The sequence below is a fragment of the Rubripirellula lacrimiformis genome (assembly GCF_007741535.1).
Classification (GTDB): domain Bacteria; phylum Planctomycetota; class Planctomycetia; order Pirellulales; family Pirellulaceae; genus Rubripirellula; species Rubripirellula lacrimiformis.
Window position 1 is genome coordinate 4036999 of the sequence record NZ_CP036525.1, and the last position, 115343, is coordinate 4152341.

General features: G+C 57.3%; 74 protein-coding genes, 2 tRNA genes and 2 pseudogenes (2 of these 78 only partly in view). 37 read left to right on the forward strand and 41 right to left on the reverse strand.

Annotated features, from left to right (window positions below; genetic code table 11):
* The 3 genes from K227x_RS14125 to csrA all read right to left on the reverse strand — a co-directional run.
* On the reverse strand, positions 1–1410 hold the 5' portion of the coding sequence (locus K227x_RS14125; RefSeq protein ID WP_145170388.1) for an arylsulfatase. It extends 18 nt beyond the left edge of the window; 1410 of the gene's 1428 nt are visible here — the first part of the coding sequence; it begins with the start codon at positions 1408–1410; the stop codon falls past the left edge of the window.
* A 342-nt stretch (positions 1411–1752) separates the two neighbouring features.
* A tRNA-Glu gene (locus K227x_RS14130) sits at positions 1753–1825 on the reverse strand.
* A gap of 303 nt (positions 1826–2128) precedes the next feature.
* Positions 2129–2365 carry a carbon storage regulator CsrA gene (gene csrA / locus K227x_RS14135; RefSeq protein WP_145170390.1) on the reverse strand — a complete coding sequence of 79 codons (237 nt, stop codon included), beginning with the start codon at positions 2363–2365 and terminating at the stop codon, positions 2129–2131.
* A gap of 729 nt (positions 2366–3094) precedes the next feature.
* On the opposite strand from csrA, the gene K227x_RS14140 reads away from it, so the two are divergent.
* On the forward strand, positions 3095–3568 hold the full coding sequence (locus K227x_RS14140; protein WP_145170392.1) for a DUF2203 domain-containing protein: 474 nt from the start codon (positions 3095–3097) through the stop codon (positions 3566–3568).
* Here K227x_RS14140 and K227x_RS14145 read toward each other — a convergent pair.
* The 6 genes from K227x_RS14145 to K227x_RS14170 form a co-directional block, all read right to left on the reverse strand.
* On the reverse strand, positions 3565–3969 hold the full coding sequence (locus tag K227x_RS14145; RefSeq protein WP_145170394.1) for a TadE/TadG family type IV pilus assembly protein: 405 nt from the start codon (positions 3967–3969) through the stop codon (positions 3565–3567). The two genes, K227x_RS14140 and K227x_RS14145, sit on opposite strands and share 4 nt — an antisense overlap.
* Before the next feature lie 65 nt (positions 3970–4034).
* A complete protein-coding gene (locus tag K227x_RS14150) occupies positions 4035–5102 on the reverse strand; it encodes a vWA domain-containing protein (protein ID WP_246146799.1) in 1068 nt (355 codons plus the stop codon).
* Between the two features lie 53 nt (positions 5103–5155).
* Complete coding sequence (locus tag K227x_RS14155) at positions 5156–5626, reverse strand: TadE/TadG family type IV pilus assembly protein (protein ID WP_246146800.1); 471 nt, start codon at positions 5624–5626, stop codon at positions 5156–5158.
* Between the two features lie 132 nt (positions 5627–5758).
* Positions 5759–6241 (reverse strand): hypothetical protein, encoded by a 483-nt coding sequence (locus K227x_RS14160; protein ID WP_145170395.1) that lies wholly within the window; start codon positions 6239–6241, stop codon positions 5759–5761.
* Positions 6242–6661: 420 nt separating this feature from the next.
* Positions 6662–7993 (reverse strand): PP2C family protein-serine/threonine phosphatase, encoded by a 1332-nt coding sequence (locus K227x_RS14165; RefSeq protein ID WP_246146801.1) that lies wholly within the window; start codon positions 7991–7993, stop codon positions 6662–6664.
* A 292-nt stretch (positions 7994–8285) separates the two neighbouring features.
* Positions 8286–8900 carry a nitroreductase family protein gene (locus tag K227x_RS14170; protein ID WP_145170397.1) on the reverse strand — a complete coding sequence of 205 codons (615 nt, stop codon included), beginning with the start codon at positions 8898–8900 and terminating at the stop codon, positions 8286–8288.
* A 260-nt stretch (positions 8901–9160) separates the two neighbouring features.
* Here K227x_RS14170 and K227x_RS14175 point away from each other — a divergent pair, with 260 nt between their 5' ends.
* The gene (locus K227x_RS14175) at positions 9161–10564 is read left to right on the forward strand and encodes an aldehyde dehydrogenase family protein (RefSeq protein ID WP_145170399.1); all 1404 of its coding nucleotides are present in this window, start codon (positions 9161–9163) and stop codon (positions 10562–10564) included.
* Between the two features lie 201 nt (positions 10565–10765).
* Entirely contained in the window at positions 10766–12388 is a 1623-nt protein-coding gene (locus K227x_RS14180) for a phytoene desaturase family protein (protein WP_145170401.1), read from the forward strand.
* On the opposite strand, the gene K227x_RS14185 is transcribed toward K227x_RS14180, so the two are convergent.
* On the reverse strand, positions 12351–13079 hold the full coding sequence (locus tag K227x_RS14185; protein ID WP_145170403.1) for an RsmD family RNA methyltransferase: 729 nt from the start codon (positions 13077–13079) through the stop codon (positions 12351–12353). The genes K227x_RS14180 and K227x_RS14185 overlap by 38 nt on opposite strands.
* A gap of 128 nt (positions 13080–13207) precedes the next feature.
* Between K227x_RS14185 and K227x_RS14190 the strand changes: the two genes are divergently transcribed.
* The 8 genes from K227x_RS14190 (at position 13208) to K227x_RS14225 (ending at position 30270) form a co-directional block, all read left to right on the forward strand.
* Positions 13208–14752: a peptidylprolyl isomerase gene (locus K227x_RS14190; protein ID WP_145170405.1), complete on the forward strand. Its 1545-nt coding sequence runs from the start codon at positions 13208–13210 to the stop codon at positions 14750–14752.
* Between the two features lie 347 nt (positions 14753–15099).
* Positions 15100–16380, forward strand: coding sequence for a Gfo/Idh/MocA family protein (locus K227x_RS14195; protein ID WP_391540450.1), 1281 nt, complete (start codon positions 15100–15102; stop codon positions 16378–16380).
* 234 nt (positions 16381–16614) lie between these two features.
* Positions 16615–17466 (forward strand): polyphosphate kinase 2 family protein, encoded by an 852-nt coding sequence (locus K227x_RS14200; protein WP_246146802.1) that lies wholly within the window; start codon positions 16615–16617, stop codon positions 17464–17466.
* 139 nt (positions 17467–17605) lie between these two features.
* Positions 17606–18505, forward strand: coding sequence for a DUF58 domain-containing protein (locus K227x_RS14205; RefSeq protein ID WP_145170411.1), 900 nt, complete (start codon positions 17606–17608; stop codon positions 18503–18505).
* Complete coding sequence (locus tag K227x_RS14210; protein ID WP_145170413.1) at positions 18502–20955, forward strand: BatA domain-containing protein; 2454 nt, start codon at positions 18502–18504, stop codon at positions 20953–20955. Before K227x_RS14205 ends, K227x_RS14210 begins: the two co-directional genes overlap by 4 nt.
* 29 nt (positions 20956–20984) lie before the next feature.
* The gene (locus K227x_RS14215) at positions 20985–23366 is read left to right on the forward strand and encodes a VWA domain-containing protein (RefSeq protein WP_218934004.1); all 2382 of its coding nucleotides are present in this window, start codon (positions 20985–20987) and stop codon (positions 23364–23366) included.
* A gap of 2 nt (positions 23367–23368) precedes the next feature.
* On the forward strand, positions 23369–29146 hold the full coding sequence (locus K227x_RS14220; RefSeq protein ID WP_145170417.1) for a hypothetical protein: 5778 nt from the start codon (positions 23369–23371) through the stop codon (positions 29144–29146).
* Positions 29146–30270: a prenyltransferase/squalene oxidase repeat-containing protein gene (locus K227x_RS14225; protein WP_145170419.1), complete on the forward strand. Its 1125-nt coding sequence runs from the start codon at positions 29146–29148 to the stop codon at positions 30268–30270. The genes K227x_RS14220 and K227x_RS14225 overlap by 1 nt, the downstream gene beginning before the upstream one ends.
* A gap of 87 nt (positions 30271–30357) precedes the next feature.
* On the opposite strand, the gene K227x_RS14230 is transcribed toward K227x_RS14225, so the two are convergent.
* From K227x_RS14230 to K227x_RS14245, 4 genes are all read right to left on the reverse strand, one after another.
* On the reverse strand, positions 30358–31659 hold the full coding sequence (locus K227x_RS14230; RefSeq protein ID WP_391540451.1) for an NAD(P)/FAD-dependent oxidoreductase: 1302 nt from the start codon (positions 31657–31659) through the stop codon (positions 30358–30360).
* Between the two features lie 142 nt (positions 31660–31801).
* A complete protein-coding gene (locus K227x_RS14235; RefSeq protein ID WP_218934005.1) occupies positions 31802–32755 on the reverse strand; it encodes a proline racemase family protein in 954 nt (317 codons plus the stop codon).
* Positions 32748–33725, reverse strand: a complete 978-nt coding sequence (locus tag K227x_RS14240) for a dihydrodipicolinate synthase family protein (protein WP_145170423.1) — start codon at positions 33723–33725, stop codon at positions 32748–32750. The genes K227x_RS14235 and K227x_RS14240 overlap by 8 nt, the downstream gene beginning before the upstream one ends.
* Positions 33726–33973: 248 nt before the next feature.
* Entirely contained in the window at positions 33974–36973 is a 3000-nt protein-coding gene (locus K227x_RS14245) for a PQQ-dependent sugar dehydrogenase (RefSeq protein ID WP_218934006.1), read from the reverse strand.
* A gap of 197 nt (positions 36974–37170) precedes the next feature.
* On the opposite strand from K227x_RS14245, the gene K227x_RS14250 reads away from it, so the two are divergent.
* The gene (locus K227x_RS14250; RefSeq protein WP_145170427.1) at positions 37171–38760 is read left to right on the forward strand and encodes a glycoside hydrolase family protein; all 1590 of its coding nucleotides are present in this window, start codon (positions 37171–37173) and stop codon (positions 38758–38760) included.
* 57 nt (positions 38761–38817) lie between these two features.
* On the opposite strand, the gene K227x_RS14255 is transcribed toward K227x_RS14250, so the two are convergent.
* Complete coding sequence (locus tag K227x_RS14255) at positions 38818–39354, reverse strand: dual specificity protein phosphatase family protein (protein WP_246146803.1); 537 nt, start codon at positions 39352–39354, stop codon at positions 38818–38820.
* Positions 39355–39550: 196 nt separating this feature from the next.
* On the opposite strand from K227x_RS14255, the gene K227x_RS14260 reads away from it, so the two are divergent.
* The 5 genes from K227x_RS14260 to K227x_RS14285 all read left to right on the forward strand — a co-directional run bounded on the left by K227x_RS14260 (position 39551) and on the right by K227x_RS14285 (position 47964).
* The gene (locus K227x_RS14260) at positions 39551–42106 is read left to right on the forward strand and encodes a tetratricopeptide repeat protein (RefSeq protein ID WP_246146804.1); all 2556 of its coding nucleotides are present in this window, start codon (positions 39551–39553) and stop codon (positions 42104–42106) included.
* Positions 42107–42153: 47 nt separating this feature from the next.
* Positions 42154–42987, forward strand: a complete 834-nt coding sequence (locus K227x_RS14265) for a DUF4159 domain-containing protein (protein WP_391540452.1) — start codon at positions 42154–42156, stop codon at positions 42985–42987.
* 45 nt (positions 42988–43032) lie between these two features.
* Positions 43033–44223 (forward strand): PAS domain-containing sensor histidine kinase, encoded by a 1191-nt coding sequence (locus tag K227x_RS14270; RefSeq protein ID WP_145170431.1) that lies wholly within the window; start codon positions 43033–43035, stop codon positions 44221–44223.
* Between the two features lie 166 nt (positions 44224–44389).
* A complete protein-coding gene (locus tag K227x_RS14275; protein WP_246146805.1) occupies positions 44390–44815 on the forward strand; it encodes a superoxide dismutase, Ni in 426 nt (141 codons plus the stop codon).
* Between the two features lie 881 nt (positions 44816–45696).
* Positions 45697–47964 (forward strand): SulP family inorganic anion transporter, encoded by a 2268-nt coding sequence (locus K227x_RS14285; protein WP_145170437.1) that lies wholly within the window; start codon positions 45697–45699, stop codon positions 47962–47964.
* A 110-nt stretch (positions 47965–48074) separates the two neighbouring features.
* On the opposite strand, the gene K227x_RS14290 is transcribed toward K227x_RS14285, so the two are convergent.
* Together K227x_RS14290 and nhaA are read right to left on the reverse strand one after the other, a co-directional pair.
* Positions 48075–48299, reverse strand: a complete 225-nt coding sequence (locus K227x_RS14290) for a hypothetical protein (protein WP_145170439.1) — start codon at positions 48297–48299, stop codon at positions 48075–48077.
* 110 nt (positions 48300–48409) lie between these two features.
* Positions 48410–49783, reverse strand: a complete 1374-nt coding sequence (nhaA, locus tag K227x_RS14295) for a Na+/H+ antiporter NhaA (protein ID WP_145170441.1) — start codon at positions 49781–49783, stop codon at positions 48410–48412.
* A 368-nt stretch (positions 49784–50151) separates the two neighbouring features.
* On the opposite strand from nhaA, the gene K227x_RS30560 reads away from it, so the two are divergent.
* The 4 genes from K227x_RS30560 to K227x_RS14310 all read left to right on the forward strand — a co-directional run bounded on the left by K227x_RS30560 (position 50152) and on the right by K227x_RS14310 (position 54148).
* A complete protein-coding gene (locus K227x_RS30560) occupies positions 50152–50301 on the forward strand; it encodes a hypothetical protein (RefSeq protein ID WP_218934007.1) in 150 nt (49 codons plus the stop codon).
* A 147-nt stretch (positions 50302–50448) separates the two neighbouring features.
* Positions 50449–50868: a GreA/GreB family elongation factor gene (locus K227x_RS14300; protein ID WP_246146806.1), complete on the forward strand. Its 420-nt coding sequence runs from the start codon at positions 50449–50451 to the stop codon at positions 50866–50868.
* A gap of 120 nt (positions 50869–50988) precedes the next feature.
* A complete protein-coding gene (locus K227x_RS14305; protein ID WP_145170443.1) occupies positions 50989–52377 on the forward strand; it encodes a sigma-54-dependent transcriptional regulator in 1389 nt (462 codons plus the stop codon).
* Positions 52378–52465: 88 nt separating this feature from the next.
* Positions 52466–54148 carry a cation:proton antiporter gene (locus K227x_RS14310; RefSeq protein ID WP_145170444.1) on the forward strand — a complete coding sequence of 561 codons (1683 nt, stop codon included), beginning with the start codon at positions 52466–52468 and terminating at the stop codon, positions 54146–54148.
* A 58-nt stretch (positions 54149–54206) separates the two neighbouring features.
* On the opposite strand, the gene K227x_RS14315 is transcribed toward K227x_RS14310, so the two are convergent.
* From K227x_RS14315 to K227x_RS14325, 3 genes are all read right to left on the reverse strand, one after another.
* On the reverse strand, positions 54207–57383 hold the full coding sequence (locus K227x_RS14315) for an efflux RND transporter permease subunit (RefSeq protein WP_145170446.1): 3177 nt from the start codon (positions 57381–57383) through the stop codon (positions 54207–54209).
* Positions 57380–58684 carry an efflux RND transporter periplasmic adaptor subunit gene (locus K227x_RS14320; protein WP_145177889.1) on the reverse strand — a complete coding sequence of 435 codons (1305 nt, stop codon included), beginning with the start codon at positions 58682–58684 and terminating at the stop codon, positions 57380–57382. The genes K227x_RS14315 and K227x_RS14320 overlap by 4 nt, the downstream gene beginning before the upstream one ends.
* Before the next feature lie 517 nt (positions 58685–59201).
* Positions 59202–59687 carry a MarR family winged helix-turn-helix transcriptional regulator gene (locus K227x_RS14325; protein ID WP_145170448.1) on the reverse strand — a complete coding sequence of 162 codons (486 nt, stop codon included), beginning with the start codon at positions 59685–59687 and terminating at the stop codon, positions 59202–59204.
* A 158-nt stretch (positions 59688–59845) separates the two neighbouring features.
* On the opposite strand from K227x_RS14325, the gene K227x_RS14330 reads away from it, so the two are divergent.
* On the forward strand, positions 59846–60577 hold the full coding sequence (locus K227x_RS14330) for a phosphatase PAP2 family protein (RefSeq protein WP_145170450.1): 732 nt from the start codon (positions 59846–59848) through the stop codon (positions 60575–60577).
* Between the two features lie 102 nt (positions 60578–60679).
* Here the strand turns inward: K227x_RS14330 and K227x_RS14335 are convergent, their stop codons facing one another.
* Positions 60680–61192 carry a response regulator gene (locus K227x_RS14335; protein WP_145170452.1) on the reverse strand — a complete coding sequence of 171 codons (513 nt, stop codon included), beginning with the start codon at positions 61190–61192 and terminating at the stop codon, positions 60680–60682.
* Between the two features lie 464 nt (positions 61193–61656).
* Positions 61657–62157 (reverse strand): YciE/YciF ferroxidase family protein, encoded by a 501-nt coding sequence (locus K227x_RS14340; RefSeq protein WP_145170454.1) that lies wholly within the window; start codon positions 62155–62157, stop codon positions 61657–61659.
* A gap of 420 nt (positions 62158–62577) precedes the next feature.
* Here K227x_RS14340 and K227x_RS14345 point away from each other — a divergent pair, with 420 nt between their 5' ends.
* The 3 genes from K227x_RS14345 to K227x_RS14355 are packed head-to-tail and all read left to right on the forward strand — an operon-like array spanning position 62578 to position 65258.
* Entirely contained in the window at positions 62578–62916 is a 339-nt protein-coding gene (locus tag K227x_RS14345) for a DUF4235 domain-containing protein (protein ID WP_145170456.1), read from the forward strand.
* Positions 62917–64140 carry an amidohydrolase gene (locus K227x_RS14350; protein ID WP_246146807.1) on the forward strand — a complete coding sequence of 408 codons (1224 nt, stop codon included), beginning with the start codon at positions 62917–62919 and terminating at the stop codon, positions 64138–64140.
* The gene (locus K227x_RS14355; protein WP_145170458.1) at positions 64137–65258 is read left to right on the forward strand and encodes a carboxylate-amine ligase; all 1122 of its coding nucleotides are present in this window, start codon (positions 64137–64139) and stop codon (positions 65256–65258) included. Before K227x_RS14350 ends, K227x_RS14355 begins: the two co-directional genes overlap by 4 nt.
* Before the next feature lie 122 nt (positions 65259–65380).
* Here K227x_RS14355 and K227x_RS14360 read toward each other — a convergent pair whose 3' ends face one another.
* Entirely contained in the window at positions 65381–66766 is a 1386-nt protein-coding gene (locus K227x_RS14360) for a phospholipase D-like domain-containing protein (RefSeq protein WP_145170460.1), read from the reverse strand.
* Positions 66767–66881: 115 nt separating this feature from the next.
* Complete coding sequence (locus K227x_RS14365) at positions 66882–68540, reverse strand: alkaline phosphatase (RefSeq protein WP_145170462.1); 1659 nt, start codon at positions 68538–68540, stop codon at positions 66882–66884.
* 561 nt (positions 68541–69101) lie between these two features.
* Here K227x_RS14365 and K227x_RS14370 point away from each other — a divergent pair.
* Positions 69102–70394, forward strand: a complete 1293-nt coding sequence (locus tag K227x_RS14370; RefSeq protein WP_145170464.1) for a metallophosphoesterase family protein — start codon at positions 69102–69104, stop codon at positions 70392–70394.
* A 91-nt stretch (positions 70395–70485) separates the two neighbouring features.
* On the opposite strand, the gene K227x_RS14375 is transcribed toward K227x_RS14370, so the two are convergent.
* The 4 genes from K227x_RS14375 to K227x_RS14390 all read right to left on the reverse strand — a co-directional run bounded on the left by K227x_RS14375 (position 70486) and on the right by K227x_RS14390 (position 80653).
* Complete coding sequence (locus K227x_RS14375; RefSeq protein WP_145170466.1) at positions 70486–73842, reverse strand: serine/threonine-protein kinase; 3357 nt, start codon at positions 73840–73842, stop codon at positions 70486–70488.
* Positions 73843–74041: 199 nt separating this feature from the next.
* Positions 74042–76075: a glycoside hydrolase family 32 protein gene (locus K227x_RS14380; protein ID WP_145170468.1), complete on the reverse strand. Its 2034-nt coding sequence runs from the start codon at positions 76073–76075 to the stop codon at positions 74042–74044.
* Between the two features lie 226 nt (positions 76076–76301).
* A complete protein-coding gene (locus K227x_RS14385; protein WP_145170470.1) occupies positions 76302–78023 on the reverse strand; it encodes a hypothetical protein in 1722 nt (573 codons plus the stop codon).
* Between the two features lie 140 nt (positions 78024–78163).
* Positions 78164–80653 carry a DUF4347 domain-containing protein gene (locus K227x_RS14390; protein ID WP_218934008.1) on the reverse strand — a complete coding sequence of 830 codons (2490 nt, stop codon included), beginning with the start codon at positions 80651–80653 and terminating at the stop codon, positions 78164–78166.
* Positions 80654–81144: 491 nt separating this feature from the next.
* Here K227x_RS14390 and K227x_RS14395 point away from each other — a divergent pair, with 491 nt between their 5' ends.
* On the forward strand, positions 81145–82656 hold the full coding sequence (locus K227x_RS14395) for a protein kinase domain-containing protein (RefSeq protein ID WP_145170474.1): 1512 nt from the start codon (positions 81145–81147) through the stop codon (positions 82654–82656).
* Positions 82657–82664: 8 nt separating this feature from the next.
* On the opposite strand, the gene ppnP is transcribed toward K227x_RS14395, so the two are convergent.
* The 6 genes from ppnP to K227x_RS14425 all read right to left on the reverse strand — a co-directional run bounded on the left by ppnP (position 82665) and on the right by K227x_RS14425 (position 92323).
* Positions 82665–82943, reverse strand: a complete 279-nt coding sequence (gene ppnP, locus K227x_RS14400) for a pyrimidine/purine nucleoside phosphorylase (protein ID WP_145170476.1) — start codon at positions 82941–82943, stop codon at positions 82665–82667.
* Between the two features lie 69 nt (positions 82944–83012).
* The gene (locus tag K227x_RS14405) at positions 83013–83870 is read right to left on the reverse strand and encodes a histidinol-phosphatase HisJ family protein (RefSeq protein WP_218934009.1); all 858 of its coding nucleotides are present in this window, start codon (positions 83868–83870) and stop codon (positions 83013–83015) included.
* A gap of 155 nt (positions 83871–84025) precedes the next feature.
* Positions 84026–86554, reverse strand: a complete 2529-nt coding sequence (locus K227x_RS14410; RefSeq protein WP_218934010.1) for a coiled-coil domain-containing protein — start codon at positions 86552–86554, stop codon at positions 84026–84028.
* Between the two features lie 272 nt (positions 86555–86826).
* On the reverse strand, positions 86827–89907 hold the full coding sequence (locus K227x_RS14415) for a DUF5060 domain-containing protein (protein ID WP_246146849.1): 3081 nt from the start codon (positions 89905–89907) through the stop codon (positions 86827–86829).
* Between the two features lie 301 nt (positions 89908–90208).
* Positions 90209–91546: a TCR/Tet family MFS transporter gene (locus tag K227x_RS14420; RefSeq protein WP_145170480.1), complete on the reverse strand. Its 1338-nt coding sequence runs from the start codon at positions 91544–91546 to the stop codon at positions 90209–90211.
* A 3-nt stretch (positions 91547–91549) separates the two neighbouring features.
* A complete protein-coding gene (locus K227x_RS14425; protein ID WP_145170482.1) occupies positions 91550–92323 on the reverse strand; it encodes a hydroxypyruvate isomerase family protein in 774 nt (257 codons plus the stop codon).
* A 93-nt stretch (positions 92324–92416) separates the two neighbouring features.
* Between K227x_RS14425 and K227x_RS14430 the strand changes: the two genes are divergently transcribed.
* A complete protein-coding gene (locus tag K227x_RS14430) occupies positions 92417–94390 on the forward strand; it encodes a family 16 glycoside hydrolase (RefSeq protein ID WP_218934011.1) in 1974 nt (657 codons plus the stop codon).
* On the opposite strand, the gene K227x_RS14435 is transcribed toward K227x_RS14430, so the two are convergent.
* The 4 genes from K227x_RS14435 to K227x_RS14450 form a co-directional block, all read right to left on the reverse strand.
* Positions 94342–95601, reverse strand: coding sequence for a PQQ-binding-like beta-propeller repeat protein (locus K227x_RS14435; protein WP_145170485.1), 1260 nt, complete (start codon positions 95599–95601; stop codon positions 94342–94344). The two genes, K227x_RS14430 and K227x_RS14435, sit on opposite strands and share 49 nt — an antisense overlap.
* 169 nt (positions 95602–95770) lie before the next feature.
* A complete protein-coding gene (locus K227x_RS14440) occupies positions 95771–96760 on the reverse strand; it encodes a Kelch repeat-containing protein (RefSeq protein WP_145170487.1) in 990 nt (329 codons plus the stop codon).
* Between the two features lie 766 nt (positions 96761–97526).
* A complete protein-coding gene (locus tag K227x_RS14445) occupies positions 97527–105122 on the reverse strand; it encodes a beta strand repeat-containing protein (protein WP_218934110.1) in 7596 nt (2531 codons plus the stop codon).
* Between the two features lie 298 nt (positions 105123–105420).
* Positions 105421–105744, reverse strand: coding sequence for a hypothetical protein (locus tag K227x_RS14450; protein ID WP_145170491.1), 324 nt, complete (start codon positions 105742–105744; stop codon positions 105421–105423).
* A gap of 146 nt (positions 105745–105890) precedes the next feature.
* Here K227x_RS14450 and K227x_RS14455 point away from each other — a divergent pair, with 146 nt between their 5' ends.
* From K227x_RS14455 to K227x_RS14465, 3 genes are all read left to right on the forward strand, one after another.
* Positions 105891–106622 (forward strand): redox-sensing transcriptional repressor Rex, encoded by a 732-nt coding sequence (locus K227x_RS14455; protein WP_246146808.1) that lies wholly within the window; start codon positions 105891–105893, stop codon positions 106620–106622.
* 126 nt (positions 106623–106748) lie between these two features.
* Positions 106749–106820 (forward strand) — tRNA-Gln (locus tag K227x_RS14460).
* Between the two features lie 352 nt (positions 106821–107172).
* Complete coding sequence (locus tag K227x_RS14465; RefSeq protein ID WP_218934012.1) at positions 107173–107637, forward strand: hypothetical protein; 465 nt, start codon at positions 107173–107175, stop codon at positions 107635–107637.
* 38 nt (positions 107638–107675) lie between these two features.
* Here K227x_RS14465 and K227x_RS31155 read toward each other — a convergent pair whose 3' ends face one another.
* The 3 genes and pseudogenes from K227x_RS31155 to K227x_RS14475 all read right to left on the reverse strand — a co-directional run bounded on the left by K227x_RS31155 (position 107676) and on the right by K227x_RS14475 (position 108547).
* Complete coding sequence (locus tag K227x_RS31155; protein ID WP_246146809.1) at positions 107676–107876, reverse strand: SHD1 domain-containing protein; 201 nt, start codon at positions 107874–107876, stop codon at positions 107676–107678.
* 357 nt (positions 107877–108233) lie between these two features.
* Positions 108234–108326: pseudogene (locus tag K227x_RS31595) on the reverse strand (YHYH domain-containing protein); the annotation flags it as partial.
* Positions 108323–108547, reverse strand: a complete 225-nt coding sequence (locus K227x_RS14475) for a DUF350 domain-containing protein (protein WP_145170497.1) — start codon at positions 108545–108547, stop codon at positions 108323–108325. The gene K227x_RS14475 and the pseudogene K227x_RS31595, both read right to left, overlap by 4 nt.
* 763 nt (positions 108548–109310) lie before the next feature.
* Here K227x_RS14475 and K227x_RS31600 point away from each other — a divergent pair.
* The 6 genes and pseudogenes from K227x_RS31600 to K227x_RS14500 form a co-directional block, all read left to right on the forward strand.
* Positions 109311–109559: pseudogene (locus K227x_RS31600) on the forward strand (SHD1 domain-containing protein); the annotation flags it as partial.
* Positions 109560–109586: 27 nt separating this feature from the next.
* Positions 109587–110225 carry a thermonuclease family protein gene (locus K227x_RS14480; RefSeq protein ID WP_246146810.1) on the forward strand — a complete coding sequence of 213 codons (639 nt, stop codon included), beginning with the start codon at positions 109587–109589 and terminating at the stop codon, positions 110223–110225.
* 839 nt (positions 110226–111064) lie between these two features.
* Positions 111065–111412, forward strand: a complete 348-nt coding sequence (locus K227x_RS14485; protein ID WP_145170501.1) for a hypothetical protein — start codon at positions 111065–111067, stop codon at positions 111410–111412.
* Between the two features lie 249 nt (positions 111413–111661).
* The gene (locus K227x_RS14490) at positions 111662–112165 is read left to right on the forward strand and encodes a hypothetical protein (protein WP_145170503.1); all 504 of its coding nucleotides are present in this window, start codon (positions 111662–111664) and stop codon (positions 112163–112165) included.
* 1543 nt (positions 112166–113708) lie between these two features.
* A complete protein-coding gene (locus K227x_RS14495) occupies positions 113709–113894 on the forward strand; it encodes a hypothetical protein (protein ID WP_145170505.1) in 186 nt (61 codons plus the stop codon).
* Positions 113895–114659: 765 nt separating this feature from the next.
* Positions 114660–115343, forward strand: partial view of a PEP-CTERM sorting domain-containing protein gene (locus K227x_RS14500; protein ID WP_218934013.1) — the 5' portion only. 135 nt of this gene lie beyond the right edge of the window; the window shows 684 of its 819 coding nt (coding positions 1–684); it begins with the start codon at positions 114660–114662; its stop codon lies beyond the right edge, outside the window.

Consider the following 115343-nt stretch of genomic DNA (forward strand, 5'->3'; position numbering starts at 1 on the left):
CAGCCCATCGCGAACGAGCAGAGCTTTGATTTCCTGAACGATTTCTGGGTGCTGGTCGGAAACATCATCGTTTTCGCCAATGTCCTTGGTCAGATCGTACAGCCGCCATCCGCCCGCGGTCGTGTCCGGTCCGTTTCGTCTGGCCTTTCCAGCGGCATACTTCACCAGCTTCCAATTCCTGTATCGAACGGCGACCGACGTCTGCCCTTCCTGGCTGGCCCAGTACAAATAGGCATGCCGATCCTGGGCCGCGTCGCTGCCGAGCAACGTTGGTAGATAAGAGATACCATCGATCGCGGTCGCATCGTCAGTCCGATCGATACCGGCCAATTCGCAAGCGGTGGGCAGAAAATCCCAATTGGCCGAAGGCAAATCGGTGACGCGGCCAGCTTGGATCTTCCCTGGCCACCTGGCGATCATCGGAACGCGGATTCCGCCGTCGTGCAACGATCGCTTGTAACCGCGCAGTGGGCCATTGGAATCGAAGTACTCGTGCGTATGCGAGCCTTCGGAATGTGGCCCGTTGTCGGAAGTGAAGATCACCAAAGTGTCTTCGTCCAATCCAAGTTCGTCTAGCAAATCGAACAATCTCCCCACGTCTTGGTCCATCTTCGAAATCATCGCCGCGAAACCTTTCTCGGGGCTTGGCCAGTCGCGGTCGGCATAGATGCCGTGGCTGGGGACTTCCATTCCGTCTCCGGTGACTCGCCCGCCTTCATTATTGGCGTGCGGGATTGTCCAATGGATGTTCAACAGAAACGGATCGTCGGCGTGGTCACGGACAAAGTCCAACGCCGCTTCGGTCATCACATCGTGGGAATAGACCACTCGCTCGGATGACACACGCCCCTTAGCCTCGGCCGATTCCATCAACACATTGCCGACCAACGGCACCTGTGTTTTGTTCCGCCACAGAAACGGTGGGTAGTAGTTGTGCGCGTTCGATTGGTTCATGTACCCCATCCACATGTCAAAACCGTTGTGGTTGGGGTGACCGGGGTTATCGATCTGCTCGGGCGTGTCGACGTGTCCAAGTGCCCATTTACCGACGCCTCCGGTAGCGTATCCGGCCGTCTTCAACCGCTGGGCCACGGTGGATTCCATGCCTGACAAATTTCGAGCTCGGTTTCCGATCAATCCTGTGTGGCCGACATGTTGTCCGGTCCACAAAACCAAACGAGATGGGCGACAAACGGTGTGCCCGGAATAGTGATCGGTAAACCGAATTCCTTGGGCTGCCATCTGATCTAGATTCGGCGTCTGGATCACGTCCTGCCCATAGCATCCAAGATCTCCGTAACCCAAGTCATCCGTCATGATGTAGATGATGTTGGGCAATCGATCGGCTGCCTGGGACCAATTCAAACACAGGGCAAAGAAGAACAGCGTGACAGGCAGCGCGATCCGCATGGTGGACTCACATCGGGGGGGGAGTGAACGAGGTGCCGCTAGAAGCGAGGTTGATCTTAACGCAAAGCGCTATGCTGGATGTACCTTCGATGCCAACCACCGGCACATGCCCCGGGTGAACAGGGGGGCTGTGATTGCCACTACCCGGGTAGGGCCAGACCGAACGCCGGGTGGGACTCGGCCGGCGCTTTTGATTCCGACACAGCAAAGACGCGGCCGGCGTGATGGTGGCCGAAACAATGGGCGAGTGGTGCGATGGACGATCGGTTGCCGTCTGCGCATAAAAAAAGCCTGCTGAATCAGCAGGCTTTTTCATGCCACGTTTCCGATGAAGGAAACGAATGACCCCTACGGGACTCGAACCCGTGTTGCCGCCGTGAAAGGGCAGTGTCCTAGACCGCTAGACGAAGGGGCCGTCTGGCTTTTTGCAAAAGTCTCGAATGCCTCGCGGCGTTCTTCTCTCGTGCGAGGAGTGTTGTAGCCAAGATGCGTCTTGGTCGTCAACCCGTTGCGGAAGCCACCAGCAGATTTCTTTTCAGATTCAGCTGCGAGGTGAAAATGAACGCCGGAAGCCGGCATTGATGAGGCAACGGACAACACAGAAGTTGGCTGTTTTTCATCGGGCATATCGACACCGCGATGACCAACCTAGCGTGTCACTCTGGAAGTGACCGTGGGTTGTTCATCTACGCCGCCAGCACGCGACAGTCGGGTAGACCTACGATTCGATGGGCGTGTCGCCCGTTTCGACCGGGGCATCGCCCGCTTCGATCGTGACGTCGCCTGCTTCCAGGCTGCGTTGAATCGCATCGTAAACTTCGCGGCGATGAACTGGCACTTCGCGAGGAGCTTCTACGCCCAGCCGTACCTTGTCGCCACGAATCTCCACCACAACGATTTTGATATCGTTGTTGATGACGATGCTCTCATTCTTTTTTCGCGATAAAACCAACATGTTCCGTCCTTTATTTTAACCGGCCCGATTGGGTTATTTTCGTTCTTGCCTACAGTCCCGATGCGTCGCAGGGTTTTCAGAATCAGACGCGCCCCTGCATCACCGCTACGTAGGCCGGTTGTGCCCGCGAATTCTTTCCGTGCGTATTCGCTGTTCCTTACACGCTCAACTCTAGGTCAAAAAATTGCCGCGTCAAGGAATCCTGCCTTGACAAAGGACAAATTCTGACCTTCTGCACACGTTTTTGGCACACAACCGGTAGAACTATGCTGAATTGCTTGCATTTGGACAGTTTCACTCCGCGCAGCCGTGGAACATTCTTTGCCGGGGTGGCCTTTTGTGCGCTCCGCGCTACACTTCGCACAACGAGCGGTTCGCGGAACTTGCGGATTCGGCGGATCTAACGGTCTTCATCGACTTGCTTCGGATGGATCGATTGCCCCCCAGCGGGCAGACGTTTGATCCAGCAGATTTGGATTGATCAGTCTTGGATCCAGTCGAACCGGGAACCGATTGCTCTTTGGCTGCGTCTTGAACGGTAGGCAGTGATCGTCAAAGCATGTGTCGTCATCGTCGAATTTGGTGCCACTGTGCTGTTGATCGCCCAACGAAGCTTGCCAGTCACGCTAGACTCAGTTTCATAGAGATTTGATTTGTCTTGCTGAGCGGTTCTGAAAACTTTGCATTCGCCTTCGCTTTCAGCCTCTCCAAACCAGAAAGGTCGCCACCATGGTCCGAGCGATTCACCACAGCCAGGACAATTCCTCGGGGAAACTCGCTTCGGCGTTCACGCCCAGTGCTGCCACACGAACACTTCCACTGGTGCGACGCATCATGGCGGAGCTGATCGATTTAGATGAATCGATCAAGGCGCAACAGGAGCAATTGCGCGGGGTCGACGACTTGGTCGAAACGATCGACCACAAACCGTATTTGGATGAACTGTCGGATGTTCGCGGTTCGCTGGAGGATGACGTCCGCCGGATGCAGTCTTGCATCGACGAATTGGCGTCCTTTGGCGTGCAAGTCCATCAGCCGTTTGACGGGTCCGTTGATTTCCCCGCTTTGTTGAACCGGCGACCGGTGCAACTTTGTTGGCACCCGGCAGATGACAAGGTGGAACACTGGCACGAAGTTGGTCAGTCGTCCAAGGATCGTCAGAAGTTGGATGCCGCCACGGTCGGAATGGTCGGCGGTTACTAACGAGCACCTTCGCGTCGAAGCGTCAGTTCACGCACGATCGTTCTGCCCGCCACAAACTGGTTGGGCACAAAGCTGTTCGAATCGAGCGGGATTTCTAATCGAACGGTGACTTCTTCGGTTGCTGAGTTGATCGCACCGGGGGTCACGGTCAGCCCCACGCTGTTGACGCCCATGGTGTTCATGATGCGAAGTGTTTCAGCGCGGACTTCGCCATTGGTAGCACCCGGGATGATCCCCATTCGGCACCCTTCGTAGACGGCGTTGTCGGCGGTATGCCGGATCATCGCAACGCGGACGAATTCCATCGCGGCGAAGAAGAACAGGAACAACAGCGGCGCGACCAGCGCGAATTCGACCGCGGTGGCGCCGGTGCGGCGTCTAGCTTTTCGTTTTAATTTCATGGTGTCGATTGCTTCACCGGTGCGAACGTTGGCGAGTCTAAAGTGGGAAGGCGAAGACGAGACGTCTACTGGGTCATCATGGTGCTAAGGGTCAGAGCGATTTCGCGATAGACTTCGATCAGTTCCAATCCGCTATCGGCATGAAAGTGTCGTCCGCCGCCAATCGATGCGACCTCTGCCATTCGTGTGGCATCCGCATCGGAACCGAAGGTAATCGTATGGATGGTCACGTTGGGACCTGCGATCGCGGTTGCGACGGTCCGCGGTTCCGGGCCTCGGTTGTGCCGTCCGTCGGTCATGATGATGTAGGTTTGTTCGACAAATTCGACACCGGCACTGGCTGACATCACATTGGCACCGGCTTGAAGTCCACGCGAAATGCTGGTGAATCCGCCGACACTTAGATCGCGAATGCCGTCGGAAATCTGTGTCAGGTCTTCGGTCAACGCGACGTCTTCGGTTGCGAATTCGCTATAGGAAGCCAGGCCAACCGCTTCGTCGACCGGTGTGCCATCAAGCGTGGCTACAAAGGTGTCGATGGCGGTGACCAGGTTGCCGAATTTGCTGCCAGCCATTGAACCACTGCGGTCAACGACCAAAACGATGTCGCGTTCGATGTAGGTGGCTGTTGACGAAGTGGCGGGTTCAAAGAAGGGGACGCCGAACACGTTTCCGAAGAACAACGGCACGGGGCCGGATCGTGAACCGGTGGTGCGTCGACCATTGACCAGAACGCTGTTGCGGGGCAATCCACCCTCGGTGAATGCGAACTTGCCGGTGGCTTCTTGGTTGCTGCTGCCAAAGACAAAGTCGCTGCCGTCCAACAACAGCGGTTCGCCGTTGACCGTGTTTGCGGCAGCAATTCGTTGACCTTCGGCGATCGCAGCGTCTTGGTCCAACGATTCGGCCAGGGTTGCGGCGGCGGCCTTGGATGCTGCGTCGGTAGCGGTGCGGAGTTCGGTTCGGGAAAGATGCATTTGCGCGATGTCGACTGAAAACGCGACCGCGACCATGAAGCCGATCATCATCACCACGATCAGGACCATCATCGCACCGCGGCGATCGATACCGCTGCGACGTTGGGTCTGCGTACTGTCGATACTGTTCTTAGCCGTCATTTCAAGTTGCATCATCTGGGAAGGTTCCGAATTGCGTGGGGTGCATTCTGGTCTAGGAATCGTACGAATCATTCCTTCACCATCACGACGCGGGCGGTCAATATGCGGTTGGGGATGAACTGTCCGGCCAGCGGACTGTTGGTTAACGTTGGCGCGCTGACTTCGACGACGATTTCGTCGCCGCGTGACGCGTCACCAGCTTCGCCGTTGGGAAAACTGATCGCAAAGTCGTTGACGCTGCGCGACGTCAAGATGTTGGTGCCTCGGGAAACCCCGGACGCGTTGTCGTTGCCGACGCGAATGGATTCACGAATCGATTCGTACGCAGCAACATTCAGAGATTGTTTTAGGAAGATGAAGCTGGATGCTTCGATGGCGCCAAAGACCAGCAACACCAATACCGGCAGACACACTGCGAATTCAACTGCCGCGACTCCGCGACGACCGGCCGCGGGACCACGCTTGGATGAACCGATCCGGCTTCGATTGGGGCGACGCATATGCAAACGATTGGTTGCCGATAGAGAATGGATTTGCATGGTGATCAGGGGAAGCCAGTGGGGATGATCGATGGAAGCGGTGGGCAATCCGGTCTGACTTTCTCAGTCAAACGCCGGCGGGGAGTCGCCGGCGCGGTCGACACGTCGGTGGGCCGGACAATTTCGCCTGGACTATGCCGGTGTCGATTCGTCGCCGGATTGGTCGTCTGCATCGCGTGATTGCCGGCGTGCATCGGCGACATCCGATGCCGAACGTTCCATCAGACGGTTGAAGTTGGTCGCAATTTCGCCCCAGAAGTCACTGTTGCGGAAATGCAGAGGTTCCACGGCGCGACCTTCGCTTGCATCGGACAATGCACCGCGAAGACGCAAGATCGGACCGGCGAAGCGATTGGTCATCTTCAATGTGTCCCAGACGAAGGCCGGGATCAGCGCTAGTGTGATGACGAAAAACGGCAGGAACCGTTTCATGGTGTCGCCAAAAGTTCTTCCCCACGGCACATCGGGCTGTTCAAACAACCGGATCCAAATGGTCAGGGCGATCGCGTTGCAGATAAAGAACACCACCCAGTGGATGGCAATTTTGCGAAGGACACCGCCTTGGACCTCGGGATCCACCAGGGCCTTGCTTCGTTTGATGGTCGTTCGGCTCATCTGATATCGCTCAATCGTGCAGTGGTTAGTGGCTTGGGGCGTGGCCGGTGCAATACGTTCTGCCCCAATCGGCGACGCGGTACACTCGGCCTACGTTGGAAACCTACAACACAACGAACGATCAGGCGGGTTAGGGAAGAGTTTTCGGCATCAGGAATGGATGCCCCGCCGGCGTTTGCATGAAAGAAACCGATTGGTAGCGGATGATGTCCTAGGCCATCCCCCCCGGACAATCGTCATATCCGGTGCGGCTAGTCGGTGTGCCGCATTGGGCGACGACTGCCATGGGCCTGATGGGTCCCCGATCGGGGCCGCGCCCGCCCAAAGAATGGATTGATCCTGATCGGCCCTACGACAGCGAGCAGAACAACGCAGCGAATTTGCAGCACGCCATCAACGCAGCGAGATCAAAGCTGGGGACTAATAGTCGACCGATGTCTCATTCGCAGCGCGATTGTTCTGTTCACGCAACTGGTTCATCGTTTCGATGACGGCTTCGGACTGGGACCGGATCGCGGCTTTGATGTCCTTGTTGCCAAGTGACTCACGCCCCTGTTGTTGATGCGCGTCAACTTTTTGCCAATCCATCATCCAATTGTTTTGGTTGGCGGCATCTTTCAAGGCTTGGACCGTATCCCCCAATTTTTCATACAGGGAACGATTGGGCGTCGCGTCGTACCTTCGATAAGGTCCTTTGGCACCCTTCAAGTTGCCTCGTATCGGGTCGCGTTTACCTGCGGTCAACCATTGGAAAACTGCGATTGCCGATGTGATCGCGCCCAACATGATGGCGACCACCATGGGGCCGATCCAATTTCGGTCACCTGGTTGGTCCGGATCAAAAGGATCCGCAACCGACATGATCGCTAACAAGATCGCACCGATCACACAGATGGCGACTGTCCCCAGTATGGCACGCGACACGACGGGTTCAGGGTGACGTTGCTTGGGTTTTCGGGCGGTGTCGTTGCCGCCGATGGGTTCGACCACTTTGACCACGATCACCGACGTATTGTCGGGGCCGCCTCGCAAATTGGCCAAGTCCACCAACACGCGAACCGCTTTGTCTTCGGGCAGACAATCCAACAGGACGCCGATTTCGTTGTCCTCGACTAAGCCGGTCAACCCATCGCTACACAGCAAAAACTGGTCGCCCGCTTGAACCGGGAATGGGCCTTCGACATCGACATCGACGACCGCGTTGGGTCCCAGCGAACGCGTGATGACGTTTCGCGGGATCCCTTGTCCGGTTTGACCGGTCGCTTCCATTTCCCAAACCAGGGAATGGTCGAAGGTCAACTGTTCGAACGCACCGCCACGCAATCGGTAGACTCGCGAATCGCCCACGTGTCCCACCAACGCACCGTCCGGACAGATCACCAACGCACTTGCGGTGGTGCCCATGTTGTGGAATTCGGGATTGCTTTGACCCCGTTGGTGAATCTCGTCGTTCGCGTCGATAACGGCTGCCCGCAGCGCTTCGGACGTTGTCAGGGAAGGCGAGCGAAAGAACTGCATCGCGATCCGTTCGGTCGCCATCTTGCTGGCCAATTCGCCAGCCGCGTGAGCCCCCATGCCATCGGCGACGACAAACAAGTGGCCGCGGTCCCAGAACCTTTCGGAGGTCTTCGCGGGCAAACAAGCCAGCGAATCCTGGTTGTTGGCCCGACGCATGCCGACATCTGTCAGCTGCGCGAACACAATTCCGGGATTCCAGAGATCCGACACCGGCTGTTGTCTTTCGTTAACCATGGAATCAAAAAGGGTCAGATGACGTGATCACATTCATCACGTCGATACCGTCGGGCTGTGTGTCCTGAACAATGCGTGTCCTGATCGAACATTCTGTCCTGATCAAGCATTCCTCCCAAAAGCGAGATGCTTTGGAAAACATGTCCGTTCTATTCTATTTAGTGTCAAACGGCAGACACGTCCGCCCAGGAAAACCCGTCAAGCGATACAGCTTAGCGGATTCGATTGCGTCTAAAGGGGGGCGAACCGTATTTTTTCACCCCCCTGTTCGAATCGCGAATCCGACAAAAATTCAGGCTTCTCGGACAATCCTTGCGGCGGTGCCCCAGGTTCCTTCGAAAACCTGTTCCCCAAGCGACATTCGCTGGCGGGCACCTTGTTCCCGTTTTTGGAGTTCGATTCCTGCTGGGTCTTCTGCGGCGGTGAGGTCAGGATAGCCCATTGCGATGGCGGTTTCCGGTTGGTGACCTTCTGGGATCTGGAACGCCTGACGCGTCGCACTAAGATTCAAACCCGCCATCTGGTGCACTTGTAACCCCAACTGAGTTGCTTGAAGCGACAGGTGGGCAGCGGATTGTCCCAAGTCGTGCAGCGCCACTCGGTTGGGCTTGTTGTTGCGACGGAACGTGGTGCGGATGACCGAGATCAACAGCACACCCGCGTTCTGGGCCCATCCCTGATTGGCTTCCAACAGGCATGAAACCGACTTGTCGAACAGTTGCGAATCTTGCCGGCGGGCCACGATCCACGACCAGGGTTGGTCATTAAAACTGCTGGCTGCCCACCGCGCGGCTTCCAGGCACTGCAAAATCTTTTCGTCTTCGACCGGTTGGGCGTTCAAACGATAGGGGCTCCAACGGTTTTCAATCACATCCAGAACGGGATGCTGGACTGGGTTGATAGGCATCGCGGGTTTCTCTGTGAAATGAGACGAGCGGACGTGAAAAGGACGAGACAATTTGACGCGTTGGTTTCATCATGCTTTGGCGGGCGGCCGTTGATTTCGGACGCTGAATCCACTCAGATTCGGATCGAATGCCCAGTCCCGCGTCCGTGATGGTCGGATGATTTTACAATCTTGGCGGTGTCGTCAATCGTCCCGGAATCGGTCTGCGGGAAATTTGCGTGTCTGTGTGTATCCAACACCCTTTCTAACAGCAGCAGTGTATGGCTTTCGATAGCGAAGTGAGTTCGTGGGCATCGGTTCCACTGAATCGACGATGCCAAGTCGTGGCAGCGGCGGCGGGGAAGTTGGCTGAGGCAACCGACGAACTGACGCTTTTGTGTCAAAGCGACCAACGCACCGACCCGGTCGAAACGATCACGGCGGAACTATTGCCGCTGTGTTCAGCACTGCGTTGGCTCGGCCGCCGCGGCCCACGAGTGCTGGCGACTCGGCAGTTGGGCCCGATGGGGCGACCGGCTTGGCTGTGGGGGGTGCGTAGCGCGGTGCACCGCGATCCCTTTGGAATGGTGCTGATTTTGGGCGCGTGGAACTACCCGTTGCTGTTGCCCGGGGTCCAGGCGGCCCAGGCATTGGCCGCCGGCAACCGAGTTCTGATCAAGCCAGCCCCGGGATGCGAATCAGCCACCGCGCGGATGGTCCAAGCCTTCCATGATGCCGGGATTCCCCCGACGGCACTGATGCAATTGGATTCATCATCCGACTCGGCGATCGCTGCGATCAACGCCGGTGTCGACTTGATCGTCTTAACCGGCGCCGCGACGACCGGTCGGAATGTTCTAGCGCAAGCCGCCAGGTCGTTGACGCCGACGATCATGGAACTTAGCGGATGTGACGCCACCATCTTGTTGCCAGGTGCGGATGTCCAGTTGGCGGCGGATGCGATCACGTTCGGCTTGAAATTCAACGGGGGTGCCACCTGCATCGCGCCACGCCGCTTGATCGGTCAGAATGAGATTTGCGATCAGGTCCGAACCGCATTGGTCGAACGTCTGGGATCCGCAGATCCCTTGGTGGTGCATCCATCGGCGCGGGAGGCGGCGGCTGATTTGATTGAGCGATCTTTGGCCGCTGGCTGCGTTGATGTGACAGGACGCTTTCACGCGCAGACGCTTCGCGATAGCGGCCAGATGGCGCCCACGGTACTGGATCAGGTCTGTGCCGATCATCCGATCGCATCGGCCGACGTGTTCGCACCGGTCACGTCGATCGTGCGAGTCGCCGATACCGAGGAATCGATCCAGCAAGTCAATCAGTGCCCCTACCGTCTTTCCGCATCCGTCTTTGGACCGCCGAAGCAAGCCGAAGCAGTGGCCCAGCGGCTTTCGGTGGGAAACGTTTGCATCAACGATATCCTGGTTCCCACCGCCGACCCCAGACTTCCATTTGGCGGACGCGGCCAGAGCGGATTTGGTGTGACCCGCGGCGCCGAGGGGCTACTGTCGATGACCGTTCCCAAATCGATTTCCCATCGCCGCGGTCGGTTCATGCCCCATTTGCGGCCGCGGGCGGATTCCGACGAAAACCGGCTATCTGCCGCCGTCATCCTGCTGCACGGTGCGACTTGGTCACAGCGATGGCAGGCGCTGCGCCGCATGGGACGCTAAATCGCCCTGCCAACAAACATCCATCGAATGTCTGCAAAGGCATCGGGGAAAGCGGGGACAATGGCCAAACTTGACGCGCCGACGTGATCGCGATTGACCGGCTTCGTCTTTGCCGGGACTGGAAGAGTCACTACAGTGCCGACGCGGCCGTCCCTGGTCAACTCACTTTCCCATTTCGTTCACTCCTTTCGCGGATCCCCTATGAAATCCGAAGGTTCCAAATCACTTCACGTCGTCGTTGTTGGCGGTGGATTGGCTGGGTTGTCCGCTGCCTGTGTGTCGGCCGCACGTGGGCACCGCGTCACGCTGCTAGAAAAAAACGACTGGGTGGGCGGCAAAGCGGCTGTTCTGCAGGCCGATGGCTATCGCTTTGATATGGGGCCGACGATTCTTACTTTGCCAAGCGTGTTGCGGCGAGTGTTTCGTGAGGCCGGCAAAGACATGGCGGACTATCTGGACCTAGTGGCCTTGGATCCGCAGTGGCGATGTTTCTTCGAAGCCGATTCCACCAGCGATCCATCGGGCGGTCATCCAAACGATGGCAGCGAATTGAACACCGTGTTGGACTTGGTTGCCAACACCGATGCGATGCGGCAAAACATCGACGCGCTGACCGGATCGAAGGTCAGTGGCGACGGGTACGCACGGTTCATGAAAATGAGCGAGCAGTTGCATGGTGTTTCCGACCGCTTCTTTTTCTGGCGTTCGGTTGGCGGTTTGGCCGACACGATGGACGTCGGTGGCGCGATGTCGGCGGCGGTGTTGAAAGACGTTCTGTCGCTGCGGATGGGACGCAGTGTTGCGTCGGTCGTACGGTCACACGTTCCCGACCATCGTGTCGCACAAATGATGGACCACTTCACACAGTATGTCGGTTCGTCCCCGTTCCAGTCGCCCGCCGTGCTTTGCAGCATCGCCCATATGCAAACGGACGAGGGCATCTGGTATCCGATCGGCGGAACTCGCGCCGTTCCCGAAGCACTCTTCCGTTTGGCAGAGGAACTAGGGGTGGACGTGCAAGTCGGCACCGACGTGATGCGAATCGTCGCCGATGGACCCAAGGTAACCGGGGTTGTCACAGCCGATGGTACCGAGATCGCGTGTGATGCGGTGATCAGCAATTGCGATGCGATTCGCACCTACAGCGAATTGTTGCAGGACACGCCCGAAGGCACTCGATTCACCAAAAAGAATGATCCCGAACCGGCATGCAGCGGCGTCGTTTTGTATTTGGGATTGGATCGTCGATACGAACAACTGTTGCATCACAACTTTGTGTTTTCAAAGGATCCCAAAGAAGAATTCGATTACATCTACGATCGTGGCGAGCCGGCTCCCGACCCCAGCGCCTACGTTTGTGCACCGGCGATCAGCGAACCCGGCGTTGCCCCAGACGGATGCGAATCGTTGTACATCCTGGTTCATACCCCGTACCTGCGGCCGGGACACGACTGGACTGAAATGCTGCCCGGCTATCGAGACGTGATCCTGGACAAATTGGAACGCACCACCGGAATCGTGGACATTCGCGGTGCGATAAAATACGAATCCGCGTTGACTCCCCAGGACATCCACAACCGGTACCGGGTACTCAATGGGGCGATCTACGGGCTGGCAAGTCACGGCAAGTACTTGGGCGCGTTCAAGCCTGCCAATCGACGCAAAGATTTGGCGGGTCTGTACTTGGCCGGCGGTTCAGCACACCCCGGGCCGGGCATGCCGATGGTGCTGATGAGCGGCTGGATCGCCGCGGATTCACTGGATCAAGATGCCGAAGCGGGCAAGATCAAAGGTTCATCCCGCAAACCTGTGCCGGTTCGATGAACCCCAGCGTCGTGCCGCCATAGGTGCGTCGGTCCCAGTCGCCGGGTGGCAACAGGTCCTGGTCGAACGTTTTTTCCGTTTCGACCATCAATACGCTTCCGGGCGGTGCGTTGACCAACACCGATCGGATGATGGCGTTCAGGTCTTCCAGGCGTTCGTGCCACAGGATGTAGGGCGGGCACAAGAATACCAACCAAGCGGTTTCGTCTTCTGGTGGCCCCAGCAATTCACCGGCGATACGAAATGTGTCCGCGGTGACAATCTTGACCTTCGATTCGATTCCCAGCGATTCGGTCGTTTCGCGGACAAATCGCGCCGCACGGCGGTTCTGTTCGACCATCACCGCACTAATCGCCCCGCGGCTGATCGATTCGAAAGCCATCGCACCGGTCCCGGCAAACAGGTCGAAACATTTCGCTCCCTTGGCCGCTCGGTTCAGGATATTGAACGCGTTTTCGCGAATATTGTCCTTCATCGGCCGCGTGAACTCTTCGCCGTGATAGACGACCGTACGGCCACGCATGTGACCGCCGATGATGCGAAGTTTGGTCGGCTTGGTGGCTTTTTTGGCGTCGGCTGCCGAACGCGCGCTCGAACCGGCGGCCGGCTTGCCCCGTTTCTTGGCGGGTTTGGAACCGGACGACGGGCGCGAGCCCTTGGAGCCCGACGGTTTGCTAGAGGATCGTTTCATTCGGATCAGTATAGCGGAGTGGCGTAAATCGACGAGTCGGCGACAATGAAAGGGAAACCGAATCCTATCGAGCCGCGTATTGGCAACAAAGGATTCCATTTGCCGCCATCTGAAAAGTCAGTATCCGTATGTTTCACCCAGCCGCCCACGCCGCTGTTTCGTCGTTTCGGCTATCGCTGTGCGTGCCAGTTCTCGCGATCGCCCTGCTGGCAAACCTGGCCGCTGTCAGCCAATCGGCCGCCCAAGACGCACCGACCAAAGAAGCCGCAACCGAGGTAGCCGACCCGACTGACGGAGCCGATCAGGCTGCTGTGGGTGACCAGACTGCTGCTGCTGCCGACCAAGCGACTGGAGCCGATGGGGCGGCGGATGCGGATATGCCGGCTTCGGCTGACACCCAACCGGATTCGGAATCGAAAGCCGCATCTTCGGAAACGTCCGATTCCGAAACCGAATCGGATTCAGCCGCTGATTCCGATCCATCGCCGATGACCCCCGATGGCGAAACACCGCCACAGGACGACGCCAAGGCCCCGCGGTCATTGTCCGAAGCAGCCGATTCCGATGTGGTCGCGTTCACTGGCCCCGAAGATCCAGAATTCGTTGCGGAATGGAAGAAACGCGAGGACCTGTTCAACGATGCCCGCAGTCGATTGGAAGCGGCGGTCTTGGCACAGCGAGCGACGTATCTGCGTTATCTGAATTACGAAGAACGGACCCCAGCGGCCCGAAAGGACTATTTCGAAAAACGCCAGAAGGTCCGTGACTTGATGGACGAAGTGTATTTGACCGCGCTGGATCTGGCACGTTTGGGCGGAGACGAAGTATCGGCGACCTACCTAGTCACCATGATTGATCACCGATTGAAACGTGACATCTACGACGTGCCGACGCTTGAAGGTGCGTCGCGGATGATCGACGGTGGTTCGCAGCTGACGATTCTGTTCAAGGCTGCCGCACGTTCGGCAGTGGTATCGGGCGAGTTCGAAATGGCCAGGAAATTGTTGGAAGCGATTGAGGAAGATCAGCGCGACGAAGTCGACCGAAGTCTGTTGGCGTACATGGATGAACACGAAGAAGCGTTCAATCTGGAACGCGAACGATCCGCGAAGGATGAATCGTTGCCGCTGGTCAAATTGGAAACGACTCAAGGCGACGTTTTGATCGAGCTTTACATCAACGAGGCCCCATCGACGGTGTCGAACTTCATCCAGCTTGTCGAAGAGGGGTTTTACGACGGATTGGATTTCTACCAAGTGATCGATCACCTATTGGCGCTGACGGGCGACCCGTCGGGAGTCGGCAACGGCGGCAGCGGCAAACATATCATGGACGAACACAGCAATCCCGACGCACGTCGCGCTCTTCGCGGGTCACTGTTGATGGCCAAACTGCCCGACGGAGACTCCGGCGATTTTGTGCCGCATTCGGCCAGCAGCCAGTTTGCGATCCTGCTGATGCCGGTGGTAACGGCAAACGAGAATCAGACCGTCTTTGGCCGAGTCATCGAGGGGATGGACGCGATTGCCCGCATGCGGCGAGTGGACCCCAACAAGGAAAAGAAAAAGGATGAAATCGTGATCCCTGCGGACAGCATTATCCGCGCGACTGTCGTGCGGAGGCCGGAAACCTTGCCTCCGGCGAAGTATCTAGAGACGTTTCTGTCCCCTTAGACGCCTCGTTTCGGTAGAATGCCCCGTGTTCTAGCCATGTACAATGTGGAGGGACCTGCGCCGCAACGATGCATCGCTTGGCTGCTGGTTCCCGATTACTGGCCTGATCCACACCCCGCCATCCCCATGCCCCCCCTGTCCCACCGCCGATGAAAAAGACCGCGCGTTCGCAAGCCAACAAATTGGCCAAACAGGCCAAGCATTCTCGTACGGACTCCGACGTCGGCGGCGCGGCCAACCCGGCCTCGGCGGCCGCTGGTCCCACCGGGGGGCTGACGGTCGATGACGGGATCTTGGAAAGCGATGATGTGGCGCCTTCGCGACGGAATTTCATCAAAGGCGGAAGCATGATGTTGGCCGGCGGTGCGATCGTTGGCACGAATCTGGCGGTGGCGCGCGGTGCTCACGCCTATGGCAGCGACACCATTCGAATCGGGTTGGTTGGTTGTGGCGGTCGCGGAACCGGGGCGGCGATCCAAGCGATGAACACAACCGGCGGGAACACCAAGTTGGTGGCCATGGCAGACGTGTTTGAAAACAGCATCCAAACGGCCTACCGTACGATCAAGGGAAAACATCCCGATAAAGTCGCCGTCGACGATGCTCGTTTCGTCGGACTCGATGCCTACAAACAGGTTCTGCAAACGGACTGCGACTTTGTCATCCTGGCCACCCCGCCTGGTTTCCGCCCGATCCAGTTCGAAGCCGCCGTCGAAGCGGGCAAACACATCTTCATGGAAAAACCGGTCGCCACGGATGCACCGGGGGTTCGCCGGGTGTTGGCGGCCAACCAGAAAGCCAAAGCAAAGGGATTGGCGGTCCAGGTCGGGCTGCAGCGTCATCACGAGTTTCGATATCGCGAATGCATCGACAAGCTGCAAAACGGTGCGATCGGTGATTTAATCTTCGCTCGCGCCTACTGGAACGGCGGTGGCGTCTGGGTGCGTCCGCGAACGGCCGCGCAAACGGAATTGGAGTACCAGATGCGCAACTGGTACTACTTCACTTGGCTCTGCGGCGATCACATCGATGAACAACACATCCACAATTTGGATGTGATCAATTGGTTGGTCGGGGACCATCCGATCGAAGCCCAAGGCCAGGGCGGACGCGAAGTTCGAAATGGCAGAGACCACGGTCAGATTTTTGACCATCACATGGTCGAATACACCTACGCCAACGGCTTCAAATTGTTAAGCCAGTGTCGACACATCCAAGGTTGCTGGAACAGCGTTAGCGAGCACGTGCACGGAACGATGGGTTCGTGTGACATCAGCGACGCTTTGATTCGAAACCCCCAAGGCAAGAAGACTTGGCAAAGCGAATTGAAAGAAACCAAGGGCGGCAAAGGTTGGCAGCAAGAACATCACGACTTCTTTGCTGCACTGCGGAACGGAGAGACGCCCAACGAAGTCGAATACGGTGCCCATAGCACAATGACCGCGATTTTGGGGCGTCTGGCGACCTATAGCGGCAAAGTGGTCCGCTGGGACGACGCCATCAACAGCGAAGTCCAGCTAGCCAATACCGATGCGATGCATTCGTTCGACGATCAAGCGCCGGTGCAGCCCAACGCCGATGGTGGCTACCCCGTGGCCGTACCGGGCAGCAAGGAAAAGTTTGTCTAACGATCCTTTGTGATCGACAAGGATGGGCGAAGCGGAATCGCGAAGTGGGGTTGTCCATTAGTCCCTGCGGGATGCGAATGATGCCTTGGTCGGTGCACAATTTTGGATTTCGACGCGGCCGAGGTGATCTCGCAAACCGGGACTCGGATGCCGCCATCAAGTCGACCAGCACACCAATTGCCGATAGACTTTCAGGACCGGTGGAACCTGACCGCCAACATTGCACCTGCATACGTGAGTCTGCGCATGGATTTTGTAAAGCGGCATATCGTTTCGCCCGGCAAGACGCCCCATCTGAAAACGGTCGAGACCGACGAAAGTGGACCGTTCAAGGACAAGGACGCTGCGAAGCAGTTCACGGCCGAAACGGTCGACAAGATCCGGGATCTCCAGTACCGCATGTTCGTCGAACAGAAGCAATCGCTGTTGGTCGTGCTGCAGGCACCTGATGCCGCGGGCAAAGACGGGCTGATCCGAAAAGTGCTGGGGCAAATGAATCCACAGGGCTGTCGGACCTATCCGTTCAAGGTTCCATCCAGTTCCGAACGTGCCCACGACTTTTTGTGGCGCATCCACAAAGCCACCCCGGCCGCGGGGATGGTATCGGTCTTCAACCGATCGCACTACGAAGATGTGCTGGTCGTTCGGGTGGAGGACTTGGTGCCGAAATCGGTTTGGAGCAAACGGTACGACATCATCAATCATTTCGAAGAGGGATTGATGGAACGTGGCACAAAAATCCTGAAGTTTTATCTGCACATCAGTCCCGAAGAACAGCTGTCACGATTCAAGAAGCGACTGGAGAATCCGGACAAGCACTGGAAGCTGAACGTCGGTGACTACGCGGCTCGCGACAAATGGAAAGACTATCGCGAAGCGTACGAAGAGGTGTTGGACAAGTGCAGCACCCGAGACGCACCCTGGTTCGTGATTCCGGCTGACCACAAGTGGTATCGCGATGCCTCGGTCGCCAGCATCGTCCATGACACGCTAGTGAAGATGGACCCGCAGATGCCGCCGGTCGACGTGGACCTGGACGAAGTTCGCCAACTGTACGAGCGTGAATTGAATCAGCAACGCGGCTAGGCGGTACATTTCGCTCGATCCCGCATCGAACCTGTCCGGACTCACGTTCGCTTTGCTGGCGAGATAGAATGGAGGCTCTTGCGGGGCCGTTTTTCCCCTGCTTTGCCACCCCCCCAGCGCGTCGACTGGCCTTTTCACCATGCGAATCCTTGACCTCGTCACGCCCAAGGAACTTTCGCGCGTCGCCGGACTCCAGATGCTTGCCCGCCAGATCGTCGAAGGCTTCTGCTCGGGACGGCACCGATCGCCACACAAGGGATTCAGTGTCGAATTCAAAGAGCATCGCCCTTACGTCCGTGGTGACGAACTTCGCAACATCGATTGGAAAGCGTTCGGCAAGAGCGACCGGCTGTACATCCGCGAGTTCGAGGAGGAAACCAACCTTCGCTGCACGTTGCTGGTCGATCGCAGTGGATCGATGCGGTATGGCGGTGATCGTTCGCAGCTGACGAAGTACGACTATGCTCAGCAATTGGCGGCTTCGTTGACGTACCTGATGTTGGCCCAGCAGGATGCGGTCGGCGTGATCACATTCGACGACCAACCGCGTGACCAGGTTTCCACACGAAGCCGTCCATCGCATCTTCGCGCCGTGATGACGGCCCTTGCCAATGATGCGACGCGGCGCGAGACGGATTTAGGCGGAGTGTTCCAGAAGGTGGCGTCGAAACTTGGCAGACGTGGGCTGGTGATCATCATCTCCGACGGGATGGGTGAGATCGCATCGATCGCACGCGCCTTGACCCAGTTTCGATCCAAAGGGCACGAGGTTCTGTTCTTTCAAGTTCTGGATCCTGACGAAACGGATTTTCCGTTTAGCGGAAGGGTGCAGTTCCGCAATCTGGAAAACGAAGATCAGCAACACGTTGTCGATTCGCGGACGATCCGTGATGCGTATCTGGAACGATTTCAACAGCATCAGACAGCGTTGCAGTCGGTTTGCCGTCGCAACCGTGTGGATCTGTTTTTGGCCACCACGGATCGCCCCTTTGATGACGCGATGCACGAGTACTTTTCGATGCGGAGACGCATCCGGTGACGTTTCTAAACGGGCTACTGGCGTTTGGCGCATTCGCATCGATCGTACCGCTAGCGATTCATCTGTTGTTCCGCAGTCGCTATCGCACCGTCGATTGGGGCGCGATGCATTTGTTGGATAGCGTCGTGCGAATCAATCGCCGTCGTATCCAATGGATGAACCTATTGCTGCTGTTGCTGCGATGCCTGTTGCCGATCCTGTTGGCGTTCTGTTTGGCTCGCCCTGTTTTGACGGGGTTTCAATCATTGCCGGGTACCGCGCCGCGTTCGATTGTCATTTTGGTCGACGACAGTCGCAGCATGCAGGCCAAGATGCCCGATGGGCAACCACGATTCGATTTTGTCAAACGAAGATTAACTTCTTGGCTAGATGATTTGTCACGGACGGACGAACTGGCGCTGATTCGTGCCAGCGACGTCGAGGGGCCGGTCGGATGGATGGGGGCCAATGACGCAGCGGCGTTGATTCACCAAATGCGTGCCGATAGCGGGCCGGTGGAACTGGGGGATTTGCTACGTCGCGGCGTGCAAGCATCGCAGCAGGCAAGCCACGCCGAACGCGAAATCCTGTTTGTGTCAGACTTTCAAAGTCACCTGTTGGACGATGCCGCGATCCAGTCGTTCGACACGGTGGGAGAAGGTTGGGGCCGCGATTCGGTTCGTCCCCTGATCCACTTCCTGAATCTCGGGGTTCAGTCGGATCAGATGTCGAACGTCAGCGTGGATGAAATCGAATCGGAATCGCCGGCCGTCGTGGCGGGAAGAACGGCAAAGTTCTCGGCCAGGATCCGAAACGCCAGCGATGTCATGGTCCAGGACCTTCGGGTGATCTGGTCTATCGATGGCACTCCGTTTCCGGCACGGACCATTACGATCGCGCCGCGGTCCTCAGCAACGGTACAGATGTCGGGCAAGTTGGCTGATGTTGGCGTCCATTCCATTTCGGTAGCCGTCGAACATGCCGATTCGCTTCCGGGGGACAATCGCCGCTGGATCGGTGTCGATGTCATTCGTCAGGTGAATGTGTTGATGGTCGATGGATCGCCCAGCCGACAACCGCTGAAAGGCGAGGTCGATTTTTTGGCCGTCGCGCTGAGCCCATTTGCGTTTGGCGGCCAGGACCAACCCGATGCGGTCCGCACGTCGATCTGTAACGCTGCATCCTTGGAACAACGTTTGGACAAGGAAGTGCCTGATGTGGTGGTGATGGCCAACGTTCGTGCGATCAACGATCGTCAACGTGATCGGCTAGCCGGTTTTGTTAACGGCGGCGGGGCGATCGTGATTTTCGACGGCGACTTGGTTGTGCCCGCGACGTACAACCAACCATGGGGACAAGGCGACGAAGCGTGGCAGCTGCCGGCACGAATGGGCGATGTCGTCGTCGCAGCCCAGGTGAAAGATTCAGATCAGCGGTTCGTCATCAACCAAATCAACCGACTCTATTCGCCCTGGTCGATCATCCAGGATGATGCGAGCACCCATTCGATGTCCGCATCGGGAGCATCGGGGATCGGCGGTATCGAGGTCACCCAGTACCGCAAACTGGTGCTGCCAAACGAACCGCCATCGTCGGACAGTGGTTCGGATTCGGTGAATGCTGCGTCGTCATTGATGTCCTTTGTCTCCGGCGACCCGGTTGTGGTCAGTGCGCCGCGAGGCCGTGGTCGTGTGGTGCAGATTGCGATCACCAGTGACAGCGATTGGTCGAATTTTCCGACTCGGTTGGTCTATCTGCCGATGTTGCAACAATTGATTCTGGATTTGGCCGGGTCGCGAATGCAGACCACCATCGACGTCGGGACGCCAATCAACGTTCCGGTTTCAGAACTCGTGGCAACGTTGTCGGCCAAAAATCGTGATGCCTTCGGCTTAGGTCCCGGTACGAATCCTAGATTCGATGATGGGAAGTCTGCGGCAGTGACGATTGAAAAACCCGATGGAAAACAGCAGTTGGTTTCGATCGCTGGCGATACATCGTCATGGGCGACATTGGGAATCGCCGACGTGCCAGGCGTCTATCGCATTCGGCTAAAAATCGACGGCGCAGCGGGTAGCAGAGTTGCCCCCGTCCCCGAGTCGAATAGCCCAAAGTCTGACAAAACGCCTTCGACCGATCGGCCGAGCAATGAACCGGAACCCATGTCGTCTGCATCAAGCACGATCCGCGTTGCCCAGGTCGCGTCGATCGAGTCGCAACTGCGGGACGCGGACCCGTCGCGTTTGACGCGAGCCGCCGAAGCGGTGGATGCATCGGTTTACCAGGATCTGGATTCGATGAAATCTGCTGACCACACCCGGCGTTTTGGTCGCGAGATCTGGCGCTGGTTGTTGTTGGCATTATTGGTTGCGATGATTGGCGAGCTGTTCCTTCAGCAACGTTCACCGACGATCAGCCACCATGCATCATCCAACGCTCCGCAGTCGGGGGCCTGGGGATCCGCATCATGATGGGCATTGTGAATTCCTTCTGTTTTTCGATGTTGGGGTCAATCCGGTTCGCGGGCGATCTGTCGCCATGGTTGGTGATCGCCGCCGCAGGCTTGGGCGCGGTGCTGGTGGCATTGATCTACTTGCGCGAGTCGGCGTCGTTGGCGGCGCCCTACAACTATCTCTTACCCGCCCTTCGCGCTTCGTCCGTTGCGTTGGTGATCTTGGTGTTGGCGGGCCCGGTCTGGCATCGTCGCTATACCGTGGGAACTTTGGGACGGATTGTGTTCGCAGTTGACCAGTCCGAAAGCATGTCCGTGGACGATAGCAGCGCCGACACTGCTAGCTACAACCGGCTTAGTCGGGCGCTGCGTTTGTTGACCGGAAGCAGTTCGCAGCCGGGGTGGCTCGATACGCTATCGAAGTCTCACGATATCGATGTCGTCGCTTTCAGTTCGGGCGATCCGATCACCATCTGGTCGACCGGTGATGACGTCGCAAGTGGGTCGGCCAGCATCCCCAGTTCGACCGCGGGGCGACCATCGGACAATCCGACCGAATCCGGTGGACTGACCGGGCTGGTGCCAAGTGGCGTGCGTACCGATCTGTCGTCGTCGCTGCAGATGATGCAGGCGTCCGGCGATGGGGATGCGGCAGGTGTTGGTCAAAGCAAGGCAGCGTTGGTTCTGATGACCGACGGCCGGTCCAACGAAGGTCCGTCGGCTACGGATCTGGCCACTTCGCTGCATTCGGCGGGCATCGAAGTGCACACGATTGGAATCGGCAGCCCCGATGAACCCGACGACGTGATGATCGTTCGCGTCGAACGCCCGGACACGGTCGCCGCGGACGGGACGTTGGTCGGATCGATCATGGTTGGCCAGTCGGGGATGGATGGTCGCGAACTTTCTGTCCGAGTGGAATCGAATTTGGACGGTAGCGTGCTTTGGCAATCCAATGTTGTTTCCGATGGAAGATCGCAGCAGACCGTTCCGTTCTCGATCGCCGTCGAACCGATCGTCGATAGAATTCACAATCAATCTGTTCGTGGGGTTCAACGCAGCACCGAAGTTTTGGATCTGCGAGCCGTTGTTGAACCGATGTTGGGCGAATCGACCACAGCCAACAATTCGTTTCCGTTTCGCACAGCCGCATCCATCCGCGATCGTCGAATGCTGATCCTGGATGGATCCAGCCGCTGGGAAGTCCGCTACCTGCGTAACCTGTTCGAACGGGACCCGGCGTGGGAAGTGGACACGTTGCTGTTCGGTCCCGGAACCGACATGCCTCGACTTCGGCGCGGTAGTCAGTCGGGCGAATTTCCCGACTCGCGTGAATCGATCTCGCGCTACGATGTGGTTGTGCTGGGCGAAATCCCGATCGATCCATTCGAGGCGACCGATGCGGTCCGGTTGCGAGAGTTTGTATCGCGGGGTGGTGGCTTGATCGTGATCGACGGTCGCTACGATCGCATCGCACCGATCGCCAACAAGTTTCTTAGCGATTTGATTCCGGTTCGACATCAGGATCGGATGATCACGACCGTGGAGTCCCTGTTGCCCACCGCCGTTGGCTTGGATCAACCGACATTTCATATTGGCGGTGATCCGGCGGATCTGGAACCACTGTGGCAGCAGTTGCCGGTCCCTACGACGGTGGCAGCGGTTACGGCGCAGGAAGGTGCCGAAGTGTGGGCGGAAGTCCAGGACGCCGATGCGGCCCGTTCTCCTTGGTTGGTCACGCGACTGTTTGGTGCGGGGCGTGTTTTCTATCTGGCAGCGGACCAAACCTGGCGTTGGCGTTACAAAGTGGCCGATCGGTTCCATGCCCGATTCTGGAATCAATTGGTTGCCGCAGCGATGCAGCCGCCCTATTCGTCCAGCGACGAATATGCGGCGATCGGTACGGACAAAATCGAATACTCCCCAAGCGAATCCCCCGTCATCCGGGCCCGTCTGCAGGACACAGGCGGGAAAGCGGTCGGCGATGCGACGGTCGATGCATTGATCATCGCCAACGATCAGGTCGTCGCGACGGTGCCGCTATCGGTGGATGATCCTGCGCGAGGCACGTATCAAGGATCCGCCGGGATGCTTGCCGAAGGTGCTTATCAGATTCGAATTCGGGCCAGCGGATTTGATGCGTCCGCTCTTCAGGCGTCGACTCCGATTTGGGTGGGCCAGTGGAACATGTCCGAAAGCAGTCCCGTTGGTTTGGACGCCAGCGGATTGGCGGAAATCGCCAGCGCAGGCGGCGGAGTCTATCTGCATGAATCTTCCGCGGCGCAGATTCTAGAACGATTGAAGCCGCTGTCCTCGGGAACCATCGTGGATTCGGATATCGTTGTCTGGCAGTCGTTCTATTGGTTCTGGGCTGTGATCGTGTTGTTGGGTGTCGAGTGGTTGATGCGTAAACGTGCAGGATTGGTGTAGCCATGGCTTCCATGATCAACGAATGGCAAGACGGACTCGAATTGAGTCCTGCGACCCGCGGCACCTTGGCCAGGTTCGCCAAACGTCGCCGCCTGTTGCTGGTGCTAAGAGCCTTTGCTGCCGGATTGACCGTGTTGTTGACCAGCATGCTGGTGATCGCCGCGGTCGATTACGGATGGATCATTGGTGATGGACTGCGCTGGACGCTTGGCATTGTCAGCTATGTCGCCACGGTGGCCGCCATGTGGGGGTTCGGTTTGGGGCAATTGCGCAGCGATGATCCACGCCGTATCGCCCGCCAGATCGAGAGTGCAGATCCGCGATTGCGAGAAGACCTGTTGTCGGCAGTTGAACTGGCGGATCCGGAAAGTGCGAACGGGTCAGACGCGTTTCGCCGTCGATTGCAAACGTCCATGGGGCGACGAACATCGTCGATCAATGTCGCCGAATTGTTGCCGATCGAGATCATCCGTCGTTGGTTGATGGGGGGAATGGCTTTTGTCGTGGTCTGTGTTCTGCTGACACTGATCCCACGGGCCCAATTTGGACGTCGATTCGCCCGCGCGATTCTGCCGGGCTTCGCAATCCAGCGGGCATCGATGACTGATTTGACGATCATCGATCCATCGCCACCGTCCGGATTCGTCGCGCAAGGAGACGCTGTCGGCGTGACGGTCGATGTCAGTGGTGTTGCTGTCGACGAGGTTACGTTGCACTGGACGACCGCAGACGGAACCGTGGGTCAGACTCCGATGACTCGCCGCGTGTCCGTGGTCGATCCGAGTGATGTGGTAACGATTGATGATTCGGATCCGGATCCGGGAGCGAATCGGGATCCGCAGTCGGCATCGAATCGCCATCGATACGCCGCCAATTTGCTAGTCGGTAGCGATCAAATTCAGTATCGGATTATCGCTGGTGATGCCGTAACGCTTTGGCATCGCTTGACCCCGCTACCGCGGCCGCATGCGGTCGCGTTTTCCAAACGATACCGGTTCCCCAGCTACGCCAAGCTTGATGACCGAATCGAACAGGCGGATCATGGCGATCTAGAAGCGTTGGTCGGTACGCGTGCCGAGATCACAGTTGAATTCGACGAACCCGTCGATGATGCGAACGTTCGCTTCGGCGTGCGGGGGCCGGTCTATCCGATGGATTCGATCGATGGATCTGCCAAGGATTTTCGGACAACCATCCCCATCACGACGCCTTCGGAATACCAGATCGATGCCACTAGCAGTCGATCGGGTTTGAACAACCCGTTTAGTGACCAGTACCGTGTGACGCCTGTGATCGACCAGCAACCGGTGGTCCGTTGGGCGGATGACCAGGCAACGACGATTTTGGTATCGCCACTAGAACAGGTCGATCTGTCTGCGCTGGCCAGCGACGACTTGCCGCTAGATCGAATGATCCAAGAGTTCCAAATCAATGGTGATCCGTTGGTCCAACGGTTGGTTCGGATCGATGTCGCCAGCCGGCAATTGGAGATGAACTGGACTTGGGACTTGTTGCATCGGATCAATCAGGACGCGGAATCGGCCAAACTATCGGGCGGGGATATTGTTCGCGTCCGTCTCGTTGCTAGCGATCGGCTGGGCCAGCGAGGTGAATCACCGTTCATTGAATTGTTGGTAGCAGACGATCAGTTTGACGCTGATCGGCACAGCCATTTGGATTCGGTGGGGCGTGTGACCACTTTGGTTCGCGAGTGGACGTCGCGCGCCGAATCGATTCTTTCCGCCGCCATCGATCCAATCCAACAAGGCGATCCCGAGGCCATCGGCGTCCAGGGCATTGCCGCCGAAGAATTGCGGAAATCAACCGAAGCGTTGATCGATCGAATGCTTAGGCAAGTTGCTGCGTCGAACGATCTTGCCGAAGGCCGCGCCATCGAGTTGATGGGACTTGGCGTGATTGATCTGGATTTGCAACTTGGTCGCTTGTTCGAACTCACGCCCTGGATTGTCAATGAACGTCACGAATCCTGGGGCAACAATCGTCAACGAGAGCTTCAGCGGCAGGCAGGGCTAGCTCGTTCGCTTTCTCATCAAGCCAGTCGCTTGAACACTTTGGCTCAGATTGAATTCGCGCAGCAGTTCACAGTTGCCATCGCGACAGACGTGTTGGCGGTCGATCGCAGCTTGGAACCGTTGATCGAAAGCACGGCGAACGATCGATCGGTGATCCCTATCGAGCGCGTCCCGCAGTATTTGACCATGGTCACGGGGCGTCTTGATGCCATCGATCAGTTCTTGACCAAGCACGCCGCGAACTTGCCCGAATCAACTCGGCGACACTACGAACAGTGGAGCCGATGGTCCCAGCAGTGGGCGGGCAAGCTTGCGGATGTGGATCCATTGGACCGAACCGAAGAACAGATCCGAAATCTGATTCAGCAGTTCGCTTCGGAAATCCAAAACCAATACGACCATTCCATGGTGGATGGTCGCTTGTCGGCGGTGATGCAACAGGTCACCCGCGACGTACCACGCGAAATCGGTTTAATCGGGAATCTGATCGATTCGATGGGACGTGACGGACGTGAATCGAAACAGGCTGCGATCCGGGCTGCTGACGAAAACGATTCCAACAAAGCGGCGGAATCGGTGCGTGAAGCCAAGTTGAAGCAACTTGCCTTTCAACTCGAACGCGATTGCTTTTTGGCGCGAATCCATTCCGAGGAAACCTTGCATCGGCAGCTGCCGTCGGTCGATCTTCGCTACGCAGCCGATTTGAACTTGATTGCGCGGGCGGTCAAGAACGTCACGGAGGATGGGTTTTCGGACTATCAGGGGCAGGCCGCGGCGGAAGTGTTCGACAGCTTGGCGGAAGCTTTCCGGCTGATCGAATCGGCCCACAACGCCGAGATGGGGCTGCGAGAAATCCGTGCCTTGTGGGACGCGGAAAGACGTCTGGATGAGACCACGGTCGCAAAGTTTGGACACCCGGATTGGCTGGAACGATATCCCAGCGTGATGGAGTGGCCGGTGCGCGATCTGCAGAAAGCTGGCATCGATTGGAAACAGCTTCAACCCATCAGCGATTCTCGCGGCAGCGAAGATTTTGGTCAGGCCAAGAACCGAATCACGCGGCGACGATGGAGTCCCGAACCGATGTTGAGCGCGTCGGCTTCGTTAGGCCGAATTCATTCGGACGTCGCTCTAGTTTTGAAGTCGATCGAGCCTGAAACGGCCGAAGCGCGAAACGTGATTTTACGATATGTGTTGACGTTGCCCGAACAGGCGGCAAAGGCGGCCAAAGAGGTTCGTGACAGCAAGCAGGCTACCGCAGACCGTGCCGATGAATCGGACGCGACCCTCGAACAGGTCCAGGCCGTTCAGGCCGATGCCCAACGTGACGTCCAGGAAACCATGGAAGCGTTGATGGACTTTGCTAACACCGCGAACATGGGCGACGATTCACAGCGAGAATTGGCTCGCGATGCGGACGCCGCGGCGGCGAAGATCCAAGATCGAATGAAATCGGCCCAGCAGAAGATCATGGATGCAGCCAATGCCACAGACGATTTTGTGCGTCAGGAACTGCTGAACGAGAATATCGATGCGTTGGATGAATTGGCGAAGTCGCTAGAGGATACGGCCGATCATTTCGAGCGTGCTGCGAATGGCGAGGATGTATCCGAGTCGCGGCAAGATCTTCGGCAGGCCGAAGCCGATTTAAAGATCGCCGAGCAAATGCAACGTCGTTTTGACCAAGCCAAGACGATGGCACAGGCCGCCCAGAGTTCACCGCAGGAGATGATGCAGCGGTTGGAACAGGAACTGAAACGCAACCCGCCCATGCAGCAGGAATTATCCGAGATCGCTTCCGATGCAGTCGAAGAAGCGGTGCGTTCCCTGCAAGCGTCGGCTCGCGAAGAAGTCGAGATCGACCGATCCTTGCAACGCAGCGATTCTTCGTTCCAAGAGGCGAAGTACCGTGCGGCCCGTATGATGGTCAACGCCGCCCGTCGTGCAGCGACCGTCGATCAGTCCATGCTGGATACGCTTGATGGATCGGTGCAGTCGGCAAAATTGGACGATCTTCGGCAACAGGTCGAAGCCGCGCGTGACCCTATGCGTCGCCTGATCCAACAAATCAATGAAATGGGCGGGGATCAAGCTCCCCTGGTTAAGATCACCGACACTGCGGCTGCCATGGCGGACGCTGTGCTGCAGGCGACCAAGCGGCTGGACGAAATCAAAGATGCGGCAGCAGACGCGACGACGACCAACATCCACGCGGACGACGAAAAGCAAAGAGAAAACGAGACGAAGAAACTAGAACGAGATCAACGGAATATCCGGACCGCACGTTCCAATGCGGCCTCGCGTGAACGGCTTGATTGGACTTCATCCGCCAAGGATGCTGGCCGCAGAGTGATGGACTTCCAGCGAAAGAAGCGAGATTCCAAACAATCGATCCAGCAGCTTGAAAGTCGATTGGCCAAAAGTGACAAGGACCAAGACAATCTTCGTCGACAGATCGCACAGTCTCAGCAGCGACAGTCGCAAGCTGAGCGGGCCGAAACCGCTGCACGCGAAACGCAGAAGTTCGCCACCGAACAAAGCCTGCGAGCGAAAGAGCGGGAAAAAGATTTGCAAGCGATGCGTTTGGAACAGCTCGATCAACCCAACCCTGCTGCGCAGTTGGCCGTCCGGTTGGTGGAACAGACGAAAGACGAGCTGGAATCGATCCGCCAAGACATGTTGAAGGTTGCGGGAGAATCGGACCGGCTGGACCAACTTCGAGCGCCAAAGGACCAAGCCCGCGATCTGATGAATCGTCAACGGCAAACGACCGATGATGTGGCCGCTGCTGTGGATGATCTGCTGCGTGCCGCACGTCACGAATCGCGTTTGGATCGCCCATTGCCAGCAGCCGACCTGGATCAGGCAGCAGAGAACGTCCGTGAAGGTGCCCAGCGTGCCGCCGAAAGTGCCACGGACCAATTGCAGCAGGCGATGGAAGAAGCATCCGAATCGGCCCGTGCCAGCGAGATGGTTGCTGCGGCGGAGGCGAGTATTCGCGAAGCGGCCGATGCATTGACTGACCTGACCGACGGCTCGGATGGGAAGCCGAATGAATCGGCGGATGCCGCAGCCAACGAAGATCGTTCATCGAATCAAACTGCCAATGACTCGCAGGCTCGTGAACTGGCCCAGACCTTGGACGAATTGGATCAAGCATTGGCGGATTCGCAGGAACCGTCTTCGCCTGAATCCGGTGACCCGTCCGATTCCGAATCATCCAGCGATAGCGGCGAAGCTCCGTCGGAATCGTCTGACGCTCAAAACGCGGATTCCGGCGCCAGCGAAGGACAGGATGGCCAACCCGGGCAAGCCCAGCAGGGACAGGGGCAATCGGAACAGGGGCAATCGCAACAGCAATCGGGGCCGACCACTTCGGCCGAAGCGTCACCGACCTTGGCTAGTTTGATCGAGGCGGCGTCGCAAGCGGCCGCACGTCAACGCCAACAACAGATCAGTCCAACGCCTGGCGAAGGGGGACCACCCGGCGGGGCAGCACCCACTGCGCCATCGGAAAGTTCAGCCGCCGGTGATCCGTCTAGTTTGCCGGGTTCGGGGCTGATGCCCGACGGTGGGGCCATCGACGCAACGGGGTTCGATCGCGAAGGACTAGAATGGGGGGCACTACGCCAACGAAGGACCGAAGATGCGGTGGATTCCGCGTCGGTCAACGTTCCGATCCAATACCGGCGTGAAATCGAAGCCTATTTCCAAGCCATTGCCAAACAAGCGGCTCAGCAGCAGTGATGTCGAAGAATCATCCATCGTCGTTTCCACTCGGTCGCCGAAGCTATTTGCTTGGAGCCGGTGCTTGGTTGGCAGCGAACCTGGTCGGGAGCCAACGATCAGCTGGGCAAGAGTCCGCGTCGACGCTGTACTTGAAGGACGATGTCGATCAGGCGGTCGAATCCGGGATCGACTATCTGGTCAGCGTTGCTCGTCGTGACGGAGCGATCGCGGATCGTGGGCACGAGGTTTCGATGTCCGCGCTGGCCGTGATGGCGATGGCAGCCATCGGAACGCAACCTTCGGAGCATGATCCGCGCGGACAGGTCATGCAGAAAGCGATCGACTTCGTGCTCGATCCGTCGAACCAGACGATGGAAGGCTATTTTGGTGGCCGCGATGGTTCACGAATGTACGGCCATGGGATCGTGACGCTGATGCTGACCGAAATGTTGGGCATGGGGGCAACGATCGACCAGAACAATCGCATTCACAAGTCGCTGGTGGATGCGATTCAGGTCATCCTGGCCGCCCAAGCGGTAAAGAAGCCAGAGAAGTTGAAGGGCGGATGGCGATACACACCGGATAGTCGCGATTCGGACCTGTCAGTTTCCATCTGGCAGTTGATGGCACTGCGGTCGGCAAAGAACGATGGCCTGGATGTGCCGGGGGAATCGATTGACGACGCACTGCAGTATCTGCGTTATTCCTACGCATCGCCGCTGGACAATACGGGTGTGCCACGAGACAAGGTCAGTGGGTTTACCTACACGCCGGGAACCTATCACCCAACCTTCACAATGACTGCCGCGGGTCTTTTGGCGATGCAAGTTTGTGGTCAGTACGATTCGCCATTGGTTGCCGGAGCGTCAGAGTGGTTGCTGCAGCATCCGCCCAAGGCCAACGAGCGTTTTTTTCATTATGGCGTCTACTACTACGCCCAAGCGATGCATCAGGCGGGCGGCAAGTACGCCGAAAAGGCCGACAAATTGGTCCCGCAATTGTTACTGGATTCCCAGCAAGGCAACGGTGCCTGGATCGCTCGTGGCGGCGAAGAACGCAACATCGGCGCGGTGTACGCGACCGCTCTAACGCTGCTAAGCCTCAGTGTGCGATACCACTATCTTCCGATCTATCAACGCTAGCCTAGCTGCTCGCGATCACGTCGGGGTTCAACGTCGGTTCGGTTTCGAAAACGCTTTTATGGATCGGATTCCGGTGACGGGGTCGATTCAACGCTTTACTTTGGATCGGCCTGAATATCGATCGGGAGACAGCAGTTCGACCGAATCGATCGACGCTGGTTTTCGGTCCACCATTTCAGCCACCAGCTTGCCCGATACCATCGCCAAACTGATTCCCATCATCGCGTGACCGCTGGAGATCACAACGTTGTCCCAGGCTCGGGTTCGACCCAAGTACGGCAGCCCATCGGGGGAACAAGGGCGCAGCCCCACCCAGGGTTCACAGTCCGCAAAATCATCCGCCTGAAACTCGGGAAAGTACTGGGGGATCGATTTCAGGATCCCGCGCACTCGCGAATGAGACACCGTTTGATCGATGCCCGCAATCTCCATCGTCCCACCAAATCGCAAGGACCCATCCATGGGAGTCACCGCCACACGCGCTTCGGTCAAGATCGAGCAGATCGAGGGCAGTTGACGCGGTTGTTCCAGGGTCATGCTGTACCCCTTGCCCGCCTGAATCGGCAAGCGGATCCCCAATGCTTTGCTGATCGTAGGCGACCAAACACCGCCGCAGACGATGACTTCGTCGGCGGCCAGATCACCCGTGCTGGTGTTGACCGTTGTGATTTTAGAACCGGTGTTTTGGAAGCCCCGCCATTCGCACTGCCATCGAAATTCGACGCCGTCGTCCACCAAGCGTCGTTCTAGAACCGCCATCAATCGGTTGGGCGACAGATGGCAATCGTTGGGAAAGAACACGGCGCCACGGATGTCCATTGCGATCGACGGATCCAGCCGCGCCGCTTCGTCAGCCGTCAACACTTCGGCCGTCACGCCCAGACGGTTTGCTTCAGCGGCCGTCTCGATCTCTTCCTTCAGACCCGACTCGGTCTTGCATAGCATCAGCAGACCGTTGGGATGGAAATCGAATCCGCTTGGCAATTCGCTCTGCAATCGCTCGTACTCTGCCCGGCTTGCTAGATGCAGGTCGCGCAGCAGCGGCGATGATCGACGAACATGTTCATCGGTGGACGCCGATTTGAACTGCCAAAGCCAGGATGCTAGATCCAGTGATAGACGCGGCCGAATCGAAAATGGTGATTCGGGATTCGCCAGCCACTTCAACCCCATCGTGATCATGCCGGGCGCCGCCAACGGGACGAAATGGCTGGGCACGATCATCCCGGCATTGCCAAACGAGCAGCTGTCGCGATTGGGAAGATCACGATCGATCACCGTCACTTCATGACCAGCCGATCGGCAATAGCGTGCGGTTGCCAGTCCGATGATGCCACCACCAATGATCACGACACGTTTCGACACAGACTTTGATTCCCAGAATACGATTCGGCATCCGCCAGCGGTACGGTTGCGCCAGCGGCACGATCATCAGTGGCGCCGGACGCAGGCACCACTGGTGAAAGCAGGGTGGTGAAAGCAGGGTGGTGATTTGTTTCAAAAGCAACAGAGCGACGTTCAAGCCTAGGGATCAACGTCGGATGCCCCACGCAAACGGGTCGCGCGGGTCCAAACGAAGTCGACTTTCGGCTGTGACATGGGCGTTTCCAGTGATTCGCGGCACGATCCGATCAGGGGATTGTTGTGACCAATCGTACTGACCTGCAAAAGTTGTCCCCAAAATTCCCGCTTGGACCCAACGTTGGCCCGGCTGCAGTTTGCCATCGGCGGCTAAGCATGCCAATTTTGCGCTGGTCCCGGTCCCGCACGGCGATCGGTCGTATTCCAGCCCCGGACACAGGACAAAGTTTTGTGAATCAAAGGGTTCGTCGGTGGCGTCGGAAAACAGTTCAACGTGATCCACGTCGGGGTATCCCTGTTGGTTGATTGCACGCCGGATACTGGCCGCGTTTTGCTGCAGCTGTGGGATCCGTTGAGCCGACAAGCCGAACGTCGGTGATTTGACCAGGAAAAACCAGTTTCCGCCCCATGCAACATCCCCGGTCACGGTTCCAATTCTGTCGACCGATAGGACGACATCTTTGGCAACTCGGTAACTTTCGACGTTCGAAATCGTGATGCTGCGATCGTCATGAAGCGTGATGTTGACGATTCCCACCGACGTTTCGACGCGGCACAGACCGACATCCATTCGTCCCAGATGACGCAGCGTTTCGGCCACCCCGATCATGCCATGCCCGCACATCCCCAGGTAACCGACGTTGTTGAAAAAGATGACTCCGATGTCGGCATCTGGATCGGACGGCGTGCACAGCAACGCACCGACCATCACATCGCTGCCGCGAGGTTCGTGCACAATCGCGGTGCGAAAATGGTCGAACCGGTCACGCATCTGGTTCAATTGGTCACGAACACTTCCACCGCCTAGGTCGGGAACGCCCGCGACAACGACCCGGGTAGGTTCGCCCGCGGTATGCGAATCGATGACTTCGATCGTCTGGATCCCGCCGGTGGTGTCATGCATGATCCGAATTGGCTCCGCCGCTGGCTGCATCAAAGTCGCGTCCGGACCAGTTTTCCCACCACGTCAAAAACTGCTGTAGCTGCGATTCAACGTATCCTCGTTGACTGTCGCTAAGCCGGTCGCTTTCGTTGAACTGCAGTTCGTATTCGGCGTCTCCTAGTAGGACCAGCAGATACTTGTAGTACAAGACCAAGTCGGGGCCTTCGTCATAGGTCGACAAGACAATCAGTGCATCGTTCAACTCTTTGGCGTACCGTCGTGCCTGGGCATTGCCTTCGGCGGCGGCCGAGCAAAGTGAAACTAGTTGCAGGACTTGAAGTGGCAAACAGTTTCCAATTCCGGTGATCGCACCGGAGGCACCACAGTGGACGAACCCGTGGAACACCTGTGTGTCGACGCCGGCCATCAGCACAACGTTGTCGTCGGCACTGGTGATGTGTTCGCCGGCGTAGCTAAGTGCCTTGGCACCGCCGAATTCCTTGAATCCCACCAAACTGGGGAACTGACGACGCAGATCAAAGAACAGATCCGCTTTGGTTTCGAATCCGTAGTAGGGACTGTTGTAGATGACCGCGGGAAGCTTGGGCGCGGCGGTCAAAATCCGCCCAAAGTGATCGCGCTGTGCAACCGGCGAAGTTCCCCGTGATAGGACTCGGGGGATCACCATCAATCCGTGCGCACCTACCTTTTGTGCATGGGCCGCATGGTCAACTGCGATCGATGTGTTCTGGGCTCCGGTCCCCACAATCACCTTGATGCCTGCATCGACCAACGCGGCCACGCCGGTTTGCCGTTGGGCGTCGGTCAACAATGGCCAATCGCCCATCGATCCGCAGTACACCACTGCGTGCATCCCGGCATCGACCAACTGCTTTGCCTTCTTCACAAGGGCATCCCAGTCGGGCTGACGGTTGGCGTCACAGGGGGTCATCAATGCGGGAATACAACCCTGGAAAATCGAAGCGTCCATTGGAATTGCTTTTGCAGTGGCTGGAGTGAGTCGGGAAAATCGTTAGGTTCACGGATCGGTGAACCGCGATCTTGACCACTCTGACCAACAAATTCAATCCGCTGAACATCGCGGCCAATTCGGCGGGCACCACCGTCGCTGGTTTCGATCTAACGCCGCGGTGGCCCCCCGTGCGCCGTTTGGGTTCGGCGGGTTGCCGTTGACGACGGCGCAGCGGTCATTCGGTGCGCACTAACGAGTGATTTTGGCTAACGCAGACTGCTTAGAAATGCCACCAGATCCGCCAACTCGTTCGGCGTCATCGATGCACACAACCCCGCTGGCATCAGCGACTGCGTTTGAATCTGGTGCGAATCGATATCGTCGATCAAGATCACGTGGTCGCGTCCGTCTGCCGATCGAATCGTCCACTGCTTGGCGTCTTCTTGAATGCGTAAGCCAGTGATGACCGTGCCATCGACGGTCAGAATCAAATGAGTTTGCCACTTGGGATCGATGACGCGCGATGGGTTCAGTAGTTGGTCCAGTAGATCCCGTGGTGGAAATTTCGTGCCCACCTTTTCCAGGCTAGGACCGATCAACGGATCGTTTCCCGTGATGCGATGACAACCGCGGCATTGTGCGGTCGATGATTGCGTGAACCAAAGTTTTCCTCGATCGGCATCGCCCTGGATCGCCAACAGAGCCTCGGCGTCGGGGGCGTCGCCAACGCGGCTGTGGCGTTGTTCCACGGGGATCCAGGATTCAAACAAGCCACGCACCGCTGGATCCCGGCTGGCTGCATACCATGCCTTGGCCTGGGGGGCGGATTGGGAAGCATCGGTGCGGATCAGACGATTCCATTTCAGCATCGCGTTGGTCAGTGAAGAATTGGCAAGGTCGTCGTCCACGAATTTGGGCTCTGGCACTTCGGCAGGCTCCATCGATTCAATCCAGTCCCACAACAACTTCGCACCCGCAAAATCGGGCTCGTGCGCGACCAACTTCGGCATTCGTCCCGGCCCCAAGGTGGCCGTTCGGTACATCAACACCGATCGCTGGGGATGCCCGGGGACCACGACCTTGGGATCATCCAATCCGAATCCACCTTGAAGCGGTGTCGCGTTCAACATTTCGGTCTGGTCCATCGGGTTTCCCCACTGAACACGAATCGCTGCAGTCGAACCACCGGCGGGCCGGTGACAGGCCGCACAATTCATTTCCAGATACGATCGCGCTCGCAATTCCAAATCCGCCGACGGATCGTGGGGATTCACCATCGCCAGGTCAATCTTTGCCTTGAATGGTTCCACATATCCCGCATCCACCAATTGGGACCAGTGATCGAAACCATCGCTATCTCCAACGGCCGACGTCGGCGTGCCCGTCAAGTTGTCGGGCCGAAACGATAGTGCGCCCAGGTTGTAGACGTGGTGACACACCAAGCACTGGCTGCGTGATCCGAATTGGTGCGTATAGGCTCGCTTTCCCAATCGAACATCGGGGACGGTTAGCTGCCGTCGGTCACCCGTTGCATCGACAAGTGTGGCGTCTTGCTGTTCATCGTCCCAGCGGTAGGAATAGGGGTCCCAGTTCAGACCGTCAAACGCCAAAATCTGAGTTTCGACGCGCACCCGTTTCGTGACGCCACCGTCGGTGATGACATCTCGGCTGATGGTATTCGCGAACACGGTGCCCTCGGGATAAACGTATTGCCCAAATCGCTGTCGTGCGGCAATCTTGCCGTCGCCGGGAATCCCGAATACCCGTTGGGCCGACGCACCATCACGGTTCATCGTGGCACGTGGATGGTAGGCGGCGACTCCCGGATTGGGACTCAGTGTGGTCAGATCGGAAAACAGCCCGGTTTCGCTTAGGCGTCGCGGGAATTGATCGACATCAAACTGTGTCGCACTTTCGTCGCTAGGAATCATGCGATAGATCCCGCCTCCGCCGTAATCGACGACCAGCACATCGCTGCGACCACTCGTTGACGCGTTCAACGTTGTGTTGGCAAAACCGATGATCCGAAGTCCGGACTCGCAGGCTTTGGTCACTTCGACGTTGCCATCGCTGCTAACATCCGCAGTCCAGATTCCTCCGTTCATGAAACATCCAAAGACATAGTGTCCCCGGTGACCGGCATCCGGTTCATCGGCGAAACCAGCCGGGTTCAGGTTCGAACTGGCCGGGACAAAGACGCCGCCGGTGACCGACTGTGCCTCGTTGCGTTGCATCACGATGGCTGGTTCGATGATTTCACCGGGGCCGGCTGGTTGATCGGGATCGACCGGGAATGGTCCCTCCACCAAGGACCAGCCGTGGTTTCCACCCTTTTGAATCCGGTGGATCAATTCACAACGTTCCCATCCGACATCTGCCACCCACAGATCTTGGGTCGATGGATCGATCGCCGACCGGAATCCGTTGCGAATTCCGAACGCATAGACTTCGGGGCGAGCGCCGGCGAGGTCGACAAACGGATTTTCCGCAGGCACCTGGTAAGGTTGATCGACCGTTGCATCGCGGACGTCAATGCGCAACACCTTGCCGCGCAAATCGCCCAAGTTCTGAGCCGTTTTGTGGATGTCGGGAGGGAACGGAAGCGAACCGTCGCCGGTAGTAATCCAAAGCAGCCCGTCGTCTGCGAAGCACAACGATGCGCCGATGTGATCGCCGGATGGATAGCTGATGATGTCCAGTCGTGTTTCCGGATCAATCGAAGGGACCTGTTGATCGTCCAGCTGGTAACGCGACACACGCGTTCCCCCGTCCACTTCGTGCGGTTGGATTGCCCACACGCAGTACAGATATCCGTTGTCCGGAAAGTTGGGATCCAGCGTCATGTCGCGGATCGACGCAATCCGTTCGTCCCCGTTAACGTCTAAGTGAGCTTGCAGGTCCAGTGCGACGTCAAAGGTGTCGGGATCGTCGACGGAATCAAAGGTCACCATCCGGCCGGCACGTTCCAACACCAAACGCCGGTTTCGTCCGGGGAGGTCGATGATCTTCATCGGTGACTGGAAGGTCAGTTTGGGAAACACGCGCTGGGTTTGGAACGGTAGCGGCGGATCTGGCGAACCCTGCAATCGGGACTGCGTCCACGGCAGCCGCTGGGCCAGGACCTGACTTTCACTAGCCTTGCCATCGACGCTACGGTCGTTGGCCGCCGCAGTATCGGCAGGTTGATCTGCCCTGGCCCGACCGTGTGTCAGCGTGACTGAAAGGCCCAGAACGAAAACGATGGACAGTAGCAAATCACGTGACATCGATCGTTCCGCAGATGAAGGCTGATGAGAAGACTTTGGTTCTGCATCGCCGGCGGAGATCGCACCCCAGCGAACGCATGCACGCAGTTTAACGGCTCGCGAGCAGCGACGTTGCAAAGACTCGGGTCGGAAAAATCGGTGGTGATCGGTAAGCTGCTTTTCACAACCTGTTTCTTTTCGCATCGCGAGCTTGTCTGTTGTACGAAGAATCCATTGGCAGCCGAAAAACGCTTGGCGACGTCGATGTCCTCTTTCACGAGGGCATCTACCACCTGTTCCATCTGGTGTTGCCGAACCACGATTACATTGCCCACGCCGTCAGCGAAGATGGTTTTTCGTGGCGGCGAGTCCGAAATGCCGTGTTCATCGGTCATCCAGGCGACTGGGACGATTCGATGCTGTGGACGATGCACGTCAGCCCCGATCCGCATCAGGTGGGACGTTGGCGGATGTTCTATACAGGATTGTCGCGGCGTGACCGTGGCCTCAAGCAGCGTCTGGGAATGGCAACCAGTGACGATCTGTATCATTGGACCAAGTCGGCCGTTTCTTGGAAGGATCATCGCGATGCCAACATCATTGCCGGCGGAAAGGGCGACCGAGGACCGCGCAGCCCGTTGACCGATTCTCCCTACGACAAGGACAGTTCGTTTCCGCTGGAACCCGATTGCGAGCACTACGAATCATCGATCGACGAACCACGGCAATGGGTCAGTTGGCGGGACCCGTTCTATTATCGCGAAGGTGACCGTGGCTATCTGTTGTGCGCCGGCCGGGTCAATCAGGGACCACTGGTCCGACGTGGGTGTGTGGCGGTGATGCAAGAAACCGATCCGAACCACTTCGAAACCAGACCACCGCTGTTCCATCCGGGACAATACGATGACATCGAAGTCCCCAACTTGTTCCAAATCGACGGCGAGTACTATTTGATTGGCAGCCTTCGCGAGGATGCCAAAATTCGTTACTGGCACACCGACGCGCTTGGCAAACCATGGCGTGCGTATCACGACAACGTGTTGTTGGCACGCGGCAATTATGCGGGCCGTTTGTGCCGTGACGAGACCGGATATTTGATTTGGAATTTCTTTACTCACGATATCGCTCATCGAACCCAGTTGAACATCATGCCGCCGCCCAAGCGGTTGACTCGTATGCCCAATGGGATGCTGCGGGTTCGTTCGTTCGAAGGGTTCAACCAGCGATTCTTGCGATCGGGCAACGTATCGTCGGTCAAGCCGCTGCAATGCAGCGTCCAAGGCCAGCCGATGGTCGACGACCAATCGTCGTGGCAGGGCGATTCACTTCGGCTAAGTAGCGAAGCGGGATTCGAAGCGTTTGTGTTTCCCGACGAAGTCGATAGTTTTCGATTCTGCGCAACCCTCGACATGTGTGGGCTTGGGAAATGTGGGCTCGTGTTCCGACTGGACCCGCACACCCGCGATGGCTACTACGTTTCGTTGGACATGACGAAAGGGATCGCGCAGGTTCGCGCCTGGGGAACCGGCCCCGATGGATCCGGCGAACACATGATGCAGTTCCGATCATTGCAATCGGGTTTTTGGCAAACGGATTTGCCGGGGCGAGCACGCATCGAACTGATCGCATATGGAAGTTACATCGAACTGTCGATCGACGGACGAGTCATTTTGTCGCTCGCGGATCAGACCTACACGCACGGTCAACTGGGAATCTATGCGGAAACCGCGACCATGGATGTCACCGATGCAAGGCTGGACCACCTGCGCGAACCGGCACAGTCAGACGTTCATCTGCCGACGGGCTAGCTTTGTGGGGTAGGTTTGAACCTAATGAACGCTCCCCCCCCCCCTCGTGTTATCCGGTTACGGTTTCTGTAGCGATTCAGCGAACTGCTTGACCACCGGTCGGTCGGTCAGTCGCGGGTTGATGTGAGGCCGGGATTCGAGCAGCTTCTTTTGAGCTTCCTGGGCCGTCAAACCCCGGTACTTCATCAGCCAACAGATCGCCACGGTCGCGCTCCGCGCCCGCCCAGCTTTACAGTGGATATAGACCGTCTGATCCGCCTGAACGTGCTGCTGTACGAATTCAACTGCCATCTGCACATCGTCCAGCCGCGGATGGGTGAAGTCAGTTGTTGGGATTCTTAGCTGTTCGATCCCGAGGCGGCCATACTGGATATGAGGGCCCGCGTATTCTTCGCAGGTATTGACCACCGCACGGACTCCCGCGGCATACATCGCCTCGACGTCTCTGGCGAACGGAAAAGCGCCCACAATCACGTTGGGGTCGATGTGATCCCACCAATTACGGCGTTTGAAGAACCGGGCCAGGGCGTAGTTCCAGCCGAGTGTGGGATAAAAGACCGACTGGGCGTACATTCGTCGCAGGGATGGTTTCATGACATCAGCATGGCGGAGTTGGATTTCTTGTTCTAAACAGCGTAGCCGATGGGGCCTGCATGCCGCATCCCTGGGATGTGGCGGCTAGAATGAACGTTGCCTTCCGGCTTGATCCCTACGCTAACATGATGTCGTGAAACGATCCGCTGCGAACTGCCGCAGCCATGCCAGCGACGACACAATTCGAGAATCGAGCATGAACCCAGCTTTGATCCGGTCCCTGCGATGGCGGTCTCCGCTCGCGATCCTTTGCTGCGTCGTCTTTGTGGCGTTGGCGACGACGATCGCACCGGCCGCAGATTTAAACGCTGCCCGGCAATTGCATAGCGAAGGAAAGTACGAAGCGGCGGCTGAGGTGGCCAATGCCGAAGTCGAACGTGGCATCTGGAATGAACGTTGGCCCCGTCTGTTGATCGAATGTCATTTGGCGACCGGACGATACGCCGATGCACTTGCGATCTACGAAGATGCGATCAAGCGATACCCGACCAGCCTGACGTTGCGATTGTTGGGGTTGGATGCCTACCGATTCAACAGTCAACCCGACCAAGCGATCGAGGCAAAGGGACAGATCATGCGTCTGTTGCAAAGTTCGCCCTCTCGCTACGCCAGCCGCGACAACTTAGTCGCCGCTGGACGTTTCTTTGCGATGCGTGGCGAAGACGGGCGTCAGATTCTCGAATTTTTCTATGACCGTGTTCGTGACGCAGATCCCGATTTTCTTGAGGCGTACATCGCGACAGCGGAACTGGCATTGCAAAAAGGCGACTTCAAAGTCGCTGCTGAAACGTTGGCCCGCGCCGATCTGCTTGACGATACCGATCCGCGAATCCCATTTTTGGCGTCTCAGGCCTGGGCCAATAGCGATTCCGCCAAAGCGACTCAGTTCCGCGTCGAAGCCCTGCGACGCAATCCGCGGCACGCCGAAAGCTTGATCGATCTGGCCGAATCGGCGATCGACGCAGAACAATACGAATCCGCGTACGAGACGATTGACCAAGTGCTGCAAAGCAATGTCCATGATTGGCGCGGTTGGAGTCTGTTGGCGGTGCTGGCACATCTGGAAGGCAAGTTCGAACTCGAACAGCTGATGCGAGCGTCGGCCTTAAGCACCTGGGCAGAAAACCCCGAAGTGGACCATTTGATCGGCAAGAAATTGTCGCAAAAGTATCGTTTCGCAGAGGGGGCCGAATACCAGCGGCGAGCGATCGAATCGGACGCCGGCTATCAACCGGCGGCGTTCCAGTTGGCACAAGACCTGTTGCGGCTAGGACAAGACGAGACCGGTTGGGCACTTGCCGAAGTGGTTTCGAAAACGGATCCGTACAATGTCGTCGCTCATAACTTGATGACGCTGAATGACCAATTGAAATCGTTCACGAGAATCGAATCGGACGGGATCGAAGTTCGCATGGAGGCCAAGGAAGCCAGCATCTACGGCAACCAGGTGATGAACTTACTGCGCGAAGCCAAATTGGTGCTGTGCGAGAAGTACGATGTTCAACCCGACGCAAAGATTGTCGTCGAGATCTTTCCGCAGCAAAAGGACTTTGCGATTCGCACCTTTGGTTTGCCCGGCGGCGCCGGTTACTTGGGCGTCTGCTTTGGACGGGTGATCACCGCCAACAGTCCTGCGTCCCAAGGGGCTTCACCGGCGAATTGGCAAAGCGTTCTATGGCACGAATTCTGTCATGTCGTCACTCTCGAGAAAACACGCAACCGAATGCCGCGGTGGTTAAGCGAAGGCATCTCGGTCTATGAAGAACGCAATCGCGACGAGGCCTGGGGCGAATCGATGACGCCGACCTATCGGGAGATGCTGTTGGGGGACGATCTGACGCCGGTCAGCCAACTTAGCGGCGCGTTTCTGAATCCGGCGTCGCCGATGCATCTTCAGTTCGCGTATTACGAATCCTCGTTGGTGGTTGAGTTCCTGATTGAAACCTATGGAACCGAATCGCTGAATCAAATTCTGATCGATCTCGCAGACGGACTTTCGATCAACGATGCGTTGGTTCAAAACGTCGGATCGATCGCCAAGCTGGATCAACAGTTTCGCGACTATGCCCGCAGTGTTGCGAATGATTTCGCGCCGTCACTGTCCTGGGATCGCGAAACGATGCCGGACACGTCAGAAGCCGAAGAACTGAAGCAATGGATCTCGGATCATCCGCTGAACTATTGGGCGTTGATGGCAAAGGCCGGTCAACAGATCGCCGAAAAACAGTTCGCCGAGGCGATAACTACGCTGGAACAACTGCGTGATGCCGGTGCAGTGACTGGTCAATCCGGTGGTGTGCTGGAAACACTCGCGGGCGTCTATCAAAAATTGGGTCTCGCAGATCCGGAACTAGAAACTCGAATCCGAATCAGCCAATTGTCGTCGGATTCGTTGGCGAACATTTCACGTTTGATTGAAATCGCACGGGCAGCACAGGATTGGAAGTCCGTCCAGCGTTACGCTGAACAGTTCCTGGCGATCCAGCCATTGATCGAAACTCCTCACGCGGCCGTCATCGATGCGTCAGACCATCTGGATACGCCGCGACAGGCGTACGCTTCGCTGCAGGCACTGGCGCAACTGAATCCCGTCGATCCAGCAGCGCTGGATTTTCGAACAGCCCAATCTTTGGCAAAATTGAATCGCAACATCGAAGCGAAACGTTACGTCTTGAAGGCACTTGACGAGGCCCCACGGTACCGCTCCGCTCACCAATTGTTGTTGGAACTGACCACCGAGGAATCGCCATGAAACGAAGATTCGTAGCCATGACAAAACGAGCGCGCATCCGATCGGCCATGATCGTGATCGGTTTGGCGGTGATCGTATCGGCTGGCGTGGCGGTAGCCCAACGCGGCCAATGGCGGAACAACCAGTCGGGGATCGATACTGACCGCCGAGGTGTTCCTAGCTGGGACGTGGATCCAAAGTTCATCGGGGACACCTTCACCTTTGCACGGGTGCGCTACGATTCCTACGGCGGGCGGGGCCGTGGCGGTGGTGGATGGCGAACGGACTATCCGGATAGTGATTTGAACTTTTCGCTGCGGCTTCAACAATTGACGTCCATGAAAGTCAATCCGGATCCGGTGATCGTCGAACTGACCGACGACAATCTTTTCGACTATCCGTTTCTGTATCTGATCGAACCCGGCGCGTTGGTGTTCAGCGAAGCCGAGGTGGCGGGCCTGCGCCAGTACTGTGAAAATGGCGGCTTCCTGATGGTCGACGATTTTTGGGGCGACGCACAGTACGAAAATTTGCGTTTGGAACTGAAGCGGGTGTTCCCGGACCGGGATGCTGCGGAGGTCCCGTTATCGCACGAAATCTTCCATTGCGTTTACGACCTCAAGGAAAAGCCGCAGGTCCCCGCCATCAATGCGGCATACCGAATGGCCAACGGCGAGGTCGGGTCATGGGAACGGACCTGGGACGGCAGCGATACGCGGACGCCTCACTACCGCGCGATCACCGACGATGATGATCGCATCATGGTGTTCATTTGTCACAACACCGATTTGGGTGACGGATGGGAAAGAGAGGGCGAGGACCAGTGGTACTTTGACGAGTTTTCCGTCAAAAAGGCGTACCCCATGGGAATCAATATCGTGACCTACGCGATGACCCACTGAGATCCACTGGCAGTTTCTCCGCAATTTTCAAGGACGGCGTTTCCGTTGGCATCACTCCCCCGCCAAGGCGATCCCATTCCAAGCGACTTCTTTCGGCTGATCGCCGACTTTACCTATGACTGGGAAAGTTGGCTTTCCAACGATGGCGAAGTGCTATGGGTCAACGAAGCCGTTCGAAGATTCACCGGGTATTCCCCCGAGGAATGTCTTGCGATGAAGAACTATCCGCTGCCTTTGGTGGCGGAGCAAGATCGCGAACTGATTGCAAACGGCATCCAAGAGGCGCGTCGGGGCAGCACCGCCAACAACCTCGAATTCCGGTCTCTGCACCGGGATGGTTCGCTGTGCCCAGTCGCGGTGTCCTGGCAACCGATGACCGACCAACAGGGGCGTTCGCTTGGCTTTCGTACCAGCGTTCGGGACATCTCGGACAAGATCCAGATGCGAGAACTGCTGCGTCTGCACAACGAACACTTGGAACAGTTGGTCCAGGAACGCACGGCCCAAGTGGCAAAGCTGGAAAAGCACCGTCTGAAAATGGAAAAGCTTGCGGCACTGGGGGAATTGGCGGCAGGGGTTGCGCATGAAATCAACAATCCGCTGGCCGGCATTCGAAATGCCGTCGCGTTGTTCAAACGTCACTTGCCGCCCGACGTCAAGCACTACGACAAGCTGGAATTGATCGACGGAGAGATCGAGCGAATCAGTGGCATCACCCACCAGATGTATCAACTGTACCGACCCAGCCAGCAACGGGCGACGCGGTTTTCGATTCAAAAGTCGGTCAACGAAGTCGTGATGCTTTCTTTGCCATTATCGCGAAAGTCCCGTGTCGAAGTCGTCACCGAATTTGACGCGTTGCAGCCCGCCGACCCGCTGGGGGCGGATGAAGTCGAGTTACGCGAAAGCGAGGTCAAACAGGTGTTGTTCAACCTGATTCGAAACGCGATCCAGGCCTCCGTCGCGGGACAACAGGTTCGTGTCGAGGTTGCGACAACGAAGAACCACACCCAGGTGGCGGTTCAGGACCAGGGGCACGGGATTGCTCCCAACGTCATCACGCGAATTTTCGATCCCTTTTTCAGCACAAAAACCGAAGCCATCGGCCAGGGAATGGGGCTCGGGTTATCGGTTTCTCGCAGCATCGTCGAAGCGATGAATGGTACGATCGATGTCGAAAGCGAAGTCGATGTCGGCACTCGATTTGCCGTACGCTTGCCTCGTCGGCTAGAATGACCGGCGATGCAGTTTGAAATTCTGTCTACTGGACCATGATAGGTGTCCGGCTGGTCGACGACCCTGCATCGAAACGCCTACCTTGCCCCCCCTTTCCACTTTAGGACCCCCCATGATTCGCGCTTTGACAATGACAGCTGCGTGTGCGGCTACCCTGGCCGTTGTAATGACTTCATCCCAAGCAATGGCTCACTGCCAAGTTCCCTGTGGGATCTACGGCGATCAGCTTCGTTTTCAACAAATGTTGGAAGACGAGCACACGATCTCGAAGGCGCAAACCGAGATCAACACACTCAGCAGTTCAAAGCTGGACGCCCAAGGACAGAATCAGTTGTCGCGTTGGGTTGCGACCAAGGAAGACCACGCTCAGAAGATCCAGGACACGATCGCGGCCTACTTCATGGCACAGCGGATCAAACCGGATTCGGCTAGCTATGTCAAAACGCTGACGGCCGCCCACGCCGTCATGGTGCACGCGATGAAGTGCAAACAGTCGGCCGATCCTGCCACCGCGGCGGGCTTGGAAAAGTCGATCTTCGACCTCTATCGCGCCTACGAAGGCAAAGAACCGACGTTCGAACACAGTCACTAAATCGGGAAACAGCGTTTTTTTTCGCTCCCGTCGATTCGCTGTGACAGCGCTTTTGTGATCCCGCCGCGTTCCTAGATTCGTCTAGGACTGTGGCGGGATTTTCTTTGCTATGACGTGCTTTTCGCCACCTGGGGCCCGTTTCTTGACCCGTCGATGAAGGATGCATCAAGGATCCGTGAATCGGTGTTTCATGGGCCTGGGGGTTGGCGATCGCTATTGCCACGTTGACACGGGATGGTAAAATTCGGGTCCGTGATTTTGAGATGTATTTAGCCAGCCTTTCGCGACATCAGAAATTTTCATTTGCAGACGATGTTGAACACGACCGGTCAACGAAAATCGGAACCAAACTTCATGATGTCCTGCATCATGCTGGTTCTGTTCGTGTTGCCCAGTTTTGGGATCACAACAACGATCTCTCGCGTCTCGCTAGGTAGCGAAAACCAGTCTCAATCGGAAGTCCTCGAAGAACGCGTCGCATGTTCTGCACAGCGGCGCGTGACGGTTCTCCGTTCGTCGGACGGCACACGATTATCGCAGTCGAACTTTGGAATTCACTGCGCTTCTTTTCGAAATCGGGATAGCCATCGGGCCATTGTGGGACACCGCTTTGCCAACGATCTTCGCGCCCCGATCCGGTGTTAGCACGCGGTAGCTACGTTCGTTCGTAGACGAAATCCGTCTTTCCCCAAACGCTGATGGCGATTTGGGTTGAAATGATGTCAAGCTGCATTTGCAATCGAAAACTACCAATGGGGACTCTCTTGCGCAAGGAAGTCCGGATGGTGAATCGATCGGTCGCTGGATGCGATTGTCTTGACGTTTGGATCGTCTGCTTCTGTTTGACTACCGCGATTTAACAACCATGAAGGTGCGCGCCGATGGCTCCACAAAGTTCCCTGTATACCCCCTCGAATATTGTTCGTGACCTTGTTGCTGGCTTGGTCGTTTTCCTCGTTGCACTGCCTCTTTGTCTTGGCATCGCGCTGGCTTCCGGCGCCGATCTGTTCTCTGGACTGTTGTCCGGAATCGTTGGCGGGATTGTCGTTGCCGCGGTCAGCGGTTCGCACACCAGCGTCAGCGGTCCTGCTGCGGGTCTGACCGCAATTGTTGCCGCCCAGATTGCATTGCTCGGGTCGTTCGAATCGTTCCTGTTGGCGGTGGCGCTCGCAGGTGCGATCCAGATTGTCTTTGGGATCGCCAAGGGAGGTGCGTTGTCAGCATTTTTCCCGTCGAGCGTGATCAAAGGTTTGCTGGTCGCGATCGGTGTGATTCTGATCCTGAAACAGATCCCGCACGTCGTTGGACACGACAACGATCCCGAGGGAGAGATGTCGTTCCAACAGCCCGACCAGGAGAACACGTTCACGGAACTGCTGACGACGTTCGCCGGTGACATCCACGTCGGTGCCATGGTGGTTGGATTGTTATCGGTTGCGTTGCTGGTGATTTGGGATCGCATCCCCGCGCTTAAAAAGTCAATCGTCCCCGCACCGCTGCTTGTGGTGTTGTTGGGAACCGGAATCAGCGTTTGGTTCGGTGGAATGGGGGAAGGATGGTCGATCGGAACCAGCCACCTAGTGCAGATTCCGATTGCCGGCAGTGCGTCGGAGTTCATCGGTTTTCTGAGGATGCCCGACTTTACACAGATCGCAAATCCGGCGGTCTACATCGCAGCCATCACGATTGCGGTCGTCGCGTCCCTGGAAACGCTGTTGAATCTAGAGGCCGTGGACAAGATTGACACGGAAAAGCGGAATTCGCCTGCGAGCCGTGAATTGATCGCACAAGGTTGCGGCAATATGGTTTGCGGAATGATCGGTGGCCTGCCGGTCACGTCGGTGATCGTTCGCGGCAGCGTGAACGTCAATGCGGGCGGGAAAACCAAACTCGCTGCCATCTTCCATGGTGCTCTGTTGCTGCTTAGCGTTGCCATTTTGCCTCGCTACATGAACATGATTCCGCTGTCCGCGTTGGCCGCGATCCTGCTCGTGACTGGTTTCAAACTGGCTAGCCCCCGATTGTTCAAACAGATGTGGAAGGAAGGCCGGTATCAGTTCATTCCCTTCATCGTGACCGTGGTTGCGATTGTGATGACTGACCTGTTGGTCGGTATTCTGATCGGTCTGGGCATTGCAGTTCTGTTTATCCTGAACAGCAACCTTCGCCGTCCCATTCACCGAATCGTCGAAGAGCGAGCTTCGGGCAACGTGACCCACATCGAACTTGCCAACCAAGTCAGCTTCCTCAATCGAGCAGCCATCGAAGGAATGCTGAACGAGGCCAAGCCTGGTACGCGGATGATGATTGACGCAACCAGTTCGGACTACATCGATCCGGATGTTTTGAGTCTGATCCGAGACTTTCGTGACAATGTCGCGCCGACCCGAGATGTGTTGGTAAACCTGGTTGGGTTCAAGAGCAAGTATGACTTGAACGATGTGATCCAGTTTGCAGACCATATGACTCGCGAGCGACAGGAACAGTCGACTCCCGATCAGGTGATTGAAACGTTGCGTGATGGAAACGACCGATTTCTAAGTGGCAATCGGATCAACCGAGACCTCGGACGTCAGGTCTATGCAACGGCAGCCGGCCAAAACCCACTGGCGGCAATTCTTAGCTGCATCGATTCCCGCGTCCCGACCGAACTGGTATTCGATCTTGGCGTTGGCGATATCTTCAGCGTTCGCGTTGCGGGAAATGTGGTTGGAACAAAGTCGTTAGGAAGTCTTGAATACGCCGTCGGAGTCGCGGGCGTGAAGCTGGTGATGGTACTCGGGCACACTCGTTGTGGTGCCGTCACGGCTTCGGTCAATTTGATTGCCGAAGGAAAGGATGCTCAATCAGTCACCGGCTGCCAGCACTTGCAGGCAATCGTCGATGAAATCGAGCCAAGCGTAACGGGACTACCCGATTCACTGGCCGATCGCCCTGTCGATGAGGTCGAGCACTTGGTGGATGAGATCGCCAAACAGAACGTGCTGCACACCGTGGATGAGATTCTGAAACGAAGTGACGTGATTCGAAATGCGGTCGAAGACGGCAACGCGAAGGTCGTCGGTGCGATGTACGACGTGAAGACCGGTCAGATCGAGTTTCTAGAAACCAACGGGCTGGAGAATCAAGAACGTGCTGTCACCGCATAGGGTGAACGTGCTAGCTTCTTGACGCGAGAGCGTGACCGAAATGGCAACTTGGGCGGCGTGATTCTTCACGCCGCCTTTTTGCTGCGCGGCCCCCGTGAACATTCCGGTGATCATTCCCGTGATCGCAGGTCCCGCAGGGCGGTGAACCTGGCAAACTGTTCGGTCGCCCGACGGTGGTCTCGCATCATGCCGTTCGACGGATGCAGGGCTGCGGATTGCTGAGTTGGAACCTGCTGGTAGCGAGTCCGGCGTGTGGTGCTGGACGGTGGGGATTGGCCTGCGTTGGCACTTTCCGCTGACCAGTACCCGACTGACCTGGCCGCGCTGAGCAGCACCGACTGTTCCATCCGGGCAACGCGGCTTGCATCGAATCATGTTCGGTTGCAAACGCACGCTGCCATGGATGGGGCACCGACGGACGATGCCTTCGATGACGCACGAAAGGTTACGGCGTCGTCTGGGTGTCGGTCGGCGTGACCGGTTTGGGCAGCGTCCACAGTAGAAGCGTGATGCCCAAGGCGGCGCTGATCGCCGATCCAACCAGCACACCAGTCTTCGCGGTGTCTAGACCGTCGGCGCCGAACGCGAGTCCGTCGATGAACAGGGCCATCGTGAATCCGATCCCGGCTAAACAACTGCCCGAAACCAACACCGGCCAACTGATGCCATCGGGCAAACGTGCCCATCCCAGCCGCACAGCGACCCAGCTAAACAGCACGATCCCGACCGGTTTCCCGATCACTAGGCCCAGCACGACAGCCAGTGCGACCGAATCCGTCATGTTGGACAACTCGATGGCGACGCCAGCGTTTGCCAAAGCAAAGATGGGCATGATGCAATAAGCCGTCCACGGGTGCAAAGTCATTTCCAGATACTCCAACGGTGACACTGTTTCGCGAGTCAGACGTTGGACCTCTTGGACGACTTCCGCACGGTGCTGCTTTCGTTCCCAGCGGCGTTGGTCGAATTCTTCTTTCTTTTCGTGCAGATATTCGCGGAATCGTTCCGGTACCAACACCGATTTCGCGGGCGTCATCAGCCCTAGGATGACGCCGATCAGCGTCGCATGGACTCCCGATTCATGCATGGCGATCCAAGCGATTGCACCGACGACAATGTATGGCGGGAACCTACGAACCCCGAGCCGAGAAAACAGATGGACAATCCCGATGCTAAATGCCGCCACGGCAAGATAGCGACCGTCTAGCGATTCGGTGTACCCGATCGCGATCACCAAAATGGCGCCGATGTCGTCCACAATCGCCAACGACAGAAGCAGCACTCGTAGACTCTGCGGAACCCGCGGGCCCAACAACGCCAAACATCCAACGACGAAAGCGATGTCGGTTGCCATCGGGATTCCCCAGCCACGCATGCCCGGTTCGCCGTACTGTATGGATAGGTACAGCACCGCTGGGATCACCATCCCGCCGATGGCAGCGGCGATCGGCAGCGCTGCTTGTTGCAGGCTCGCTAACGCCCCGTGGGCCAGTTCACGTTTGACTTCCAACCCGATGACAAAGAAAAAGATGGCCATCAACCCATCGTTGATCACGTGATGGAGCGAGTGGTTGAATTGCAGGCTGCCGATGCCAATCTGGATCGGTGTTTTCCAAATTGCCAAGAACGGTTCTGCCAGAGGCGAGTTCGCCGCAATCAGTGCAATGACCGTGCAGAGGACCAGCAGAATCCCGCTGGTCGTCTCGACGTGCAAGAAGCGAGCAAATGGACGCAACCAGCGATCGATCGGTTGATCCGGAAGCGGACGCTTGATCTGGCCGATCGGTGGTGGGTCTTCGATGTTGGGTAGTGCATTCATGATTTCGTCCTACGCAAAGCTGGTACCGTTTTTGGGGCGGTGTCGATCACGTCGCCGGGGCAGTGATCAAATTCCGCCGATTGCAACACGCAACGTCAATCCGGTTCCGTTTCGATGCTGCCCCGCTTTCCTTCGTCGCGCAAACCTAAGTTGACGCGATTGGAAACCAGTGTTGCCGTTGCAGATCGGGCAGTCCAGTCCCGGCAGGCGACGCAACTGCCGATGTTTGATGGTGTTTTCTCGTCTTTTGCCGGTTCAGACGACGCCTAGCCTGGATGTGGGACGATCAGCGGCACACTGATTGCATTTCATGTCTTTGTAAACGTCAGGGAAGGGACCAGGGAATGTCTCCATCAAGGACTAATACCATGTTGATGCGCAACGCCGAATACGATGATGCAATTTTTTCTGTGGATGAACAACCAAGCAAAGCAGACTCCGATCGCGGCCAAATCGTGGGAATGATTGGTTTGATCTTACTGTTTGCACTCGCGATTTGGTTGCGTTCATTAGCGTGATCGATCCAGTTCAATTGGTCGCGCTCAGCGGCCAATTTCTACGACGTTCAAATCCCCCCCCAACTTCATCCGTTGCAGTGGCCGGTCTTGCCGATCGGCCAGTTGCGTCTTGGATGAAGAATTACCCTTATCGCAAAGTAGCCTTTCGTGATTAAAGAGAAGTTCGCCGTTACCCAGATTGATCGGGACCGGCTGGAAAACCTGCTGAACAGTGACGTGACGTTTGCTATGGGTGGCGAACGAACGCATCTGCGAAATTTAAAGAGCCAACTCGCCGAAGCGGTCGTGGTTCAGCCAACCGACGTGCAGCCAGATATCATCACGATGAATTCGACGGTCTATCTGCTTGACCTGGATCGTGGTGAAACGGACATCTACACGATCGTGTATCCCGACGAAGCGTGCATCGCCGAAGGGAAGCTGTCGATCCTATCGCCGCTTGGGACGGAGGTCTTTGGACGGCGTGTCGGCGATACGGTGTCCATCCGCGTCGCTGGACGCGAGGTCCGAAAGCGAGTCGAGAAGCTGTCGTTCCAGCCTGAACGTGTGGGAGCGTTTCATCTATAGGTTCACGCTCGCCCCGCCGCCGATGGGACTGTTCCTAGGGTGCATCGGTCAATGGTCTGGCGATGAAACGCCTGGGACGTCGCACACCGGCGTCCCAGGCGGTTCCCCCTGAACGGATGCATGGAAAAACGAGTGGCACGAATTCTGATCGCTGATGACGAACCGCTCTATCGCAACACAACGGCAGAACTGTTGCGGGACGAAGGATACGAATGCATCTGTGTCGAGGATGCTTCGGACGCGATCGTCCAACTGCAAGAACATGCGTTCGATCTGGTCCTGTCGGATCTGAACATGCCGGGGAACCTGAAGCTCGAATTGCTGAAGGAAGGTCGAACAAAGTACTCCCACGTCCAGATGATCGTCGTGACGGGGGTCCCGTCGGTGCCGTCGGCCATCGAAAGTGTGCGGCTGGGGATTTCGGACTATCTGCTGAAGCCCGTCAAGTTCGAAGAGCTGTTGGCAGCCGTGAAGCGAGCATTGGCACAACCAAGTTCAATCCCCGGCAACACTCGGTCGCGGCCCGATCGCGACGACGATGGAAGATCGCTTCCAGAGATCATCGGTGATAGTGCGGCGATGCGAGATGTGTTGGAAATCGTCCACCGCGTGGCCGATAGTACCGCGAACGTGTTGATCACTGGCGAAAGCGGCACCGGCAAAGAAGTGATTGCCCGCGCCATTCATGCACACGGTGCACGGTATCGCGAACCGTTCCAGGTGATCGATTGTACTGCGATCCCCGACACACTGTTCGAGTCGGTCTTGTTTGGACACGTGGCCGGATCATTTACCGGGGCGGTGAAGGATCAAACTGGGCTGCTTCGCTACTGCGACCACGGCACCGCTTTCTTCGATGAACTAGGCGAACTTCCCGCGACATCGCAAGCAAAGTTGCTACGCGCGGTCCAAGAACAAACCTTCACCCCCGTCGGTGACAGCAAGTCGGTCAAGGTGGATACCCGCTTCCTGTGTGCGACCAACCGTGACCTGCAATCGGAAGTGGACTCCGGGAAGTTTCGAAGTGATCTGTTCTACCGTTTGGCGGTGATCCATATCGAACTGCCACCGCTTCGCCAGCGGGGCGACGATGTGCTGCAGTTGGCAAAGCACTTTCTGAAAACGATCCAACAAAACCGCACGCCCGTGACCGGATTTTCACAGGAAGTCGCAGACCGATTCGTTCAGTATCGATGGCCCGGAAACATTCGCGAACTGCGAAACGTGGTGGAGCGGTCGATCACGCTGGCCCGCGGTGACCAAATTCAGATGGACGCGTTGCCGGCGCCGCTGCGGAACCTGGTCGTCAGTGACGTCGAAGTTTGTGATCTATCGGAAGTTTCGCGGGACGAGGCAATCGATAGTGCCGATCAGGCCTATCTGAACAAATTGTTACAAAAGCACGGCGGCGTGATTGCGAGTGCCGCAAGGCAGGCGGGGCTGTCACGTCAAGGTTTGAACAAGTTGCTGAAACGGCACAATATCGACGTGGATGCGTTTCGAAAGTAGGAGGACGGCTAACCAAGTTGTGTGAAGCTGGCGAAACTCTATGATGGGTCTGCCGCCGAATCACAACGACCAAATATAGGGAATCTGAATGGAGCTATGGGGACTGCTATCGGACATCATATTCCTGCTATCGGCCTGTCTGATTGGCGGTGGCGTGATGTCACGAATGGGTCAAAGCCCGTTGGTCGGCTATTTGGTGGCTGGCATGTTGGTGGGCGGTCCTGGTGGCTTTGGCATTGTTGGGTCCTACCGCGAAATTGAAGCGATCGCGGAACTTGGCGTCGCGTTGCTGCTGTTTAGCTTGGGCCTGGAATTCTCGGTTCATCGGCTGAAATCGCTTGGGCGAAAACCGCTCTTTGGTGGTTTGGTTCAGGTTTCTGTCACCATGCTGCTGGGTGCGGGTGCCGCCGTCATGCTCGGGTTGGCCGTCGAGCCCGCGATTGCCTTTGGCATGATGATCGCGCTTAGCAGCACGGCTGTGGTGTTGCGGATCTTGATGGAACGCAGCGAGATCGAGATGCCCCATGGTCGCAATAGCCTGGGAGTGTTGCTGATTCAGGACGTCGCAGTTGTGCCGTTGGCTGTGCTGATGACGGTCCTTGGGGGCGAAGGGAGCCTTTCCGACATTGCGTTGGACATTGGCACATTGATGTTGATGGCGTTGGGCTTGGCTGGCACTTTGTATGTGTTGACCAAGATCGCGGTGTTCACGTTGGGAACCCTAACGCTGCATCGCAATCGCGAGCTGACGATCATCTTTGCAGCCACAATCGGGTTGGGGGCAGCCTGGGCGGCGCATCGTGTTGGCATTTCGCCAGCGCTCGGTGCGTTCATCGCCGGAATGCAGCTGGGCAGTTCCGCCTTCGCAACGCAAATCCGAGCCGACGTATCGACATTGCGAGTCCTGCTACTGACGTTGTTCTTTGGCGCAGCGGGTATGGTTGCCGACCCGCTTTGGATTTTGTCCCATGTTCACTGGGTCGCCGGGGCCGCGATCGCTTTGACGGTCGGAAAGTTCGTGATCATCGCGGCGATCTTTCTGGTGTTTCGTCAATCCTTTCGAGTTGCGATCGCAACCGGGCTTGCGCTGGCGCAGGTCGGCGAGTTTGCGTTTGTGCTAGGCGCGATCGGCCGCACGTCGGGGATCGTTTCAGAAGACGTCTATGCACTTGTTGTCTCCATCACGATTGTGTCGTTCACCATCAGCGCGTTTTTGGTGCCAATGGCGCCGACGATTGCCGACCGGTTGGCTCGGATGCTTGGGATCGAGCCTGGGGACCAATCGGAAACGCCTCGGTTGGCGAAACCGACGGACGCATTGGTGATCGGGTTTGGGCCGACGGGGCAACTTGCTGCCCTGCCGTTGATTGGATCGGGACTGAACGTCACGGTCTTGGATTTGAACCACGAAGGCGTTCGTCGTGCGACGGACTTTGGCTTTGTGGGCCAGGTCGGCGACGCGACCTCCGTCGAAGTGCTAGAACACGCACAGGTCGGCGAGGTCAAACTGGTCGTGATCACCATCCCCCACTACCGATCGGCGATCTACATCGTCGAATTGGTTCGATCGATGAACGTAGCGGCCACCATCTTTGTGCGTTCGCGATATCAGATCCACACCGAATCGCTATCCGACGCCGGTGGAATCGTCTGCGGTGACGAAGAACAGGTCGGCGGTGCGATTCGTCAGAACGTGGAGGACTGGTTGGTTCAGCATCCCAGTGGAAATTCGACCGATCGCGATGAAGTCCTGGTCGACGAACCGGCCTAGGTCCGTGGCATGCACCAGCCCGCATGACGGGGCTGACGCATGGATCCAAATGCTTCGGCTATTCCGCCACCTTTGCAGTCGCCGCGGGATCGTTCGGCTTGGTGTCCTTTGCGTACTTGCGAAGCACCACATAGAACACCGGTGTTAGGAACAAGCCGCAAACCGTCACGCCGATCATTCCGGCGAACACCGCGGTACCCAAAACACGCCGCATTTCGAACCCGGCACCCGTCGCGATCAACAGTGGAATCACGCCAAGAATGAACGACAGTGCCGTCATCAGAATTGGCCGTAAACGCAATCGGCACGCATCGATGGCGGCTTGGAATCGATCCTTGCCGGCCTCTTCTTCCGCCTTCGCAAATTCCACGATCAGAATTGCGTTCTTGCAGGCCAGGCCGATCAACACGATGAACCCAATCTGCGTCAACACGTTGTTGTCCATGCCTCGGGTCCAAACCCCGACCAACGCAAACAGCAAGCATAGCGGAACGATCAAAATGATCGCCAGCGGCAACAGCCAACTTTCGTATTGGGCAGCCAAGGCTAGGAATACAAACAGAACTGCCAAGGGAAACAGATAGACGATCGTGTTCCCGGCTTGACGTTCCTGATAGGCGATCTCTGTCCATTCGTACCCGAAACCAGGCGGCAACGATCGTTCAGCCAACTCTTCCATTTTCGTCAGCGACTGTCCCGTACTGAATCCTGGCAGCGTGCTGCCGTTCAAGTCAGCAGCGGGGAACAGATTGAACCGTACCAATCGGTCGGGGCCCGCCGTGCGAGTCAAGTCAACGATGGATCCGAGCGACACGCTGGCGCCACGATCGCTACGAGTGCGAAGTTGCAGGATGTCACTTGGCTCATCACGAAACTCCGGTTCGGCCTGAGCGGTGACGCGATAGGTTCGCCCCAGGAAATTGAAATCGTTGACGTACAACGATCCCAGGTAGATCTGCAAAGTGTCAAAAACGTTGTCCACGGGGATGTCAAGCATCTGAGCTTTCGTTCGGTCGACGTCTGCAAAAATCTGCGGAACGCTCATTCGAAAGTTCGTGAAAACTTGCATCAACCCCGGGACTTGGTTCGCCTGCGCCACCATCGACTCGGTGACTTGGTTCAGGACGTCAGTGCCAGCTCCGCTGCGATCCTGGATATACATCTTGAATCCACCACCGCGTCCGATCCCGCGGACGGGAGGCGGTGGAATGATGAAGATCTGAGCCTCGTTGATCGAAGCGACCTTGGCCCGCATGTCGGCCGCGATCTCGATGACCCCACGCCCGCGTTTGGCCCGTTCCTTACTGTCTTCCAGCGGAAGAAAGGTTACCGCCGCATTCGGGCTGATCGTGAACGTTGAACCGTTCAGGCCAGCGATGCCGACCGCGTGAGCAACTCCGTCGATTTGGCTTCCGATTTCGGCGACCTTACGAGTCACCACGTCGGTCCGCGATAGCGATGCACCATCGGGCAATCGAATGCTGACGATCAAGTAACCCTGGTCCTGGTCAGGAATGAATCCGGTGGGAACCAAAAAGAAACTTCCTGCGGTCATCACCAATAGCAACACATAGATCACCAGCGACACGCCAGACTTGCGGACCAAGCGAGCGACAATCGCCGCATAGGTATTGCTGGTGGAATCGAAGATGCGGTTGAACCCGCGTGAAAATGCATGGAACGGTCGTACCAGCAGTGATGGTCGCTTCTTCGGTTCGTCTTCCGCCGGACGAGGCTTCAATAGCAGAGCACACAGCGCCGGGCTTAGCGTCAGCGATACGAATGTCGAGATCGCGGTCGAAATGGCAATCGTCAGTGCAAACTGCTGATAGAACTGTCCGCTGATGCTGGGAATGAACACCGTTGGTACAAACACCGCAATCAGGACGAGCGTGGTTGCGATCAGTGCGGATCCGACCTCGTCCATCGCCTTGTGAGCGGCTTCTCGCGGCGACATGCCTTCGCGAATCAGACGTTCGACGTTTTCGACCACCACAATCGCATCGTCGACCACGATCCCGATCGCTAACACCAACCCAAACAACGACAGCGTGTTCAACGTCACGCCCATGGTTTGCATGACCGCAAACGTACCGATCAACGAGATGGGAATCGCGATGACGGGAATGATGGTCGGTCGCCACCCATGCAAGAACAGGAACACCGTCAAAACAACGAACGCCGTCGTCATGAACAACGTTTCAATCACTTCGTCGATGGACTCCTCGACAAACTCCGTCGGGTTGTACGCGATCTCATAACCGATTCCGTCGGGGAAGTCCTCGCTGATACCGGCCATCAAGTTCTTGACTTCCGTGGCCGTGTCGACAGCATTGGTGCCTGGCCGCTGATAGATCAGGACGGCAATCGCGTCCTTGCCGTCCAGGTAGCTGCGCCGCGAATAATCCTGTGCACCCAGTTCGATGCGGGCCACGTCGCTCAGATGCGTGACGCGTCCGTCGTCGCCCCGCTTGACGATGATGTCACCGAATTCGTCGGTACCTTTCAGACGTCCCTGGGTCGTCACGTTCAACTGGAACGCACCGGTTTCATTGATCGGCGGTTGCCCGATCACCCCGGCGGCAACCTGGACGTTTTGTCCACGAATGGCAGCCACCACGTCGCCGGCCGTCAGGTCGACGTGAGTCATCTTTTCGATATCCAGCCACACTCGCATGGCATATTCGTTGCCGCCAGCGATCCGAATGTCGCCTACGCCGTCCAAACGCATCAATGCATCACGTACACGCAGAAATGCGTAATTGCTGATGTAAAGCTGGTCGCGACTACCGTCGGGTGAATTCAAGTGAACCACCATCAGCATGTCGGGAATCTGCTTGACGGTGGTCACGCCGATCTGACGAACCTGTTCTGGTAGTCTTGATTCGGCAATTGCAACGCGGTTCTGGACCAACACCTGAGCGTCGTCTAGGTCAGTGCCCAGTTTAAAGGTCACCGTCAACTGCATCGTGCCGTCGGAACTGGACGACGACTCCATGTACAGCATGTCGTCCACGCCGTTCATCTCTTGTTCGATCGGCGTTGCGACGGTGTCCGCGATCACTTGCGGCGTCGCACCCGGATAGCTAGCTCGGACGACCACAGTCGGTGGAGCGACCGGAGGATACTGAGATACAGGCAATGAAAAATAGGTGATCGATCCGACCAGTAGGATCAGGAACGATAGAACCGATGCAAAGATCGGTCGTTCGATAAAGAAGTGAGGAAACTTCACGATGCGTCCTCCTTCGCTGAAACGGTTTGTTGCTGGGTAGGCTTGCTTTCCAGATTGTCGTTCAGATCAGGTTTGATCCATTCGTCAGGCGTCAGCGGTGTATAAGTGTCCGGCAGACCGTCCTCGATCATCAGCACTTCGCCCGCCTGGGTCTTCACCTTGGTTTCAGGACGCACTTGCAGCAGACCTTCGATCACAACCGATTCATCGCCTTCCAAACCGGTGCGAATGACACGAAGTCCATCCAACATCGGGCCCGGCGTAACTTGACGACGTTCGATCGTATTGTCGACGACGATATAGACATACTGTGACGATTGATCTGTCCCGATGGCAGAGTCGGGAATCAAGACGGTCTCTCGCGGTGCACTGCCGGGAATGCGAATTCGGGCAAACATGCCTGGCAACAGCAGTTGGTCTTCGTTGCGGAAAATGCAGCGGGCTCGCATGCTGGCGGTGTCGGTATCGAAGCGGTTGTCGACGAAATCCATGTGCCCTTGGTGTGGGAATCCATCTTCGTCCACCAATCCTAAAAACACAGGATTCTTTGCCACACGTGAACTTTCACGTTCCCCGGATTTTGCCAACCGCGAATACTTCAGAACCTCTTGCTCGGTGGCGTCGAAAGTGCAGTAGATGGGTTCGACCGATGTGATCGTGGTCAACAAGGTCGCCGTTGCCGATCCGCCGCTGACCAAGTTGCCTTCGGTCACGTATTCGCGGCTGATTCGACCGGTCACTGGTGATTCGATTCGTGTGTATGCCAAGTTCAGTTCCGCGGTTTGTACTCCGGCGTTGGCCGACTCGATCGCTGCGTTGGCAGTCGCAATCGCTGCTTCGGCCGACTGAATGCCCGCCACGCTTGCCTCCATGTCGGCTTTGGCTTGTAGGAACTCGGCTTCGCGTTGATCGACTTCCTCTTGGCTCGTTGCGTTGCGTTCCATCAGAGTCCGGGCTCGTTGGACTCTGGCATCCGCTAGCGTCACCGCAGCATCCGTTTGCGATTGGGTTGCCTTGGCCTGGGCGAGTCCGGATTCGGCTTGTTTCAGTTGTGACTTTGCCTGGCTAAGCGATGCTTGTGCCGCACGAAGTTCCGCGTCAAACGGGCGCGGGTCAATCACAAACAACAAGTCGCCTTGGTTGACCAGGCGACCTTCGTCGAAATGAATCGATTCCAAATATCCACTGACTCGAGCACGGACTTCGACGAATTCAATGGGTTCTAACCGCCCCGAATAAGCGTCCCATTCAACCGCCACCTTTTTGATCGGCGTGGCGATCGTCACGGTCGGGTCGGGCATCGCGGGCGGCCCGGCAGTATCGCCTTTGCAGCCGGCCACGACTGCTAGGGCCGCTATCAGCGGGGTGAAGGCCCATTGAAGAGGCGTTCGTTGAATCGAATATTTCAATGTGTTGTCACTCATGTTGTAAACCGAAGTCATATCGTTGTTGATCTTGGGATCGTTCATCCGCCCAGTCTCCACGGGTGCGATGCATCAAGCGGCCTTTGCGGCGACGAACCAGACCCTGGACTGTTTCTGTATTTTGGGGGGAGATGACCAAGGCAGTGGGCTGCAATTGAGTCGTCAAACGATGTTGTCGACGCTTGGCGTTTCTGCGCCGGTGCGCCTAGCATGGGACTTTCCTGCACTGGAACAAGATTGCTACCCACCACAATGTGGAAAACCGCTGGTTCGAAAACTCAAATCATGCAACGAAGGACTTGACACGGCAGTTCGGCAATCGGATTCGCAATGGAAGGTCGCTGGGGCCGTGCTGGAAAGTCATCGCATCAGAGCGTTCGACGATCGCGCTAGCCTATTTCTTGGTCTCCGTTTCACTTTCTGCGATTGATGCTCGTGTTTTTTCCAGAAGCGGCAGTAATGATTTGATCTCTGTGCGAGACATCTTCTTGAATAGACGGGCCTCAAGTTCCAATAGCGGAATCATGATTTGTTCCGCCAATCGCGATCCCTTTTTCGTAATCGCGACATAGACGACCCGTCGATCCTCGGTGCACCGCGTCCGCTGAACCAGTTCATGTTTCTCTAGCTGGTCGACAAGCGAAGTGATGGCCGGAACGATCTGAATCATCCGCTCGCCAATTTCCCCGCAAGTCAGCGGACGCTCGGCCATATCAAGATTCCGCAGCACGTTGAAGCGTGACAGCGTTAGCCCGTATTCGCGGAATAGCCGAGCGATACGGTTTTCCAGTTGGTCGCTGATTCGCAACAAATTCAGCAGCGTCTCTTGCTGAAGTGTCGCAAACGGTTGCGGCCGTTTAAGCTCTTCTTGCAGTTTCATGCCCCAAGGATAACTTCCATTGGTTCACTGGCAAGTATCTTATTGATGAAATACTTTTGCATCGACGATCCCGGCCTATCCGTCCGGGTTAAAACGGTCTCAAGGCCGCGGATTGGATCGACTCGACTGGTACATGAATTGCAAAGGATGCAGAAGCTATGAAGACAACCCAACGATATGCGTTCCATCACCGACTGATTCAACTGGTTCGGTTCTTCCGCGGCCGCGAGCCCATTGTGCTGTTAGGGCTGTTGATGCTGACCTTAGCCGTTTGGGGGTTCATCGAACTCACCGATGAAGTGTTGGAGGGAAGTACGGACGCCTTTGATCGCTGGGCCGTGCAGAGCTTTCGACACCCTAACGAACTCGATCGACCAATCGGGCCTAGCTGGATGGCGGAGGTAGGTCGAGACATCACAGCCCTCGGTGGCATAGCAGTCTTGCTGATCGCAATTTGCACATCCGCTGGGTTCTTGGCGATCAATCGTGCTTATCGCGCGATGATCGTTCTGATCATTTCCACCCTGGGGGGAATGGGAACCAGTCTGTTGCTGAAATCGTGGTTCGACCGCCCGCGGCCAGACTTCGTGCCCCACCTATCTCAGGTCTACACCAGCAGCTTTCCCAGCGGCCACTCCATGATGTCCGCCGTCGTTTACCTGACGCTGGCTGCGATCGTCGCGCCCGTGCTGCGGACGTTTTGGCTGCGTTTCTACGTCATCGGTGTGGCTGTCGCGTTGACCGTCTTGGTCGGCGTCAGCCGCGTGTACATGGGGGTGCACTACCCTACCGATGTGCTAGCGGGTTGGGCGGCAGGCCTAGCCTGGGCGCTGATGTGTTGGCTGATGGCCCGCACGATCGTTGAAAAATCAAAACCACCGGTGTCATAGCGTCAGCTGTAACAGTCTGTCCAACTCTAGGCTGAATCCCCCCGATCGCGGAACGAATGACCGCTGGGCACAAAACTCGCATGCCGGCTGGTTGCTGACCAATCAGTCCTGTAGACGGTGGTTCAGTTCCATCGTCGCGATCAATCGCCGCAGGGTCGGCGAAATCATCCCATCACCTGGCTGGGATGCCAGGACTGCCGATCCACTGGTCACAGCCTGATCCGCCTCCTCGGACAACAGGTTTAAAACTGCCGAGATCGTGCATCGTTTGTCCAATGGTTTTTGCAGGAGTCCGTTGCCACCCATTGTCTGGACCACCTTTGCCGCCTTCCCGTCACACAGACCCGTCACCACCAGAACCGGAATTTGGCAGATCGCATCGTCCACCGACTGACGAATACGTTGGATCAACTCCAGACCGGAAATGATAGGCATGTCGAGGTCGGTGATCAGCAGATTGGGAGGCCGTCGTTGAATCGCTTCCCAAGCCTGTTGACCATCCACCGCGACTTCGCAATCAACCTGGCATTCTTTCAGCCATGTAAGAACAACCTCGCGAGACGCGCGAACATCGTCAGCGATTAAACACCGAACCGATTTTTCAGATTGCAACATAGACAGCTATTCAAACGGAAAAGGAACCCCGTACATTTTATCTGCTCGTCAAGCAAAAACTTTGCGAGTCGGATCACGTTTGGGAGGGAGAACGCGATCTGCGAATTGAACCAACATGAGCACGCAATCAAGGGCCGGCTACGCTAACCCCGGCACTGTTTAGGCGGACGAATCAGACCGATGCGGCGGCCTATCAACGCAAGTGCAGCGGATGTCGCACTACCGACAATCGCAACTGGTGATGAATCTAAACCTGTGTTCAGTGTTCGAGCACAAGCGTCGAGATTGCACCGGCGGTTATGCTGCACATGATTGGATCCAACGATTTTTCGCTCTCGCGCGGCGAAAATCAAGTCCCGCCTTCGGGGTCTAACCTTCCGCATTCGGAGCTGCACGACGCCGCCTGAATGCTCGCGATCAAATGAGGTTCCGAACTGCTGGTTCCGTGGTCTGCTGACGCGCCATCACTGGATCGATCTTAACGCAAGAAAGTTGATTTTGCGTTCGGCTAGACGAGTCAGTTTCTGGTTGGCTAGACCTTCCTCGTTCAACGTCAGCTGCAGGACTTCCGCAGCATCATGATTGCCAAGCTTGTCCGCATAAGCTCTTGCCGTACCGTACCCTGCCATTTCGTAGTGCTCGACGCGTTGTGCGGCTGCAATCAATCCGGCATCCAGAACGTGGGGTTCGATATCGCTGTTGATCAACCCTTCGCCCTCCTCGATCAGACCCGCCATGGCGACGCATTTGTGCCCGCCCGGTTCGAAGTCCAGATCCGCAAAAATCGACTCCAACCGCTTCGCATGCGTCTTCGTTTCACTCAAGTGATCCGCGAAGCACTTCTTCAAGTCGTCGTTCGTGGCTGCGGCTTCCATCTTAGGAAGTGCCGCTAAGAGCTGGGTCTCTGCGCTGTACAGGTCTTTCAGCTCATGGACATACAGCTTGCTCAGTGAATCTAAGATCATGATGTTCTCAATACTTGTGAAAAGGTTGGATAGAAATCAACGTCATCAGCCATGACTTGCTCTGTTTCTTCACGTCTGCTTGACGCTGATTTCCGGGTTCAGCAGTGTGGGGTTACTGCGACTAGCCGCATTCCGTGTGCCATTCGATGTCAAGTCTTTGGGAATGAACGCCCATCCTTGTCTGGCTGACAAATCTTTCCACCGCTGGTGGATTTGCCACCACGTTGGTTGTCGCCCGGACACCCCCATGCCGGTCGGCATCGAGCGGCAATCCGCTGACTTCAAGAGTGCAGTTGCACCCGTCGCCCCTCGATATTCCCTTCGCATTTCGCAGATCGCGTGAATGCACTCGTTCTGGCATGAAAGCTGCGTTCGTTGGTTGGTTACCACGAACGAACTACAACCAAAGGGAAGCTTCCAATGTTGGACCATGTTCAAGAAAAACTCTCGCATCCATCTGGCGCTCAGCAGCAGAAGTCCGAACCAGACGGAAGGAATGCGGGTGTCGGAAAGACCGAAAATTTATGCGCCTTCGGCGCAGCGATCGCAGCGACCTTCGTCGCGCGAAACGCCTTGCAAGCTGGTTGGCGAGCAACGCTGAATCGTGAACCGCCCAAGAACCCTGCATCGCGAGAAGTCGACTGGAACGATGCTTTGCTTTGGGGGTTGGCTTCCGGTGCATTGGTGGGAATCGTTCGCATCGCAGCAAGACGCGCTTCATCGGACGCATACCATCGCTACGTTCACCGGGATCGATAGATGACCATCAGCACAGCAATTGAAGTTAGCAAAAGCGTTGGTCACATCGCCCGATCCGTCGCTTCGGACATTCAAAAAGTACGCCGACACCTCCATCAACGACCTGAGTTGTCCGAGGGCGAGTACGCGACAACCGAATACTTGTCGAATCTGATTCACGAGCAAGGTTTGGACCCGAAATTGGCGGGGGACCGGCGAGGTGTGTGGGCCGATCTAAGGTCTTGCGATCACGCGGGCGGTCCCTGTGTAGCGATCCGCGGTGACATCGATGCGCTGCCGATTCAAACCGAACTATCCGCCGAGTACGCAAGCCGAAGGCCCGGGATCATGCATGCCTGCGGCCACGATGCGCACACAGCGATGGTTTGGGGAGCGATGGCAATTCTGAATCAGCTTTCGAAGTCCAATGCATTCATCGGAAAACGCACTGTGCGGTTCCTCTTCCAGCCTGCCGAGGAAATCAGTACCGGCGGGCTACACATGATCGAGGCAGGGGCCCTCAGTGGCGTGGATGCCGCGATTGCTCTGCATGTCGACCCGACGCGACCGGTGGGAAGCTTTGGTCATCGTGCCGGAGCCTTCACGGCTGGATGCGATACGTTCACTTTGGTCATCAAGGGGCAGTCCGGTCACGGCGCCCGGCCACATCTAACGGGAGACACGGTCGGTGCGGCGGCGTCTTGGATCAATGATGTCTACTGTCGTCTTCCGCGCAATCATGATGCCCGCGAAGCGGTCGTCGTCAACGTCGGACAGATCACCGCGGGCAGCGCGTCGAACGTCGTGCCCGGCGAGGCGAGGCTTAGCGGAACGCTGCGGACATTATCTGTCGATGCAGCCACGCGTTCGGCGAAGCTGATGCGTCAAATTACGCGGGCAACCGAACTGAAATTTCCGGTCAAGGCAGACCTGACTTTTGTGACGCACACACCTCCGGTCATCAATGACTTTCGGGTCAACGCCGTATTCCGCCATGCCGCCGAACTCAGGGTCGGTCCTGCGAAGGTTGTGGCCATCGACCAGCCAAGCATGGGGGCCGAGGATTTCTCGTTTTGTACCTCCATCGTGCCGGGCGCGATGATGCGAATCGGAGTAGCCGGTGATCGGATCGGCAGCGAACCGCTTCACACTCCCAACTTTGACATTGATGAATCGGCCTTGGAACACGGTGCTGCCGTGATGGCCTTGGCTGCACTTGATCTAACCAGCGGAGCAATCGCATGAATCTGTCTATTCCATCGGTCGGCGTCGAAGAAGAGTACCAATTGGTTGACCCAACGACCGGGTTATTGCTGCCCAACTGTAGAGAGGTGATGCAGCGAATTGCGGGACATACAACCGCGGACATTCAGCACGAACTCCACCTTACTCAGATTGAAATGGCCTCGGCCGTTTGCGATACGCTGGACGATGTGCGAAACAGTCTGAAACGCGTTCGCGGTCAACTGATTGCTGCGGCTAAGAAGACCGGCGCGGCGTTGGTCGCGACGGGCACCAATCCACACTTGGTGCCGCAGGATGACTCCATCACGCCGAAACAGCGTTACCGCGCGATGCGACAGCGATACCAGCAATTGGCGCGAGATCTTTTGATCTTCGGTTGTCACGTCCACGTATCGATTCAGGATCGTTCGCTCGGAATGCAAATCATGAATATGAGTCGACGTTGGTTGCCTGTACTGCAGGCACTGTCGTCGAATTCGCCCTTCTGGGACGGCGTCGATAGTGGCTATGCCAGCTATCGGAGAGAGCTGTGGGCGCAGTGGCCGATGGCGGGCCCACCACCTTACTTTGACGACTTAGACGACTACCAGCGGTCCATTGATCAATTGACAAGGTCCGGTGCGATCGAAGACGAGAGCTACATCTACTGGGATATCCGTCTATCCACCAAGGTACCCACGATTGAGTTTCGCGGTGCAGACGTGATGATGTCGCTGGAAGAAACCGTTGGCTACACCGGGCTCGTTCGCGCGATCGTGATGCAGGTAACCAGCGATTTGCAACGCAGCGAAATCCGATGGCCGATTCGCAGCAATCTGCTGTCTTATGCCATCTGGCAATCAGCTCGCTACGGCTTGAATGACGAGCTTGTCGACCCGTTGTCATGTCAGCGACTTCCAGCCCGCGACGCGGTCGCACAGCTGCTGGAATATGTGGGGCCGTCCCTTGATCGGGCGGGAGATCGTGAATGCGTCGAAGCATATTTGGAACGGGCATTCACCGACGGTACCGGGGCCGATCGACAAAGGGCCGCCGCTGGCGATCAAATCGATCTCGCCGAAGCAGTACGGCATGCCATCATGGAAACCGCTCATCAGACCGACGCGGCGATCGTCTAAGCCAATGGTGATGCCCATTGCCAGCCGCCGAACGAATGCGGCCCTTACACATTCTCGGTCAATGCGAACGGGGAACCGATAAGAGAGTGCCCGACCTGTCGGGAATTCGGTGCAACCGTGCACTAGAGTTCGGAAGCGAACAACCGGACCGTCGTGGCCAAAGCCGATCGCAACGTTGATCGATCCGTCAGTCCTGCGTCGCAGCCGCTGGCTAAATCGCGATACCATCCGGCCAACTGGTCGATCGTCTTCTTGTCATGGACCAACACGGACAGTTCATAGTTCAGAAAGAACGATCGCACATCGAAGTTTGCGGATCCCACCAACGCGACCACGTCGTCAACGATCCCAATCTTTGCGTGAACCATCTTGTCCGGGTATCGATGGACCTTGCAACCCATTTGGATCAAGTCTTTGAAGTAGTCGAAGCGTGCGTAGTCGACTGGCCGAAGATCGCTGACTTGGGGAACCAGTATCTGGACATCGATGCCGCGTCGGCACGCCAGTTCCAGTGACCGCATAGCCTGCGGCGGCGGTACGAAATAGGGCGTCGCGATCCAAATACGTTGATTGGCTTGGTGAATTGCGAACTGCCAGAAATCCTCTAGGATCTCGTCCGGGCCGTCCGGCCCGATCGGGATCACGCTCAAACGCGATCCGTCATCCGCACCGGCTCTAGCCGACGGTTCCAAATGGTTGGGCGGAAGCTTTTCGTCGGTTTCGAACGTCCAATCGCTGCAAAAGACGGCTTGCAGCTGCATCGCCGTCGGTCCCTCGATCCACATACTCATGTCGATCCAAGAGTCCGGATTCGGATTTTTCGACACCTCGTCGGCGACAATATTGGCGCCCCCAAGGATCGCACGTTGTCCGTCCGCTAACGCCAACTTTCGGTGATTGCGGAAGTTCAGATAGGCGAGCCGCGACAGCTGCGACATTGCTTTGAAACGATGGGCGCGTCCCCCAGCGTCACGCACCTGTTGCAGCTGTTCCTCGGGTAGCTGGAACGATCCGAAACCATCGACTAGCAATCGAACCCGGATCCCCTCGCGAGCTCTTTCGCACAGTCGTTGGATGATTTCGTCGGTGCTGTCGTGATCGTCCAGGATGAATGTCATGACATAGATTGCCTCTTCGGCACTGTCAATCAATTCCAGGAACGCGTCGCGCAGATCACGGGGATGACTGATCAGCCGCACCTGGTTGCCAGTCGTCGGCGGACACAGTTTCCGGGCCAACAGCAAGCGTTCCAGAGCCGTGCGAGGCGGAACACCGTCATCGGCGAACTTCGGCATTTCGACCAACTTTCGTTGCTCGTGTTCTGCTGAAATTTTCCGACCGCCTAACCACAGGAACAGGATCAATCCGATCGGAGGCGATAGCAAGACCAAGCCCAGCCAGCCTAGCCGACCGACGTTGTGCCGTTGTTCATTGCGAATGATGGTCATCGCAACGATGGTCAGGAAAGCCCCCAATACAGAACTGACATAGGCGACAATCCAGATCATTCAGTCTCTTTTCGCGTGGTGGCGAGTTCAGTGGAACAGGATGGATGTGAGAAGTAGGGGCACACCCATCATCTCTGGAACTCGCCACATTCGCTTCGGCGCCTCGGGATTCAGATTACGGAGACGCGACCACTTCTGCTGTCTGGATCAGCGCTTCGGGACGGTGCAGATTGAAATAGTGACCGTGGTCGGCCGTTAGGATCAGCGCTGTATCGTCCCAGCCGCCGTTGTGTTCGATCCAGGACACGATCGCGTCGAAAGCGTCGTCGCCACTGTGGACGGCACCGATCGAGTTATCGATGTTGTTCGAATGGTTTGCCCAATCGACGTCGCCGGCTTCCACCATCAGCCACCATTTGTCCGAACGTGAGTTGAGGACATCAAGTGCGGCCACCGCCATGTCTTTCAGTTCGACATTTTCCTGCAAATCCGCCTCGCTATAGACTTCGGCTTTTGCCGGAATCGGGTTGCCAAAGCTAACCACTGGATCGAAGTTTCCATCCGCGGTGCGGAATGGCAAGTGTCCGCCGCCCACACCAAAGTAACCGAACAAACGTTGGTCTTTCGATTTCGCTTCTTCGACGGCTTGCGTCAAAACGGTTTGACCATCCACACCGCTGGTTCGCTGGGCTACGACATACTTGCCACCGTTTTTGACGTCGATCGCCTGGAGGTCTTCGTCGGTGAGGTACTTGTTGCCAGGAACAAAGTTCTTTCCCTGTGCCCCGTCCTTTTTCGTTTCCACGCCCCAACCGCCACCGATCAGCACATCAACACCGGCCAGTCCGCCGGGATGAAAGATCGATGGGCGACCGATCAGGTCGCGAGTCAGGTCTTGGTAATCGTTTCGGTGCACGTTGTTCGAATAGGCGGACGCGGGGGTTGCGTGACTGATCGGAACGCTGGTGACCACGCCGATTGAATAGCCTTGGTCTTGCAGGGTCCGCGCGATCGGCAACGCTTCGCGACCCATGTGATCCACATTGATTGCAGCGTTGTAGGTTTTGATACCGCTGGTCAGCGATGTCGCCGAAGATGCCGAGTCGGTGTAGGCGTGTCTGAGCGTTTCGCTTTTGCCGGTCAGGTAGTCCACGTCTGTGATCGTCCCCCACGGTGCATGACCGCCAAGTTCCGGATCGTAACCGCCACGAACCTTGCCGCCGGGATTGCTGACGATCTGTTTGTCCACACTGACAGACGTACCATCGTTGTGTGGGGTGGTAACGCAGAATCCGAAATCAGTATCCGCGCCGCGGTAGTCTAGAAAGTGCAGCCCTTTTCCGCGGCCCTTGTCGTAGGCGACTTGCCCCAGCTTTGCGATCGCTGCTGAACGCGTGATGTGCCAGTCCATGCCATCGAAAACGACCAGGATGACTCGCTTCTTGCCCGATTCGGCCGCCGATTTTTGGAGTCGATAGACGTCGGTTTGGTCAAAGTACTTGGCTTTCGGATTGTGAGTCCGTTCGGGCAGATATCCGAAAAGCTTTTCGATCGCCGCGGGATCACGATAGAGACTGTTCTTTCCTTTGACAGAATCCAGATTCATGCCAAACGTGTAGACGGGAATCAATCGATTGCTGTGCGTCTTCCAGCTGGAATAGGTTTCTGGATCCGGTCCCCAGTACCCCCAATCGGACTGTCGCGTATTGACTGCGTCGGTCTGTAGCTTTGCGATCGGGTCTTTCGTCTGACCCAGTGCGGGCACGGATAGGGTGTTCAACCCCATGGCCGCTGTGATCAACACAAGCGAGTGACGAGTCAATCGGTTCAACATTGGACGGCTTCTTTCAGTCGGAAGGGAAGGTTTGCCACGGGCTAGGTGTTGCCTAAGATGTTTGCCAAAAACCGAGCAGGCGGCGGGTGGGGCTGACCAGAGCGAAAGCAGCTCGGTTGGTCAGGAAGGCTGGGGAGGACACGGTGGCCATCGTTGATTGGATTTTGCACCAACCGCGAATTTACAGCGGCTGCGAAGATGGCGATAGCGTGGCCGTGCCAGCTTCGATAATAGTCGAATGGTCAACGCCAGCAAACGCTGCCCCACAATTTTGGGGGTCCCGAGTTGAACGCGTTCGGGCGTCGTTTTCTTGTTCTATTCGGGCATTTCCACCCTGCAACTGCTCGGATGTCGGATTGGTGCCATTTCAATCCTGCACCGTCCTCGGAGGTGGATACTCTCAATCCGGGCGTGGTCGGGGATTGCGAATCGCTGCGTGCCCCCCGTAGCATTCAAAGAATGTCGGGCTGATCGCAGCGGTTCCATGTGCGGTTAGAATCGAGTGCCCCCAAGGCACCCGCCACGCAAATTGCCCCAAATTCCACAGCACGCGAGACCAGAATGTTCAACCGGCGTCAGTTCATTGGCACCATCCCGATCAGCGCCGTTGCATGGGGCGCGATCGGCGGCCACCAACCCGCCCAATCGCAAGATTCTGGTCGTCCGGTAAAACAGGATTCGTCCAAGGATGACTCGGGGCTAATCGCAAGCCCACCTGTGATCCAAAATCCGAGACCTGACGGATTCGGAATCAGCATTGCGGTCAACGAATTTGCCACCGCGTGGGTCGAGTACGGATTTGCTGCGGACGACCTTCCGTTCACTGCGGTGGCCAGTCACCACGGATTGATCTGCGCCGATCAACAGGCGTTGCATATCCGCGTGGACCATGATCAACCTTTCCCGATCACCGCGTCAATCTACTACCGCGTCATGGTGCAACCGCTTGGCTACAAGAACGCCTACGTTCTGGAACGCGGAAAGGCGGAGTCGACCGACACGTACACACTGCGTTTGCCGAGTGCTGATTCCAATCGTATCCGGATCGTCAGCATCAACGACACCCACGAGAACCTGGACACGATCAAACAGCTTCACCGAGAAATAGAGAAGTTGAATCCCGATCTTTTGATCTGGAACGGGGACAGTTGCAATGATTTTGATGCAGCCGATTCACCCGAGCAGATTCTGTTGAACCCCGCTCGGGATCTGTCGATGTCATGGGCCAGTCGTCGTCCGCTGGTCTTCAGCAACGGCAATCACGACGTGCGTGGTCAACGATCTCGTGAAGTCAACAAGATCATGGTCGGCGCGCCCGAATCGGCTCAACTTCCCTACAACCAATCGCTGCGTTTGGGGCCGCTATCGTTGATCACTCTGGATACCGGCGAGGATAAACCGGATCGCCATCCCGTTTTTGCGGGGACGGCCGCTTATGAACCGTATCGTGCACGGCAGGCGACCTGGTTGAAACAGGTCTTGCAGCAGCCTGAACATCGCGATTCGCGATGGAAGGTCGTCGCTTGCCACATTCCGCTGCGCGGCTTGGACGGACAAAACGATGGCACGACGTTGGATGGGTACGCGAGCTACAGCGGGTTTGGTGCTCGACTCTGGCTGCCCATTTTGAAGGATGCGGGTACCAAGGCGGTGCTATCAGGCCATATGCACGCCGATCGCTTGGACCCGGCATCCGATGACATGCCCATCTGTCAGTTTGTGGGCGGAGGCCCCAAGCCAGAGCAAGCGACGTTGACCATCGTGGACGCGGTCCAGGACAAAGATCAAAGTGCGTTGGACATCCGCATCGTGGACCTGCAGGGCAAGGTGTTGCACCAGCAAACTTGGAATTGAATGCGGATCGGCTCCGGCCCACCCTTTGGCTACGAGGCGTCCCCGGCTGACTCAGGTTCGCCTGCCGTCGTACGAGAATTTGATGGTTTTCCTAGTCGTCAATTGACCAGATGGAATTTCCGTCTGATCCGAACGCGACCAGGAATCGACCACCTGATGACATGATGTATCGAGAGACAGGCCCCACCTGCATATCGAGGGTCCCCATCTCTCGACCGCTCTTCCAATCCCAGAATCGAATCGTGCCATCATATCCAGAGCTGACCAGAGTGTCGCCATCGGCTGAAAAAACCAGATCCGATACGCTTAGACGATGTCCTTTCAGCGAGCTGATGCGACTTCCATCGATCGCGTCTAGAACTTCGATGGTACCGTCGGTCTGGCCTGCGATGATCGACTGGCCGCCGGGGGCATAAGCGGCGACGCTGTTGGATCCCAATTTCTGTCCACTGTCCCAGATCGGTTCCATTGTTTCGCCATCGATCACGGTCATTCGCTCGCGACCAGTGATCAAGTACTCGCCGCGATGGGCCGAACACTCGACCCTGACAGCGTCACCGACGACAGGAATCGTGTGGACGATGGACCAATCCGAAGTGTCGAAGACGCATAGCTGATAGGCATACAATGCCAGCAGTCGCGATTCGTCGGTTGAAAACGCCAGCTTGCGGCAACTTTCTTCCGTCGTGCCTGGAAAGTCGGTGATCTGGTCTCCGCTGTTCGCGTCGATCACGACAAAGCCGGTTGGATTCGATGCGACGATCACGTCACCGTCCTTTGTCGCCACTGCGCAGTTGAAGTAGTCCGCTTGAACCTGACTGACCAACGTCGACGCTCCTGTCGCGATGTCGATTCGTGCGATGTCGCCGGTTTCTAACCGAACCAGAACTTGATTCGAATCGATCTCTCGGATCGATTCAGTGACGTAGGCAGGTTGCATCAATCGGGGGCAGTTTTGGGTGGAAAGATCCCAAACTTGCACTTGGCCCGATTCACGTGTTGCCGCGACTCGATGGCTGTCGCAAAAGACAACGCTCGTCGCGCGGTCATCGCCATCCACAATGGTGCGTGATGGCGGGAAACCGGATTCGCCGTTGCGGGCATCGATCGGCGCATCCCAGACGTGGACGGCGCCGTTGTCGCAAGCTGCGGCAATGAAACGCCCGTCGTCTGAAATTGCGATATCGCGAACCCGGCCACGCACTTCGTTCTGGACCGCGATGCTCTTTCGGTTGGGCAGATCGACCAACGCGACCGTATCGTCGCCCGCCAACACCACGCGTTCCCCGTTGCCCGACACATCAAGCGAATAGACGTTGAAATCGACGTCTAAATCGAACCACTTTTCAAATCCTGGTACATCCCAAACCCGGGCGTGCCCGAACTTGCCGATATCATTGATCGTTCGGTGAACCGTCAATAGTTGCTTTCCATCGGGAGAGAACTGCAACGATTCGTTTCGCGAATCCGTGGCCCAGCGGTGGAGTTGGTTGCCATCGACATCATGAATCGCCACGTCTCCATAACGGCCGGCCGATGCAAGAAAACGCCCATCGGGAGAGATCGCTACCGATTCGATGCTTGAGTCATGCGTGGACGGAATCCGCGTTGTTTCGCCTGTTCGAAGACTGCCAAACGACAACGGGTTGTCTCCATCGGGATGGTTGACTCCCGTCAGATAGTTCGCCGAGTCGGACGAAACGGCAATGGCGTTCATCCGTTGTCCGACCTCGAACTGACGCAGTTGCTGTCCGGTGTCGATGTCCCACAATCGTGAAGTTCCGTCTTCCCCAACACTGAGCAGATGTTTGGATTGCAGCACCACGGTCGCTTCATAGACGGGACCTTGGTGGCCGACCAATTGGGTGACGGTCGGCGGTCGTGACAGCCGATCCAACAGCCACCATTCGAATCCACGAAGATCGACTTCGTCGCCTTGGGGAAGTTGCCGGTCAAGGAGTTGATGAACTTCATCGATGTCCTGCAGAGCATAGGCGCGGTACGCCGATGCCATGTCCGCAACGTAAAGGTTTCGCTGCAACAGTTCGCGGCTGTGATCTAGATCCGAATTCGTCCGTTCAAGGACCGCGTTGATACTGGCCAGTTTTTCGTTCATGGCTTCCAGACGTCGACCACCGATGTGTTGGAATGCGATGACGCCCAGAACGATGGATGATAGAACGATGGCCGTCAGCATCGTCCGGCGTGGGTTGCGGACGACCCAGCGGATGGCGTGTTCGGCAATCCCGGGACGCCGCGCCTTGATGGCTTTGCCGGCTGCGAAACGCCGCAAGTCGCTCGCCATGTCAGCCGCGGTTGCGTATCGATCGCTAGGCACATGCGCCATCGATTTCAAAATGATCGATTCAAGCTGTCTCGGAATCGACGCTCGGATGCGCGATGGATGTGTCAAGCGTCCATCGGAAATTTCACGCCAAACCTGTTGCCGGTCACCGGCATAGGGGCGGTTGCGAGCGGCAAATTCGTAAACCGTCGCGCCCAGCGAATAGATATCTGTTCGGTGGTCAACCATCCGTTGTCCGGACGTCTGCTCGGGGCTCATGTAGTGCGGGGTCCCCACCACTTTGCCCGTTTGGGTCAGCAAGGTTTGACCTTCGCTCAGCAAAGCCAACCCGAAGTCCGCTAACCAGATTTTTCCTGCGCGGTCCAACAACAGGTTCGACGGTTTAACGTCTCGGTGCACAATCCCTAGCAAATGCGCGGAATGAAGCGCCTCGGCCACATCTGCCATCATGCATGCAATCGTGACAAACTCTGCGTTATTTAGCTTGTCGGCAAGACGGCAATTTTCCATCTGGTTCGAATGAACGTTGACCGGTCGGGTCCAAGTGCTCGATCCTTGCAGTTCAGAATCGTCGGCCGGGAATACCTTTGTGGCCGAGGAAGATAGAACCTGATCATCGGCCTGTTCACGTAGGGATGCGATCAGGCCGGCCAGTGACGGACCGTCGATCAGGTCCATCGCCAAATAGGGACGATCTGCGACTTCGCCGACTTCGATCAACGAAACGACATGCTGGTGATCAAGGCGTTGGACAATCTCGGCCTCACGCCGGAACCGTCGGTATACATCCTGGTCGCCGGCGATCGCAGGATCGATGACCTTGAGCGCGACCTCTTGATCGCTATCATCGCGGCAGGCCTTGTAGACGATCGACATCCCGCCGCGGCCAAGTTGCCCCAGGATTCGATACGGGCCAATCTGCGAGGGGAAAACGGGCGGCGGATTCGTTTCGAGGATCGTCTGGCTAGAAACCGGTGGGTCTGAGTTTCCGCTGGCCTGATGGCGGACCGCATCGAGGAATTCGCTACGGTACTGTGGCCATGAGCGAACGAATTGCTCTGGATCGACGTCCTTTCCCGTATCCATTTGAAGCTGATATTCATCCATCAGCTCTTCGATGCTGCCAATCGTTTTCCGATTCATCAGTAGCTACGCACGATGTGATTGGTTCTCTTGTGGCCAACTCCAACAACTAGCCAAGGGCATTTTAGTTGGTCGGACCACCCGGTGCATGGGGTTGTTGGGAACCTGCGTCTGCCGACACGGTCGGCGGATTTCGAGGCCCGTGCAACCGTAAACCCGTCGATGCAACTGGGCGACGCAGCAGGTCGTCGTGTCTCGATTACTTGTCGTGCCAAGCGGATTCCAGTTCGCGAACCTCCAGCGACTCGATCGTTGCCTGGCCCCCGATCGCGTGGATCGAAACGATCGGAGCCTCGTTTTTAGGGTCGATGTAGTGAGCCGCAAAGCTTTCGCCATCGCTCGAAAACGCTTCCAGGGTCAGGCGATCAACCAACAGACGCAGCGATACTTTTCCATCACGCAGGGCGACTTTGTCGATGGTCGTTTTCGGGATCGGATTTCCTTGGTCATCGACGCCGTCATGATTCAGCGTCTGTTTCTGGACGTCATAGCGAACCGAAACACGCGGCAGATCAAACACGACTTGCTTTGCTGAACCTGGTGTGAAGGTGACTTCAAGGTCGATCAAATCCAAGTCGGAGAGGTCCGCGATTGCGTTGGTCCCGGGTGGCAGCGAGATGTTCGAATACGTGTGTTTCTTTCGGACCAAGGAACTGATTTCGGGGATCGGCCAAACAAACAGTCGTATCCCTGAATCGGTTGTACGCAGCGTCAGATCGCAAGGAAACGCCATCTGTTGATTGTGGGGCAACCCGTAGACATCGGCAGAGTTGGGACCGCCACGCATCCAACCCATTTGGACCACCCGACCATTGGGGGCCTGATTGAATGATTGGGCTGCATAGAAGTTTCCTTGCGATGTCTTCAGGGCATCGGTTTCCGAATGGAACTCTTTCCCGTCAAATTGCCCAATCTCGTAGTCGAAACTTGCGTCATAGATGACACACTTGACGTTCTTGGCGTCTCCGTCGACGGGCAGAAAGACGACGTCCATGCATTCGAATGCCCAGTCACGCATCAGGTCGGATGCAAATTCCCAGTCGACCAAGTTTTGGGATGTGAACCAACGCACTCGGCCAGGATTTTGCTGGACCCAAAGGGCCATCACCCATCGCTGGGATGGTTCGTGCCAGAACACTTTAGGGTCGCGTTCACCCTTGTCAAAACCTTGGTTGGGGACGACTGCGCGGCCCTCGTTCCAGTAGGTCCAGGTAACGCCCAGGTCCGTGCTGTAGGCCATCGCTTGATAGAACAGCGGTTGGGTGGCGAAGGTATAGAACGCGACCATGGTTTTGGTATCGCCGACCTGCTTGCCGAGACTGTTGTTGTGGTCCACAACGGCAGTGCCCGAAAAGATGGTGCCCATCTGACGGTCGACTCGGTAAGGCAGCAAAGCATGGTCATGTTGATTCCAATGCACCATGTCTGAACTGGTCGCATGGCCCCACGTCATGTTGCCCCACTTGGGGCTGTCGGGGTTGTGTTGAAAGAACAGATGATACTTTTGACCGTCGAAGACCATTCCATTGGGATCGTTCAGCCAGTTTTTGCGAGACAGAAAGTGAAACTGAGGTCGCAATGGTTGGTCGTAGGCTACATCGGGGTATCCAGACGCAGAGAGATCGCCGGCCAGCGAAAACTCGTTGCTCATTTCCGGGACGGGCGTGTCCCGACCGCGAAAGTCATCAACGTTGATGTGGCCCCAACCGCCGGTCGCGGTGTCAAAGATTTGAAGTCTTGCCGATTTCCCCACCAAGGATGTGACGTCGTAACTGAAGTTCGACATCGTCTCGCTGTCGACGCCGCTTGTCATTTCGATCTGGCGGTCGTCGCAAAGCAAGCGAACGCCCGTCTGGCCGGGAAGGCTACCGCCACCGATTCGGAAAGCCAGAAATGGCTGTTGGATGGTGAAGGATTGGGAGGTAAGCGTGCCCGTCAATTGGTCGCCCGCAATGGCCCCCGGATGCCCCGTCTTTCCATCGTTGCGCTCGTAGCCGCCGATCCACCATTCGCCCTGCAGGTTGCTGGTTTCTCGATTCCTGATTTTGGAATTATCACCATGGGTGGGCTGGATTGCGAAGGCTTTTCCTTCGGCGGTCCAGCCATCCAGAGTTCCCTGTTCAAAGTCCGAATTGGGGAACAACAGATCGTCCGCCATGGGGGGCGTGATCAGGGCATGTTGGACCAGGATCGACATCCCGCCATAGAACAGGACGCAAAGAAATTGATTCATGTTGGTTTCACAGGCAGGCGTAAAGCGGAACCAGCATCGATCGGAAGACGATGTTCAATTTCGCACGCACCGCTGCAGAAAAAGCACCGAATCGATTTCGTTGACGTGTCGCTGGCATGCCATAATGTAGTGGAAGACGTCCACGCAATGTGACCATCGGAAGAATCACGTCCGAGTCGCAAAGTCGGAAACCGTCCCACCCAGGGTGATCGTCTGCTTCGCCTGGCTAAACGGTTGCCAACGTGGGAACCGGTTGCGGCGGAAACGCGAATCGTCCGCTGTGGGCGGGACCCACGTCCAGGTGTGCTTCGCCATATTGGGTCTGCACATGTGCAATCACCCGGTCGGCCAGTGGCACTAGCTGAGACGCTTCACCATCTTCGAACACCACAACCGACGTTTGGCGTTTCTCGGCCATTGTGACCGTGGTTTCCAAATGGTTTGCCAACATGGTTTGCACGTGATCCGATTCGTGAACCAAAAAGAATCCGGATGAACCAAATCGCTTTCTCGGTGATTCATCATCTTGTGGCGATAACGTGATCACCATCAACCCGTCCTCCAGCACGCTAATCAGACGCAGGTTCGGGTTGGTTTCGACCTTGCCGTTGAACACACGTTGAAGTTCAGCGACGATCACGCGGTTGCAACCGATTTGGATCGCAGAAGACGAATCCACACTGCCCGATTTCCAGTGATGAAGCTGGGGCTCGGAAAAGCCTAGTTTGGCAAGCGTTCCTGCTTGCTGCGCCACCGGTTTCGAAGGCGCTGCTTTGCCCATGGAAGCGAAGCGTCGGTCAATGAATGGGCGAGTCGAGATGGCGTCCGAGGGTGTCATGCTGCACGCCTTGGAGAATGACATTTTTGACTGGGCAGATGCCTTGGAAGTCATTGATGGCGCGCATTGACCCGCGGCTGGTTCGACCGATCGATGCAACTTTCCAGCCGCAAAGTTGGTGATCGATCCGAAGATGGCGGCTGTCCCAAAAGACAATGCGACAAACCCCAATGAACACTTCAGTAGATCGCCATGCATTTCGTGGATGTGTCCCTGGACAACCATTTGGTCATAGCCAAAGCTGACCAAAAATCCGCCGATCACCAGATACAAGAGCCGCGTCGGTGTTCCTGCGCGACCATAGCGAATGGGATATCCCAGCAGACTTACCATCGCTGGTGCGGGAAAGAAAATGCACGTAAGCAGCGACGGACCGCCCGAACAACCGATCACCAACCCAATCACGACCGCAGCAAAGCTAACGGCAAACCACTGGTATGCGTTTGTGCGCGCAAGCGGTGTTTCGACGGGTTCGAAAACGTAGAATGGATAATCGCCAACTGCAGAATCATCAACCGCGGTTTCCCCAGAGACAAGTTTCGTGAGAACGTTGTCGGAAAACGCCTCTTCCGACATCGGGTGCTGGATCGACCGAATCAGGCCGGTCAGCTGTTGCGATAGTTGGGAAGAATTGCGGCGTGTGAAACGACCGGTCAACGTGCCTGTATCTTCGACCTGTCGAAACGCGTCTTCGATCGCCGATGGATTGTTCGCGATGACGACTTGGACGGTTACGTCCAAGGGATCGCTGCTGCGGGGCATCACCGTAATGACCGAGTCGCTTTGCGATGGCGTTTGCCGGTCAAGGTCGGCGGCGTCTGGCTGATCAGACTGGTCCGTTGGATCGGATGGCGACAACTGCGCCGCATTCGCGGGGTTTTCGCCCACCAAACGCACATCGACCAAGCGAAGGTGGCGGTTTTCAAGCAATCCCTCGTCGACAAGTGACTGCCAACTCCGTTCCTCTGGCTGATCTTCCATGGTCAAAACGTGGTGCAGCTTGGGGGTCGCGATCAACGCGCCTGCCAATAGACCTGCACATGCCAGCGTGCCGCCGACAATGACAAGGATAGAACGCGGTCGTGCAACCGTTTGGCCCGAATAGCCCATGAATTGATTCCGTGAATGGTATGGTGGCAACGAATGCTTCCCCCCCATTAACGTAGGTCACGAGTGTGCAGTGTAGGAATGCACGACCGAGCTGCACCCAGGAATCCAGGATGACCGTCGGGATATCCCGACCATGCCGGTCATCCGGATTCGTTTGAACAAACCGACCGTCGTCCCAGACCGAGAGTTCGGCAGTCGATCCACGATGCGTCGTGCGAACGGTTCAAAGGCCAACGCCGATCGCAGTCATCCACGTCGATGACCCGGTCGATCCGCGACCAGGGCTGCGAGGATGCATGGTTGCTGATCGCCGATCGCGAGCCGAGATCACCAACGTCGCGTTCCTGACCGGAATGTTTGGTCCGGGGAAATTCGCGAGACGCATCGCCTCGTACCCGATCTTCGTCGGTGGTGCTTTGAATGTCGCTTTCGCGGATTCCGAACACGTCATCATGTTCCAACCCGACGAAGTGCACTGAATCGATCGCTCGCTCGTCCCCGGCGTCGTTCACCAAGCTGCAAACAAGGACCGACGAATCCGCCTGCACTTGATCGCTGGCTACGCAGATGTCACTCGAGGTAACTGATTCTATCGTTCCTGCGCTGGCGAAGCGGTCGATGTTTGTCACTTGATCCACTGTCGATCCGAAATCCAGTGGGTTCCAGATTGCAAGGGTGTCTTCGGCGACGGCGCTGGTCGAATCCGAATCCCAAGGCGATGCGAAGCTTGAATTAACGTGCGTTTCCAAGACCGTGATGGGGCGTGTGGGCAATCCCCGGGCGGCCGAACTTTCGATGATATCGACTTGGTTGGGATTTCTGACCATGGTGTCAGGTGTCGTGGTCTTTGTCGTCGTCATTGTCGTCGTTTGGGGAGCCACGGCCGCGGAAGGAACTTGCACCCGATTGGCTTGGTTGTCGTCATCCGGTTGCTTGGTGATCTTCACGATCACGGTCGTCACATTCACGCGAATTTGTTCCGTCGTGCTTCTGTTCCGACTGCGGTTGTGCACATCGCCAAAGTTGAATGAGATTTTTCGGCCATCGTTGATCCAGGGCACGGCAGCGCCGGTGATGGATGCATTGTTCAGGACATCATCAAAGCTGCCGATGCTGGTTCGCAAACCAGGGGAAGTCTCGATCGTGGCGCCGACGTAGCTGAGACCAGCGGGAAGCACATCGGTCAGCTGCAGGTTGCTGGCGCCGTTGTTCGGGACATCGACTGTGATGTGGTAGTTCACCAAGTCACCGACGACAGAATCGCGTCTGCGTCTTCCAGATTCGACGTACTCGGTATCGACGACGCGTTTGCGGACGTGCCATCTGTCGGCCTGTTCGGTGATGGTGTGGTCCATCGGCGTCGCCGTCAAACCCTGGGCGACTTCACATTCTGGACGATCGTTGGGAGGCTGGATTGTCGGGTCTGCGGATGTCCCGACATCCAGCGGTGCGATGTCGAAATTGTGTTCAGATTTCCGGACAATATTGTCGCTTGCGATCGGTGACTCGGTCATTGGCCCGGTCAGCTGGAACTGGCCGCACACAGCGAAATCCAGGGCGGCTTCTGTGCCGACGCAGCTTTCACCGGCTATCCCAGGGACTTTCAGTGGCGCGCCCGACGCATCACGAAGGAAGGGGTGATCGATCGTGTCGGTCGCGGGATCGCCGCCGCTTTGGTCGGCGACGATCAGTTGGGAAATCGACAGATGCATGCCCACCGACGATACGTCAGACCGGTCCAACACGTTTGCGACACTCGTTCCTTCACCACCATTGGCCGGCAGCATCAGAACGATCAAAGGACAGTAGGTGGTGCTCGATCCAGTGCTGACGGAGGTCGCATCGAACGTGAACGTCTCGCTATCGGGAACCGGATCAGTCGTTCCCGTCTCGTTGTCCGCATCCGCATCCGCATCCGTTTCCGCCCGGGCGGGTTTGGCGAGCATGACGACGTCCTGAATTTCCGGACGGCGGATACCGAGAACGCTCGGTCGCTCGGCAACATTGTTGCTATCCCGATCGGCCCCATTGTCGAGTTCCCGCTCTGCCCCGTTGGCGATTGGACGTCGCCGATCCCCACGACGGTGGGACGTGATGGTGGCCTGGTCGCCAACGACAATGTCTGCACCGGTCAGTGCCGAAAGGTCGGCGATCAGATCGCGTCCCTCGGACGACTGGTCCAAGTCGCAACCATACAGGATGATCTGACCGGTCTGGCCCAGCGCATTGCCCCACAAACAAATGGGACCGGCATTGGTCATCATTGTCTGGGGATTCGCCCATAGGTTCCCAAGTCGCAGTGCACCTTGCTCGCTGTGCGAAACAATGTGCAGCGCGCTCAGCTCACTTCGCGTCGCCAAGATCCGCGACACCTGTTCGACACCATCGCGATCGGCGTCCAGCAAGACAACGGTCAGGACGCGATCCTCATCCGCCTGGCTCATCACATCTTCGACCAACTTTTCGTAGTCAGCCGCACTGCGGTCGACGATCACCAATTCTCTGCGCGTTGCCGGCAATCTTGTGGCGGGGCCATCGCTGTTCATCTCGATTGGTTCACCGCTGACGGTCGCGCGGTCGTCCACAGGTTGCCAGAGGCGAACGGGACGGCTTCGATCGGATGTCGTCATTTTCATCGAACTGTCTAAGAGCAAGAATGGCAAGCCGAAGGGGTGGGGCAAAGACTCCGTATCGAAACGAACATGCCGATCGCGGAGTCCACGTGACTTACATCAGCATCTGATCGGGTTACGGTTGACGCCAACCGGCGGCGAGCCGCGATTCCCACGCGAATCTGTTTGGGTCAGTTTGGATATGCCGATCGGCAGGACCTTTCGGGTAACGCGGTCCACAGAGCGACTTCCACGCACGGATTGCCTCAAAACCCTGCGAATTCAGGCCACAGGACGCCCATCGCGTCCCCCCCGATCACCGTGCAGGTTGGCATCCATTCAAGGCGAATCTACCTTGGAAAGAATGATCGACGGCACCTGATTTCAGGCTGCCGGGATTGGCTGCCGTAGGGCTATAATGCCGGGTGCCCTGAACCTACAATTTGGGTGGGTGTCACTGCCCGCCACGGTGGCGGCGATCCCTCGTTCATCGGTTGAACCTGGCCTTCATGTCTGAACCTGAAACCACCATCGATTGGTCAATCCAGATCCGGTTGATCCGCAACCAGTTCGAGGCGGCACTTCGCGCCGGCGAAACGCTTGACGGCATGGATTCATGGTTGCGACGGGTTCCCGACGAACATCAAGAGTCGCTGCAGGTCTTGTTGGAGCAGTGCCGTCACTCGATCGGTAACGATTCGATCGAAACCAGGATCCTGGCGTCGGATGCTGCTATTGCTGCCGCGTCGTCGCAGTCGATCGATGTCGGCGACCTAGGGCATGGATCTGCCGTGAACCAGTGCAAGACATTCGCAGGGTTGGCGGCAGACGCGAGTGAGTCGCTGCAAACCAAACTCGTTCAACGCTCTTTCCCGCGCGGCACCACGTTGCTGGTCCAAGGCAAACCGGCAACCGGTTTGCATCTGTTGCTTAGCGGTACGGTCGATATCGTCGATGTCAAAACCGGCGAACGAATCGATATCGATGGTGCCGGATCGGTGCTCGGTGAGATGTCATTGCTGACAGGTCAAAATTGTTCAGCCAATGTGGTCGCGACTTGCGATGTTCAATCGCTGACATTGTCGGCAACCGACTATCACGAACTGAAAGCACGTCATCCGGAGATCGAGATCGCGCTGAGCCAGTTGGTCAGCGATCGTCTGGGGGGGCGAAATCATGACGCACTATGCGGCAAAGAAATTGGCCGATATCGCCTGACGCGTTGTATCAATCGCGGTGGCATGGGGGTGGTCTACGAAGCTCAGCATGTCGAACGTGGCGATTGGGTCGCGTTGAAGATGTTGCGGCATCGATTCATTTACAACGATGCAATGCAGTCGCGTTTCGACCAAGAAGCCGTGTTGCTTGCCGGACTGCGACATCGCAACGTCGTGACGTTCCAGGAAAACTTCCTTGCCTATCGCACTCGTTTCCTGGTCTTGGATCTGTGCGATGGGTCCGATCTGTTCCGAGTGCTTCGCGAACACGGTGCGCTGGGCGAGGCCGGCACGCGTGCTGTGTTGGGACAGATCGCAAAAGGTCTTCAGTATGCCCATGACAGCAACGTCATCCATCGCGATTTGAAGCCAGGCAATGTGCTGGTCAGCCGCGATGGATGCGTCAAGTTGACGGACTTCGGCCTCAGCAAACTGCTGGAGTCCGAAGTGACCGATGGCAAGGCCGTCGGAACCCCCGCCTACATGCCGCCCGAACAGTTTCGAAGCGGCGAAATCGGTCCACCCTGCGACTGGTACGCGCTGGGTTGCATGGCGACCGAAATGTTGACCGGTCGGATGTTGTTCCGGCAAACTAGTTGGCGCGACTTGTACGAAACAAAACGTACCAGCATTCCGACGCGTGACTGGCCAGCGATCGATGCTAGCCGCGAAATGAAGAACATCATCGCGGGGTTGTTGGCACCCGCGGCAAGTCAGCGAACGGCCGACTTGGAAAAAATATCAACGTGGGCAGACGAGGAAACGGTACGATCCATCCTGGTCGGTGGCGACGTCGATCGATAGCGGATTGCCTAGCTATAGAAGCAAAGATAGGCCGTCGTCTGTTCGACTTTGACGGCGAACTTGACGTTTGCTTCGACGCGAAATTCGGTGCCCGACGGGAATGACTGAAATTCGCTTTCACCGGGCAACTTGATCAACAGTTCGCCGGAAGTGACCTTCATCAGTTCCTTTTCGCTGGTGCCAAATTCGTATTCGCCGACCGCCATCACGCCCGCGGTGGCTCGGCCCTCTTGGTTTTCGAACGCGATGGAGGTCACTTTGCCGTCGAAGTATTCGTTGACTTTCATTTCTGTCAGGCCCATGTTGGCGGTTGCGGGGGAAGGGATCCATCCACTGGTACTGGATGGGCAGACGTTTTAGCCGACTGTCGACGTATCGACTAGCGAGGCAAGTGCATCCGAGATCGCAACGGTTTGTCGTTTTCGGTTCAGGAAGAAATGGACGTGCTCGTACCCGCAGCTCAACAACAGCTGCATGGCCGCTTCATAACCATCGGCGACCCGGTCCGGTTGGTGGGCGTCGGCCCCCAGCGTCACGGGGATCCCGCGAGCGTTCATTTCGCACAACATGTCGGGAAACGGGTTCATTTCCGAGATGCGTTTGTTGATTCCCGACGTGTTCAGTTCCATTGCCACACCCGTATCTGCGATGGCGTCCAGCGACGACCGGATGTCGTCCATAACCGCAGCAGGGTCCCAGGTTTCGGAGAACAGATTTTTGATCAAATCGGGGTGTGCCAACGAATCGAACAGTCCCGTTTGGGCCGCTTTCGCCAGCAAACGAAAATAGGTTCGCTGGACTTCGATCGCATCATCGCTCCAGTATCGTTCTCGAAATTCGTCGATCTGTGGATGGACGGACCCCAACACGAAATGAAAGTCGGCCGAATCCAACTGTTTCTGCAGGTACGATTCGTGCCCCTCGAAATAGTCCGCTTCGATCCCGAGACGGACATCGACGCGGCCTTCCCACTGTTGGCGGGTCTGTTCGACCAGATCGATGTACTCGCCGAACTCTTCCTCTCGCATTCGCACGCGAGCCGAAAATCCATTGGGCATCGGGTTGTGGCAGGTCACGATCAGCCCCCGCAATCCTCGCTGTTGGGCAACGACCGCGTACTCGGTCGGCCATCCGTCGGCATGATTGCAGAGCGGCGTGTGCGAGTGCGATTCGAACAGGATGCCGTTGGCAGGGGCAATATCGGGCGATGTCACGTCAGAGTTTTCCTAGAAATCGAGGACAGATCACCAAGACCAGTCGGTAGACCTACACCCTATGCGGAATGTCAAAACGCCACGACCCCACTCGGATCCCTCGGGGGGCGTCGACTCGACTTTGCGGTCAACCACGGGGTGGGGCCAGAGCGACCCTAGGCGGCGTTTCGAAGCATCGGGGTTTGGCGATTGGCCAGAAGGGCGGCTTCACAAACAGCCAGTCGTCGCTCCGCCGCTTCGATGCGAGTCTTGTATTGCTGGATCAACAGCTTGCCGCGTGCCGTGCCCGCGCTCAATCGTGCCTTCAAGCGAGCCGTTTCGGTCTTGCTGGTCTCCGCTTCCGCTGCGATCTCGGTCAACGATTCCAATTTGCGTTGCTGGTCCTCGTGTTGTTCGCGAAGCACTCGCAGATGTTCGGCAAGCTCGCTGCATTCCATCAACAGAACGGCTTCACGTTGTTCTTGCGTCTTGGTCACTCGCCGAGTCTCGTTTTCGGCACTGGCACGCTGTCCCCGCTCGTGTTCCAGAGAACCCGTCAATTCATCGATCGTCGTTTGCAGCGCGTCGATGCGGGTTTGAAATTCGCTGTCACGTGCCTGCTGCGATTCGATGGATCGTTGTGCTGCGATCGCCGTTGCTTCGGTTGTTTCCTGCTGTGCAGCGAGTCGCAGTTCGCGTTCTTGTTCCCATGACGTCGTCACATCATCGATCGTCGTCTGCAGTTGGTTGATGCGGGTCTGGAACGTTTCGTACTGGGATTCCTGGACTTCGATCAACCTTCGTTCCTGGTCCTGCAGTTTCGCCAGCGTCGCTTCGCTTCGTTGCAACCGATCGGTCGCCTCTTGTGATAGCTTCCACGACTCGGCGAGTTCTTGACGGGTTTGGATCAGTTCCTGTTTTACCGACACCAGATGGGCGCTGGCGGCGGCAAGGTCTGCCTGAGTCGATTCGGCCAACTGGATCGCCGCATCCTTGGCGTCGGCGAGTCCCTGGACTTCAATCCGTTTGTCGTTGAGTTCGTTTTCCGAAGTCTGGTGTTGCTTGCTGGCCTGTGCAAGTTCTGACCGACACTGGGCCAACGTCGCACGAACGCGAATCAGTTCGTCGTCTTTCGCACGAACTTCGTCGGCAACATTGTCCAAATCCGTCTCTGCTCGTTTGGCATTGATCTCGGCGTCGGATACCGCTTGGGCCAAACGATTTGATTCGGTTTCGTGGCGAACGATCTCTTTCGAAAGGCTGTGACATTCGCGACGCAGTTCGGTGACCGCCAACCCAGCTTCGTGCAAATCGAAATCCTGACGTTCTAAGACTTGGACCAGCCCGTCATGGTTCATGGCAAGTTCGTTCAACCGACCATGGACTCGCTGCAGTTCTTGCGATTGGTTCTGGCTGATCGATTGAGTCCGGTAGGCCGTGTTCTTCCAAACCGACAACGCACGCAGAGACTCTTCCAATGCACCTGTTTGCTGTTTGGCCAATCGGTCGCCCAGCACCGATGCCGCGTGGAATCGATGGGCTTCCCGGTCGACGTTGTCCAGTAGCGTTTGTAGGCAGCGGATCGTATGCGATTGTCGCAACGAATCGTCAGCAGCATGGGCGCGACCGGCCTCGGCGTTCTGCTTCGATCTTTCAATTTCGATCTTCAACGCAGCGATCGTCGTTTCGCTGGATTCCAGCCGAGCCTTCAGTACGTTCGTTTTGATTCGCGACTCGGCAAGGTCGGCATTGGATTGGCTGCGGATGCGGTCCATCTGCCGGGATGCATCTTCGGCGTTGGTTTTCGTTTCGGCCAGCTGATCGGCCAAGGTTCGGTTCTGTTGTTCCAGATCGCTTCGCTGTGCGTTCCAGGCCGCGCGGTCTGTGACCGCTTGATGCTTCAGTTCGGCAATCTGATGTTCGGCGGCTTTCGATCGACATTCCGCGTCGCGTTGCCAACGGCGGAACTGGTCCGCACGTGCAGCGGCAGCGATTTCCGCAGCCTCGTGGGCCCCGCGAAGTGTTCGCAGTTCCTGTGCATGGCCTTCGATCAAATCAGCGGTATGCTTCTGCGCTCGATCTCGGATCGACTGGACTTGCGAATTCAGAGATTGAATCTGCGTCTCTTGTTCGGCCAAATGCTTCTCGTAGCCGACGACATAGGCGCGGTATCGTTCGGACTCGGTTTCTCGCAGACTCTGGTGTTCGGAAAGCTGACTGTGAAGCAGATCCCGCTGTGCGGATGCCGCATCCAACTGGACGGTCAACTGCTGGGACTGCGTCGATGACTCGCGAAGCGAAGCCTCTAGAGTCCTGATATCGTGGCCCAGACGTTGCAGTTCACTCTCGCAACCTCCACCGACTTCCGACAAAATTCGATTAGCCGCATGCTGTTGCGGCGTCAGCAGGTCCTGCAGTTTGTCCCGGCGAATCTTGACAGCTTGATTTGGTTTCGTGCTGCCGGATTGCTTGGCCGATCCACCAGCGATTGCCCGGTTCGCAGCATCGACGCTCATTTCCGGACGAATCGTCGCCGAAACTCGCGCCCGAGATCGATCCGCCGTGGTGGGCTGGCGAAGGATCCCAATTGGCGGATCGTCAAGCGAAAGGCGTGCAACCTTCCCCGCAGGCAATGGCTGCGCAGCCGGCGAAATCGCCTTGGCAGACGATTTTTGACGAAGATCTTGTTTGTCGAGCCACCACATCACGCGACCTCGTGTCTCGCTTACGTGCCTATCTTGGGTTCATCCCGTTTTCCAATCCCAACAGTACCGAATTGCCCGAACCGAACGCAAACCCAAGTTTTTTATGGGCGCAGGGCCTGCGGAAACGGCGGTGCCTGAATGCTGGATCCGCGTCGCTTCGCTCCTTGATCCGGCCTACTGGATGGACCGGGGGGGCTTTACCCGCATTTGGCTTCATCCCAATCGCCCGGTGGGGGCGATTGGGCGATCATTCGATCGGCGAGGGGGTGGGACTAGGACTTGTCTGCGCGACGCAGAAGCACGACCCAGTCGTTCGCTTCGGACAATGGATCCGGTGACCCTGGGGGATTGCCCAGTTCGACCGAACCACCACCGGAAACCTGACTCACCGAACCGTTGGCCAGCGAACCACCGGTGCGGGGGTTATGCCACTGCACCGTGTACGTTCCGTCTGCATCCGACAGGTCCAGCGACGCCGATCCCAGCTCGGGCAGGTACACGACGTAGGTGTCCGATGCCTTCGCCAAGCAGAAATTGCCCGGTTCATGCTTGGGGTTGCCGATCAACGCGTCGGCGTTGGTCATTTCCCAAAACGGAACTTCGTTGTCGTGGAAAAATTCAATCGCGATTCGGCAATAGTCCCAGCTCTGGTCGCGGCTTCGCCAGTCTTCGCAAACGATATCGTTCTGGTCAAACTGGTACCCAAAGTAGTACTCGCATCCGGCACCGCCACCCATCAACGTTCCCCAAAGGGTTTGTTTGCGGACCTTGTGTTGGGTGTAGGCCATCTTTCCGTTTCGGTCATGCCCGTCGAATCCGTTGTACCCCAGGTCGGGGCATTGGGCGTGCGCGGCCGAGCCCGACTCGTCGAACGCTACCACCCACGGTTTGCCCGCTTCGGTCGACTTTTTGACCCAGTAAACGGTTTCGGCATGAGTGGTTTCTAGGCTGCTGTTTTGCAGCGACACACCTGTCAACTGAGACTTGTCGCCCAACAGTGGTCCGTAGACCTGGTCCTGTTGTCCCGGGTACGTGTGGATCACGATGGGGTGATCGTAGGCGTCGGTTTCCGCGATGTAGTTGATCATCGCTTGGTGTTGTTCGTAGGTCTGCGTGTTCTCTTCACCCAGGTTCCAATTCAACGCCAAGTTATGTCCGAATCGAGCGATCAGTTCGCGGATGTAAAGTTTCCGCTGAACGCCCAAGTCGCCACCGTCAAGCGATGCGGGAACATTCCCATCGCCACGTCCCTTGTTATGGTCGTCGTTCTCGGTTTCTTGCATCTTGAAGTGCAAATACATGCCACGCTGCGTACCGTGATCGAACACCACCGACCACTGGCCCAGTTTGCTGCAGTCATAGTGAAGCTTGTCATCGCGGTGAATGAACGGCCACACATTGTCGCCATCACCGGCCGCGTTGTAGGTCAAGAACGAAAACGCGTTGCAGCCTTTCCCGGACAGGTAGTTGATGGCACCGATCAACCCTTTGCCCTTACCGTCGCCCCAAGTTGGGTCGCCCGATTGCCAATCTTTCTCGTGTGCCGACCACGTTTTCAGCGGCGCTCGCTTGGGATTCCCCGCGATCGTGTTGTCAAAGTCGGTATACGCCAGCAGAGTTTCCGGTGCATCGGCCCCAACCTTCAAAAAGTACTTGCCGGTTCCGGCGAACTGCAGATATCGTTTGCCGACATAATTCAATCGGCCTTGGGCCCGCAGGTCGGATCCCGTTTTATCCGACGCTTGCACGTCGAACGAACCGGTCAGACCATCGTAGGGTTTGACGGCAGATGACTTGGCATCGTCGTCCAGCGCGGCAAGTTTTCCCTGCTGGAACGACACCTTGTACGTCCAGGTTCCCGGACGATCGGCCGCGAAGTTCGCACGCCACACGGTTCCGGAATCCGCCGATGTGTTGGCGGCGTTTCCATCGGCATCAAAGTACCCAGGGATCTGGTAGCGAACGCCATCGGGATGCGAAAATTCGACCGTCATCCGATAGTCGGTAAACGGGTTGGGCACATTGTCTTGTTCGTGTGCGTAGGGGCCCTGGATCGTCAGCATCGTGCGATGCCAAGTCTTCGTGGCACCCTCGATCTTAACGCTACCATCGCCATTTGCTTGACGCGGGGTTTGAAGCGGCGCGTCGCTGACCGAACGTGTCGGACTCGACTTTGCCGATTCGGCGACCAGCTTGGCTTGTTCTTTGAAATGCGGGGCGGCCGCTTCACGCGTCGCCTTGTCCGCTGGCCGAAAGGCAACACCTGCCCAGCGCGCTCGGCTGTACTCTTTCCCATCGCTGCTTTGGATCTGCGATTCCACGACCACGATCGCTCCCTCGGTCAGCGCCACCTTATTCCATGTTTTGTGGAACGTCTTGCCCTCTTCGTAAGTCTGTTTCGACAACGGGCATGTGTGGTCGCCGATCTTCTCGCCGTCTGCACTGACTTGGTAAGTCGATTGGCCGTCGTTTTCACCGACGGCAAGCAGCGTCACGTCATAGACACCGGTGGGAAACGGGAACGTCCGCTCTGCCTTGCCCTGTTTGTCCTTTTCGGGGTTGATCGCCATCCACTTTTGGTTGTCCAGGTAGTAACCCGACTTCTTTGCCTCTGCGAACATCTTCGCAGTCATCGTCAGCTGACGCTGGTCCGCTGCGGTCGCGGGCTTCTGTGCATTGGGTGCCTCGTCGGCCACAGGCGCCGTATCCGCGGTCGGTGGAACTGCGGCTACCAAACGGAACGACTTGGGCGATGTTCCCGATTGGACCCTCGACTCTGGTCCGGCGTCGTCGGGACGAACAAATTCGCGGTCGGTCGTCATGAACCATTTGTCGAACTCGAATCCATCTTCGCGCATCGAGAAATGGATGACGTGGTCGCCGGGTTCTTTGATATCCAGAAAGATCTTGTGAGGTTCGCCGCAGTGGGTCTCGTTGGTGCGTTGATTGCTGTCCCAACGCCATGTGTTTTTACCTTGGCACCATTGCAGACGCTGTCCACTTTCGGGCCAGGTGCCGTCGATGCCGACGTGCAAACCATTGTCTTCGGGGCCGGTGGAATGCGCGCGGACCCAAACGTAATAGCGTCCCGGCGTTTGGATATGGACGCGATAGTCCAACACCGCCATCTTTCCCGGTTCAGGCGAAAAATTGGTACCCCGGATCAGTTTGTCTGCGTGCGTGCGGCGAGTGTCGGGCAGAATTTCTAGATACGCACCGCCACTGGCTCCGGCGGTGTGATTGGGGTCACCGTCGGGAGCAACCGCGGGAGTCAAATCGGCGTGCGTCAGATAGAACGCTCGCGTGTCCGTTTTGGATTGCTTGACAAAATGCTCCGCCTCGACGGCGACCATGCCGTCACGCTCGGCGAAAGTCAGTGACGAATCTGCGATCGGTGCCTGACCCTGGGCCGCAGCAAAGCCAGTTAAAATTGCCAACGATAACGTGGTGGCAAGGCAGCAGACGTGTCTACAGAATCTCATTCTTAACTCGAGGGCTAACGGGGAAATCAAACTGGGGTGGCCCAACAGTTTATCCGCCCTCGTCCGCCCAATGTTGTCCTGTCACCCACAAACAGGCTGAATTCCGTCGCAAATAAATCGCGCCCGGAATGTGATTTTTCACACCTCGCGGCGCTTCAACCCACACGGTCGATCATGTCGATTTTTGCGGGAACTGCCGAAACACGTTGATCGCGATGAAGATCGATACGGTCAACAAAATCGACCCGACCAATAGTGGCGCACCGGGCAATTGCACCGGAGCCGAATCGCTGATGAAGTAGCTGAACAACAGCGTATTGAAAAACAACGGTGCGATGATGTTCGTCAGACTTGTCAAAGATGTCAAAGCGCCCTGGATCCGTCCCTGTTCGGTTTCCGAAACCGATCCCGTCACCAAACTTTGAATGGCGGGTGCCGAAACGCCGCCAAAGGCGCCAAACACGATGATGCACGGGATCATCCAACCCTCGGTCGCCAATCCATACCCCGCAAACGCCAGCGCCGAAATGATCGTTCCGCCGATCACGGCACCCCGTTCGCCGAACCGCTTGATGACCGGCCGAACCATGCCCCCCTGAACGATGATCGCCATCACCCCGACCAAGCCCAGTGCCAATCCGTTGGTCGATGCGTCCCAGCTGAAACGGAAACCCGTGTACAGAACCCAGACGTTTTCCAGCCCACGTTGGGCCAACGATTTGCAAACGAACACCGCGGCCAAGGCGGCCACCATCGGGTACGCGCCCAAACGGCGGATCGAACCAAGCGGATTAGCGCCTCGCAGCGTAAAGGGAGTGCGTTTGTCGGGCGCAAGTGACTCGGGAACGACAAAATAGCCGTACAACCAATTCACCAAAGCCAAACCAGCGGCAACAAAGAACGGCAGTCGAAGACTGATGCCGCCAAGCAATCCGCCCAGCGCCGGTCCGATCGTAAACCCAAGGCCAAACATCACGCCGACCAAGCCAAAGTTTCTCGCTCGCGTCTCGTCCGTCGAAACGTCCGCGATGTACGCGTTTCCGGTCGTTAACGACGCACCCATGATCCCGGCCAAAATTCGGCCCACGAACAACCAAAAGATGTTCGGCGCGAATCCTTGGATCAAGAAATCGATTCCCAATCCAAACATCGAAACCAACAACACCGGGCGTCTGCCGAATCGATCCGACAGGGCACCGATGATGGGCGCGAACAGGAACTGCATCAACGCATAGGTAGCACCGATGACGCCAACATAGCGGCCAGCTCTCGAAAAGTTCTTGGTGGTGTCCAGCACCTCGGGCGTAGGCAAACTGGTCGCTGCCGCTTCGCCAAAGGCGGGGCTGACCTCCGTTTCGATGACGGATGTCACCGGGTCTTCGCCCACCAATTCACGAACCAATTCAGGCAACACCGGGATCACGATCCCAATGCCCAGAATGTCGATGAAAAGAGTTAACAGGATGAACGCGATCGCGGCTTTCCGCGGCTGCTTGGTCGAATCAGTCATTTCCTAAAACCACCCAGCCACTTGTTTCAGTCCATCAAGGGCATCGTCCAACGGCCAGTACTCCAGCCCGACATAGCCTGCGTAAGGCGTCTTTCGGATCGCATCAAAGATCTGTGGATAGTTCAATTCGCCGCGAGTCAGTTCGTGACGGCCCGGGTTACCGGCTGCGTGAAAGTGCCCGATCTTGGCAATGTTTTCGGTCAGGTTCGCAATCACATGACCTTCGCTGATCTGTTGATGGTAGATATCGAACACGACTTTGACTTGCTCGCTATCGACCTGATCAATGATCTCGAACGCCTCGTCGCTGCGGACCAGATAGTAGCCGGCGTGATCGATTCGCTCGTTCAGGGGTTCGATCACCAGCGTGATTCCCGACTGATCCAACAATTTTGCCGCTGATTGGAGGCCTTCGACCAGACAATCGTGTTGTTCTTGGCGGTCGACTCCGACGCGAAAGTCGCCGACTTGCGAAATCAACGTGGGGCACTTCAATCGCTGGGCGGCACTGATCGATTCGCCAAGCCCGTCCAGATACTCGGCTCGCGTGGCCGGATCGACCAGCGACACAAATTTGGTGCAACAAGCCGAAATCTGCATCGAATGTTGGTCTCGAGCCGTTTCGATGGCGTCGAGGTCCTTGTCCCACCAGCCCCAAAATTCGAATGCTTGGATCCCCGTGGACGCGACTTTGGCGATCGCATCCGCTGAATCGAGCTCTCCCAGCACCGCATCAATGCAGACGGAGGGTTGAAAATGGGGCAACGGACTTGTCATTTGGGCGTTTCCTTCGCAGTTGTGGCTCGTTCAGCGATGAATAATACTCTTGGAGTTCGTTTTACCCACCCCGCCTTCCCCGGATCCCACTCCATGAGATTTGCGAAACGTCATTTCGCGACCGTCGCCACGTCGGTTGCCATGAGTTTGCCCCTTTCCCTCGCTGGCCCTTTTTCGCTTGCTGCTCCACTGGCACACGCTGAAACACCGGTCAATCAGCTATCCCAGTCCGAACAACGAAGCGGTTGGAAGATGCTGTTCGATGGCAAAACCACCGACGGATGGCGCAACTATAAAAAAGACAAAGTTTCCGACGGCTGGAAGATCGAGGACGGCGCGCTGGTCCGATCCAAGAAAGGCGCCGGCGACATCATCACCAAAGATAAGTACGGTTCGTTCGAACTGTCGCTGGAATACAAGATCAGCGAAGCCGGCAACAGCGGAGTGATGTTCCATGTCGCTGAAACCGATGGCCCGCCTTGGCACACCGGTCCGGAAATCCAAGTTCAGGACAATGTGGACGGCCACGATCCGCAAAAAGCAGGTTGGTTGTACCAGCTGTACAAACCTTCGGCACCCAGTTGGTCCAAGGACCAATCGGTCGTCGATTCGACTCGCCCAGCCGGCCAATGGAATCAGCTTTACATTCGCATCGCCAAGAATGACTGCGAAGTCTGCATGAACGGCGTTCGATACTTCCGTTTCAAACTTGGCAACAAGGATTGGAAGGAACGCGTCGCGGCCAGCAAGTTTGCCAAACTGGCCGACTTCGGAAGCTTGGGCGAAGGCTACATCTGTCTTCAAGATCACAATGACTTGGTTTCCTATCGCAACATCAAAGTACGCGAGATCGCGGATGACGGATCGGTTCCACAACCGATCGATGGCAAGCTAGGCATGTCCAGCAATCTGGCCTTTCCAAATCTGAAATGGGATCAATGGGAAGCCGTGGATGATTCCGGCAAGATCCGCGACTTGCGTTTGCTGGAACTGACCTTCGCCAACGACGATAGCAACCGGTTGTACGCCGCGTCGCAATACGGTGCGATCTGGTCGTTCGATAACCAAGCCGATGTTTCGGATTCCAAGCTGGTCCTAGACCTGCGTGGCAAAGTTCACGATTGGAAACGATCGGGTGCCAACGAACAGGGTTTGTTGGGATTGGCAATGCACCCCGATTTCAAGAACACTCGCCACTTCTACGTCTACTATTCGCACCCTAGCGAATCGAAGTCGGTGCTGTCGCGTTTCACCATGTCCAAGGACAATCCATTGGTGGCTGATCCCGCATCGGAATTGGTGCTGATGGAAATCGATCAACCGTACCAAAACCACAACGGCGGCAGCATCGAATTTGGTCCTGATGGATTTCTGTACGTCAGCCTTGGTGACGGCGGCGACCGCAACGATCCGCACGGCAACGGGCAAAACCTGGCGACCCTGCTCGGTTCGATCCTGCGAATCGATGTCGATCATCCTGCCGATGGAAAGAACTACGGAATTCCTGCGGATAACCCGTTTGTCGATGTCAAAGACGCACGTCCAGAAATCTTTGCATACGGCATGCGTAACCCATGGCGAATCGCTTTCGATCCCAAAACCGGCGATCTTTGGGCCGGCGATGTGGGGCAAGAACTATGGGAAGAAGTCGACGTGATCACCAAGGGTGGCAACTACGGCTGGAGCACCCGCGAAGGTTCACACGCGTTCGGCAACCGATCGGCTTCCGAAAACGCCAGCGATCCAATCGAACCGGTTTGGGAATACGACCACCAGATCGGCAAGTCGATCACCGGCGGACGCGTCTATCGCAACAGCCGACTGCCCCAACTCGACGGCCGCTACATCTACGCCGACTATGTCACCGGTTCGGTTTGGGCGTTGACGTTTGACCCTGCCACCAAGACCGTGATTCGGAATGAACAGATCATTCCGGATAGCGTCGCAGTTTTGGCGTTTGGTCAAGATGCGGCCGGCGAAGTCTACGTGCTGACCAACAGCACACGCGGCGAATGCATCTATCGCTTCGACGGTGCCGCTGCGGGATCCGAGGCTGCCAAGAAGTAGAGCATTGATTTGCTCCGCAAGACAATGGCGTCGCCGGTCACGGCCGGCGATGCCATGAATCCGTTGCCCAGTTCCGATTCGGCAACCAGATCAAATTCTGGACCCGGCCGAATCGTCACGATGGTGCCCGTGACACTGAAGAAGTAAATGTAGCCGCTAGCAAAGATCGGCGACGCTGCGTATTCTTTGCCGATTCGCTTCTGCCACAGCACTTTGCCGGTCTCAGGTTCCCGACATGACAGCACGCCATCGTCGCTGTTCATGTAGATCAGGCCGTCGACCAGCAGTGGCGACGACTTCTTGGGGACCGATTTGCGTTCGGACCATTCAATGTGGGTCCCAGTGACGTCGCCGTGTCCATCGGGACGCACCGCGACCATCCCGCCACCACCGTTGGTGATCAAAACCAAATCGCCGAAAACGATCGGACGGGCCGATGCGTTCATGCCATCGTGGTAGACGGTCCAAATGGGCTGGCCGGTGTTGGGTTCGTACGCGATCGTTGCCACCGCGCTGGGCATCACGACCTGGGGTTTTCCATCCACCATCACGACGGTACCAGTGCCGTAGGCTTTCATCCGGTCGCCGTTGTCGGTCCCGTAATTGATGTCTCGGTCGCGTTTCCAAACGGTGTCGCCGGTCTTTGCGTCCAGTGCCACGACGTACTGGACATCAAAGCCGTCAAACGCAAGGAACAGTTTTCCGTCAAACAGGATGGGTGACGAAGCCGGTCCGCGGTGATGGTCGCATTCCAAATCGGTGCGTTTCCAAACCACTTCAGCACTAGATCGGTCCAAGCAAGCCGTCAGCGAACTGCCGAAGTGAACGAATACATTCTCTGCCGTTACCACAGGCGTGGGCGTCGCGTAGGTGTTGGCCGGATAGCAAAACGGCGGCTCCTCTTCACGCAGGATGACCAGATCGTGAATCACCTTGCCCGTGTTGCGATCCACACACAAGACGCTACGTTGCTTGCCGTCCTCGGCCGCCGTCGTCAACCAAATCTGGTCCTCCCACACCACAGGGCTAGACCAGGCGCGACCGCGAATCGGAATCTGCCATTGGACCACGCTGTCGTCCAACTTGGTTGGCAAGTTCGCATCGTCGGCGTGTCCGGTACCGCCGGGGCCACGAAATTCGGCCCAGTTTTCGGCGGCTACCGCTGACCCAACTATCCCCATCAACAAAGCAGTCAAAACAAGTTTGCGCATCGATATCTTTCGCCAGTGAATTCGTCTTAGCCCTCGTTGGACCACTGGGCTTCATCCTAATCATTTCGCCACACCGTCGTCACGGGTTCGCTAGCGATTCACCGCTTTCGGCGCAGCCAGCATCCATCGACGCGGTGCGGCAAAAAAGGGGGCAAACACGCCTGCCGGATCACTGCCTGGGCAATGCCAACCGTTCCACGCTCTCCAATTCAGGCCCGCCACCACGATTTCCACTGCCCGACGCGGTGTAAACGTGGTCGCCCACGATGGCAAATCCGCTGCCGTGTCGACCGCGCTGGAGCGATGGCCAGCGTTTCCAGGTGTCGTCACCCGGCGACCAAACTTCGACCTCGTCATGGGCGGTCTTCTGGTCACCACTTTCGCCGCCACCGATGATCAGGGCGCCGCCGAAAGTCATCGCCATATTTCCGGCGCGAGCAACGGGCAGTGGTGGGGGCGTGGCGGAGGTTTGCCATCGGCCCGTCCGGATGTCGTAAACATCCACTTCGGGGACCGTCAACTGAAACGTCTGCTTGGTGGCCTGGGATGTGGTCCGTCCGCCGGCAGCGTAGATCTTGTCGCCAATCAGGACCGCCTGAAAGTGATCTCGAGCGTGCGGGGCGTCCTCCAAAACTTCCCAATCACCGGTTCGCGGGTCATAACAGTCCAACCATGCCGTCGAGCCACCCACGTGGCCATTGGTGATGCCGCCCACCAAATAGATTTTGTCGTCATGAACCACGGCGCCCGCACCACCGCGTCGACGCGATTCGGGGATCCCGTGCACGAACTGGAAGCTGTCGGTAGCGGGTGAGTAGACGATGATCTTGTCCAGTGGCGTTTCGCGCGGATACCCACCCGTCATCGCCCCGATTAAATAGACACCCTGGCCCCAAACCACGGCTTGGAAATGGTGCAGTTCCATCGGCGTGGATGACTTGGCGGACCATGTGGCCGTCACGGGATCAAAAACATCCACCGGGTTGATACGCCGTCCGCCAATCAGATAGACCTTGCCATCGAACGCAGCCAAGGCCGCTTCGTGCCGGGCGGTCGGCTTCCCCGTGGCTTCGACCGTTTCCCATTGCCAGGGTTCTTTCGCGTGCGCCAACGTGCCCAATGCCGTGATGGCAAAACCGGCCGCGAGGATCAAACGCATGGTAGGGCTAGCTGGGATCATGTTTCTGTCAGGGAGAAAGAGGAAGCAACACGCGATGGGCCAGTGGAGGAATCGATTGGGTGGACGAGTCCACGAACCGTCGTTCCCCACAAGTCTGTCAGCCAGGCAGGCAACACCGCCAATCGGGTCACACTAAAGCTGGCGTGACATAACGCTCGCCGATGCCGCAAAGTCCCAGCCCAGCAACATACTAATGCCAAAAGTCAAGGCGACAACGCCACAAGATCCCACCCCGCAGCCCCAAATCGTTTAACCGCGTGGGCATCGCCCCGTGCGTCCACCACCCGCGTAACGCAAAAACGCGCGGCCCGATGGGCACGCGGTTAAACGACGGTGACCAACCCCCACGCCCAGATCGTTTAACCGCGTGGGCAACGCCCCGTGCGTCCACCACCCACGCAACGGAAAACGCGCGGCCCGCTGGGCACGCGGTTAAACGACAGCGACCAACCCCCGCCCCAAAATCGTTTAACCGCGTGGGCATCGCCCCGTGCGTCCACCACCCACGCAACGCAAAACGCGCGGCCCGCTAGCCACGCGGTTAAACGACGGTGAGTGATCCGCATCGAGTATCCACCCGCTCCCCAAATCGTTTAACCGCGTGGGCAACGCCCCGTGCGCCCACCACCCAGGCAACGCAAAACGCGCGGCCCGATGGGCACGCGGTTAAACGACCGCGGTAATCACGCACCGAGTATCCACCCCGATCGCGTCCCCTGTCGTTCACTCGACTCGCACTCAACCGTTAGAACAACCGATTCTCGCCGTCTGCGTTTGCGTCGTCCTCGTCATCGTCGCTGCCGAACAGCGTATCGATCGCAGTTTGGCCTGGATCGATCACGAACTCCACTTGCTCGGATCCGGGCCCGCCGACAACGCCCAATCGATTGATCACCTGCAGCGCATCCAACGCGGTGATGGCGTTGTCACCGTTGACGTCAATGTCGCTGGTGCCGTTGATGAAGCCCAAGATCGACTGATCAATCCGCTCGATCACGTCCGAGATCGGTCCGATACCGCTGCGATCCAGATAGTTGATGATCCGCAACGCATCCAACGCCGTCACCTGACCATCGCCGGTTACATCGAATCGATCCAGCGGGTTTTGCAGCAGCGGTCGAAGATCGCCGACCAACACTTCGACGATCGGAATGCCGCGGACCAACGCGGCGATTTGATCACCGAACGCTGCGACAGAATTGCCCTGTTTCAGGACGCGAGCCATCCCGTCGGACGCCGATAGACGCAGTTGGTCTTCGCCGCCGCTGGACAGGAACTCGATCTGTTCCCCGGCGGGCAACTGACGCGAATAAGTCGTCCCGTTGACGGAAAAATTCGCTGTGTTGCCGATTGTCATCAGCTCGAACACGTCGTCGCCTGCGGTTCCGGCCACGATCGGTAACATCGTGCCAGAGACCAGGTTGTTGATTCGCAGGTCAAAGTCGGTGTTGCCGCCATAGATCGCGATCCGTACCGCTTGGCCAGCGGTGACGTCGATGTCCAGCCGTTCGTTGCCCGCTTGCGGTGTTGCAACGGCCAAGAAACGTCCCTGGTCATCCAACAAGACAAAACGGATGGGACCATCGGTATCACTGCCGACGACTGTTTCAACGGTCAATGTCCCGGCCTGACGCGCGGTCAGCGCGAACTGCACCGTGGTGCGATTCGACAAACTAAGACCTTCCAGCAGTTGGAAATCGACTTCGCCCAGATCCGTTGCCGGACCATCGATCAACGGGAAATCGAACCCTAACCCCGCCAACGTGCTGAACGATTCAGCAATCAACGCGTCAACGTCCGCCAAGCTTGCGGTCGGAAAGTCGCTTTGTGGGAAGATCGAAATCGAAATACCGCCGTCGGTGGTCTCCGTGGTCAACTGTCCAACCACGACGTCACCGTCAATGCCGACACCGCGGTCGGATCCCGATCCGGTCAGAATCAATTCGCCCGATGACGAATACCTTTGCCCGTCCGGATCATGGTCGGTGAACAGGAAGTCGTCGCCCGCACCGCCCAGGATCGCATCGGTTCCATCACCACCGAAGATCGCATCGGTGCGGTTGCCGCCGATCAAGATGTCATCGCCGGCGCCGCCCGACAGCACCGAGATCGGTGACGTGCCCACACTGCCGCCGCCCGCATCATTGATGATGACGTCGTTGCCAGCTTGTCCGTCGATAAACAGGAACTCGACATTGCCAACTTCGGTCGAAGTGCGAGCGGTCGCGTCGGTCATGATCGATTGCACCAGCAACGCGTCGTTGCCCGTCGTGCCCAGGACGCTGACGACGTCGTCGCCGCCACGCCCATCGACGGTCAGCACGTTTCCGCCAGCTGCCGAGGTGCGTACCTCGATCGAATCGTCGCCTTCGCCCGTGGCCAGTCCGATCGTTTCAAATCCTTCGAACGATACCAATCGAATGAACGATCGAGTGATCGTTTGATCGACCATGTCGACCGAAACCTTCTGGCTTGTGCTGGCCGAACGAACATGGACGTTCAGCGTGTCGCCAGTGGCCGAAGATGCGGGCGTTGATTCGACGTACTGAGACGTTGCGTCATACGGATTGTTGGGCGACACCAAACCACCAGTACGTATCCGTCGGTTAGGCCCCGACTGGCTTCCTCCGGAAACCATAACGGTTCCGGCCACCGCGGTGTCGGCAAATGCGTCGCCAACATTGACGGTGTCGTTGCCGTCGCCACCGTCAATGGAAACGGAGTTGCCCGAGTTCAGCGAGTTGATGGTGACCGTGTCATCGCCGCCAAAGCCAAGGATTTCAAAGTTCTGTGGCGGGGTACCAGGCGACGCGGCCGATCCGTCGTTGATGGTGACCGTGTCGTTGTCGCTGGAACCGGTGATGCGAATCACCGACACCGTCCCTGGGGCAACTCGCTGAACCTCGTTGCCGTTGACGGTGACCACGTAAACATTCGATACCGCATCGAAGGTGACGTTGAACGAATCGGCCGCGGAATCACCTGCGGAACCCGGCGCGGAATCGTTGGCGTCGATGTCGCCATCGTTCAGCGGTGCCGCAAGCGATGATTCGAATGCACCGATGTCGATCGCAGGTCCTTGCGGCCGTGCCACCCCTCGTTGGTCTTGCGTCAAACCGAACATCGCGCCGGCATCCAGTGCTGGCGATCCGGCTAACAGTGCATGGGTCAGCGTGGGGCCGCCGTTGTCCGATAGGGGGCCCAGCAGCGGATCGACGTCGACCGGATCCGTCGATCCGGTGATGATCAGTCCGGTTGGGTCACCAAACAGGTTATTACCGCCACTGGCCAGCGCTCCTGCACCGTTCGGGTTGGTGGTCGCCGTGTTTGTCGCCAAGATCGAATTGGAAATGATCGCCGACGTGGTTTCATAGTTGATACCGCCACCGACCGCCGCCGCGTTCTGGGCGACCGTGACGCCTATCAACGTCAGCGCGCCACCTTCGACCGACATCCCGCCGCCTTTGCCCATCGCCGTGTTGTCGGAAATCGTCGTGTTGACCACCGACAGCGAACCACCGGCGCCGTCGCCAAAGATTCCGCCACCGTCAATCGCTTCGTTGCCGCTTAGCGTCGACCGGGATACCGACATGATTCCGACAGCACTGTTCCAAAGGCCGCCGCCTTCGTTGCTGGCCGTGTTGCCCGCAACAGTGGTCGATACGATCGAAACGTTGCCCGCGCCCGTCACGTGCAGCGCACCGCCGTTGCCAGGACTGGACGCGGCCGTGTTGTTGGTCAAACGGCTGTTGGTGATCGTCGTTGACGAACCCGCATTGTCTTCGATGCCACCGCCGGCTCGCGAAGCTGCGTTGGACGACACTTCCGAATTCTGAATCACCAAGCTAGCACCGACGTTGTTCAGGATGCCCCCGCCACTGCCGCTGGTTCCGTTGGCGACATTCTGGATGATCATGCTGTTGCCGCGTACGATCAGTTCGCCCGCTTCGTTGAACAACCCGCCACCGCCTTGATCGGCGGCGTTTCCGGACGCGGTGTTCTGCGAAACCGTGGTCCCGTCGACGATCATTCGGCCCGATCCGTTCCATAGACCACCGCCTTCGGACGCCGCCTGATTGTCGCTGACAATCCCGCCGATGATCGTCACGTCACCGCTTCCGGAAACATGCAACCCACCACCGTTGCCCGGTGCGGCGGTTGCCGGAGCCGTGCCGGCTTGGTTTTGGTCCAACGTCACATCGGTCATCACGACCGTCGAATTGGTACCGGTTTCGATTCCGCCCCCAGCACGATTGGCGATGTTTTGGCGAATGATCGAATCGGCAACGATCAGCGTTCCGCCGGCATCATTCAGAATTCCGCCGCCGCTGCCTGCGGCCCCATCGGCAACGTTGCCTTCGATGCGAGTTTGGTCATCGATGCGAACGGTTCCCGACGAATTGAAGACACCGCCACCACCTTGGTCGAATGCATCACCGCTGGCCGTGTTGCCCGAAATGATCACATCCGACAGCGTCATCCGCGCGCTGCCATTCCACAGTCCACCACCTTCCGACGCCGCCACGTTCCCGGCGACCGTCGTGCCGGTAATGGACACCGATCCGGCACCGGTGACGTGCAATCCGCCACCGCTGCCGGGCGCGGCCGATCCCGATGGGCCAGCCGTGTTTGCCGATAGAGTCACGTCGGTCAGCGATGTGGACGAACCAGAGGTCGATTCGATACCGCCGCCGGCGCGATTGGCAACATTGTTGGTAATCGAACTCGAATCCACCAACAACGTTCCCCCCAAGTTCATGATCCCGCCGCCGCTGCCGGACGCACCATCGGCCGTGTTGTTGATGATGGTGACCGTGCGAACCATCAGTGTTCCGCCGTTGTTGAAGATGGCGCCGCCACCATCGTCGGCCGCGTCGCCGCTAGCCGTATTTCCCGATAAGGTGGTGCCGTCGACGGTCATCAAACTGCTGTTGTTCCACAGCCCGCCACCCTCGCGACCAGCCGTGTTGCCGGTGACCGCACCATCGGCGATCGTGACGACTCCGTTGTCGCTGACGTGCAACCCACCACCGTTGATGCCGGTGACGTTGTTGCCAAGCGTCGTCGAAAACAGTTCCAGTGTTCCAGAGTTCTCGATGCCGCCACCCGCACGCGCGGCACTGTTGGCCGTGATCGCGGTTCCGGTAACACGCAGCGTCCCCGTGTTCAGGATGCCGCCGCCGTTGCCCAGCCCGACGATCGCTGTGTTCTGGTCAATCGTGCCTCCCGCGATCGACATGGTTCCGCCGCTGAAGATCGCACCACCGCCTTCGCCGGGTTCATCGGCACCGGACGAATTTCCCATCAGATCGGTGTCGACCAGATGCACGTCACCGGCTTCGTTCAGAATACCACCGCCGTTTTCGAGGGCTTCATTCCCCGAAATCGTGGCGTCGGTGATGGTCAAACGCCCACCGACGGCTTGCACTTCTGCGACGGCAACCGGCGCCGTCACGCGGAACGCCATCCCGTTGCCCAGGTCGACGCCACCCGGCGCGGTTCCCATCGTTGCCGCATCGATGGCGTCGGAGACCGCTTTGTCGATCGATTGACCGTGCAGCACAATTTCTCGCAGCGACAACGGCGACAGATTGGCGAACTGGCGAGCCTCGTCCGGATCCGTCAAATCAAACGTGTAGGTCGTGTCCAGGGTGAAATCCGTGCCGTTGGGAAACAACGCGGCCGGATCGATGTCGCTGGAACCCGCTAAAGACAAAAAGTGGGTCAGCGGCGGAACGCCAGCGGGCGGGTTGGAACCATTGGGCGCCGCGTCACGCATTTGAGTCGACGTCAAATTCAACAACACCGGACCGTACTTGGGGCGACCTTCCAAGAAATCCAGGAAACCGTCCGCCACCGTCCGTCCGTCATCCTCGCCCAACGATGGTGCGACCGATGCTGTTGGCGGGGCCGCGTTGCCGGTGCCTCCGGTGCCATCAAAAAAGACTCCATCGCCTTGTTCCAAAATGGGCCGATCGGCGTTGCCCGCAAACTGTCCGTGGATATGCGCCACGTGGATCGCGCCGGGAATACCGCTCAGGTCCTCTAGCCCCGTGGCATGGATGACGACTCGAATCGTGCGAGTCGTCGCGGTCGGTGAACTGACCGTCACATTGCCGGTTCCGGAGACTCCCGATGTGTTCAGCGGTGTGAAGTTCAACGAATACAACTGGTCGGCCGTCGACGACCCGGCGTCGTTGTGGATGCCACCGCCGCGAGTCGCGATGTTCTGGGTGATCGTCGTGCCGGTGATCGTCATCTGGCCGGTGGACGAATTCCAAAGACCGCCGCCTTCGATGGCTGTGTTGTTTTGAACGCTGCCGCGGACGATGGTAACCGCGGAATCCGCGGACACGTGCAGCCCGCCCCCGTTGCCCGGACTGGGGACTCCGAACGCGACCGAGTTGCCATCGGCAGGGTTGGTGCCACCCAGCGTCACATCGGTCAGCGTCGCCAACACGCTGCCCAGTTCGATACCGCCGCCCGCTCGGTTGGCCAAGTTGCCGGCGATCACTGTGTCGGTGATCGTCAACTGGCCGCCGCGTGACAGGATCCCACCGCCGCTGCCCGCGATTCCGTCGGCAGTGTTCTCTAGGATGTCCGAATCGCTGATCGTGACGGTGCCGTCGATACTTAGAATCCCGCCGCCGCCATCACCCGTTAGGATCCCATCGGCGCTGTTCCCCGAAATCGTCGTGGTGGACACGGTCAACGACCCACCGTCCACATTCAAAATCCCGCCGCCGCTGCCGCGGGTTCCCACCGCCATGTTGCCGCTGATCGTGGCACCGGAAACGTTCACGATGCCGCCGCTATTGAAGATGGCTCCGCCACCGTTGTCGGCGTCGTCATTGCCCGCCGTATTGTTACTCAGCTGGGTGCCACCGCTGACCATCATGGTTCCCGATCCGTTCCACAGACCGCCGCCTTCGTTGGCCGCTAGGTTGCCGCTGACCGTGCCGCCGGTGACCGTGGCATCGCCCGCGCCGGTGATGTGCAGCCCGCCACCGTTGCCCGGTGACGCGACGATTCCCGCCACGTTGTCATCCAAGGTGACGTTCGTCAGCGTGTTGATGGTGCCCGCGGTCGCCTCGATTCCGCCGCCGGCTCGGTTGGCTTCGTTTTGACTGATCTCCGATGCCGTGACGACCAACGTTCCGCCCAGGTTCAGGATCGCGCCGCCACTGCCGGCCACACCATCGGCCGCGTTGTCTTGCATCGTTGCGTTGCTGATGTCGACCGAGCCGCCATTGTTGAAAACCGCCCCACCGCCATCGTCCGCTGCATCGCCGCTGGCCGTGTTGCCGGAAATGGTGGTGCCATCGATCGTCATCGTGGCCGTGCTGTTCCACAATCCACCGCCCTCTTGGGCCGCGGTATTGTTGGTGATCAATCCGCCCGTGATGGTGACGCCGGCGTTGCCCGACAAGTGCATGCCGCCACCGTTGCCGGGGCGTGCGACCGCTGGGGAAACACCCGCGTTGTTGTTGCTGAGCGTCACGTCGGTCAGCGTGTTGGTCGAGTCCGTCGTGGATTCGATCCCACCACCGGCGCGATTGGCGACGTTGCTGTCGATCGTCGTGTTGGAAACCATCAGCGTGCCGCCGAAATTCATCAGCCCGCCACCGCTGCCCGCTGCTCCCGATGCCACATTCCCGCTGATCGTCGAATTTGTGATGGTGACCGATCCGCCATCGTTGAACAACGCACCGCCGCCCTCAGTGGCCGCGTCGCCATTGGCCTCGTTGCTGGTTAGCGTCACACCGTCCAGCACCAGGCTTTCCCCAGCCGCGACCAGGATCGCGCCACCGTTGTCCGCCACACCGCCGGACAACGTGATTCCGCTGATCGATACACTGGTGCTGCCGGTACCGACCGAAAAGACTCGGCCGTTGCCGCCGCCATCCACCGTGATGTTTTCCCCGGCGCCTAACGAGATGTCCAGCGAATCGACAATGGATAGTTCGCTGCCAAGCGTGATCGTCATCGCCGACAATCCGGCTGCAAAGGTGATCGTATCAGTCGCTGCACCTTCGCCCGCGATCGCGTCGCCGACAGCCGAGTTCGTGTTGGCCGCTTCGATCGCCTCTCGCAAACTGACCAATCCGTCGACGGCCGTCGAATCATCCACCGTGTCAACGACATAGGCAGCCAACAACCGTCTGGCCTCTAACCCTTCGGCGTGCAGACGGCGCCGAGTTCGCTGCCGCATGCTGGACTTGCTTCGCCCGTGGGGTGGATTGCTGGACGTGGCTCCGGTGCATTCGGAAGTGCTCGATGATTCACGAGTGACGACAGAGTTCGCGAAAAGACGTGCGATACGAGAAGGACGCTTGTTCATGGTTCCGAGCTCAACAGGGTGTAGGTCTTGGTTTGTCTTCGAAGCGGATTCGAAGGAGGCACTGCAGTGACGTGTCGACAACGATCTCGCACCGAATTGCTTCAGCAATAAGCGATCCGATCTCGCCGTCCACTCGTCTTGCGCACACCCACCCAATTTAGCGGTTTGGTCCCGCGCTGCGGGCATGCGATTCACTTCCCCCATCTAAAAAATCGCGAATTCGATCGACGTTCGGCGCCGACAATGACAACCAGGGACACCGCGACGATTTTGCCGGTCCGCCGCGGCGTGCCGATGATCAGCGAGCGGGCTTCATGGTCGCCAGGTGCCATCGCCGAACCGTCACCGCCACCACCTGTTCGGCTGACACTCCGCCCGCGCCCTCGGCAAGCGGGCCGAGAATGTGATCCCGAGTGTCTTGACTTTCGGACACCCAGTGCGGGTATCCTGAGGACGTGGGGACTAGAAACAGCGGTCCCTCGCGAGAAACCGCGCTGCGGCAAGCTTGCGTTGGCAGCATCTCCATGACCGGTTCGATCCGTCGATCGCACGTCTTGTCTTGCTGGAACACTGCCGCAATCTCCACGACCGTATCCTGGGGACTCACCCATCGGCGCTGCATGGCCGGTTCCCGATCTTCGCGACCTATCAATTGCAGCGTCCGCCTTTCAACCAGCCTCCCCGACTTGCGAATTTTGCCCCTCGACCTCCAACCCTGTGCTCGGTTGACTCCTCAGCCGCCACCATCCTCCATTCGCAGAGACGCCCGTGGCCGATTCCCAGCCGTCCAGCGAAAGTGATCCCCACGCTCCGGTGGATGGCGAATCCACCCCGGCGGCGGGACCGCTTGGAAAGAAGTCCGAATTGCCTCTCGGGCTGCCTCAGCCGGCCGTGGGGCGACTGAGTCTTTATTTTCGTGAACTGCATCGGTTGATCGAGACCGGCGTGACCAGCGTCAACAGCCGCCAGCTGGGGAGACTGGTGGATGTTTCCCCGGCCGTGGTCCGCCGCGACCTCAGTGCACTGGGGACGATCGGCCGCCGGGGCGTCGGATACGACGTGCAGCGGTTGGTGGACCGGATCGGCGTCGTGCTGGGTTCGGGGACCGAGTGGAATGTGGTGTTGATCGGCGTCGGTTCGCTCGGCGACGCGCTGCTCCGCTATCGGGGGTTCCAGCGTCTGGGATTCCAGCTCAGCGGGGCGTTCGACAACTCCCCACGCCGGATCGGTACCACGATCGCGGGGGTCACCGTCCTGGATGCCGCGGTGATGGACGACTTTCTGGTCCAAAAACCGGCTCAATTGGCGATTTTGGCGGTCCCGGCCGACGTCGCCGGGGACATCGCCGATCGGCTGGTCCGCGGGGGCGTCAGCGGAATTTTAAATTTTGCGCCGACAACAATTAAGTTGCCGCCGCGGGTAGCGATCGTGAATGTGGACCTAGCCAGCGAGCTGCAGAGACTAGTTTTTGCGGTGCAAAGTAACAAATCGCCGCCATAATCGGCCGAAACAGGTAAAGTATCCCACGCAAACGGACGAAGTAAATCGAACCGAAAAGAACTTCTCCATGTCCTCTTTGGCGTCCGGCAAAGTCGTGCTAAACTTCGCCCAAGACAACCCAACAACTACCCCGTGGTGTAATTGGCAACACAGCTGGTTTTGGTCCAGCCATTCTAGGTTCAAGTCCTAGCGGGGTAGCTTCGAAAAAAGCCCGGTTTTACCGGGCTTTTTTTGTGTCTGTACGGTTTGACCTTCTCGCCTTTCTCGGCCCGGGTCACCCGCCGGGTCACCCGTTCGAAGTCTTGCGGGGGCCCACCCCCCAGACAAGCAGTCTGGGACGCGTTCAATGAAAACCCATCAAAACGCCATAGCGATCGGCGGGCACCGGTCGCTGAGGGGGGGACTTGGCTGCTCGTATTTGGCGTGGCCCGTCCGGCGGTGGAAAGAAGCACCCTGGTCCGGCGCAGGCTCTCCCACCATCGCTCGCCAGGCGCACAGCACCAGACGCGTTTCTGCGGTTGGTGCAGCAGCGGTTGGCTAGACACCCTTCATGCCAAAAGTGCGTCGACTACGAATGATTCGACACCACAGACAAATCCAAACCGAGTTTCGCCATGCAGGTGGTGGGATTCCACGGCAGCTAACCCACTGCCCGCTCAACAATTGCGGCATCGCAAGCCTGCTCGATCGCATCGACGAAGCGCGACCGCTGCTGTTTCACTTCAATCCGCTTCGACAAAAAGCGGATGCGGAAAACTTACTTCGAGTGGGCGCCAACGCTTGGGCCGCGTCGGGATCATCTCCAGTGCTACGAGTTGGTTTCGACGACGAGCCGGAAATTCCTAGATCCATCGTCATCCGTGGAACCCGAGCGGACAACTGGATCTGGCAGAAGGAAGCGATTGTCAACCTAGCATTGAAGGATCCCGACGCCAGCAAGCGATGCGTTGCGCGGATCGACCAAGATATGGCGATCGAAACCCGACTGGATGGAACGATCGCTCGCGATGATTGATGCCTGCTATCCCCATCGTTCATTCCGTTTTGGATAGTTTATAGTTGATTTATCTTGTCTACGGTGGACTGCAAATACTTCTTGTCGTAGTTGCTGAGTCGGTCGATCCGCAACTTGACGCGATCACCATCCAGCTTTTCAAGGACAACGCTCGGTACCTTCAGCTCAAGGTACTTCGCCACGGTCGAGTGTTTTCCTGTCGAATCGATCCAAGTACGAAAGTCGATTGCATCGTCCACTGGTTCGATTCGAACTATCTCGTCTTTCGAGACTCGAATATGGTTTTGTCGGGGTGTGAACAGTCGCCATGACACGCCAGCTTCGGTGAACGATACCGCTTCGTATGGGTCGCGTTCGAGATGGTGAAAATTGAAGTGTGGCCGGAGGACTGCGTTCGCGTCTCGAACGTTCTGTCCGGATTCTTTTTCGCGTCGTTCTGTGAGCGAGCGCCTAGCGTTCGTGTAATAGCTGAGTCGAGGAGACCGTCTGGCTGTGCTCCTGGCAGACGTTCGCGCTGACGCGTAGGGAACCTGAAAGCTTGACGCTGAAGAGCTGTAAGTTGGTACGGCACTGCCTCCTGAGCTTCGGTGGAAGTGATAGCCACCGGTCTTGCTATTGCGATGTCCACCACTGGAGTCTAGTCCTCCCGAATGCCCAAATGCATGACTGCAACAAGCCAGGGATATCAGTGCCCAATAGCAGCTCCGATAACATAGCCCACCGACAGAATGAGGGCTGCGAGGATGATTGCCATCGCGATGTTGTTGTCCTTGATGAGTTGCCATTCATCCACCTTCGTAGTCGAGAGATCGAACATTTTCACCGCGATAATGATCCCAAGCCCCATGGAGATTGATCCGGTAATTGCCCATCCAAACGTGATAAGATAGGCCTCGAAAATTTCCGCCATCGATTAGGTTCCTTGTGCTCGACACTGCGATCGCAACGGGACGAGCCGAAATTTTGGCCATTCAAGTCCCTGCGATTCACGACTATAGAATAGCCTTCCCCCGAATGTCACGGGGGCACCGCCCCCCCCAAAGTCCAGCGTTGGCGAGTGTTGCTTTTCGCTACTAAAGGAGGTTCAAAATGACAAAACTGACCGACCGGTAGCCCCGTCGGTGACAGGCGGTAGGAAAGTCACGTGTCGGGCGAGGTTTTTCGCACTGCGCTTGCGGGGGTCTGCCACACAACGTGACCGCCGCTTCCGATTCGGATTGAAACGAAGACGCCACCTAACACGATCGCGATCAAACTCATTCCGCAAACTTGCCATCGCTTCACGTTCGATGAACTACCCCAGGAATACGCGACGGCAGGTGTCGAATGAACGATGCTTTTCGGCAGAAATCCTATCTTGGTGAATCATTGCGTCCTGGTGTGGAGGTTCGCTAAAAGTGCCGCTGACGGCGTCGTCGCAGATCGTAAACCTGTTCTGGAAGTTCAGCAGATCAACCAGACCGCAACGGTTTAGCGCTTGTTCGCGATGAAGGAACGGGCGTTCTGAAAGGCTGCGGCCGAAGTTGAGCAATCAAAGTGACCGACTAGAATCGGAGACTACAACATTGCTACTGCATCCAGCGTTGTCGGGAAAACGACAAGCATCCACCCCCCTAGCACATGTCGCGTTAGCGACGTTTGGTGCAAGATCGAATGAGCGTTAAAGGAAATTCATGAGACTTCTGCTCGCATTAGGTCTGCTAATTTCGGCCACCGCTGGTGCCGCCGATCTGCCGCCACTCGTCTTCAAGGCGAGTAGTCCGACAATCGAACCAGCGCGCCGTACGTGGACGGATAGCTCAGGGACACGAGCAATCGTTGCCTCGTTGATCAGAGCGGAAAAGGGCAAGCTGCTGCTGGAGCGGGTTGATGGCAATCGGTTCATCACAAACCCCGACCACTTGAGCGTCGCTGACCGGGCCTTTGCCGTCCACGCCACTGCACCAAGAGTGAACCAATCAGCGAATATCGCAATCGGTTTCGTGACGTCGATCATGGATGGCGACACCATCCAGTTGCGGACCATCGCGGAAGAAAACATCACAATTCGGCTGGATGGGATCGATGCGCCAGAGCAAGGTCAGGATTTCGGTAATGTTGCCAAAGACTTCCTGGGTAGTCGCATTCATGAAAAAGTGGTCCGCGTCGAACTCCGCGAAAGGGACCGCTACAATAGGAACCTTGCGGATGTGTATCTCGGGGACACTTGGCTGAACCTGGAGTTGGCACGAAACGGACTCGCCTGGCACTACAAAAAGTACAACGAAGATCAAAGGTTTGCGGACGCGGAGAGTGAGTCGAAGGCTGCACGCCGTGGCCTTTGGTCGCGAAACGACCTGGTGCCACCCTGGGACTTTCGGAACGGTGTGACAGCGGCGCCGAAGCGGCCTGCGATGGCGAACATCGAGCAGGCGATCCCTGCACCATCCATCCGCACGACAGATACCACGGTGTACATCACCGACACCGGCACGAAGTACCACCGCCAATCATGCCGGTATTGCAGGAAGTCTTCGTCTCCGATCCCGCTCAGTCGCGCGATCAGCGCTTACGATGCCTGCAAGGTTTGCAAGCCACCGAGCAAGTGATTTGGGATACAACGTCCAGGTAAAGCGAAACGAGCACTGGCTGCAATTCGAGAACAGGTTTGAAAATGAAGCGTGCTTGGAGTCTTGGCGTTGGCTTTTCGGCTCAACTCGGCAGCCTCCTGATCGATCAGGGATTTATTGTCCTCCGCATCTCTCAACATTCGTGCCATCGGTGCTGGCTGGCCGGAACGAGGTCAGATTTTTCAAACTTTCTCAGTCGATCCGTCTACCTCTCGTTTTCGGTCGTGAGATTTGCAGGCTTCCTTTACGAGCGCCGGGCCTCGCGATGCGAAAGGCTGGCTGCTCGGTCCGCGCGTGGCGGCCGTGATTCTCTGGCCTGCGTGTGGGCAGCCTTACTGTACTGTGATTGTTGATGATGGCCATGATGCCACGCCGCCAGTTTAGCCTTGCAGCGTTGCTTCTGGTCACGGCTGTCACTGCCATTTTGTTTGCCGCCGGATCCCGTCACGCGCGACGGCGGGCGGCGACAATTGCGACTTACGATGCGCAGAAGATCGCTACCGATCAGGCGATTGAATCATTTGCCGAAACACTGATCTCCGAAGGATGGGCCGTTACCAACTCGTCCGTGCGCCAGGGTGGTAGCGGGGAATGGCGGACACGTGCGATGCTGAGTTGCACGCAGCCCGGCCAGCCAAGTGTTCTGTGCAATGCTTCTGTGATGGGTTTTGTATCGCACGACGACGCTGATCGACCAGACTGGCTTCACATTCTTCCCATGCGACTCTCGTCACACCGTGGGAAGCTTGACGACCGATTCATCGCAGTACTCGTTTCGACGCTCGAAAAACACCAGTGGCAATACACGGTGCAGTCCAGTGAATAAATCGCAAAGGCTTCGTTATCTGGCATCCGCGATCGAGGGTTCGGGCGCCAAGGCCAACGACGCCTACGGAATCGACGCGCATGAGAGCCAATTGGCGGATCGTCACGTCGTCGCACTCGCTGGATGGGCTGATCTTCAATTCTTGATCGCCAATTTTTCACGCATCACCAATTTTTCTCTGCCGCTGATCTGCGAGTTTGGACGACTTACCGACCTCGCGATCGGTGGCACGCGAATCACGGATTCGGCCATTCGATCAGCCAAATTCCCGGACTCGATCACCCATCTGTCGCTCTCCGATATCCCGCTGACGGAATCCAGTGTGGAGAACATCCGGTAGGATGGGGGCAACTTTTGACTTCGGCACAGCAGCGTGCGATCATCTCGACTTTGAAGCTGATCCGAGAACATCCAAACTACGCGCACGACCGACACGAGATTGATTCGGCGATTCAGGATCTGTTTGTCGCATCGAATGTGAAGTGATCAAGCCGCACGCCCCAGTAGCGATGCTGGACTTATGGATCGACAATCCCCGGTTGCGATCGGTGGATCGCAACCGTTCCCCGCATGAAGGACGCTCGTCGCCGTGGTGCTGAAACGCGAAACGAACGTCTTCACCCAATTTGTCGCGGTTGTGCTGCTTGCTCCGGTGTTCTTGCTGATCATCCCGCTGCTGCTCGCATGGCTTGTCTGCATGTTGGTCTATGGCGCCGCGCTGACTTTCATCGTTTGGCTGCTGTGGGGCGCCCGGGGGATCGACACTTTGGTGGTCTATTCCGACAGCCCACATTGGCGTGACTACATGACCGATTCGGTGATCCCTCGACTCCAAGGTCGTGCCATCATTCTGAACTGGTCTGAACGTCGGCACTGGCGGACGCTTTCCCTGCCGGTCGCTGTTTTCCGCTTCTTCGCAGGCGATCGCGAATACAATCCAATCGTGATTGTTTTGCGACCGTTTCGGTATCCACAGGCGTTTCGCTATTGGCAACCGTTTCGTGATCGCAAGCACGGGAATCTTGCGGCACTGCAAAAAGTTGAGTCGTCTCTCGACGCGTGCCTGCACCGCAATACCTCCAAGGGTGAATAGTTTCATCCGACGTTTGACCACACGACGTTTGCTGCTCGTCACTGCGATCGTCGCCGGCTGTGCGATCGTGATCAGATTGCTCGGGTGCTAGACGGTGTACACTATCGAACTTTCCGTCTTTCTGGTTTCCAGCATCTGGTCGAAAACAATGTTGTATTCAGCTCTGTGTTTGCTCGTCCTGATCGGAAGTCCATCACGAATGCAGTTCGAAGGCTCCGCTCAGCCCGAACTTGATTCAACCATTGAACCGGGCAAAGGAGATGACGAAAAGCGAATGTTGTATCTGCCGCTGTACAGAGGCCCCGTCCATCGGCAGCGGAAGTCAATTCGGGCATTGACGCCCCGTCATAGCGCTCGTGGCAATTGGATTTGTTGCCGCGTCGAAAGTGCAAGCGGGAAGTGGAAGCGGTCGCAACCTGTTTGAAAAGTACCAACCACTGGTGCTAGCGACCGCGCTTTCGCTGACCCAATTCATATTCATTGTCCCGGTTCTCGTCTGCGTTTTTGCCCCCACCCTTCGGCTATGAAGCGCGGCTTGAGTTGCCTTACCACAGCCGGACGGGGGATATCCGTTCGTAGCCCGCGTTTGGATCCTAGGCCTGGTTGTTTTGTTTGCGGGTGGCTTGACCGGATGTCGGGGGGATTGAGGAGTCGAGTACGAGGACCGCGATGCTGAGCGGGTGTACGAAGATGATCGGCTGCTAGAGTTCGGACGCTGGCGCGTCCTTGGACGCCGACAACATCACATTGCCATCGCTTGCCGACGAAGCGGTAGCCAATCCGGAATCGACCGCAGCCACATTCGGATAATGGGTTCTTAAAGACGAGCGATCAACAATTGTCGTTTCTTTCTTCGCCCTCGCTCGAACTCTCTCCCCCCGCAAACCGCTGCGCGGCGGTGGCGAGATGACTTGAATCGCGACACGGATGGATCACTCGTTGCTTACGAACCGCCCACCAGAACGACCACGCTCATGGGAACTTCTCAACACTGCTGGCGAACGCGGATCGCATGGTTTTTCTATGCTTCGTTGTGGGCGGTTTTTGCGATGATTCAAGGACTGGTCACTTTTACGCGTTTCGGTGAAGAATCAGTGATCCCAGAACATGGTCCAGACCTGTTTCTCGCCATGATCGTCCTTTCGACAATCTGCTTCTGCTCATTCGCATCGTTGTTGACGGCACTTTTCGCACGCAAATGGCGATTGTCGCTCGCATCGGTAGTCACGTCGTTTTTGCTTTTCGGCTGGCTTCTCCTATGATCCTCTGTTTGCCGAGTCGGCCTGTGGCGAAATCGGGGGAAGCGTACCGCTTGCCGTGAGCGTGATCGTAAGACGTCGAGTTGGGGCACTCGGGTATGGGGGCACTCGAGTACGGGGCACTCGAGTACGGGGCACTCGAATACGGGGCACTCGTTACGCGAAGCGAAGCAGTCTGCATGCACCGCTTGATCGAGTCGAGTGCCCCCCTTTTGTTGGGGGGGCGCTTCGTGGTCTCTCTTACATTGCTAGTGATGGATTTCGCCATCGTCAGGAAGTGAATCATGACCGTTCCGCTGAAAGACCAACCGGGAGACGAGTTTGGCGACCGTCCGGGCGGCCGCGTCAACCAAGTCGTCGTGAAGCTTTGCATTTTGCTGTTCCTGTTATCAGGGCTGGCGACGGGCGTCGCGCTGATCGCGATGAGTCTCGCTCCCGTGTTCGGCCGATTCTGGGAATTCTGGAAGTGATGATCCCGTCTTTCGTGTGCGGCCTGACCTGCCGCCTGACCTATTGCTTGACCTATTGCACAGCGCGGTCCAATCGCCAGACCGTCACTGAATTCAACTCACCCCATGGTCGAACCATCTTGCGTGCGGGGATGGCAGTGCGTTGGATGGCGAAATATGGTTTGAACCGCTGTCGTGGATGGCGTGTTCGGTCCGCGATGTCCATTCTCTCGAAACCTCTGGTGCTTGCATGAGTCCTTCTCGACGGATCCTGGAATCGACTTTGGCGTTTGCTGCGGTTGTTTATGCCACGTCATGTTTGTGCGACAGCGTCGGGTATTCACGCGACCCGATCGAATCGGCGAAGCTAGAAATCAGCGCCGAGGCGGACGTGATTCGTGATCTACTCGTAATCGAAATGATGCGTCAGTCACCGGTACACTCATCAACCTATAGAGCTGATTTCGTCCGCCTTTTGATCGGCAAGGTTTCTTCGCCTTTTGCAGGCGGCATCAGTTGTACCGACTCGCTACGTTTGCAGCACGACCGCACCGTACGCTACCGAGAGCGGCCTACCCATCCTCAAACGCCCGGAACCCCATCGGAGGGGTGGTGTCGGCGAGAAAGCCGGATTTGTTGGATGGCCCCTCTGCCGAGACGTTGCAAACCCCCTAGTTTTTCATTAAATTCGAAAAGCCGGAACGTATTTCAATCGTTACAGTCGGAGCATATTCGGCATGCTTGTCGCAATATCTTTGCAACCAAACCTGTTTTGAGGACACCAACGTGCTTCACCATCGCCTTTGCTTTTTTGCTGCCCTGGCAGGCTTAGCGTTTGCAACATCCGTCTGTCCAGCCGGAGTAATCCCCGTCGATCTAAACAGCGGTTGGGCGCTCGCCGGCCCAGCAGGCAATGGTAATTGGCAGGTGGCACTGGACGGAAAATCTGTTTTGCAGACGACTAATGGGAATCCGACCTTTTTCGTAAGCGACGCTGATTTGTTTAACACCAACATCGTCGGCAAATTCGGAGTTGAAACCGGCGCTGATGATGACTTCATAGGGTTCGTTTTCGGATTCCAGTCCGCCGATGATGGCACTGGAATCGACAACGATTTTTTGCTGTTCGATTGGAAGCAAGCTAACCAGAGTGCAGCTGAGGAGGGATTTGCTCTCAGTCGAGTCCAAGGAACGAATACGGAAGTCGGGGACAAATTTTGGAATCATGACGTCGGCAATCCCGCATTCGATGTACTTGCGACCAACCAGGGTCCCACCCTGGGGTGGGCCGACAATACGGTCTACGATTTCGACCTGCTCTACACGGCCAACCGAATTAAAATTGACGTGGGTGTGGCAGGGGGGGCCTTGCAAACGATCTTCGATATTAATGGCAGTTTTCAGTCAGGACGATTTGGTTTTTATAACTACTCGCAGAGTGCCGTCCGCTATCAAGGGTTCACAGAAGAA

Coding starts and splice junctions, on each gene's coding strand:
- K227x_RS14330 (WP_145170450.1), top strand. CDS start 59,846: ATGAAGACAACCCAACGATATGCGTTCCATCACCGACTGATTCAACTG.
- K227x_RS14245 (WP_218934006.1), bottom strand. CDS start 36,973: ATGTCACGTGATTTGCTACTGTCCATCGTTTTCGTTCTGGGCCTTTCA.
- K227x_RS14305 (WP_145170443.1), top strand. CDS start 50,989: ATGGAAAAACGAGTGGCACGAATTCTGATCGCTGATGACGAACCGCTC.
- K227x_RS14195 (WP_391540450.1), top strand. CDS start 15,100: ATGATGTTGGCCGGCGGTGCGATCGTTGGCACGAATCTGGCGGTGGCG.
- K227x_RS14380 (WP_145170468.1), bottom strand. CDS start 76,075: ATGAATCAATTTCTTTGCGTCCTGTTCTATGGCGGGATGTCGATCCTG.
- K227x_RS14440 (WP_145170487.1), bottom strand. CDS start 96,760: ATGCGTTTGATCCTCGCGGCCGGTTTTGCCATCACGGCATTGGGCACG.
- K227x_RS14395 (WP_145170474.1), top strand. CDS start 81,145: ATGTCTGAACCTGAAACCACCATCGATTGGTCAATCCAGATCCGGTTG.
- K227x_RS14240 (WP_145170423.1), bottom strand. CDS start 33,725: ATGGACGCTTCGATTTTCCAGGGTTGTATTCCCGCATTGATGACCCCC.
- K227x_RS14410 (WP_218934010.1), bottom strand. CDS start 86,554: ATGTGGTGGCTCGACAAACAAGATCTTCGTCAAAAATCGTCTGCCAAG.
- K227x_RS14360 (WP_145170460.1), bottom strand. CDS start 66,766: ATGATCTGGATTGTCGCCTATGTCAGTTCTGTATTGGGGGCTTTCCTG.
- K227x_RS14310 (WP_145170444.1), top strand. CDS start 52,466: ATGGAGCTATGGGGACTGCTATCGGACATCATATTCCTGCTATCGGCC.
- K227x_RS14350 (WP_246146807.1), top strand. CDS start 62,917: ATGACCATCAGCACAGCAATTGAAGTTAGCAAAAGCGTTGGTCACATC.
- K227x_RS14325 (WP_145170448.1), bottom strand. CDS start 59,687: ATGAAACTGCAAGAAGAGCTTAAACGGCCGCAACCGTTTGCGACACTT.
- K227x_RS14495 (WP_145170505.1), top strand. CDS start 113,709: ATGACCGTTCCGCTGAAAGACCAACCGGGAGACGAGTTTGGCGACCGT.
- K227x_RS14465 (WP_218934012.1), top strand. CDS start 107,173: ATGCCAAAAGTGCGTCGACTACGAATGATTCGACACCACAGACAAATC.
- K227x_RS14285 (WP_145170437.1), top strand. CDS start 45,697: ATGGCTCCACAAAGTTCCCTGTATACCCCCTCGAATATTGTTCGTGAC.
- K227x_RS14255 (WP_246146803.1), bottom strand. CDS start 39,354: ATGAAACCATCCCTGCGACGAATGTACGCCCAGTCGGTCTTTTATCCC.
- K227x_RS14340 (WP_145170454.1), bottom strand. CDS start 62,157: ATGATCTTAGATTCACTGAGCAAGCTGTATGTCCATGAGCTGAAAGAC.
- K227x_RS14220 (WP_145170417.1), top strand. CDS start 23,369: ATGGCTTCCATGATCAACGAATGGCAAGACGGACTCGAATTGAGTCCT.
- K227x_RS14150 (WP_246146799.1), bottom strand. CDS start 5,102: ATGATGCAACTTGAAATGACGGCTAAGAACAGTATCGACAGTACGCAG.
- nhaA (WP_145170441.1), bottom strand. CDS start 49,783: ATGAATGCACTACCCAACATCGAAGACCCACCACCGATCGGCCAGATC.
- K227x_RS14265 (WP_391540452.1), top strand. CDS start 42,154: ATGATCGTGATCGGTTTGGCGGTGATCGTATCGGCTGGCGTGGCGGTA.
- K227x_RS14430 (WP_218934011.1), top strand. CDS start 92,417: ATGAGATTTGCGAAACGTCATTTCGCGACCGTCGCCACGTCGGTTGCC.
- K227x_RS14450 (WP_145170491.1), bottom strand. CDS start 105,744: ATGCAGCGCCGATGGGTGAGTCCCCAGGATACGGTCGTGGAGATTGCG.
- K227x_RS14320 (WP_145177889.1), bottom strand. CDS start 58,684: ATGCCCGACCCGACCGTGACGATCGCCACGCCGATCAAAAAGGTGGCG.
- K227x_RS14370 (WP_145170464.1), top strand. CDS start 69,102: ATGTTCAACCGGCGTCAGTTCATTGGCACCATCCCGATCAGCGCCGTT.
- K227x_RS14475 (WP_145170497.1), bottom strand. CDS start 108,547: ATGGCGGAAATTTTCGAGGCCTATCTTATCACGTTTGGATGGGCAATT.
- K227x_RS14205 (WP_145170411.1), top strand. CDS start 17,606: ATGCGAATCCTTGACCTCGTCACGCCCAAGGAACTTTCGCGCGTCGCC.
- K227x_RS14355 (WP_145170458.1), top strand. CDS start 64,137: ATGAATCTGTCTATTCCATCGGTCGGCGTCGAAGAAGAGTACCAATTG.
- ppnP (WP_145170476.1), bottom strand. CDS start 82,943: ATGAAAGTCAACGAATACTTCGACGGCAAAGTGACCTCCATCGCGTTC.
- K227x_RS14235 (WP_218934005.1), bottom strand. CDS start 32,755: ATGCATGACACCACCGGCGGGATCCAGACGATCGAAGTCATCGATTCG.
- csrA (WP_145170390.1), bottom strand. CDS start 2,365: ATGTTGGTTTTATCGCGAAAAAAGAATGAGAGCATCGTCATCAACAAC.
- K227x_RS14160 (WP_145170395.1), bottom strand. CDS start 6,241: ATGAGCCGAACGACCATCAAACGAAGCAAGGCCCTGGTGGATCCCGAG.
- K227x_RS14225 (WP_145170419.1), top strand. CDS start 29,146: ATGTCGAAGAATCATCCATCGTCGTTTCCACTCGGTCGCCGAAGCTAT.
- K227x_RS14445 (WP_218934110.1), bottom strand. CDS start 105,122: ATGAACAAGCGTCCTTCTCGTATCGCACGTCTTTTCGCGAACTCTGTC.
- K227x_RS14435 (WP_145170485.1), bottom strand. CDS start 95,601: ATGCGCAAACTTGTTTTGACTGCTTTGTTGATGGGGATAGTTGGGTCA.
- K227x_RS14385 (WP_145170470.1), bottom strand. CDS start 78,023: ATGGGCTATTCGGGCCAAACGGTTGCACGACCGCGTTCTATCCTTGTC.
- K227x_RS14420 (WP_145170480.1), bottom strand. CDS start 91,546: ATGACTGATTCGACCAAGCAGCCGCGGAAAGCCGCGATCGCGTTCATC.
- K227x_RS14390 (WP_218934008.1), bottom strand. CDS start 80,653: ATGACGACATCCGATCGAAGCCGTCCCGTTCGCCTCTGGCAACCTGTG.
- K227x_RS14170 (WP_145170397.1), bottom strand. CDS start 8,900: ATGCCTATCAACCCAGTCCAGCATCCCGTTCTGGATGTGATTGAAAAC.
- K227x_RS14335 (WP_145170452.1), bottom strand. CDS start 61,192: ATGTTGCAATCTGAAAAATCGGTTCGGTGTTTAATCGCTGACGATGTT.
- K227x_RS14180 (WP_145170401.1), top strand. CDS start 10,766: ATGAAATCCGAAGGTTCCAAATCACTTCACGTCGTCGTTGTTGGCGGT.
- K227x_RS14365 (WP_145170462.1), bottom strand. CDS start 68,540: ATGTTGAACCGATTGACTCGTCACTCGCTTGTGTTGATCACAGCGGCC.
- K227x_RS14375 (WP_145170466.1), bottom strand. CDS start 73,842: ATGAATCGGAAAACGATTGGCAGCATCGAAGAGCTGATGGATGAATAT.
- K227x_RS14415 (WP_246146849.1), bottom strand. CDS start 89,907: ATGGTCGCCGTCGAGGCGGAGCATTTTGTCAAGCAATCCAAAACGGAC.
- K227x_RS14155 (WP_246146800.1), bottom strand. CDS start 5,626: ATGCAAATCCATTCTCTATCGGCAACCAATCGTTTGCATATGCGTCGC.
- K227x_RS14185 (WP_145170403.1), bottom strand. CDS start 13,079: ATGAAACGATCCTCTAGCAAACCGTCGGGCTCCAAGGGCTCGCGCCCG.
- K227x_RS14175 (WP_145170399.1), top strand. CDS start 9,161: ATGGCTTTCGATAGCGAAGTGAGTTCGTGGGCATCGGTTCCACTGAAT.
- K227x_RS14190 (WP_145170405.1), top strand. CDS start 13,208: ATGTTTCACCCAGCCGCCCACGCCGCTGTTTCGTCGTTTCGGCTATCG.
- K227x_RS14215 (WP_218934004.1), top strand. CDS start 20,985: ATGTTGGGGTCAATCCGGTTCGCGGGCGATCTGTCGCCATGGTTGGTG.
- K227x_RS30560 (WP_218934007.1), top strand. CDS start 50,152: ATGTTGATGCGCAACGCCGAATACGATGATGCAATTTTTTCTGTGGAT.
- K227x_RS14145 (WP_145170394.1), bottom strand. CDS start 3,969: ATGAAATTAAAACGAAAAGCTAGACGCCGCACCGGCGCCACCGCGGTC.
- K227x_RS14165 (WP_246146801.1), bottom strand. CDS start 7,993: ATGGTTAACGAAAGACAACAGCCGGTGTCGGATCTCTGGAATCCCGGA.
- K227x_RS14260 (WP_246146804.1), top strand. CDS start 39,551: ATGAACCCAGCTTTGATCCGGTCCCTGCGATGGCGGTCTCCGCTCGCG.
- K227x_RS14425 (WP_145170482.1), bottom strand. CDS start 92,323: ATGACAAGTCCGTTGCCCCATTTTCAACCCTCCGTCTGCATTGATGCG.
- K227x_RS14140 (WP_145170392.1), top strand. CDS start 3,095: ATGGTCCGAGCGATTCACCACAGCCAGGACAATTCCTCGGGGAAACTC.
- K227x_RS14345 (WP_145170456.1), top strand. CDS start 62,578: ATGTTGGACCATGTTCAAGAAAAACTCTCGCATCCATCTGGCGCTCAG.
- K227x_RS14275 (WP_246146805.1), top strand. CDS start 44,390: ATGACTTCATCCCAAGCAATGGCTCACTGCCAAGTTCCCTGTGGGATC.